At 72.7% G+C, this 115,343-nt stretch carries 106 protein-coding genes and 1 riboswitch (2 of these 107 cut by a window edge); of the genes, 78 read left to right on the top strand and 28 right to left on the bottom strand.

All coding sequences use genetic code 11. From position 1 onward, the window contains the following. The 11 genes from pdxT to ACZDYF_RS06890 all read left to right on the top strand — a co-directional run. Positions 1-420 carry the 3' portion of a pyridoxal 5'-phosphate synthase glutaminase subunit PdxT gene (gene pdxT, locus ACZDYF_RS06940; RefSeq protein ID WP_364073450.1) on the top strand. 243 nt of this gene lie to the left of the window's left edge, so 420 of the gene's 663 nt are visible here — the last part of the coding sequence; the start codon falls outside the window, past its left edge; it ends in the stop codon at positions 418-420. Positions 421-427: 7 nt separating this feature from the next. Continuing rightward, the gene (locus ACZDYF_RS06935) at positions 428-1,186 is read left to right on the top strand and encodes a YebC/PmpR family DNA-binding transcriptional regulator (RefSeq protein ID WP_138824356.1); all 759 of its coding nucleotides are present in this window, start codon (positions 428-430) and stop codon (positions 1,184-1,186) included. Between the two features lie 86 nt (positions 1,187-1,272). Continuing rightward, positions 1,273-1,836 (top strand): crossover junction endodeoxyribonuclease RuvC, encoded by a 564-nt coding sequence (gene ruvC / locus ACZDYF_RS06930; protein ID WP_191790483.1) that lies wholly within the window; start codon positions 1,273-1,275, stop codon positions 1,834-1,836. A gap of 134 nt (positions 1,837-1,970) precedes the next feature. Next, on the top strand, positions 1,971-2,618 hold the full coding sequence (gene ruvA, locus ACZDYF_RS06925) for a Holliday junction branch migration protein RuvA (RefSeq protein ID WP_475054994.1): 648 nt from the start codon (positions 1,971-1,973) through the stop codon (positions 2,616-2,618). Then, complete coding sequence (gene ruvB, locus ACZDYF_RS06920) at positions 2,611-3,744, top strand: Holliday junction branch migration DNA helicase RuvB (protein ID WP_191790482.1); 1,134 nt, start codon at positions 2,611-2,613, stop codon at positions 3,742-3,744. The genes ruvA and ruvB overlap by 8 nt, the downstream gene beginning before the upstream one ends. 116 nt (positions 3,745-3,860) lie before the next feature. Next, positions 3,861-4,292: a preprotein translocase subunit YajC gene (yajC, locus tag ACZDYF_RS06915; protein ID WP_475054992.1), complete on the top strand. Its 432-nt coding sequence runs from the start codon at positions 3,861-3,863 to the stop codon at positions 4,290-4,292. Positions 4,293-4,374: 82 nt separating this feature from the next. Beyond that, on the top strand, positions 4,375-6,180 hold the full coding sequence (secD, locus tag ACZDYF_RS06910; protein ID WP_475054991.1) for a protein translocase subunit SecD: 1,806 nt from the start codon (positions 4,375-4,377) through the stop codon (positions 6,178-6,180). Continuing rightward, positions 6,180-7,298: a protein translocase subunit SecF gene (gene secF, locus ACZDYF_RS06905; protein ID WP_475054990.1), complete on the top strand. Its 1,119-nt coding sequence runs from the start codon at positions 6,180-6,182 to the stop codon at positions 7,296-7,298. Before secD ends, secF begins: the two co-directional genes overlap by 1 nt. Positions 7,299-7,304: 6 nt before the next feature. Beyond that, positions 7,305-7,877 (top strand): adenine phosphoribosyltransferase, encoded by a 573-nt coding sequence (locus ACZDYF_RS06900; RefSeq protein WP_204809023.1) that lies wholly within the window; start codon positions 7,305-7,307, stop codon positions 7,875-7,877. Positions 7,878-7,933: 56 nt separating this feature from the next. After that, positions 7,934-10,249, top strand: a complete 2,316-nt coding sequence (locus tag ACZDYF_RS06895) for a RelA/SpoT family protein (protein WP_239527393.1) — start codon at positions 7,934-7,936, stop codon at positions 10,247-10,249. A gap of 86 nt (positions 10,250-10,335) precedes the next feature. Continuing rightward, on the top strand, positions 10,336-11,442 hold the full coding sequence (locus ACZDYF_RS06890) for an ATP-dependent DNA ligase (RefSeq protein WP_475054987.1): 1,107 nt from the start codon (positions 10,336-10,338) through the stop codon (positions 11,440-11,442). Between the two features lie 127 nt (positions 11,443-11,569). Here ACZDYF_RS06890 and ligD read toward each other — a convergent pair whose 3' ends face one another. The 4 genes from ligD to ACZDYF_RS06870 form a co-directional block, all read right to left on the bottom strand. Further along, positions 11,570-12,661, bottom strand: coding sequence for a non-homologous end-joining DNA ligase (ligD, locus tag ACZDYF_RS06885; RefSeq protein ID WP_191790475.1), 1,092 nt, complete (start codon positions 12,659-12,661; stop codon positions 11,570-11,572). A gap of 4 nt (positions 12,662-12,665) precedes the next feature. After that, on the bottom strand, positions 12,666-13,343 hold the full coding sequence (locus ACZDYF_RS06880; protein WP_475054986.1) for a hypothetical protein: 678 nt from the start codon (positions 13,341-13,343) through the stop codon (positions 12,666-12,668). 106 nt (positions 13,344-13,449) lie between these two features. Beyond that, entirely contained in the window at positions 13,450-15,207 is a 1,758-nt protein-coding gene (locus ACZDYF_RS06875) for a DUF349 domain-containing protein (RefSeq protein WP_475054984.1), read from the bottom strand. Beyond that, positions 15,204-15,911, bottom strand: coding sequence for a peptidylprolyl isomerase (locus ACZDYF_RS06870; RefSeq protein WP_475054982.1), 708 nt, complete (start codon positions 15,909-15,911; stop codon positions 15,204-15,206). The genes ACZDYF_RS06875 and ACZDYF_RS06870 overlap by 4 nt, the downstream gene beginning before the upstream one ends. A 187-nt stretch (positions 15,912-16,098) precedes the next feature. On the opposite strand from ACZDYF_RS06870, the gene ACZDYF_RS06865 reads away from it, so the two are divergent. Continuing rightward, a complete protein-coding gene (locus tag ACZDYF_RS06865) occupies positions 16,099-16,923 on the top strand; it encodes an MBL fold metallo-hydrolase (protein WP_475054980.1) in 825 nt (274 codons plus the stop codon). A gap of 44 nt (positions 16,924-16,967) precedes the next feature. Then, positions 16,968-18,371: a histidine--tRNA ligase gene (hisS, locus tag ACZDYF_RS06860; protein WP_475054979.1), complete on the top strand. Its 1,404-nt coding sequence runs from the start codon at positions 16,968-16,970 to the stop codon at positions 18,369-18,371. Between the two features lie 178 nt (positions 18,372-18,549). On the opposite strand, the gene ACZDYF_RS06855 is transcribed toward hisS, so the two are convergent. Together ACZDYF_RS06855 and ACZDYF_RS06850 are read right to left on the bottom strand one after the other, a co-directional pair. After that, complete coding sequence (locus ACZDYF_RS06855; RefSeq protein ID WP_475054977.1) at positions 18,550-19,047, bottom strand: hypothetical protein; 498 nt, start codon at positions 19,045-19,047, stop codon at positions 18,550-18,552. Further along, entirely contained in the window at positions 19,040-19,792 is a 753-nt protein-coding gene (locus ACZDYF_RS06850) for a TIGR02391 family protein (RefSeq protein WP_475054975.1), read from the bottom strand. Before ACZDYF_RS06850 ends, ACZDYF_RS06855 begins: the two co-directional genes overlap by 8 nt. Before the next feature lie 605 nt (positions 19,793-20,397). Here ACZDYF_RS06850 and ACZDYF_RS06845 point away from each other — a divergent pair. Then, complete coding sequence (locus ACZDYF_RS06845) at positions 20,398-21,540, top strand: Rv2578c family radical SAM protein (RefSeq protein ID WP_475054972.1); 1,143 nt, start codon at positions 20,398-20,400, stop codon at positions 21,538-21,540. A 36-nt stretch (positions 21,541-21,576) separates the two neighbouring features. Beyond that, a complete protein-coding gene (locus ACZDYF_RS06840; protein WP_475054970.1) occupies positions 21,577-22,332 on the top strand; it encodes a hypothetical protein in 756 nt (251 codons plus the stop codon). A gap of 31 nt (positions 22,333-22,363) precedes the next feature. On the opposite strand, the gene ACZDYF_RS06835 is transcribed toward ACZDYF_RS06840, so the two are convergent. Then, a complete protein-coding gene (locus ACZDYF_RS06835; protein ID WP_475054969.1) occupies positions 22,364-22,831 on the bottom strand; it encodes a PPOX class F420-dependent oxidoreductase in 468 nt (155 codons plus the stop codon). 136 nt (positions 22,832-22,967) lie between these two features. On the opposite strand from ACZDYF_RS06835, the gene aspS reads away from it, so the two are divergent. Beyond that, positions 22,968-24,800, top strand: a complete 1,833-nt coding sequence (gene aspS / locus ACZDYF_RS06830; RefSeq protein ID WP_364073234.1) for an aspartate--tRNA ligase — start codon at positions 22,968-22,970, stop codon at positions 24,798-24,800. Further along, positions 24,797-25,642: a GNAT family N-acetyltransferase gene (locus tag ACZDYF_RS06825; protein ID WP_475054967.1), complete on the top strand. Its 846-nt coding sequence runs from the start codon at positions 24,797-24,799 to the stop codon at positions 25,640-25,642. The genes aspS and ACZDYF_RS06825 overlap by 4 nt, the downstream gene beginning before the upstream one ends. 130 nt (positions 25,643-25,772) lie before the next feature. Here ACZDYF_RS06825 and ACZDYF_RS06820 read toward each other — a convergent pair whose 3' ends face one another. Further along, the gene (locus ACZDYF_RS06820) at positions 25,773-28,088 is read right to left on the bottom strand and encodes an MMPL family transporter (RefSeq protein WP_475054966.1); all 2,316 of its coding nucleotides are present in this window, start codon (positions 28,086-28,088) and stop codon (positions 25,773-25,775) included. A 135-nt stretch (positions 28,089-28,223) separates the two neighbouring features. On the opposite strand from ACZDYF_RS06820, the gene ACZDYF_RS06815 reads away from it, so the two are divergent. The 8 genes from ACZDYF_RS06815 to ACZDYF_RS06780 all read left to right on the top strand — a co-directional run bounded on the left by ACZDYF_RS06815 (position 28,224) and on the right by ACZDYF_RS06780 (position 36,955). Then, positions 28,224-29,720, top strand: a complete 1,497-nt coding sequence (locus tag ACZDYF_RS06815; protein WP_475055475.1) for a replication-associated recombination protein A — start codon at positions 28,224-28,226, stop codon at positions 29,718-29,720. Positions 29,721-30,007: 287 nt separating this feature from the next. Further along, the gene (rpsD, locus tag ACZDYF_RS06810) at positions 30,008-30,634 is read left to right on the top strand and encodes a 30S ribosomal protein S4 (protein ID WP_191790464.1); all 627 of its coding nucleotides are present in this window, start codon (positions 30,008-30,010) and stop codon (positions 30,632-30,634) included. Positions 30,635-30,776: 142 nt separating this feature from the next. Further along, positions 30,777-31,157 (top strand): DUF948 domain-containing protein, encoded by a 381-nt coding sequence (locus ACZDYF_RS06805; RefSeq protein WP_191790463.1) that lies wholly within the window; start codon positions 30,777-30,779, stop codon positions 31,155-31,157. Next, positions 31,157-31,495 (top strand): hypothetical protein, encoded by a 339-nt coding sequence (locus ACZDYF_RS06800; protein WP_191790462.1) that lies wholly within the window; start codon positions 31,157-31,159, stop codon positions 31,493-31,495. The genes ACZDYF_RS06805 and ACZDYF_RS06800 overlap by 1 nt, the downstream gene beginning before the upstream one ends. Before the next feature lie 148 nt (positions 31,496-31,643). After that, on the top strand, positions 31,644-34,337 hold the full coding sequence (gene alaS / locus ACZDYF_RS06795; RefSeq protein ID WP_475054961.1) for an alanine--tRNA ligase: 2,694 nt from the start codon (positions 31,644-31,646) through the stop codon (positions 34,335-34,337). A gap of 11 nt (positions 34,338-34,348) precedes the next feature. Continuing rightward, positions 34,349-34,879: a Holliday junction resolvase RuvX gene (gene ruvX / locus ACZDYF_RS06790; protein ID WP_475054959.1), complete on the top strand. Its 531-nt coding sequence runs from the start codon at positions 34,349-34,351 to the stop codon at positions 34,877-34,879. Positions 34,880-34,934: 55 nt separating this feature from the next. Beyond that, entirely contained in the window at positions 34,935-36,077 is a 1,143-nt protein-coding gene (gene mltG, locus ACZDYF_RS06785; RefSeq protein ID WP_204808997.1) for an endolytic transglycosylase MltG, read from the top strand. Beyond that, positions 36,074-36,955 carry a shikimate dehydrogenase gene (locus tag ACZDYF_RS06780; RefSeq protein ID WP_475054958.1) on the top strand — a complete coding sequence of 294 codons (882 nt, stop codon included), beginning with the start codon at positions 36,074-36,076 and terminating at the stop codon, positions 36,953-36,955. Before mltG ends, ACZDYF_RS06780 begins: the two co-directional genes overlap by 4 nt. 28 nt (positions 36,956-36,983) lie before the next feature. On the opposite strand, the gene ACZDYF_RS06775 is transcribed toward ACZDYF_RS06780, so the two are convergent. Further along, entirely contained in the window at positions 36,984-37,703 is a 720-nt protein-coding gene (locus ACZDYF_RS06775; RefSeq protein ID WP_475054956.1) for a prepilin peptidase, read from the bottom strand. A 169-nt stretch (positions 37,704-37,872) separates the two neighbouring features. On the opposite strand from ACZDYF_RS06775, the gene aroC reads away from it, so the two are divergent. The 3 genes from aroC to aroB all read left to right on the top strand — a co-directional run bounded on the left by aroC (position 37,873) and on the right by aroB (position 40,860). Continuing rightward, complete coding sequence (gene aroC / locus ACZDYF_RS06770; protein ID WP_475054954.1) at positions 37,873-39,090, top strand: chorismate synthase; 1,218 nt, start codon at positions 37,873-37,875, stop codon at positions 39,088-39,090. Between the two features lies 1 nt (position 39,091). Next, positions 39,092-39,664 (top strand): shikimate kinase, encoded by a 573-nt coding sequence (locus tag ACZDYF_RS06765; RefSeq protein WP_191790456.1) that lies wholly within the window; start codon positions 39,092-39,094, stop codon positions 39,662-39,664. A gap of 80 nt (positions 39,665-39,744) precedes the next feature. Continuing rightward, the gene (gene aroB / locus ACZDYF_RS06760) at positions 39,745-40,860 is read left to right on the top strand and encodes a 3-dehydroquinate synthase (RefSeq protein WP_475055471.1); all 1,116 of its coding nucleotides are present in this window, start codon (positions 39,745-39,747) and stop codon (positions 40,858-40,860) included. 87 nt (positions 40,861-40,947) lie between these two features. On the opposite strand, the gene ACZDYF_RS06755 is transcribed toward aroB, so the two are convergent. From ACZDYF_RS06755 to ACZDYF_RS06745, 3 genes are read right to left on the bottom strand one after another with little or no spacing between them, the layout of a single operon-like run. Next, positions 40,948-41,772, bottom strand: coding sequence for a glycerophosphodiester phosphodiesterase family protein (locus tag ACZDYF_RS06755; RefSeq protein WP_475054952.1), 825 nt, complete (start codon positions 41,770-41,772; stop codon positions 40,948-40,950). Further along, entirely contained in the window at positions 41,769-42,920 is a 1,152-nt protein-coding gene (locus ACZDYF_RS06750; protein ID WP_475054950.1) for an alpha/beta fold hydrolase, read from the bottom strand. The genes ACZDYF_RS06755 and ACZDYF_RS06750 overlap by 4 nt, the downstream gene beginning before the upstream one ends. Before the next feature lie 17 nt (positions 42,921-42,937). Beyond that, a complete protein-coding gene (locus tag ACZDYF_RS06745; RefSeq protein WP_475054947.1) occupies positions 42,938-44,401 on the bottom strand; it encodes an MFS transporter in 1,464 nt (487 codons plus the stop codon). A gap of 128 nt (positions 44,402-44,529) precedes the next feature. Here ACZDYF_RS06745 and ACZDYF_RS06740 point away from each other — a divergent pair, with 128 nt between their 5' ends. From ACZDYF_RS06740 to ACZDYF_RS06590, 31 genes are all read left to right on the top strand, one after another. Beyond that, the gene (locus ACZDYF_RS06740; protein WP_475054943.1) at positions 44,530-44,895 is read left to right on the top strand and encodes a hypothetical protein; all 366 of its coding nucleotides are present in this window, start codon (positions 44,530-44,532) and stop codon (positions 44,893-44,895) included. A gap of 58 nt (positions 44,896-44,953) precedes the next feature. Beyond that, the gene (locus ACZDYF_RS06735; protein ID WP_475054942.1) at positions 44,954-45,400 is read left to right on the top strand and encodes a type II 3-dehydroquinate dehydratase; all 447 of its coding nucleotides are present in this window, start codon (positions 44,954-44,956) and stop codon (positions 45,398-45,400) included. An 88-nt stretch (positions 45,401-45,488) separates the two neighbouring features. After that, positions 45,489-46,103, top strand: a complete 615-nt coding sequence (locus tag ACZDYF_RS06730; RefSeq protein ID WP_475054941.1) for a hypothetical protein — start codon at positions 45,489-45,491, stop codon at positions 46,101-46,103. Next, the gene (locus ACZDYF_RS06725; protein ID WP_475054940.1) at positions 46,100-46,681 is read left to right on the top strand and encodes a hypothetical protein; all 582 of its coding nucleotides are present in this window, start codon (positions 46,100-46,102) and stop codon (positions 46,679-46,681) included. The genes ACZDYF_RS06730 and ACZDYF_RS06725 overlap by 4 nt, the downstream gene beginning before the upstream one ends. 197 nt (positions 46,682-46,878) lie before the next feature. Next, positions 46,879-47,442: an elongation factor P gene (gene efp, locus ACZDYF_RS06720; RefSeq protein ID WP_364073195.1), complete on the top strand. Its 564-nt coding sequence runs from the start codon at positions 46,879-46,881 to the stop codon at positions 47,440-47,442. A gap of 1 nt (position 47,443) precedes the next feature. Beyond that, on the top strand, positions 47,444-47,860 hold the full coding sequence (gene nusB / locus ACZDYF_RS06715) for a transcription antitermination factor NusB (protein WP_138824391.1): 417 nt from the start codon (positions 47,444-47,446) through the stop codon (positions 47,858-47,860). Positions 47,861-48,171: 311 nt separating this feature from the next. Continuing rightward, entirely contained in the window at positions 48,172-48,825 is a 654-nt protein-coding gene (pyrR, locus tag ACZDYF_RS06710; RefSeq protein WP_475054938.1) for a bifunctional pyr operon transcriptional regulator/uracil phosphoribosyltransferase PyrR, read from the top strand. Further along, a complete protein-coding gene (locus ACZDYF_RS06705; protein ID WP_475054937.1) occupies positions 48,822-49,835 on the top strand; it encodes an aspartate carbamoyltransferase catalytic subunit in 1,014 nt (337 codons plus the stop codon). The genes pyrR and ACZDYF_RS06705 overlap by 4 nt, the downstream gene beginning before the upstream one ends. Beyond that, positions 49,832-51,178 (top strand): dihydroorotase, encoded by a 1,347-nt coding sequence (locus tag ACZDYF_RS06700; protein WP_475054934.1) that lies wholly within the window; start codon positions 49,832-49,834, stop codon positions 51,176-51,178. The genes ACZDYF_RS06705 and ACZDYF_RS06700 overlap by 4 nt, the downstream gene beginning before the upstream one ends. Continuing rightward, positions 51,175-51,738 carry a PH-like domain-containing protein gene (locus ACZDYF_RS06695; protein WP_475054931.1) on the top strand — a complete coding sequence of 188 codons (564 nt, stop codon included), beginning with the start codon at positions 51,175-51,177 and terminating at the stop codon, positions 51,736-51,738. The genes ACZDYF_RS06700 and ACZDYF_RS06695 overlap by 4 nt, the downstream gene beginning before the upstream one ends. Next, positions 51,735-52,988, top strand: coding sequence for a glutamine-hydrolyzing carbamoyl-phosphate synthase small subunit (gene carA / locus ACZDYF_RS06690; RefSeq protein WP_475054929.1), 1,254 nt, complete (start codon positions 51,735-51,737; stop codon positions 52,986-52,988). Before ACZDYF_RS06695 ends, carA begins: the two co-directional genes overlap by 4 nt. A 3-nt stretch (positions 52,989-52,991) precedes the next feature. Beyond that, complete coding sequence (carB, locus tag ACZDYF_RS06685) at positions 52,992-56,339, top strand: carbamoyl-phosphate synthase large subunit (protein ID WP_475054927.1); 3,348 nt, start codon at positions 52,992-52,994, stop codon at positions 56,337-56,339. After that, on the top strand, positions 56,336-57,223 hold the full coding sequence (gene pyrF / locus ACZDYF_RS06680) for an orotidine-5'-phosphate decarboxylase (protein WP_475054923.1): 888 nt from the start codon (positions 56,336-56,338) through the stop codon (positions 57,221-57,223). Before carB ends, pyrF begins: the two co-directional genes overlap by 4 nt. 136 nt (positions 57,224-57,359) lie before the next feature. Continuing rightward, positions 57,360-58,247, top strand: coding sequence for a tyrosine-protein phosphatase (locus ACZDYF_RS06675; RefSeq protein WP_475054921.1), 888 nt, complete (start codon positions 57,360-57,362; stop codon positions 58,245-58,247). Positions 58,248-58,375: 128 nt separating this feature from the next. Continuing rightward, positions 58,376-58,687, top strand: a complete 312-nt coding sequence (mihF, locus tag ACZDYF_RS06670) for an integration host factor, actinobacterial type (RefSeq protein WP_030151369.1) — start codon at positions 58,376-58,378, stop codon at positions 58,685-58,687. A 1-nt stretch (position 58,688) separates the two neighbouring features. Then, the gene (gene gmk / locus ACZDYF_RS06665) at positions 58,689-59,303 is read left to right on the top strand and encodes a guanylate kinase (protein WP_204810541.1); all 615 of its coding nucleotides are present in this window, start codon (positions 58,689-58,691) and stop codon (positions 59,301-59,303) included. Between the two features lie 165 nt (positions 59,304-59,468). Continuing rightward, positions 59,469-59,741: a DNA-directed RNA polymerase subunit omega gene (rpoZ, locus tag ACZDYF_RS06660; RefSeq protein ID WP_030151367.1), complete on the top strand. Its 273-nt coding sequence runs from the start codon at positions 59,469-59,471 to the stop codon at positions 59,739-59,741. Between the two features lie 76 nt (positions 59,742-59,817). Then, positions 59,818-61,053, top strand: a complete 1,236-nt coding sequence (gene coaBC / locus ACZDYF_RS06655; RefSeq protein ID WP_475054916.1) for a bifunctional phosphopantothenoylcysteine decarboxylase/phosphopantothenate--cysteine ligase CoaBC — start codon at positions 59,818-59,820, stop codon at positions 61,051-61,053. Positions 61,054-61,118: 65 nt separating this feature from the next. Continuing rightward, positions 61,119-62,315 (top strand): methionine adenosyltransferase, encoded by a 1,197-nt coding sequence (gene metK / locus ACZDYF_RS06650; protein WP_475054914.1) that lies wholly within the window; start codon positions 61,119-61,121, stop codon positions 62,313-62,315. Positions 62,316-62,367: 52 nt separating this feature from the next. Beyond that, on the top strand, positions 62,368-64,725 hold the full coding sequence (locus tag ACZDYF_RS06645; protein WP_475054912.1) for a primosomal protein N': 2,358 nt from the start codon (positions 62,368-62,370) through the stop codon (positions 64,723-64,725). Further along, positions 64,722-65,369, top strand: a complete 648-nt coding sequence (locus tag ACZDYF_RS06640) for an HAD family hydrolase (RefSeq protein WP_475054911.1) — start codon at positions 64,722-64,724, stop codon at positions 65,367-65,369. Before ACZDYF_RS06645 ends, ACZDYF_RS06640 begins: the two co-directional genes overlap by 4 nt. Before the next feature lie 64 nt (positions 65,370-65,433). After that, on the top strand, positions 65,434-66,387 hold the full coding sequence (gene fmt, locus ACZDYF_RS06635) for a methionyl-tRNA formyltransferase (protein WP_364073166.1): 954 nt from the start codon (positions 65,434-65,436) through the stop codon (positions 66,385-66,387). Further along, positions 66,384-68,042 carry an RsmB/NOP family class I SAM-dependent RNA methyltransferase gene (locus ACZDYF_RS06630; protein ID WP_475054908.1) on the top strand — a complete coding sequence of 553 codons (1,659 nt, stop codon included), beginning with the start codon at positions 66,384-66,386 and terminating at the stop codon, positions 68,040-68,042. The genes fmt and ACZDYF_RS06630 overlap by 4 nt, the downstream gene beginning before the upstream one ends. A 97-nt stretch (positions 68,043-68,139) precedes the next feature. Next, on the top strand, positions 68,140-68,802 hold the full coding sequence (rpe, locus tag ACZDYF_RS06625; protein ID WP_191790436.1) for a ribulose-phosphate 3-epimerase: 663 nt from the start codon (positions 68,140-68,142) through the stop codon (positions 68,800-68,802). Between the two features lie 218 nt (positions 68,803-69,020). After that, positions 69,021-69,146, top strand: a riboswitch (FMN riboswitch). A 115-nt stretch (positions 69,147-69,261) separates the two neighbouring features. Next, on the top strand, positions 69,262-70,566 hold the full coding sequence (gene ribD, locus ACZDYF_RS06620) for a bifunctional diaminohydroxyphosphoribosylaminopyrimidine deaminase/5-amino-6-(5-phosphoribosylamino)uracil reductase RibD (RefSeq protein WP_475054907.1): 1,305 nt from the start codon (positions 69,262-69,264) through the stop codon (positions 70,564-70,566). Continuing rightward, complete coding sequence (locus ACZDYF_RS06615; protein WP_475054905.1) at positions 70,566-71,273, top strand: riboflavin synthase; 708 nt, start codon at positions 70,566-70,568, stop codon at positions 71,271-71,273. The genes ribD and ACZDYF_RS06615 overlap by 1 nt, the downstream gene beginning before the upstream one ends. An 8-nt stretch (positions 71,274-71,281) precedes the next feature. After that, complete coding sequence (gene ribB, locus ACZDYF_RS06610; protein WP_475054904.1) at positions 71,282-72,697, top strand: 3,4-dihydroxy-2-butanone-4-phosphate synthase; 1,416 nt, start codon at positions 71,282-71,284, stop codon at positions 72,695-72,697. After that, on the top strand, positions 72,694-73,161 hold the full coding sequence (ribH, locus tag ACZDYF_RS06605; RefSeq protein ID WP_475054903.1) for a 6,7-dimethyl-8-ribityllumazine synthase: 468 nt from the start codon (positions 72,694-72,696) through the stop codon (positions 73,159-73,161). The genes ribB and ribH overlap by 4 nt, the downstream gene beginning before the upstream one ends. A 129-nt stretch (positions 73,162-73,290) precedes the next feature. Further along, a complete protein-coding gene (locus tag ACZDYF_RS06600) occupies positions 73,291-73,554 on the top strand; it encodes a phosphoribosyl-ATP diphosphatase (RefSeq protein WP_030151355.1) in 264 nt (87 codons plus the stop codon). A 190-nt stretch (positions 73,555-73,744) separates the two neighbouring features. Beyond that, on the top strand, positions 73,745-74,599 hold the full coding sequence (gene hisG / locus ACZDYF_RS06595; RefSeq protein ID WP_191790432.1) for an ATP phosphoribosyltransferase: 855 nt from the start codon (positions 73,745-73,747) through the stop codon (positions 74,597-74,599). A gap of 235 nt (positions 74,600-74,834) precedes the next feature. Continuing rightward, a complete protein-coding gene (locus ACZDYF_RS06590) occupies positions 74,835-75,314 on the top strand; it encodes a PH domain-containing protein (protein ID WP_475054899.1) in 480 nt (159 codons plus the stop codon). Positions 75,315-75,508: 194 nt separating this feature from the next. Here ACZDYF_RS06590 and ACZDYF_RS06585 read toward each other — a convergent pair whose 3' ends face one another. After that, positions 75,509-77,431, bottom strand: a complete 1,923-nt coding sequence (locus ACZDYF_RS06585) for a DEAD/DEAH box helicase (protein WP_475054896.1) — start codon at positions 77,429-77,431, stop codon at positions 75,509-75,511. 453 nt (positions 77,432-77,884) lie between these two features. Between ACZDYF_RS06585 and clsA the strand changes: the two genes are divergently transcribed. The 10 genes from clsA to ACZDYF_RS06535 all read left to right on the top strand — a co-directional run bounded on the left by clsA (position 77,885) and on the right by ACZDYF_RS06535 (position 88,782). After that, on the top strand, positions 77,885-78,484 hold the full coding sequence (clsA, locus tag ACZDYF_RS06580) for a cardiolipin synthase ClsA (protein ID WP_475054894.1): 600 nt from the start codon (positions 77,885-77,887) through the stop codon (positions 78,482-78,484). Next, on the top strand, positions 78,481-79,482 hold the full coding sequence (locus ACZDYF_RS06575) for a DUF881 domain-containing protein (protein ID WP_475054893.1): 1,002 nt from the start codon (positions 78,481-78,483) through the stop codon (positions 79,480-79,482). The genes clsA and ACZDYF_RS06575 overlap by 4 nt, the downstream gene beginning before the upstream one ends. Beyond that, the gene (locus ACZDYF_RS06570; RefSeq protein ID WP_475054891.1) at positions 79,479-79,811 is read left to right on the top strand and encodes a small basic family protein; all 333 of its coding nucleotides are present in this window, start codon (positions 79,479-79,481) and stop codon (positions 79,809-79,811) included. The genes ACZDYF_RS06575 and ACZDYF_RS06570 overlap by 4 nt, the downstream gene beginning before the upstream one ends. Before the next feature lie 8 nt (positions 79,812-79,819). Then, positions 79,820-81,103 (top strand): DUF881 domain-containing protein, encoded by a 1,284-nt coding sequence (locus ACZDYF_RS06565; RefSeq protein WP_475054889.1) that lies wholly within the window; start codon positions 79,820-79,822, stop codon positions 81,101-81,103. Positions 81,104-81,285: 182 nt separating this feature from the next. After that, positions 81,286-81,777, top strand: coding sequence for an FHA domain-containing protein (locus tag ACZDYF_RS06560; protein WP_191790427.1), 492 nt, complete (start codon positions 81,286-81,288; stop codon positions 81,775-81,777). Next, entirely contained in the window at positions 81,774-82,583 is an 810-nt protein-coding gene (gene ftsR / locus ACZDYF_RS06555; RefSeq protein ID WP_307824093.1) for a transcriptional regulator FtsR, read from the top strand. Before ACZDYF_RS06560 ends, ftsR begins: the two co-directional genes overlap by 4 nt. A gap of 106 nt (positions 82,584-82,689) precedes the next feature. Further along, a complete protein-coding gene (locus ACZDYF_RS06550; RefSeq protein WP_372440726.1) occupies positions 82,690-83,208 on the top strand; it encodes a bifunctional nuclease family protein in 519 nt (172 codons plus the stop codon). 257 nt (positions 83,209-83,465) lie between these two features. Continuing rightward, positions 83,466-84,056, top strand: a complete 591-nt coding sequence (locus ACZDYF_RS06545) for a MerR family transcriptional regulator (RefSeq protein WP_475054885.1) — start codon at positions 83,466-83,468, stop codon at positions 84,054-84,056. Between the two features lie 274 nt (positions 84,057-84,330). Next, positions 84,331-87,729: a pyruvate carboxylase gene (locus ACZDYF_RS06540; RefSeq protein ID WP_475055465.1), complete on the top strand. Its 3,399-nt coding sequence runs from the start codon at positions 84,331-84,333 to the stop codon at positions 87,727-87,729. A 213-nt stretch (positions 87,730-87,942) separates the two neighbouring features. Continuing rightward, the gene (locus ACZDYF_RS06535; protein ID WP_475054882.1) at positions 87,943-88,782 is read left to right on the top strand and encodes an MBL fold metallo-hydrolase; all 840 of its coding nucleotides are present in this window, start codon (positions 87,943-87,945) and stop codon (positions 88,780-88,782) included. An 18-nt stretch (positions 88,783-88,800) separates the two neighbouring features. Here the strand turns inward: ACZDYF_RS06535 and ACZDYF_RS06530 are convergent, their stop codons facing one another. The 3 genes from ACZDYF_RS06530 to ACZDYF_RS06520 all read right to left on the bottom strand — a co-directional run bounded on the left by ACZDYF_RS06530 (position 88,801) and on the right by ACZDYF_RS06520 (position 92,766). After that, a complete protein-coding gene (locus ACZDYF_RS06530; RefSeq protein WP_475054881.1) occupies positions 88,801-90,054 on the bottom strand; it encodes a phospholipase D-like domain-containing protein in 1,254 nt (417 codons plus the stop codon). Between the two features lie 81 nt (positions 90,055-90,135). Continuing rightward, positions 90,136-91,275, bottom strand: coding sequence for a tyrosine-type recombinase/integrase (locus tag ACZDYF_RS06525; RefSeq protein WP_475054878.1), 1,140 nt, complete (start codon positions 91,273-91,275; stop codon positions 90,136-90,138). Between the two features lie 1,044 nt (positions 91,276-92,319). After that, positions 92,320-92,766, bottom strand: coding sequence for an iron chaperone (locus ACZDYF_RS06520; RefSeq protein ID WP_475054876.1), 447 nt, complete (start codon positions 92,764-92,766; stop codon positions 92,320-92,322). Between the two features lie 398 nt (positions 92,767-93,164). Here ACZDYF_RS06520 and ACZDYF_RS06515 point away from each other — a divergent pair, with 398 nt between their 5' ends. Next, positions 93,165-94,115 carry a patatin-like phospholipase family protein gene (locus ACZDYF_RS06515; protein ID WP_475054875.1) on the top strand — a complete coding sequence of 317 codons (951 nt, stop codon included), beginning with the start codon at positions 93,165-93,167 and terminating at the stop codon, positions 94,113-94,115. An 83-nt stretch (positions 94,116-94,198) separates the two neighbouring features. Here the strand turns inward: ACZDYF_RS06515 and ACZDYF_RS06510 are convergent, their stop codons facing one another. From ACZDYF_RS06510 to ACZDYF_RS06500, 3 genes are all read right to left on the bottom strand, one after another. Continuing rightward, a complete protein-coding gene (locus tag ACZDYF_RS06510) occupies positions 94,199-94,486 on the bottom strand; it encodes a DUF1905 domain-containing protein (protein ID WP_475054873.1) in 288 nt (95 codons plus the stop codon). Positions 94,487-94,840: 354 nt separating this feature from the next. Continuing rightward, a complete protein-coding gene (locus ACZDYF_RS06505) occupies positions 94,841-95,926 on the bottom strand; it encodes a site-specific integrase (RefSeq protein ID WP_191790421.1) in 1,086 nt (361 codons plus the stop codon). A gap of 103 nt (positions 95,927-96,029) precedes the next feature. Further along, positions 96,030-97,271, bottom strand: coding sequence for a Fic family protein (locus ACZDYF_RS06500; protein WP_475054872.1), 1,242 nt, complete (start codon positions 97,269-97,271; stop codon positions 96,030-96,032). Positions 97,272-97,616: 345 nt separating this feature from the next. Here ACZDYF_RS06500 and ACZDYF_RS06495 point away from each other — a divergent pair, with 345 nt between their 5' ends. Then, entirely contained in the window at positions 97,617-97,961 is a 345-nt protein-coding gene (locus ACZDYF_RS06495; protein ID WP_138824427.1) for an RNA polymerase-binding protein RbpA, read from the top strand. A gap of 214 nt (positions 97,962-98,175) precedes the next feature. Here the strand turns inward: ACZDYF_RS06495 and lnt are convergent, their stop codons facing one another. From lnt to ACZDYF_RS06450, 9 genes are all read right to left on the bottom strand, one after another. Beyond that, positions 98,176-99,783 carry an apolipoprotein N-acyltransferase gene (lnt, locus tag ACZDYF_RS06490; protein ID WP_475054870.1) on the bottom strand — a complete coding sequence of 536 codons (1,608 nt, stop codon included), beginning with the start codon at positions 99,781-99,783 and terminating at the stop codon, positions 98,176-98,178. 362 nt (positions 99,784-100,145) lie between these two features. Then, positions 100,146-101,810, bottom strand: a complete 1,665-nt coding sequence (locus ACZDYF_RS06485) for an amidohydrolase (RefSeq protein WP_475054869.1) — start codon at positions 101,808-101,810, stop codon at positions 100,146-100,148. Positions 101,811-101,884: 74 nt separating this feature from the next. Next, entirely contained in the window at positions 101,885-104,857 is a 2,973-nt protein-coding gene (locus ACZDYF_RS06480) for a DEAD/DEAH box helicase (protein ID WP_475054868.1), read from the bottom strand. 97 nt (positions 104,858-104,954) lie between these two features. After that, the gene (locus ACZDYF_RS06475; protein ID WP_475054866.1) at positions 104,955-106,082 is read right to left on the bottom strand and encodes a diacylglycerol/lipid kinase family protein; all 1,128 of its coding nucleotides are present in this window, start codon (positions 106,080-106,082) and stop codon (positions 104,955-104,957) included. Next, positions 106,075-106,863 (bottom strand): twin-arginine translocase subunit TatC, encoded by a 789-nt coding sequence (gene tatC / locus ACZDYF_RS06470; RefSeq protein ID WP_372440725.1) that lies wholly within the window; start codon positions 106,861-106,863, stop codon positions 106,075-106,077. The genes ACZDYF_RS06475 and tatC overlap by 8 nt, the downstream gene beginning before the upstream one ends. A 3-nt stretch (positions 106,864-106,866) precedes the next feature. After that, positions 106,867-107,064, bottom strand: a complete 198-nt coding sequence (gene tatA / locus ACZDYF_RS06465; protein WP_036571710.1) for a Sec-independent protein translocase subunit TatA — start codon at positions 107,062-107,064, stop codon at positions 106,867-106,869. A gap of 46 nt (positions 107,065-107,110) precedes the next feature. Further along, complete coding sequence (locus ACZDYF_RS06460; RefSeq protein ID WP_191790416.1) at positions 107,111-107,437, bottom strand: hypothetical protein; 327 nt, start codon at positions 107,435-107,437, stop codon at positions 107,111-107,113. Positions 107,438-107,447: 10 nt separating this feature from the next. Continuing rightward, a complete protein-coding gene (locus ACZDYF_RS06455; protein WP_475054865.1) occupies positions 107,448-108,470 on the bottom strand; it encodes a helix-turn-helix transcriptional regulator in 1,023 nt (340 codons plus the stop codon). Continuing rightward, positions 108,463-109,437, bottom strand: coding sequence for a helix-turn-helix transcriptional regulator (locus ACZDYF_RS06450; protein WP_475054864.1), 975 nt, complete (start codon positions 109,435-109,437; stop codon positions 108,463-108,465). The genes ACZDYF_RS06455 and ACZDYF_RS06450 overlap by 8 nt, the downstream gene beginning before the upstream one ends. Positions 109,438-109,556: 119 nt before the next feature. On the opposite strand from ACZDYF_RS06450, the gene ACZDYF_RS06445 reads away from it, so the two are divergent. The 7 genes from ACZDYF_RS06445 to ACZDYF_RS06415 form a co-directional block, all read left to right on the top strand. After that, complete coding sequence (locus tag ACZDYF_RS06445; RefSeq protein ID WP_475054862.1) at positions 109,557-110,729, top strand: DUF3866 family protein; 1,173 nt, start codon at positions 109,557-109,559, stop codon at positions 110,727-110,729. Next, positions 110,726-111,493, top strand: a complete 768-nt coding sequence (locus ACZDYF_RS06440; protein WP_475054861.1) for a DUF4129 domain-containing protein — start codon at positions 110,726-110,728, stop codon at positions 111,491-111,493. Before ACZDYF_RS06445 ends, ACZDYF_RS06440 begins: the two co-directional genes overlap by 4 nt. Beyond that, positions 111,490-111,984 carry a hypothetical protein gene (locus tag ACZDYF_RS06435; protein WP_475054859.1) on the top strand — a complete coding sequence of 165 codons (495 nt, stop codon included), beginning with the start codon at positions 111,490-111,492 and terminating at the stop codon, positions 111,982-111,984. The genes ACZDYF_RS06440 and ACZDYF_RS06435 overlap by 4 nt, the downstream gene beginning before the upstream one ends. A 71-nt stretch (positions 111,985-112,055) precedes the next feature. After that, on the top strand, positions 112,056-113,045 hold the full coding sequence (locus ACZDYF_RS06430; RefSeq protein WP_475054857.1) for an AAA family ATPase: 990 nt from the start codon (positions 112,056-112,058) through the stop codon (positions 113,043-113,045). Continuing rightward, positions 113,042-114,379, top strand: coding sequence for a DUF58 domain-containing protein (locus tag ACZDYF_RS06425; protein WP_475054855.1), 1,338 nt, complete (start codon positions 113,042-113,044; stop codon positions 114,377-114,379). The genes ACZDYF_RS06430 and ACZDYF_RS06425 overlap by 4 nt, the downstream gene beginning before the upstream one ends. Then, on the top strand, positions 114,376-114,933 hold the full coding sequence (locus ACZDYF_RS06420) for a hypothetical protein (RefSeq protein ID WP_475054853.1): 558 nt from the start codon (positions 114,376-114,378) through the stop codon (positions 114,931-114,933). Before ACZDYF_RS06425 ends, ACZDYF_RS06420 begins: the two co-directional genes overlap by 4 nt. A 221-nt stretch (positions 114,934-115,154) precedes the next feature. Next, a protein-coding gene (locus ACZDYF_RS06415) for a VOC family protein (RefSeq protein WP_475054851.1) crosses the window boundary here: on the top strand, positions 115,155-115,343 show its 5' end (the start). Its footprint extends 264 nt past the window's final position; 189 of the gene's 453 nt are visible here — the first part of the coding sequence; it begins with the start codon at positions 115,155-115,157; its stop codon lies off the right edge, out of view.

Raw genomic sequence — 115,343 nt, 5'->3', positions numbered from 1 at the left:
GCGGGCATGATCCTGCTCGCCGACCGCGTCCTGGGCGCCACGCACGACCAGCAGACCCTCGGCGGACTGGACGTCACGGTGCGCCGCAACGCGTTCGGGCGCCAGGTCGACTCGTTCGAGTCGTCCGTCGAGATGTCGGGCGTCCGCGGCGGGCCCGTGCCCGCCGCGTTCATCCGCGCCCCCTGGGTCGAGGAGACCGGCCCCGGGGTCCAGGTCCTGGCACGCACGCGCCACCGGGGCGCCTCGGTGCCCGCCGCGCCGGCCCAGGCCCCGGACGCGGCCCCCTCCGCGGGCGCGGGCGAAGACGCAGGTAGAATCGTCGCAGTACGTCAGGGAACGTTGCTCGCCACCTCCTTCCACCCCGAGATCACGGGCGATGCGCGGGTGCACGAGCTCTTCGTCGCAATCGTGAAGGAGTAACAGGGGTATGTCAGGACACTCCAAGTGGGCTACGACCAAGCACAAGAAGGCCGTGATCGACGCCAAGCGCGGCAAGCTGTTCGCCAAGCTCATCAAGAACATCGAGGTCGCGGCCCGCACGGGCGGCGGGGACCTCGCCGGTAACCCCACGCTCTTCGACGCCGTCCAGAAGGCCAAGAAGTCCTCGGTCCCCAACGACAACATCGACCGCGCCCTCAAGCGCGGCTCGGGCCAGGAAGCCGGCGGCGCCGACTACCAGACGATCATGTACGAGGGCTACGGCACGGGCGGCATCGCCGTCCTCGTCGAGTGCCTCACCGACAACAAGAACCGCGCCGCCGCCGAGGTCCGCATCGCGTTCACGCGCAACGGCGGCCAGCTCGCCGACCCGGGCTCGGTGTCCTACCTGTTCTCCCGCAAGGGCGTCATCGTGGTCCCCAAGGAGGGCACCACCGAGGACGACGTCATGGAGGCCGTCCTCGAGGCGGGCGGCGAGGAGGTCACCGACGAGGGCGACACGTTCGAGATCCTCACCGAGGCCACCGACCTCGTCGCGGTCCGCACCGCGCTGCAGGACGCCGGCATCGAGTACGACTCCGCCGACGTCGTCTTCCACCCCTCCATGGAGGTCGAGGTCGACGCCGAGGGCGCCCGCAAGATCCTGCGCCTCATCGACGCCCTCGAGGACAGCGACGACGTGCAGAACGTCTACGCGAACTTCACCGCGAGCGACGAGGTCATGGCCGAGCTCGAGAACGACGACTGACCCACCCCCTGGTGTGACGAAGGGCTCCCGCGCGACCGCTCGCGTGGGAGCCCTTCGTCGTGGGCGGCCCGTGAGAAGGTGAGCGCGTGCGCGTGCTCGGAGTGGACCCAGGACTGACCCGTTGCGGGATCGGCGTCGTCGACTCGCTGCCCGGACGGCGCGCCCGCATGGTGGCGGTCGGGGTCCTGCAGAGCCCGCCCGACCAGTCGGTCGACCTGCGCCTGCTCACCATCTCCCAGCGCCTCGACGTGTGGATGGACGAGCACGTCCCGGACGTCGTGGCCGTCGAGCGCGTCTTCGCGCAGCACAACGTCAGCACCGTCATGGGCACCGCGCAGGTCGCGGGTCTCGCGATGGTCGCCGCGGCCCGTCGCGGCGTGCCCGTCGCGATGCACACCCCCAGCGAGGTCAAGGCCGCCGTGACCGGCACCGGCCGCGCCGACAAGATCCAGGTCCAGCGCATGGTCGCGCGCATCCTCGAGCTCGGCGAGCTGCCCAAGCCCGCCGACGCCGCCGACGCCCTGGCCCTCGCGATCTGCCACCTGTGGCGCCCGGCGGGCGCCCTGCAGGGCGGGGACCGGCACCAGCTCACGCCCGCGCAGCGCGCCTGGGCCGCGGCCGAGCAGGCCTCGCGCGGCCGACGCGGCTGACACCGGCCCCACGTGCCCGACGGCGAGGCTCGACCGGGAGCACCGCCGCCCGTTGCTAGAGTGGCCCACGGTTCGTACAGGTGTTCGGGACCGGCCGCTCGTGGCCGGGACCCGCGAGGAAGCATGGAGGCACAGTGATCGCTTCGCTGTCGGGCACGGTCGCGGACGTCCGCCTGGACCGCGCCGTCATCGACGTGGGAGGCGCCGGGGGAGCCGTGGGCTACCTCGTCCACGCGACCCCCGCGACCCTGTCCGCGCTGCGCGTGGGCGAGCCCGCGCGCCTGGCCACGAGCATGGTCGTCCGCGAGGAATCCTTCACGCTGTTCGGGTTCGCCGACGACGACGAGCGTGCCGTGTTCGAGGCCGTGCAGACCGTCAGCGGCGTCGGCCCGCGCCTGGCCCTGGCCATGCTCGCGGTGCACACGCCCGACGGGCTGCGCCGCGCCGTCGCGGGGGAGGACATCGCCGCGCTCATGCGCGTGCCCGGCATCGGGCGCAAGGGCGCCCAGCGCATCGCGCTCGAGCTCGGCGACCGGCTCGGGGCCCCCACCGGTACCGGCGCGGACGACCCGGCCGGAACGGGCGGCGCCGGCGGTGCCGTGGTCGACGACCAGCGCGACCAGGTCGTCCAGGCGCTCGTGGGCCTCGGGTGGAACCCCAAGGCCGCCGAGGACGCCCTCGCCACCGTCCTGACCCAGGCCGGGGCCGACGCGGTCGCGCCCGACGAGATCGCCGGCGCGCTGCGCGCCTCGCTGCGGGTCCTGGGCGGCCCCCGTGGCTGACTTCGACCGCGTCGGCTACGAGGAGGGGAACGAGCCGTTCACGTCCGAGCGGATCGTGACCTCGACGGCCGACGACCTCGAGCGAGCGGCCGAGGCCGCCCTGCGTCCCAGGCGCCTCGAGGAGTTCGTCGGGCAGCTCGTCGTGCGCGACCAGCTCTCCCTCGTGCTCCAGGCGGCCCTCGCACGCGGGGCGACGCCCGACCACGTCCTGCTCTCGGGCCCGCCCGGGCTCGGCAAGACGACCCTCGCGATGATCATCGCCGCCGAGCTCGGCACCTCCCTGCGCGTGACGTCCGGCCCCGCTATCCAGCACGCGGGCGACCTCGCCGCGGTCCTGTCCTCGCTCGAGGAGGGCGAGGTGCTGTTCATCGACGAGATCCACCGCCTCGCGCGCCCCGCCGAAGAACTCCTGTACGTCGCGATGGAGGACTTCCGGGTCGACGTCGTCGTCGGCAAGGGGGCCGGGGCCAGCGCCATCCCGCTGTCCCTGCCGCCGTTCACCGTCGTGGGCGCCACCACGCGCGCCGGGCTCCTGCCCGCCCCGCTGCGCGACCGCTTCGGGTTCACCGGACACCTCGACTTCTACTCCGCCGAGGAGCTCGAGCGCGTCATCATCCGCTCGGCCGGGCTGCTCGGCGTCGAGATCAAGCACGCCGCCGCCCACGAGATCTCGGGCCGTTCCCGTGGTACGCCCCGTATCGCCAACCGGCTGCTGCGCCGCGTGCGCGACTGGGCACAGGTGCGCGGCGACGGGACCATGGACCTGCGGGCCGCCCGCGCGGCACTCGAGGTCTACGAGGTCGACGAGCTCGGCCTCGACCGCCTCGACCGGGCCGTCCTGGGCGCCCTGTGCACGCGGTTCGGCGGCGGCCCCGTGGGCCTGAGCACCCTCGCCGTGACCGTGGGGGAGGAGTCCGAGACGGTCGAGACCGTCGCCGAGCCCTTCCTCGTGCGCGAAGGGCTGATCGGCCGCACCCCGCGCGGTCGCGTCGCGACCCCCGCGGCCTGGGCGCACCTCGGGCTGACCCCGCCCGACCCGCTGGCGCCCCGCGGACCGGGCGGCGGACTCGGGCAGCGGACGGGCTCGGCGAGGTCGGGCGGAACCCTGTTCGACACGGGGGCCTAGACTGGAGGAATCTGAGCGGCGGAACTCCACGGCCGGACGGTTCGTTGGTGATCCGTACGCGTGCGCCTAGACTGCCGCGCAGATCCCAGCACAGAACAGGAACCGGTCACCCCGTCATGGACTTCAGCCTCATCCTCATCCTCGCTCTCGCCGCCGGAGCGATGTTCCTCATGACCAACCGGTCACGCAAGGCCCAGAAGGAAGCAGCCGCCTTCCGCACCAACCTTGCCCCCGGCCAGGAGGTCATGACCGGCTCCGGCCTGTTCGGGACCATCGTCGACGTCGACGAGGAGAAGGACATCATCACGATCGAGTCCACCCCCGGCACCCAGACGCGCTGGCTGCGCGCGGCGATCGCCAAGCTCGTCGAGCCGCCCGTCGAGGAAGAGGGCACCGACGAGCTTGCCGAGGGCACCGAGAAGGACGCGGTCTACGGCGACGCGACCGCCTCCTCGGCGGACGACGACGTCCTGGACGTCCCGGACGACCTGTCCGGGCTCACGGACAAGCCGGGGGACAAGCGGGACGACGGCACCGACAGCAAGTGACACCACGTCGCACCCCGATCCCGGGGTGCGACGTCGACCCGCGCCATCTCGCGATGTCGCGCGCACGAGAAGAGACGGATAGTTGGCCACCTCCAACACACGACGCGCCAGGCCCGTACGCACCCTGGTAGCCCTCGCTGTACTGATCCTCGCGTTGTTCGCGTCGATCTTCGCCGGCACCAAGTGGTCGGACGCGAGCCTCACCCCCGGACTCGCCCTCGACCTGGAGGGCGGCACGCAGATCATCCTGACGCCGATCGCCTCCGAGGGGAAAGTCACCGACGAGACGATCACGCAGGCGATCAACGTGATCCGCCAGCGCGTCGACTCCTCGGGCGTGACCGAGGCCGAGATCACCAGCCAGGGCAACAACATCGTCGTCGGGCTGCCCGGCACCCCGAGCGACGAGACGCTCGACCTCGTGCGCAAGTCCGCGCAGATGCGGTTCCGCCCGGTCCTGACCGTCGGCGCCCCCACCCCGGTGGAGACCGAGACCCCGGCCGAGGCTCCCGCTGAGCCTGAGACGCCCGTCGTCCCCGCTAACCCGAGCGACCTCGCCCAGATCACCCCGGCGATCCAGGCCGAGTTCGACGCGCTCGACTGCACCGACCCCAAGAACCTCACCGGTGGTCTGGGCGACCAGCCCGACGCACCCCTGGTCACGTGCGCCGACGACGGCAGCGCCAAGTACATCCTGGGACCGGTCGAGATCGAGGGCACCGAGATCTCCAACGCGAGTTCGGGCATGGGCACCACGGCGCAGGGCGTGAGCACCGGCCAGTGGGTCGTCAACCTCGAGTTCAACAACGAGGGCACCGAGGCCTTCAAGGACACGACGACGCGCCTCTTCTCCCTGCCCTCCCCGCAGAACGCTTTCGCGCTCGTGCTCGACGGGCTCGTCATCTCCGCCCCGACCGCCAACGCCGTCATCACCGACGGCAAGGCCGAGATCTCCGGCAGCTTCACCCGTGAGAGCGCGGCCCTGCTGGCCAACCAGCTCAACTTCGGCTCGCTCCCGCTGACCTTCGAGGTCCAGAGCGAGCAGCAGATCTCCGCGACCCTCGGCAGCGAGCAGCTCGAGAAGGGCCTCATCGCGGGCGCGATCGGCCTCCTGCTCGTCGTCATCTACTCGCTCTTCCAGTACCGGGCCCTGGGTCTGGTCACGGTCGCCTCGCTCGGCATCGCCGCGGTCCTCACCTTCGGGGTGATCCTGCTGCTGTCCTGGACGATCGGGTACCGCCTCTCGCTGCCCGGTGTCGCGGGCATCATCGTCGCGATCGGTATCACCGCGGACTCGTTCATCGTGTACTTCGAACGCATCCGGGACGAGCTGCGCGACGGCCGCACCCTGAACTCGGCCGTCGAGAAGGGGTGGGACCGCGCACGCCGCACCATCCTGGCCTCCGACGCGGTCAACTTCCTCGCCGCGGTCGTGCTGTACTTCCTGGCCGTGGGCGGTGTGCGCGGCTTCGCGTTCACGCTCGGACTGACGACCCTGATCGACCTGATCGTGGTCTTCATGTTCACGCACCCGGTCATGCAGCTCCTCGCGAGGACCAAGTTCTTCGCCAGCGGGCACCCGGCCTCGGGTCTCGACCCGCGCCGCCTCGGAGCGACCACCCGCTACGCCGGACGGGGGCGGGTCGCCCGCCCCGGGACCACCGAGGACAAGGACGCACCTGTCACCGACGCCCCCGTCGACGAACCGTTCGGCAGCCCCACCCGTGAGAAGGTCGGTGCCGGCGCGAGCCTCCAGGGCGCGACCGGGGGCGAGGGCACCCGCCTGACGATCGCCGAGCGCCGCGCCGCGGCCCGGCGGGCGGCCGAGTCCGACGCCCCCACCACCGGCTCCTCGACCGAGGGCGACAAGAACGAGGAGAACCTCTGATGGCGCAGGGATTCGCCCAGTGGGGCAACGACCTCTACACGGGTCGCAAGTCCTACCAGATCGTCGGCCACCGCCGCCGCTTCTACATCATCGCGATCGTGATGGTCGTCCTGTCGTTCGGGGTCCTGCTCACCAAGGGCTTCAACCTCGGCATCGACTTCCGCGGCGGCTCGGAGTTCGTCGTCTCCAACGTGAGCGACACCAGCCAGCAGCCCGCGATCGACGCCGTGGCCGAGGTCGCGCCGGACGAGGTGCCGCGCGTGACGACCGTCGGTGGAAGCGCGATCCGCGTCCAGACCGACCGCCTGACCGCGGACGAGGTCACCGAGGTCCGCGACGCCCTCGCCGGGGCCCACTCCGTGACCGAGAACGACGTCACGACCGCGTTCATCGGCCCCAGCTGGGGCAAGGACGTGTCCCAGAAGGCCATCACGGGCCTCATCGTCTTCCTGGCCCTGGTGGGTCTCGTCATGACGATCTACTTCCGCAACTGGCGCATGGCGGCGGCCGCGCTCATCGCGCTGTTCCACGACCTCATCATCACGGTCGGGATCTACGCGGCGATCGGCTGGGAGGTCACCCCCGCGACCGTGATCGGCTTCCTGACGATCCTCGGGTACTCGATCTACGACACGGTCGTGGTCTTCGACAAGGTCCGGGAGAACACGCACGGCATCCTCGACCAGACCCGCAGCACCTACGCCGAGCGCGCGAACCTCGCGGTCAACCAGACGCTCGTCCGGTCGATCAACACCTCGGTCGTGGCGCTGCTGCCCGTGAGCGCCATCCTGTTCATCGGCGCGTTCCTCCTGGGCGCCGGCACGCTGCGCGACATCTCGCTCGCGCTGTTCGTCGGTATGGCCGTCGGTGCCTACTCCTCGATCTTCCTGGCCACGCCCTTGGAGGTCACGCTGCGCGAGCGCGAGCCCGCCATCAAGGAGCACACCCGGAAGGTCCTGGACAAGCGCGCCGCGAAGGTCGCCGACGCCGCGCAGTCCTCGGACGGCACGGCCAGGGACGCGGCGCTGGCCGCCGCCGGGGTCCAGGGTGCGGCCCAGCTCCAGCCGGGCTCCCACCAGGGCGTCAAGGCGCAGCCGCGACGCAAGCGGGGGCACTGACCCCTCATGAGCACCAGCAGCATCCTTCCCGTCGGGCTGACCGGCCTGGGGGACGAGCGCGCGGCCGAGGTCCTCGGACTGATCCGCGACGTCCCGGACTACCCCCAGCCCGGCGTCACGTTCCGTGACATCACCGGTCTGCTCGCCGACGGCAGGGCGCTCGGCGACGTGGTCGACTCCCTCGCGGCCTTCGCCGCGGGGGGCGTCGACCTCGTCGCCGGTCTGGAGGCCCGCGGCTTCCTGATCGGCGCCCCGCTCGCGACCCGCCTCGGCGTCGGCTTCCTGCCGCTGCGCAAGGCCGGCAAGCTCCCTCCGCCTACCGAGACGGTGACCTACGACCTCGAGTACGGCACCGCCTCGATCGAGCTGCGCACCGGGACGCTGACCCCCGGCGCGCGGGTGCTGGTCGTCGACGACGTCCTCGCCACGGGCGGGACCGCCTCGGCCGGCGCCGAGCTGGTCGAACGCTGCGGCGGGGTCGTGGTGGGCGTCGCGTTCCTGCTCGAGCTCGACGGTCTGGGAGGTCGCGAACGGCTCGCGGGCCGCCAGGTCGACACGCTCCTGCGCGTGGAGTCGTAGGATTGCCACTCCGACGGACGTCGAGATTCTCCGGCGATCAGGGTGAGGAGGCACGCATGAGCGAAGAGACACGGACCGGTCGGTCCACGAGCGACAGCGGGCAGTCCTCGGCAGCACGGGTACGTTCACGGTTGGTGCGGTTCGGGGTCCGGGGGAGCCAGGGCGGCATCCCCGCGCTCGAACCCGTGCTCCAAGCGGTGCGGACCAACCACCCCAAGTCGGACCTCTCGGTCATCGAGCGTGCTTACGCGACCGCGGAGAAGGCCCACCGCGGCCAGCTGCGCAAGAGCGGCGACCCGTACATCACGCACCCCGTCGCGGTCGCGACGATCCTCGCCGACCTCGGCTTCGACGGTGCGACGCTCGCCGCCGCACTGCTCCACGACACGGTCGAGGACACCGAGTACTCGCTCGAACGCCTCACCGAGGAGTACGGCGAAGAGATCGCCATGCTGGTCGACGGCGTCACCAAGCTCGACAAGGTGACGTACGGCGACGCAGCGCAGGCCGAGACCGTGCGCAAGATGGTCGTGGCCATGGCCCGCGACATCCGCGTGCTCGTCATCAAGCTCGCCGACCGCCTGCACAACGCCCGGACCTGGAAGTTCGTCCCGTCGTCCTCCGCCGAGCGCAAGGCCCGCGAGACCCTCGAGATCTACGCGCCGCTCGCGCACCGCCTCGGCATGAACACCATCAAGTGGGAGCTCGAGGACCTGTCGTTCGCGACGCTCTACCCCAAGGTGTACGAGGAGATCGTGCACCTGGTCGCCGAGCGCGCGCCGGCCCGCGAGGAGTACCTCGCCGTGGTCCGCGAGCAGGTGACCGCAGACCTGCGCACCGCGAAGATCAAGGCGACCGTGACCGGGCGCCCCAAGCACTACTACTCGATCTACCAGAAGATGATCGTGCGCGGGCACGACTTCGCGGAGATCTACGACCTGGTCGGCGCACGCGTCCTGGTGGACACCGTGCGGGACTGCTACGCGGCGCTCGGCGCCCTGCACGCGCGATGGAACCCCGTCCCCGGGCGGTTCAAGGACTACATCGCGATGCCGAAGTTCAACATGTACCAGTCGTTGCACACCACGGTCATCGGCCCCGGCGGCAAGCCCGTCGAGATCCAGATCCGCACGCACGACATGCACCGGCGTGCCGAGTACGGGGTCGCGGCCCACTGGAAGTACAAGGAGGTCGCGAAGTCGAGCGGCGCTCCGGACACCGCCTCGACCGACATGCAGTGGCTGCGTCAGCTCGTCGACTGGCAGCGGGAGACGGCGGACCCCTCGGAGTTCCTCGACTCGCTGCGTTTCGAGATCGGCGGCGCCGAGGTCTACGTCTTCACGCCCAAGGGCGACGTCATCGCGCTGCCCGCAGGCTCGACCCCCGTCGACTTCGCGTACGCCGTGCACACCGAGGTCGGCCACCGCACCATGGGTGCGCGCGTCAACGGCCGGCTCGTCCCCCTCGACTCCACGCTCGAGAACGGCGACGTCGTCGACGTCCTGACGTCCAAGTCGGAGACGGCGGGACCCAGCCGGGACTGGCTCGCGTTCGTCTCCAGCCCGCGTGCCCGCAACAAGATCCGCCAGTGGTTCTCCAAGGAGCGCCGCGAGGAGGCCGTCGAGCACGGCAAGACCGCGATCGCCAAGGCCATGCGCAAGCAGAACCTGCCGATCCAGCGACTGCTCAGCCACGAGTCCCTCGTGGGTCTCGCCAACGAGATGCGCTACCCCGACGTCTCGGCGCTGTACGCCGCGATCGGCGAGGGGCAGGTCTCGGCCGCGAGCGTCGTGCAGAAGCTCGTGCACGCCATGGGCGGTGAGGACGGCGCGTCCGAGGACCTCGCCGAGGTCGCCCGCCCCGGGCACACCTCACGTCGCCCCCGCACGGGCGACCCGGGCGTGGTCGTCAAGGGCGTGGACGACATCTGGGTCAAGCTCGCCAAGTGCTGCACCCCGGTGCCGGGCGACGAGATCATCGGCTTCATCACGCGCGGCCAGGGCGTCAGCGTCCACCGCGCGGACTGCGCCAACGTGGTGGGGCTGCGCAACCAGCCCGAGCGCATCGTCGAGGTCGACTGGACGACGGGTGGCAACGCCCTGTTCCTGGTCCAGATCCAGGTCGAGGCGCTCGACCGCTCGCGCCTGCTCTCGGACGTGACCCGGGTCCTGTCGGACCACCACGTCAACATCCTGTCCGCGACGGTCTCGACGTCGAACGACCGGGTCGCGATGTCCCGCTTCGTGTTCGAGATGGCCGAGCCCGGGCACCTGGCCACGGTCCTGTCCGCGGTCCGCAAGATCGACGGCGTGTTCGACGTCTACCGGATCACTGGCTCCAAGGCGGAGGAGCGCCCTCAGCTGCCGGCCTGATCCGGCAGCGCTGCGGTGGGCACGGCCCGACGGCGTCGCGCGCCGTTCGGCGGGTGTCCGCGCGCTGCCGGTGGCAGCATCGGGGGATGGACCTGCCCGTGCTGCCGCCCACGCTGCCCATGCTCGCGAAGTCGGTCTCGGGCGTCCCTGACCCCGCCGCGGTCGAGGGCGGGCTGGTGTTCGAGCCCAAGTGGGACGGGTTCCGGGCGATCGTGTACCGCGACGGCGAGGAGGTGCGCCTCGACAGCCGCAGCGCCAAGCCCATGGAGCGGTACTTCCCCGACGTGGTGGCGGCCGTGCTCGACGCCCTGCCCGAGCGATGCGTGGTCGACGGCGAGATCGTGCTCCCGCAAGGGGGCCGGCTCGACTTCGAGGCGCTCCAGCAGCGCATCCATCCCGCGGCCTCCCGCGTCGCACGGCTGGCGGCGGAGACCCCGGCGAGCCTCGTGGTCTTCGACCTCCTGGCGCTGGGCGACGAGGACGTCACGGCCGAGCCCCTGAGCCGTCGCCAGGAGCTGCTCGCGGGCCTGGGGCTCGTCGGTCCGCGCGTGCACCTGACCCCGCGCACCACGGATCGGGCGGTCGCGCAGGAGTGGTTCGAGGCGTTCGAGGGCGCCGGGCTCGACGGCGTCGTCGCCAAGCCGCTCGCGGCGCCCTACCAGCCGAACAAGCGCGTCATGCTCAAGGTCAAGCACGAGCGCACGGCCGACGTCGTGCTCGCGGGCTACCGCCTGCACAAGAGCTCGACTCCCGAGGAGCCGCTGCTCGGGTCGCTCCTGCTGGGGCTGTACGACGACGCGGGGGGCCTGCAGTTCGTGGGCGTCGCGGCGTCGTTCCCCAGGGCGCGCAGGGCCGAGCTCGTGAACGAGCTGGCTCCGCTCGTGCTCGATCCCGGCAGCCCCGACGCGGCCGAGCACCCGTGGGCCGGGTGGGAGAGCCCCGGCACGGGGCGCATGCCCGGCGCACAGTCACGCTGGAGCGGTTCGAAGGACCTGTCGTTCGTCCCGCTGCGGGTCGAGAGGGTGCTCGAGGTCGCATACGACCACATGGAGGGCAGCAGGTTCCGGCACACCGTCCAGCTCCGGCGCTGGCGCGCGGACCGCGAGCCGTCGTCGTGCACGTACGACCAGCTCGAGGAGCCCGTGAGCTATCGCCTCGACGAGCTGCTGCCGGGGGCGCCGGGCGTGGCGTGAGGGCTGCGTGAGGGCTGCGTGGGGGCTGGTGGCGGTGGGTCAGGCGGTCACGGGGCGCCTACGGCGCTGACCTGTCCCCAGAAGGTCGCTCAGGCCGCCTTGCCGGCGCCGCCCGGCCGGCGAGGGGTCAGGCGTCGGACGGGTGCTCCTCGTGCCGCGAGGCGTCCTTGCTGGGCTGCACGCGCTTGGGCTCGCCGGGCATCTTGGGGTGCTCTGGCGGGTAGGGCAGGTCGCCCAGCCCGTGGTCGCGCTCGTCGCGTGCTGCGAGCTCGAGCGTCTGCTCGAGCGAGAACCGCGGCTCGGGGGCCGTGGCGTCGAGGCGTGCGTGCAGGTCGCCCACCTCCGCGAAGCGCGCGGGCATGGTCAGCACGTCGAAGTCGTCCGGCCCGACGTCGGGCACCTCCTCCCAGCGCAGCGGCGCCGAGACCGTGGCCCGGGCGTTCGAACGGATCGAGTACGCCGAGGCGATCGTGCGGTCGCGCGCCATCTGGTTGTAGTCGACGAAGATCTTGACCCCGCGCTCCTCCTTCCACCACTTGGTGGTGACCTGGTCGGGCAGGCGGCGTTCGAGCTCGCGCCCGATCGCGATCGTCGCGCGGCGCGCCTGCACGAAGCTCCAGCGCGGCTCGACCGGGACGAACACGTGCAGCCCGCGGCCGCCCGACGTCTTGGGGAAGCCCTCCAGACCGAGCTCGCCCAGCAGCTCCCGCAGGTGGGGGGCGACGCGTGCGGCGTCCGAGTAGTCGGTGCCGGGCTGCGGGTCCAGGTCGATGCGGAGCTGGTCGGGAGACTCCACGTCCGCGCCCGTCACGGGCCACGGGTGGAAGGTCAGGGTCCCGAGGTTGGCCGCCCACAGCACCACGGCCAGCTCGGTCGGTCGGACCTCGTCAGCCGTGCGGCCGCTCGGGAACGCGATCCTGGCGGTCTCGACGTAGTCCGGGGCCCCCTGGGGGATGCGCTTCTGGTAGAACGCGTCGCCGCTGTTGTCCGTGCGGGTGCTCAGCCGCGCGCCCTCGAAGACTCCCTTGGGCCAGCGTTCGAGCGTCGTGGGACGCTCACGCAGCGCCGCGAGGATGCCCGGCCCGACGGACTGGAAGTAGGTGACGACGTCGAGCTTGGTCAGCCCGCGGCCGGGGAAGACGACACGGTCGGGGCTCGTGACGCGCACGGTGCGCCCGTCGACGTCGAGCTCGACCGCCGGGGTCGTGGAACGAGGCATCCCCTCACGGTAGACGCGGGGTCGCCCCGGCGCCCGGCGACGACCCGGCGTCCGGGGGCGTGGACGCGCTCAACAGGTCAGTGAGCAGCGCCCGAGCGCGCGGACGGCCCGTGCGCCGGTGACGCAGGTCCAGGACCCGCAGGGCGGCGCGGACGTCCAGCCCGGCCCCCTCCAGCAGGGCGGACAGCACGGGGGCCGCGAGCCGCGGGTCCGTCAGGCACGCGACGTCCACCGCGGTCCGCTCTACGCTCGTCACGAGGACCGTCCCGAGCTCGATCGTCTCGGGGCGCAGCAGGGCGCTCTGACGGGCGACCCGGCCGTGCCGCGGCGGCGGGCGGTGGACGCCCAGCGGGTGCACGACCTCGACCACGCAGTCCCCCGGGAAGCCGCAGTGGACCCACGCGGCGCTCGTGCCGCCCACCACGGTGCGTGGAGGCACGAGGGGGGCCAGGGAGAGCGCGCGGACCGCGGGGGTGAGCTCTGTCGTCGGGCGCACGGCGGTGTCCTCCCGGACCCGGACGAGCGCACCGCAGCGGACCAGGTCCGTCCAGGCGACCCGACCGCCCACGTGCTCGGGACGGACCAGCAGCGGCGCGTCCTCGACACGCACGTCCATGGCGACGTCCGCGGGCGTGCGGACGCGAACCGAGGAAACGGCAGGGAGCGAGAGCAGCGTGGTCACGGCCCCCAGCCTGACGCTCGGGCCGGGCATTCGCGAGGGGCCCGCGCGAGCCTGTGGACAAGGCGTTCGTCCACAGGCCCCCACGGGCCCCTCGTGCGGTGCGGGATCAGCCGCGCGAGTCCTCGGCAGCCTTGACGACCTGCTCGAGCCACGCGCGACGAGCCGTGATCGCCGACTCGATCTCGGCGATCTTGCGCTTGTCACCCTTGGCCGTCGCAGCGGCCAGGTCCTCCTCGAGACCCGCGATCGCGGACTCGAGCTGGGCGGCGGCCCCCTCGGCGCGGGCACGCGTCTCGGGGTTCGAGCGCGACCACTGCGACTGCTCGGCGTCACGGACCGCGGTCTCGACCGCGCGCAGGCGGGCCTCGACGCGCTGGACGTCCGCACGCGGCACCTTGCCCGCGTCCTCCCACTTCTCCTGGATGTCGCGCAGCGCGACCTTGGCCTGAGCCAGGTCCGTGACCGGCACGAGCTTCTCGGCCTGCTCCAGGAGAGCCTCCTTGACCACGAGGTTCTGCGCGTACTCGGCGTCCGTGGCGGCGTTGAGCTCGTCACGGGCCTGGAAGAACGCGTCCTGGGCCGCGCGGAAACGTGCCCACAGGGCGTCGTCGTCGCGACGGTTGGCGCGCCCGGCGGCCTTCCACTCGGTCATAAGGTCGCGGAAGGCGCCCGCCGTCGCACCCCAGTCCGTGCTGTTCTGCAGGGCCTCGGCCCGCTGGACCAGCTTCTCCTTGACCTCCTTGGCCGAGGAGTTGCGCTGCTCGAGCTCGGCGAAGTAGTGCCGACGCTCGCGGTCGAAGGCCGTCCGGGCGTGGCTGAAGCGCTTCCAGAGCGCCTCCTCGCTGGTCCGGTCGATCCTCGGCCCGTTGCGCTGGGCGTCCTTCCACTGGTCGAGCAGCTTGCGCAGCTCCTCGCCCGCCGGGCGCCACTGGATGCGCGACGGATCGGTCGAGGCGATCTTCTCGGCCGCCGCGATGATCTCGGTGCGGGCCGCGAGCGCCGCCTCCTTGGCCGCGTTGCGCTCGGCCTCGAGCTCGGCGCGGCGCGAGGCCGCGACCGTGCGCAGGGACTCGACGTGCGCGCGCAGGCCGTCGAGGTCGCCCACGGCGGACGGCTCGGCGGTCTCCTCGGTGAGCTTGGCGAGGGTCGAGTCGATCTCCTTGACGGACAGGTCCGTGCCGGTCAGGCGCGCCTCGAAGAGCGCGACCTTGGCCTGGAGGTCGAGGTAGCGGCGCACGTACAGCGCGAGCGCCTCCTCGGGGGTGACCCCGGGGAACTGTCCGACGCTTCGCTCGCCCGCGGCCTCGGTCACGTAGACCGTGCCGTCCTCGTCGACGCGGCCGAAGCCCGCGGCCGCCTTGGCGGCCGCGCTGTCGTCCGGGATGACCGCGGCGGCTGCAGCCGGGGCGATGGTCGCCGCAGCGGGGGCGGCGGGAGCCGGGGTCCCCGGCTTGGGGGGACGCGGGACGGGGATCGCGCTCGGCTTGGGCGCGGCCGAGGGCTTGGGCGCGGCGGCCGGCTTCGGGGCCGGTGCGGCCTCGTCCGTGACCTCTGCCGATGCCTCGGCCGAGGCCTCGTCCTGGGGGGCCTCGGGCGCTGCGACCTCGGTCTCGACCGCAGTCTCGGTCGGGGTCGCCTCGCTGGCCGGGGCGTCGGGCGTCTCGGCAGGAGTCTCGTCCGTGACGGGCGCGGCGTCCTCGTCGCTCGCTGCGGCGGGCGCGTCCGTCGCGGCCTGGGGCGCGTCGGTCGCGGGCGCGGCCTCGGTCGGTTCAGCGACCGCCGGCACCTCGACCTGCTCCGTCGCGGGGGCCTCCTCGGATGCCTGCGCCGGAGAGTTCGCGTGGTTCTCGGTGCTCTCGCTCACTGGGTCTCAACTCCTTCGATGGTGACCGGGGTGGCGGGGGAGCCGTTGCCGGTCCCGTCCGCTGTGCCCGCGTCAGCGACTGCTCGGACGACGTCCAAGCCGGATGTGATCTTGCCGAAGACGGTGTACCCGCCCGTGGTGGTCGGCAAGGTGGTGTCCTCGTAGACGAGGAAGAACTGGCTGCCCATGGTGTCGGTACCGGCCTCGGTCCGTGCCATGGCGATGGTGCCGGCCGGGTAGAGGCCGTCCTCGGGGGCGTTCTCGACGGGCCCGAACTCGTAGCCCGGGCCCCCGGTGCCGGTGCCCGTGGGGTCTCCGCACTGCAGGATGAAGATGCCCTCGGTGGTCAGCCGGTGGCAGTCGGTCCCGTCGAAGTACTTCTCGTGGGCGAGCGAGACGAAGTTCGCGACGGCCTGGGGGGCGGTCTGCCCGTCGAGCGTGAAGGCGACGTCTCCGGCGCTGGTCCGCAGCTCGCCCGTCCACTCGCGGTCCTGCGCGGCCGAGGCCGGGGGCAGGGTGAACGTCTTGTCGGGGGCGTTGGCGTTGACGGCGAGCACGGTGACTCCTGCGACGACCGCGACCCCGGCGACCGCGCCGGCGATCGTCCACGCTCGACGCCTGCGGGCGCGAGCCGTGGCCTGGCGCTGGGTCCACTTCTGCTCCCGCAGGCGGGCACGCTCGCGTTCGCGCTTGCTCGTTGACACCCCAACTCCTTCGTCTCACGCCACGGGCAGGTCCGCGTGCCGGCGCGAAGGCGCGTGATTGCACGGGTGGTCCACGGTTTCAGAGGACAGTCTAGGCATCGGGAGCGTTCCGGCGCGGTGACTTTCCGCCATTCAGGTCACGGTCCGGTATCAGGTGTCCTGTTTGTGAGGTCGGTACTGTCCTGGCATGGACGTCTTTCTCGTGGTCGCACCCGTGTTCGGCACCAACTGCACGATCGTCGCGCCCGGGGCGCGCGGCACGCTGCCCGACGGCGTCGCTCGCCCGTGCGTGATCGTCGACGCCGGGGCAGGGGTCGCCCCGGGAGTCGCGGAGCTGGTGCGGGAGCACGGCCTGGCGCCGACCGCGGTCCTCGCGACGCACGGGCACGCCGACCACACGTGGGACGCCGCCGAGCTGTGCGAGTTCTACGGGGTGCCGCTGTGGATCCACGCGGGCGACGCCTACCGGCTCGCAGACCCGCTCGGCACGATCGAGCACGGGGCCCCGGCGGACGGGCCGCTCACGAGCGGGCCGCTGGCCGCGGCGCTCGCGGCAGGTGGCGCCAGGATCGAGGACTACCAGGAACCCCGTGAGGTACGGACGTTCGGCTCGGGCGGTGGGTCCGGTGCCTCGCTGGTGCGCGGTCCCGGCGGCACGTCGGTGGCCGACCCGCGCGTACGGCTCGACCTGGGCGGCGTCCTGGTCGACGCCCTGCACGCGCCGGGCCACACCCAGGGCTCGACGCTCTACCTCCCGGTCGCCGCAGGGGACCAGGACGGCGGCGGCGCGAGCGACGGCCAGGTGGCCGGGATCGTGCTCGCCGGAGACGTCCTGTTCGCCGGCTCGGTGGGGCGGACCGACCTGCCCGGGGGAGACGGCGAGACGATGCAGCGCACCCTGCGCGACGTCGTCGGGCACCTCGACGACTCCCTCGAGGTGGTTCCCGGTCACGGGCCCCTGACGACGATCGGCCGCGAGCGCCGCACCAACCCGTACCTGCGGGGCCTGTGAATCGATTGCTCGTTCGGTCGGTACGTCTGGAAGGATCGGGTCCCATGGCCCGACCTACACCTCTCTCCGGTTTCCCCGAATGGCTCCCTGCTGGACGCGTCGTGGAGCAGCACGTGCTCGACACGCTGCGTCGCACGTTCGAGCTCCATGGTTTCGCGGGGATCGAGACGCGGGCCGTCGAGCCCCTGGACCAGCTGCTGCGCAAGGGCGAGACCTCCAAGGAGGTGTACGTGCTGCGCCGCCTCCAGGAGGAGGCCGACTCGTCCGAGGGGGCCGCGGGGGACCGAGGCGGCAAGGGGGACAAGCAGCTCGGCCTGCACTTCGACCTGACGGTGCCGTTCGCGCGGTACGTGCTGGAGAACGCCGGGCACCTGGCGTTCCCGTTCAAGCGCCACCAGATCCAGAAGGTGTGGCGCGGCGAGCGCCCCCAGGACGGGCGCTTCCGCGAGTTCGTGCAGGCGGACATCGACGTCGTGGGTGCGGGCGAGCTGCCCTACCACTTCGAGGTCGAGCTGCCGCTGGTCATGGCCGAGGCGCTGGGCGAGCTGCGCTCGATCGGCGTCCCCGAGGTCCGCATCCTGGTGAACAACCGCAAGGTCGCCGAGGGCTTCTACCGTGGGCTGGGCCTGGACGACGTCGAGGGCGTGCTGCGCTCGATCGACAAGCTCGACAAGATCGGGCCGGACAAGGTCGCGGCGCTGCTGGTCGCCGAGACGGGCGCGACGCCCGAGCAGGCGGCCGCGTGCCTGGCGCTCGCGGCGATCTCCGGATCGGACGCGACCGTCGCGGAGCGGGTGCGGGCGCTCGCGGCAGAGCACGGCGTGACCTCGGAGCTGCTCGAGGAGGGCCTGCGCGAGCTGTCGGCGCTGATCGACGCGGCGGCCGTGCGGGCGCCGGGCGTCGTGGTCGCGGACCTGAAGATCGCGCGCGGCCTGGACTACTACACGGGCTCGGTCTACGAGACGGTCCTGGTGGGGCACGAGCAGCTCGGGTCGATCTGCTCGGGCGGGCGCTACGACACGCTGGCCTCGGACGGTGCGAACACCTATCCGGGCGTGGGGCTCTCGATCGGCGTCTCGCGCCTGGTCTCGCGGCTGCTGAGCGCGGGCCTGGTCCGTTCGACGCGGTCGGTGCCGAGCGCGGTGGTGGTCGCGGTGACGAGCGAGGAGACGCGGCCCGCGTCGGACGCGGTCGCGGTGGCGCTGCGCTCGCGCGGCATCCCGGTCGAGGTCGCGCCGAGTGCGGCCAAGTTCGGCAAGCAGATCAAGTTCGCGGACCGTCGCGGCATCCCGTTCGTGTGGTTCCCCGCGGGGATCGGTGCGGACGGCGAGGTCGTCGCTCACCAGGTCAAGGACATCCGTTCGGGCGAGCAGGTCGCTGCGGACCCGGCGACGTGGGCCCCGTCCGAGGAGGACCTGTGGCCGCGGGTCGTCCCGGCGGGGGAGTGAGACCGCTGCCCGGGCGCTGACCCGGGCGGACGTGCGTGAGGCCCGGTAGGGGTTCCCTGCCGGGCCTCACGCGTAGGTCGTTCAGGGCCGCGAGGACGCTCGGGTGTGAGGGGCCCAACATGGCCGGTCATCGAACGCGTGTTCCGCAAATCGGTCCGATGCGGCGGGGTGGGCGCGACTACGTGGTGCGTTGTCTGTGGGTGTGCCGCTCAACACTGCCGTCATTACGTCGCGTCCACCGCCGATCTCGTACATCCACGAAATCCACCCACGCAGGCATCGGGGCAGCCTGATGGGTGGATTCGGTCACGTGCTCACCGGGCAGGAGCACGTCCCACCACCCAACTCCAAGGGTCACGTGACGACCCTCAGTTGTTCTCATCGGTTCGGTGGACACCGCCACCTGGTAGACCGGATCCGACGATCCGTTCAGGACGTGGATTGTGACCGCAGACCCGTTGGATCCAGACTCATTCCAGATCGCGACCCTCCGTGCCTCGGTCATCGTTTCGGACTTGGCCCGCTCGGCCTCATGGCGTGCCTGGCGTCGAAGTTCTTCGTCGAGCGCCGTCTGTGCCCTCATCCTTTCCGCGCGCTCTACGAAGAAGAGCACCGCCGGAACGGCGGCAGCCAGAATCGTCCCGACCGCTGTTGCAATCGTCCAACCGTCAGTCATGTTGTTCCGCGAGTTCGCACCCATCGATCCAACGTGCAAGAGTGCTGAGGGTCGCGAGTTGCTCCAGTGCTTCCTGAGCGGGCAGATCCTCCGTGCTGTGCGTCGCTGGGTTCCGGATCGCGAGGAAGCACCCTTGGCCGAACTGAAGCAGTCCCGATCGCATAGCCCGGACCGTGAGGTCCGAGTCGTCGCCGGGCCATCGAAGGCGTGGCTTCCCGGGCTCGGGCTGGTTCGGTGAGAACACCTGCGCCATCAGCGCACTGTCGGACATGTCGCGTCGTCCAGTGAGTTCCTGGACATGTGCGTTCAGAAAGGTTGCAGCGCGCTGCACTGCCGAGCCGTGATGCCCGTCGCCCCACAACTTGGCTGCCGCGTCCCAGATCAGCGGGTGCAATGAGTCGGCAGCCATTGTCGGCGCCGAGGTGCCCGTGATGTGCTGCGCTGTTTCAGCATCGGTGGCGAGCTTGCCAAGAGCGCGCCTGGCGAGGTCAAGGCCGTTCTGGAGCTCAACGAAGTTGTGACTGTTGAGCGGACGCACCAAGGCGTCAACCTTTGTCACCCCCAGAACGGTGCTGATCACTCGCCGTGTCTGGTGCTCTCGAGCGAGCATTGCGTCAGTCCTAGGACCTGAAGCGCAGAACGCGAACTCTCGATGAGACCGGCCGTCAAGCAGCGCGGCGTCGGCGTGCTCGATCCACCAATCGAGAACGCCCTTGGCCCAGACCGGATCAATGCTGAGCGGCATTTCGCGCACTTTCTGCTATAGGTGTTGCGCGGCGGAAAGTCATCTCATCTCACCCAGTTCCGTGGGACGACGTGTCGTGAGTCCATCGACAGGTGCGAGTGTCTCGCGTCGAGACGACGCCGCGCCACTCGCGGTCGACGCGACGAGTTCCGCGCGCCCGGGCCGGTCCGTGGTCGCGATCCGTCTGGTCATGCGTGCCTCCGGGGGAGAGTTCTCCCGAACGCGGTCCACCCGCAGATCGTCGAGCCACTGACGGACCTCGCTTGGTACGACACCGCGATCCTCGCGAGCCCCGATCTGGACCGAGCGCCCGCCCATGATCATGTCGCCGTTCCTCGACGGAGTCTCGCTCGCGGGCGCGACGACCCTGCCCCGTCACGACGCACGCCATGAGCGGCCTCGGCCGGGCGCCCGAGGTCTACGCGACCCTCGCTCCCGACGCGGTCATGGGCGAGGGCTCGCGGTGCGCGGGGAGCGTGTCGCCGACGCCGAGCCGGAGATCGACCGCTGGGTGCTGGCGGCGGGGATCGGCTTAGCAGTCCGCAGCCGCCGTCGGCGTCGACATCGACATCGACACGTGATCGAACATGTGTTCGAATAGCGCCATGAGGTGGGACGGGCAGGCGATCACGGCGGACGACGGCGCGCTGCCCGGGCTCAGCCGCATGGCGGGGCTAGTGCGGACCGTGCGCACGCCGGAGTTCGCCGGGGTCACGTTCCACGAGGTACTCGCCAAGAGCGCGTTGTCCAAGGTGCCGGGGGAGTCCCGCATGCCGTTCACCTGGACGATCAACCCGTACCGCGGATGCTCCCACGCGTGCTCCTACTGCTTCGCCCGCCCCTCGCACCGCTACCTCGACATGAACCCCGGCGAGGACTTCGACAGCCAGATCGTCGTGAAGATGAACGTTGCCGAGGTGCTGCGGGCCGAGCTCGCCAAGCCGTCCTGGACGGGCGACGCGGTCGCGCTCGGCACCAACACGGACCCCTACCAGCGCGCCGAGGGACGCTACCGGCTCATGCCGGGGATCATCGACGCGCTCGAGGCCTCGCGCACGCCGTTCTCGATCCTCACCAAGGGCACGCTCCTGCGCCGCGACCTGCCGCGTCTGACGCAGGCGGTCGAGCACGTCGACGTCGGCATCGGGGTCTCCCTGGCCTTCGTCGACGAGGACCTCCAGCAGGCCGTCGAGCCCGGCACCCCCACGCCGCGCGCCCGCCTCGACCTCATCCGCGCCGCCCGGGCGGCGGGGCTGCCGTGCGGGGTCATGATCGCCCCCGTGCTGCCGTGGCTCACCGACTCGACCGACCACCTCACGCGCCTGCTCGACGCGGTCCACGAGGCGGGCGCGACGGGCGCCACGGTGCTCCCGCTGTTCCTCAAGCCCGGCACCCGCGAGTGGTTCATGGCCTGGCTGCGCCGCGACCACCCCGAGCGGGTCTCGGGCTACGAGCGCGTCTACGCGGGCGGGTCGTACGCGAGCCGCGCGTACCGCGACTGGCTGTGGGACCGCGTGCGGCCGCTGCTCGTCGAGCGCGGCTTCGCGAGCGCCGGTCACCGGGCCCAGGCACGCACGTCCGGGCACGCCCGGACCGCGTGGCACCCCGAGACCCCTGGCGAGAGAGCGCGGCACGACGAGGGGGCCTATCCGGCGGGGAGCCTGGTGGTGCAGGACCGGGACCGCGGTGGACCGTCCGGACGTACGAGCCCGAGCGCGGCGGCGAGCGCCGAGCAGCTGCTCTTCTAGGCCAGGCTCGCGTGAGGAGGACTACGCTCTCGCACCATGACACTCGTTTGGCCGACCTCTCGTGGGCTGCCTGCCCTGGGGGACGTGGCGTCGCACGTCCGGACCCCGTTCGGGGACGTCGTCCTGTCCGCTCGGTGCGCCGGGAGAGACACGGGAAGCGCTCCTGGTTCCGCGTTCGCCCTGCCTGCCGGCGGCCGGCTGCTGCACCGTCGCGGCCCCTCCTGGTCGCTCGAGCAGATCCTCACGCCCCTGCCGACCTTCGACAAGGAGGGAAGGTCTCCGGCCACGACCTGGGGAGTCGCCTGGCGCGTCCAGGCGCTGGGAGCGCTCGTCGAGACGAGCCTGCGCGTCCAGATGGCTGATCGACGCGTCGGGCTCGACGTCGGGATCGTCGACGGACAGCACCTCGCGGCGCTCGCGGCCGACGACGGTCGTACGGAGCTGGTCATCGGCGGGCCGGACAGCGAGGGGCTCTGGGGCCTCGTTCTCCGAGGGCTGTGTCCCGCGCGATGGAGGTCCGACTACCCCGGGCTCGCGAGCGACCTGTCGCTGGTGGACGACGTGCCGCGCAGGCTCGGGTTGCCACGTGCGGCCAAGGACCAGCGGGGAACCGCCGAGCGCCCCGGGCTCGAGTGGAACCTGCCCGCGCTCGAGGACGGCGAGGTCGTGGTCCTCGCGTGCGCCGTCTCCTGGGAGCCGTACGACGCGAAGTCGGAGTGGGCGTGGCTGTCCGTGGACGTCGGACCGGAGTACGTCGTCCGGCACGCGTCGCGCGGGACGTCGAGCGCTTGACCATCTCGCGCCGGGCCATGACGGCCCGCGCTCAGTCCTGCGCGAGCCGTGCCGGGAAACCGCCCGTGGCCACGGGGCCCCAACCCGTGATCGTCACGCGCAGCAGCGACTTGCCCTGCGCGACCATGGCCTGGCGGTACTCGTCCCAGTCGGGGTGCTCCCCGGCGACCGACCGGTAGTACTCGACGAGGGGCTCGACCGAGTCGGGCAGGTCGATGACCTCGGCCGTGCCGTCGACCTGGACCCAGGCGTCGTCGAAGTCCTCGCCCAGGACGCACAGCGACGCGGCGGGGTCGCGCCGCAGGTTCACGGCCTTGGCGCGGTCGGGGTAGGTCGAGACCACGACGCGCCCCTCGGCGTCGACCCCGTACGTGACGGGGCTCATCTGCGGGGCGCCGTTCGCGCGCCGGGTGAGCAGCACGGCCCGCCGGTTGGCGCGCAGGAACGCGACGAGCTCCGCGCGTCCGATCCGGTCCGTGGTCGCGATCCGCCTGGCCATGGGTGCCTCCCGGTGGGTTCTCCTGAACGTGGTCCGCCCACAGACTAGACTCGTCCGAGTGCGTCGTCTGCGCACTCCCCACTCCCATCCCGGGACGCCACTGTGCGCCCCGGCATGTTCCGGAAGGACTCTCTCCGTGCTTCGCACCCACACAGCCGGCTCCCTGCGGGCCGAGCAGATCGGTCAGACCGTCACCCTCACCGGTTGGGTCGATCGTCGCCGCGATCACGGTGGGGTGGCCTTCATCGACCTGCGCGACGCCTCGGGCATCGCCCAGGTCGTCATCCGCGACGAGTCGATCGCGCACCCGCTGCGCGCCGAGTTCGTGCTCCAGGTCACCGGTGTGGTCTCCCGTCGCCCCGAGGGCAACGAGAACAAGAACCTCCCCACGGGTGAGGTCGAGGTCGTGGTGAGCGACGTCGTCGTGCTCAACGAGTCCGCGCCCCTGCCGTTCCAGGTCTCCACGGCCCTCGAGGGCACCGAGGTCATCGGCGAGGAGGCGCGCCTCAAGCACCGCTACCTGGATCTGCGCCGCCCCACCCCGGCCCACGCCCTGCGCCTGCGCGCCAAGGCCAACCAGGCCGCGCGCCGCGTGCTCGACGAGCAGGACTTCGTCGAGATCGAGACTCCGACCCTGACGCGTTCGACGCCCGAGGGTGCCCGCGACTTCCTGGTCCCCGCGCGCCTGGCCCCCGGGTCCTGGTACGCGCTGCCGCAGTCCCCACAGCTCTTCAAGCAGCTGCTCATGGTCTCGGGCATGGAGCGCTACTACCAGATCGCCCGCTGCTACCGCGACGAGGACTTCCGCGCGGACCGCCAGCCCGAGTTCACGCAGCTCGACGTCGAGATGAGCTTCGTCGAGCAGGACGACGTGATCGCGCTCGGCGAGCAGATCCTCGTCGCGCTGTGGGACCTCATCGGGTACAAGATCCCCACGCCCATCCCGCGCATGACGTTCCACGACGCGATGCGCCTGTACGGGTCGGACAAGCCGGACCTGCGCTTCGGCAACCCGCTCGTCGAGCTCACGGACTACTTCAAGGACACCCCGTTCCGCGTCTTCCAGGCCGAGTACGTGGGCGCCGTCGTCATGGCGGGCGGGGCCTCGCAGCCGCGCCGCCAGTTCGACGCCTGGCAGGAGTGGGCCAAGCAGCGTGGGGCCAAGGGCCTGGCGTACGTGACGTTCCAGGAGGACGGGACCCTCGCGGGCCCGGTCGCCAAGAACCTGTCCGACGCCGAGCGCGAGGGCCTGCGCGACGCGACCGGCGCCCAGCCGGGCGACGCGGTGTTCTTCGCGGCGGGCCGGACCAACGAGTCGCGCGCCCTGCTGGGCGCGGCCCGCCAGGAGATCGCCAAGCGCACCGGGCAGATCGACGAGAACGCCTGGGCGTTCGTCTGGATCGTCGACGCCCCGCTGTTCAAGCCCACGGGTGAGGCCGCCGACGAGGGCGACGTCGCCCTCGGCAACTCGGCCTGGACCGCGGTGCACCACGCGTTCACCTCGCCCACGCCCGAGTGGATCGACACGTTCGAGCAGAACCCGGGCGAGGCGCTCGCGTACGCGTACGACATCGTGTGCAACGGCAACGAGATCGGCGGCGGCTCGATCCGTATCCACCGCCGTGACGTCCAGGAGCGTGTGTTCGCGGTCATGGGCATCGGCGAGGAGGAGGCCCAGGAGAAGTTCGGCTTCCTGCTCGACGCCTTCGCGTTCGGCGCCCCGCCGCACGGCGGCATCGCGTTCGGCTGGGACCGCATCGTGGCGCTGCTGACGAAGTCGGAGTCGATCCGCGACGTCATCGCGTTCCCCAAGTCGGGCGGCGGGTTCGACCCGCTCACGCAGGCGCCCGCGCCCATCACGGCGCAGCAGCGCAAGGAGGCGGGCGTCGACGCGAAGCCCAAGGCCGCGCCCGCGCCGGACGCAGCGGCGGAGGCCGCTGACGCTCCTGCCGCCGCCGGGAAGGCGTGAGCGCCCCGGACACCCGCACGCAGGCAAGGACGCTGGGAGGCTCGACCGGTCTGACGGACCGGTGGGCCTCCCACCCCTTTGTCCTGGTGGACCTCCCCGAGTGGGACGTGCGCGGGGTGTGGCAGGACGAGCACGCGTGCGTGCTGAGCGTGGCGGCGCCCGTCCCTCTCGGTGAGGGGCAGGTGCCCGACGGCGGCGCTCACCACGAGCGTGTCGGCCTGTGGGGCATGGGCTCGCCCGAGGCGATCGCGACCCTGCTGGCGCGCGTGGCCCAGGACGGTGAGCTCGGGGAGCACGTCGTGAGCGCGGGCCTGCCGCGCGGGACCCTCACGGTCCTGGGAGACCGGTGCGCGAGCGAGGACCTGCCGACGATCCTGCGCGAGCCCGACAGCGAGAAGTCGGTCTCGACGTGGGACTTCTTCGCGACCCGCGAGGCCCCCGCCCCCCAGCCGGGCGAGGAGCGCGTCGAGGCGCTGACCGGCCCCTCGGCGGCGGCCGAGGTCCGCGCGTGCCTGGACGTGGCGAACCCGCTCGCGGAGATGAGCCCCGAGGACCCGCTGACGCGCTGGTGGGGCTGGCGCGACCCCGACGGGGTGCTGCGCGGCGTCGTCGGCGCCCGGCAGGCGGTCCCCGGAGCCCCGTGGTCGCTCGGCAGCATCGCGACCGACCCGGCGTGGCGTGGGCACGGCATCGCCGCGGCCACCACGGCCGTCGTGACCCGTGCCGGGCTCGACGCGTCCGACTGGGTGACGTTGGGCATGTATGCCGACAACGACGCCGCCCGCCGCGTCTACACGCGCCTGGGCTACGCCGTCGTGCAGGAGTTCGAGAGCCGGCACTGAGCCGCGCCCGCCCCACCTGTCCCGCTGAGTGCGGAGCAGTCGTCGCCGAACGCCCGTCGTTCTCGACAGCTGCTCCGCACCGAGCTGCTCCGCCGCTCGGCACCCGGGCGACCGGGCACGCTCACCCGGGTCAGTGCGTGATCGAGAACTTCGAGTACAGCCACCTCAGATGCTTGGGTGCCCACCAGTTGGCCCGGCCCAGCAGCGTCATGGTCGCGGGCACCAGCAGGATCCGCACGATCGTCGCGTCGATGAACACCGCCACGGCCAGCGCGAAGCCGACCTCCTTGATGACGAGCAGCTCGCCGAACACGAAGCCCGCGAACACCACGATGATGATGGCCGCGGCCGACGTGATGATCCGCCCCGATCGCTGCAGCCCCAGACGCACGGCCTCGTCGTTGGACAGGCCCGCGTCGTGCAGCTCCTTGATCCGGGACAGCAGGAACACCTCGTAGTCCATGGCCAGCCCGAACGCGAACGCGATCACCAGGGCCACGACGTACGTCTCGATGCCGCCCGCCGACGAGAAGTCCAGCAGCCCCTCCAGGTGCCCCTCCTGGAACACCCACACCAGCACGCCAAGGGACGCGGCGAGGGACAGAGCGTTCGTCAGGAGCGCCTTGACCGGGATGAGGACCGAGCCGGTCATGAGGAACAACAGCACGAACGTCGCGACCACCACGATCCCCACGGCCCACCACACCCGGTCCGCGAGCGCCGCCCGGAAGTCGACCTGCCCGGCGGCCTGCCCCGTGACGTAGAACGTGAACCCGGGGTCCTGGGCGCGCAGCTCCTCCACGACGGCCACGGCCTCGGGGCCGCCCGCGTCGGCGGCGTCGAGGTGGACCCCGACGAGCGCGTGGTCGTCGCCGACGGGGACCGCAGGGTCCACCCGCTCGACGCCGTCGAGGCCCGCGATGTCGTCGGCCCAGGCCTGGGCCTCCTCGGGCGTGGAGTCGGTCACGACGCGGACGTCGGCGCTCGCGGACGCGGGGAACTGGGTGGAGAGCTCGTCGACGAACTCGCGCTGGGGCGAGCTCTGGGGCAGCAGCTCGATGCCCGAGTTGCGCATCTGCAGGCCGAGCACCGGCAGCGCGAGCACCACCAGGACGGCGACGGTGGCGAGCATGACCCAGACCGGGTGGCGTTGGACGCGGCCCGTGAGCCGGGAGAAGAAGCCCTCGTCGGACTGGACGTCGGCCGTACGGGCCAGGACGGCGCGCAGCCCGGGGACCTTGCTCAGGACGCCGGGCCGGATGAGCCGGTGGCCCGCGAGCGCGAGCAGGGCGGGCACGAGGGTCATCGCGGTCGCGACGGCGATGAGGATGACGGCCAGCCCGGCGGCGCCGATGGCGCGCAGGATGTCGGGCTCGAAGACCATGAGGCCCGCGATCGAGATCGCGACGGTCAGCGCCGAGAAGGCCACGGTGCGCCCGGCGGTGGCCATGGTGCGCACGACGGCGGTGGTCACGTCGGCGTCGCGGCGCCGCGAGCGCCGGGTCCCGCGGGCCGTCGGGGACCCACCCGCCACGCCGGGCCCGGAATCCGTGCCCGGCGTGGCGTCCCCGGAGGGCGTGGCGCGACCGGGTGACGCGTCGTCGAGGGCGTGCAGCTCCTCACGGAAGCGCGACACGATGAGCAGCCCGTAGTCGATCGAGAGCCCCAGGCCCAGCAGCGTCACGACGTTCACGACCGACGCGTCGATGGTCAACGGGTAGGACAGGCCCAGGAGGACGCCGAGCCCGGCACCGATCGAGGCGATGGCCCCGGCCATGGGCATCGCGGCCGCGAGGAACCCGCCGAAGACCAGGACCATGACGAGCAGCGCGATGGGCAGCGCGATCATCTCGCCCGTCGTGAGGTCCTTCTCGACCTGGGACGTGATGGCCTCGACGATCAGGTCGTTGCTCGACACGAGCCCGGTCGCGTCCGGGGCCACGTCGGCGAGGTCCGCGGGCACGGCCTCGAGGATCCCGACGACGTCGGTCGCCGCCGCGGCCTGGGCGTCCTCGTCGAGGCCCGGCTCGAGCGTCACGGACAGCACGAACCCGTCGCCGTCGGCCGCGACGAGGGACTGTGCGGCCTCGGTCGTGACGCCCCCGGGGATCACGTACGGGTCGACGACCGTCTCGACCCCGGCGACCGCGGCGAGCTCCTGGTGCACGGGGGCCATGGCCTCGGCGACGGCCGGGTCTGCGGGGTCGACGCCGCTCACGAGCAGCGAGACCGTCTCGCCCGTCTCGGTCTGCTCGGTGAGGATCTCGGTGCCGCGCTCGCTCTGCGAGCCGGGGACCGACGGTTCGCCCGTGGTCAGGCGGTCGAACAGGCTCTCGCCGTGGACGCCCACGACGGCCAGGGCGAACCCCAGGGCGGTCAGCACCACCCAGACGGCGACGGTCAGACGGGGACGGTGGGCGACGGCGCGGCCAAGGCTCTCGAACACCCCGTCAGCATCGCACCTCGCGCCGGGCCGTGCCGGGCCGTGCACAGTGTGGGCGGGCAGCTCTCACGGAGTGCGGCGCGGGCCGTGTCGAGGAGTGTCGGTGGTGGTGCGTAGGCTCGGAACATGCTTCCCGGGATGGACCTGTTCGACGCCGCGACCTCAGGCACCCAGGGGACCCCCCGCCCGGGACCGGGCGCGCCGCTGGCCGTGCGCATGCGTCCGGCCGCGCTCGACGAGGTCGCCGGCCAGGAGCACCTGCTCGTCGCCGGTTCGCCGCTGCGTCGCCTCATCGAGGTGGACGGGCCGGGGGCCTCGCGCGCTGCGCCGGGCTCGGTCATCCTGTGGGGCCCGCCGGGCACGGGCAAGACGACCCTCGCGTACCTGATCGCCACGACCTCGGGTCGGCGCTTCGTCGAGCTCTCGGCCGTGACCGCAGGCGTCAAGGACGTGCGTCAGGTCATCGACGACGCGCGTCGGCGCCTCGCGACCGGCGGCGAGGAGACGGTCCTGTTCATCGACGAGGTCCACCGCTTCTCCAAGTCCCAGCAGGACGCTCTGCTGCCCAGCGTGGAGAACCGCTGGGTCACGCTCGTGGCGGCCACGACCGAGAACCCGAGCTTCTCGGTCAACTCCCCGCTGCTCTCGCGTTCGCTCCTGCTCACGCTCAAGCCCCTCACGTCGGGTGACGTGCGCGCCCTGGTGCACCGGGCACTGGTCGACGAGCGCGGGCTCGGCGGGGCCGTCGCCCTCGCGGAGGAGGCCGAGGAGCACCTGGTCCGCCTCGCGGGCGGCGACGCCCGCAAGGCCTTGACGATCCTCGAGGCCGCCGCGGGCGCCGCGCTCTCCGAGTTCCCGGACGCGCCCGTGCGCACCACCGCCCGGCCCGACGACGACGCGCCGGACGCGAGCGACGCCGTCGGGCAGGACGACGCGCCGGGAGAGGACGGCTCACCGGGAGAGGACGAGGCCGCCGGGACGCCCGGCGAGGACCACGGGACCGTGGTCGTCGACCTCGAGACCATGGAGCGGGCGATCGACGTCGCCGCCGTGCGCTACGACCGCGACGGCGACCAGCACTACGACGTCACGAGCGCCTTCATCAAGTCCGTGCGCGGCTCCGACGTGGACGCGTCCCTGCACTACCTCGCGCGCATGATCGCCGCGGGGGAGGACCCGCGGTTCATCGCCCGGCGGATCGTCATCTCGGCCGCGGAGGACGTCGGCATGGCCGATCCCAGCGCGCTGCAGACCGCGGTCGCGGCCGCCCAGGCCGTCGCGCTCATCGGGATGCCCGAGGCCCGGATCATCCTCGCGGAGGCCGTCGTGCACCTCGCGACCGCACCCAAGTCCAACGCGGCCTACCTCGGGATCGACGCGGCGCTCGCGGACGTGCGCGCGGGCAAGGTCGGGACGGTGCCCGCGCACCTGCGCGACGCACACTACGCCGGGGCCAAGGAGCTGGGGCACGGCAAGGGGTACAAGTACGCGCACGACGCCCCGCACGCGGTCGCGCGCCAGCAGTACCTGCCCGACGTCCTGCAGGGCACGCGCTACTACACACCGACCGACCGCGGGTTCGAGCGGTCGGTGACCGAGCGCCTCGACCGGATCCGGCAGATCCTCGGGGACTGACCGGCACCCGGCGGCACCTGGCGGCACCTGGCGGGTCCCGCGCCGTGCAGCGTGGCCAGCGAGGGACCGGGCGTCGCGCCCGGTGCGGTAGACTTCTCAGGTTGTCTCCGCCCGTCAGGGCAGCGGCAACCGCCTGGGACCTCGGCCCCGCAGCCCCGCACGTCATCCTCGACTCGCGTCGACGGGTGGGCATCCTCACGGATCGCGGCGGGCTCATCGGCTGGTCCCGCACCCGGCAATCCGCACGGGTGTGACGTCAAGTACACACGACAGGACAGGAACACACTGTGTCTTCAGTGACTCGTTCGCGCCGCCAGGTTCGCCTGAGCCGCGCGCTGGGCCTCGCGCTCACGCCCAAGGCAGTCAAGCACTTCGAGAAGCGCCCCTACCCGCCCGGTGAGCACGGCCGCGCCCGTCGCCGCACCGAGTCGGACTACGCGGTGCGTCTTCGTGAGAAGCAGCGTCTGCGCGCCCAGTACGCGCTCCGCGAGAAGCAGATGGCTCGCGCCTACGAGGACGCTCGCAAGGACGCCGGTCTGACCGGTGAGGCCATGGTCGAGAACCTCGAGACGCGTCTCGACGCGCTCGTGCTGCGTTCGGGCTTCGCCCGCACCATCCTCCAGGCGCGCCAGGCCGTCGGCCACCGCCACATCCTCGTCGACGGCAAGATCGTCGACCGCCCCTCGTTCAAGGTGAAGCCGGGTCAGACGATCCAGGTCAAGCCGAAGAGCCAGGCCACCACGCCGTTCCAGGTCGCCGCCGCCGGTGCGCACCGCGACGTCCTGCCGGCCGTCCCGGCCTACCTCGACGTCCAGCTCGAGAAGCTGAGCGCCGTCCTGGTGCGTCGCCCCAAGCGCGTCGAGGTCCCCGTGACCTGCGAGGTCCAGCTCGTCGTCGAGTACTACGCTCGCTGATCCTCCTGCGCGGCTGCTGCCGCGCGCCGTGCACGAACGCCTCGCTCACCGCTTCGACGGGGAGCGAGGCGTTCGTGCATCCGGGTAAGGTTTCGCGAGGCGTGCCGTCCGTCGCGTCGCGCCGTCGAAGGAGGAGCAGGAGATGTCCGTAGGAGATGTGGCCGGGCTGATCGCCGCCATCGCATTCGTGCTGCTGGTCGGGGTCCTCGCGGTTCCTCTGGTCAAGCTCGGCCGGGTGCTCGACGAGGCCCGGGTGAGCATCAAGGAGGTCACGGACCACTCGGTGCCGATCCTCGACGAGGCCGCCACGACCGTCGCGACGACCAACAGCCAGCTCGTGAAGGTCGACACGATCACGACGTCGGCCGCGCAGGTCAGCGAGAACGTCTCGGCCCTCACGGGGCTGTACGCGGCGACCTTCGGTGCGCCGCTGGTCAAGGTCGCGGCGTTCACGTACGGCGTGCGCCAGGCGTTCGCGCGGGCCTCGGGCCGTTCGGGCTCCGGACCTCGGACCGGTCGCTGATGCGTCGGGTCTTCTGGGTCGGCGTCGGCGTCGCCATCACCGTGGTCGTCGTCGTCAAGGGACGCCAGGTAGTCGCGCGCTACGCGCCCGCCTCGCTCGTGGACCAGGCCACCGACCAGGTCAACACGATCGGGGAGAAGGCCACGAGCTTCGCCCGGACCTTCCGCGAGGAGTTCCGCACCGCGCGCGACGCGCGTGAGGCCGAGCTGCTCGCGTCCCTGCTCGCCGAGGGCCAGCCGGACCCCGACGACGTGCGCGCGGCCCGTGCTGCGCGCCGCGAGCGGGCGGGGGAACCCGGCGCCGACGACGAGGACCTCCTCGGGTACTCGTTCTACTGATCCACCCACCGGGCCTGCTTCCCCCCGCCGCGCGACCTGCGTCGCGGGACGGGAGGGAAGCACGTCGGGAACATACTTGTTCTAGCCGGTGTCGCCCGCCCCTGCGGCGTGCCCCGGGCCGTTCCATCACCGACTTCCGAAGGACATCATGCGTACCGCCGAGATCCGCAAGCGTTGGCTCGACTACTTCGCCGCCCAGGACCACACCGTCGTGCCCTCGGCGTCGCTCATCTCGCCGGACCCCTCGACCCTGTTCACCATCGCGGGCATGGTGCCGTTCATCCCGTACATGACGGGCGAGCAGACGGCGCCGTGGGCCCGTGCGACGAGCGTGCAGAAGTGCGTGCGCACCCTCGACATCGACGACGTGGGCAAGACCACGCGCCACGGCACGTTCTTCCAGATGAACGGCAACTTCTCGTTCGGGGACTACTTCAAGGAAGGCGCGATCACCTACGCCTGGGACCTCATCACGCGGTCGCAGGACGACGGCGGGTACGGCATCCCCGAGGACAAGATCTGGGTCACCGTCTTCCACGAGGACGACGAGGCGCGCCAGCTCTGGAAGAAGATCGCGGGGCTGCCGGACGAGCGCATCCAAGGCCTCGGTATGGGACCCAACTACTGGTCCACGGGTGCCCGCGGGCCTGCCGGTCCCTGCTCGGAGATCTTCTACGACCGCGGCCCGGCGTACGGCCCCGACGGCGGCCCCGCGGTGGACCTCGCGGGCGACCGGTTCCTGGAGATCTGGAACCTCGTCTTCATGCAGTACGAGCGCGGCGACGGCGGGACCAAGGAGTCCTTCCCCATCCTGGGCGAGCTCACGAAGAAGAACATCGACACCGGCATGGGGCTCGAGCGCGTCGCGTTCGTCCTGCAGGGCGTCGACAACATGTACGAGATCGACGAGGTCTTCCCCGTCATCGCGGCGGCCCAGGAGCTCTCGGGCAAGCGCTACGGTGCGGACACCGACGACGACGTGCGCATGCGCGTGGTCGCCGACCACGTCCGCTCGGCCCTCATGATCATCAGCGACGGCGTGCGCCCCTCGAACGAGGGCCGCGGCTACGTGCTGCGCCGTCTGCTGCGCCGCTCGGTGCGCGCGATGCGCCTGCTGGGCGTCGAGGACCCCGCGCTGCCGCAGCTCTTCCCCGTCTCGCGCGACGCCATGCAGGCCTCCTACCCGGAGGTCGGCACCGACTTCGAGCGCATCTCGCAGATCGCCTACGCCGAGGAGGAGGCGTTCCGCCGCACCCTGACCTCGGGCACCACGATCCTGGACACCGCGGTCGCGGCCGCCAAGACGAACGCGGGCTCGGGCGGCACGCCCGTGCTGCCCGGCGACCAGGCCTTCGCCCTGCACGACACATACGGCTTCCCGATCGACCTGACCCTCGAGATGGCCGCCGAGCAGGGCGTCCAGGTCGACGAGAAGGCGTTCCGCGCCCTCATGCAGGAGCAGCGCACCCGTGCGCGCGCCGACGCGCTCGCCAAGCGCACGGGCGGCGTCGACACCGCGGCCTACGAGGCCCTGCAGAGCGAGCTCGCCCGCCCGGTCGAGTTCCTGGGCTACACGGACGCCACGGCGTCCGTCAACGTCGTGGGCCTCCTGGTCGACGGCGTGCCCTCCCCGGCCGCGACGGCCCCGGCCGACGTCGAGGTCGTCCTCGACCGCACGCCGTTCTACGCCGAGGCCGGCGGCCAGCTCGCCGACCACGGCACGATCGTGCTCGACGGCGGCGCGACCATCGAGGTCGACGACGTGCAGCGCCCGATCAAGGGCTTCTCGGTGCACCGCGGACGCCTCGTCGAGGGCGTCGTGGCGCTGGGCGACCCGGGCACCGCGCAGATCGACACGGCCCGCCGCAAGGCGATCAGCCGCGCCCACACCGCGACGCACATGATCCACAAGTCCATCCAGGAGGCCCTGGGCAAGGACGCGACGCAGGCCGGCTCGGAGAACGCGCCGAGCCGCATCCGCTTCGACTTCCGCGCCTCGAGCGCGGTGCCGGCAGGCGTGCTGTCCGAGGTCGAGGAGCGGGTCAACACCCAGCTCGCCGAGAACCTCGAGGTCACGGACAAGGTCATGCCCATCGCGGAGGCCCGCGCCCTGGGCGCCATGGCGCTGTTCGGCGAGAAGTACGGCGACCAGGTGCGCGTGGTCTCGATCGGTGGCGACTGGTCGCGCGAGCTGTGCGCGGGCACGCACGTCAAGCAGTCCGGGCAGCTCGGCCTGGTCACGCTGCTCGGCGAGTCCTCGATCGGCTCGGGCGTGCGCCGCGTCGACGCGCTCGTCGGCGACGGTGCCTACGGCTTCCAGGCCAAGGAGCACGCCCTGGTCGGGCAGCTCACGGGCCTGCTGAACGTGCGCACCGAGGAGCTGCCGGACCGGGTGGGCTCGCTCGTGGCACGCCTGCGCGACGCCGAGAAGGAGCTCGCGGCGCTGCGCCAGGCACAGCTCCTCGCGTCCGCCGCGAACCTCGCGGCCGCCGCGGAGACCGTCGGGACCGTGCGAGTCGTGGTGCACGACGCGGGGGAGGTGGCCTCGGCCGACGACCTGCGCGCCCTGGCGCTCGACGTGCGCGGCCGTCTCGCGGACTCGGCCCCGAGCGTCGTCGCGATCGCCGGCGTCAGCAAGGAGCGTCCGCAGGTCGTGATCGTGACCAACGCACCCGCTCGTGAGGCGGGACTGCGCGCGGGCGCGCTCGCGAAGAAGGCGTCGGGCGTGCTCGGCGGCGGCGGTGGCGGCAAGGACGACATGGCCCAGGGCGGCGGCACCGACGTGTCCGCCCTCCCGGCGGCTCTCGCGGGCATCCGCGACGACGTCGCCTCGGCACTCTGAGCGCGCACCCGATGACGATCGACGACCACCAGGCGGGCACCCCTCTCCCGAGGGGTGCCCGCCTGGGCGTCGACGTGGGCAGCGTGCGTGTCGGGCTCGCCGCGAGCGACCCTGACGGCCTCATCGCGACCCCCGTCGAGACCCTGCCACGGGACATGAAGACCGCCCCCTCCGGCCCCGACACGCCGTCGGGCACGTTCCCGGCGGACGTCGCGCGGATCGCGTCCGAAGTGGAGGAACGGGGTGCACGTGTGGTGTACATCGGGCTTCCTCGGCACCTTTCCGGCGCGGAAGGTGCCGCCACCGCGTTCGCACGTGCGTACGCTGGACTGGTGGCACGTGCCGTCGCACCGGTCCCGGTGCACCTCGTCGACGAACGCATGACGACCGTGAGCGCCCACCAGGCGCTGCGGGCCTCGGGGCGCGCCGGGCGCAAGCAGCGCTCTGTCGTCGACCAGGCGGCGGCGGTTATCATCCTCCAGACCGCTCTGGACCGCGAGCGGAGCGCGGGGGCGCGCGCCGGAGAGTACGTAGAACGTTGATCGTTGCGTCGTGGCAAGGACCGCCGCGCGCACACCCGTCAGGAGGCAGCCTCCCGTGACCGACCTATTCGACCGCCCGCCGGTGCAGCAACAACCACCGTCGCGGGCGACCCGTTCGGGGAGCCGAGACCGTCGCGCCGCGAAGAAGCGCGCGCAGCGACGGCGACGGCGCACCCTGATCGTGGTGCTCGCGCTGGTCCTCGTGGGCGGGGCCGGGTACTACCTGGCCACCAATGCCTCGAGCCTGCTGGGCTTCGAGAACCCGTTCAGCGCCGCGGACTACGAGGGCCAGGGCGTCGACCCCGTCGACGTGACGATCGAGCCGCAGTCGACCGGTACGGCCATGGGGGAGACGCTCGTCGAGGCGGGGGTCGTGAAGTCGGTCAGCGCCTTCGTCAAGGCCTTCAAGGAGAACCCGGACGCCGGCAAGATCCAGCCGGGCAACTACACGTTGCTCACCGAGATGAAGGCGTCTGCCGCGATCACGCTGCTGCTCTCGAAGGAGAGCAAGAACGAGATGAAGCTGACGGTCCCGGAGGGCCGGACGGTCACCCAGATCCTCGACACCGCGGTGTCCGTCACGGGCAAGCCGCGCGAGGAGTTCGAGGCCGCCATGGCCGACCCCGCCGCGGTGGGTCTTCCGGCGGAAGCGGGCGGCAACTACGAGGGGTGGCTCTTCCCGGCGACCTACCTCCTGCAGCCGGACGACACCGCCGCCACGATCATCTCCAACATGATCCTGCAGACGACGACCAACCTGGACAGCCTCGGGGTCCCGGCCGAGAACCGCGAAGAGGTGATCGTCAAGGCGTCACTGGTCGAGCGCGAGGCAAAGGCCGACGAGGACCGCCCCAAGATGGCGCGGGCGATCCAGAACCGTCTCGAGCGGGACATGACCCTCGACATCGATGCTGCCGTGGCGTACGGCCTCGGCCGGTCGGGGGTGACTCTCAGCACCACGGACCTCGCCGATGCGAGCAACCCCTACAACACCTACAAGCACAAGGGGCTGCCGCCCGGCCCCATCGCCTCCCCGGGGATGAAGTCGATCGAGGCCGTGCTCAACCCGGAGCCGGGCGACTGGATCTTCTGGATCGCGGTCAATCTCGACACGGGTGAGACCAAGTTCTCGTCCACGAACGCCGAGCACGAGCGGTACCGCGCGGAGCTCAGGCAGTGGCAGAAGGAGAACCCGTGACGGTCGGCGCCGCTCGTCGCGCTGCTGTCCTGGGCCACCCCGTCGCCCACTCGCTCTCGCCCGTCCTGCACTCGGCCGCGTACCGCGCGCTGGGGCTGGACGGGTGGGAGTACTCCGCGGTCGACGTGACCGAGGAGGAGCTGGCGTCGTTCGTGGAAGGGCTCGACGAGAGCTGGGCCGGGCTGAGCCTGACCATGCCGCTCAAGCAGGTCGTCCTGCCCCTCCTGGACCACGTCGAGCCGCTCGCGGGCGTCGTGGGTGCCGTGAACACGGTCCTGTTCCAGCCCACGGGCTCGGTGCGCACGCTCGTGGGCGCCAACACCGACGTCCACGGCCTCGTGGCCGCGCTGCGCGAGGGGCTCGGGGACCGCCCGGTCGGCTCGGCCGTGGTGCTGGGGGCGGGCGCGACCGCGGCCTCGACGCTGGCCGCGCTCGCCGAGCTCGGCTGCACGGCCCCGACCGTCCTGGTGCGGTCGCTCGGGCGCACGGGCGGGTTGCAGCGTGCCGCGCACCGCATGGGGGTCGCCCCACGCTTCGCGGTGCTCGACCAAGCGTCGCGGCTCGTGGCGCAGGCGGACGTCGTCGTCTCGACGCTGCCCTCACGGGCCGCGGACCCGGTCGCGGACGCCCTTACCGTGCAGTCCGCCGCCGGGGCGTCAGGCCCCCGCGGCGTCCTGCTCGACGTGGTCTACGACCCGCGCCCGACGGCGCTCTCCCGCGCCTGGGCGGACGCCGGTGCCACCGTGGTGGGCGGCGAGCGCATGCTCCTGCACCAGGCCGCCGAGCAGGTGCGTCTGATGACGGGGCACGTCGCGCCGCTCGCGGCGATGGCCGAGGCCCTCGAGGCTGCCCTCGCACCGAGCACCGCCAGGATCTGAGACCGGGGCCGCGGCTGGCGCTGTGCGCTCAGCCCAGCAGCAGCGCCTCATCGAGCACTGCGGGACCACCGATCAGACCGACGAGCGCGCCCGCGAGCATGAACGGGCCGAACGGGATCGCCGAACGTCGTCCTGCCCGCCTCGTGGCGAGCAGGACGAGGGCCCAGGTACCGCCGAGGAAGAAGGCCGAGCTCGCCCCCACGGCGAGCTCGGCCCACCCGCACCACGCGAGCATCGCGCCGATCAGCCCGGCGAGCTTGACGTCTCCGAAGCCCAGCCCCGACGGCGCGAGGGCCAGCAGGAAGTACGCGCCGTAGAGACCCAGACCGCCGGCCAGGGCGCGGACGAGCGCACCGCCGTCGGGCCCGAGCAGGCCGGCAAGACCCAGCAGCGCCGCCAGGACCGGGTAGGACGGCAGCACCAGGGCGTCCGGGAGGCGGTGCGTGCGGGCGTCGATCACGGCAAGCGCCGACCCGACGAGAGCGAGGTATCCGGCCGCGGGAAGCGCCACCACGGGGTGGCCCGCGGCCCACGCCCCCACGACCGTGGCGGGCACGGCCACCGCCGTCACCGCGAGGACCGCGCGACGGTGCGGGCGAACCTCGTCCACGGCCCGGCGCCAGATCCGGACGGGCCGACGCGCGCTCGCCAGGTCCGGCAGGTCCGGGGCGCCGGCGTCCGGGCTCGTCTCGACGGAACCGTCCTGCCCCGGCGCGTCGACCGGACCCCCGCCCCCTGCGTTCGTCACCCGGCGAACCTAGCGCAGCGGGCCGCGCCGGGGCGGGCGCCGTCCACAGGCCCGTCGACACGCCCGTGCGCCCGGCCGCGACCCCGTGCGTCCGGGCGCCGCCCCGCCGGGCGGTCCGCACTGCGGTCGGGTTCGGGGCCGCGCCGGGTGACGTGGGAGGATTCTGCTCATGCTTCGTTGGTTGACATCGGGTGAGTCGCACGGTCCGGCGCTGGTCGGCATCCTGGAAGGGCTGCCCGCAGGGGTCGAGCTCGTGACGAAGGACGTGCAGGACGCGCTCGCGCGCCGCCGCCTCGGGTACGGGCGCGGTGCGCGCATGAAGTTCGAGCAGGACGAGGTCCGCATCCTCGCGGGCCTGCGCCTGGGGCTGACGCAGGGCGGTCCGCTCGCGATCGAGATCGGCAACACCGAGTGGCCCAAGTGGGTCGACGTCATGAGCGCGGACCCCGTGCCCGCCGAGGCCCTGCAGGTCGACGCCGGGACGGGTGACGTGCGGGAGATCGCCCGCAACCGACCCCTGACACGCCCGCGTCCCGGGCACGCGGACCTCATCGGCATGCGCAAGTACGCGTTCGACGACGCGCGTCCGGTCCTGGAGCGCGCCTCGGCCCGCGAGACCGCGACCCGCGTCGCGCTCGGGGTGGCAGCGGCCAAGTTCCTCGAGCAGGCCGTCGGGATCCGCCTCGTCTCGCACGTCGTGGGCATCGGCACGGTCGACGTCCCCGAGGGCACGGCCCTCCCGCGGCCCGACGACGTCGCGCGGCTCGACGCCGACCCGGTGCGCTGCTTCGACCCCGCGAGCTCCGCGGCGATGGTCGCCGAGATCGACGAGTGCCACAAGGACGGCGACACCCTGGGCGGCGTGGTCGAGGTCCTGGCGTACGGCGTCCCGTCGGGGCTGGGCACCTACGTGCAGTCGGACCGTCGCCTCGACGCTCGCCTCGCGGCCGTGCTCATGGGGATCCAGGCCATCAAGGGCGTCGAGGTCGGCGACGGCTTCCGCACCGCACGCCGTCGCGGCTCCCAGGCGCACGACGAGATCGTGCGCGGCGAGGACGGTCACCTGCACCGTCTGAGCAACCGTGCGGGCGGCGTCGAGGGTGGCATGTCCAACGGCGAGGTGCTGCGCGTGCGCGCGGCCATGAAGCCCATCTCGACCGTCCCCCGCGCGCTCGCGACGGTCGACGTCGCCTCGGGCGAGCCCGCCAAGGCCCAGCACCAGCGCTCGGACGTGTGCGCCGTGCCGCCCGCCGCCGTGGTCGCCGAGGCCATGGTCGCGCTCGTCCTCGCCGAGGCCGTCCTGGAGAAGTTCGGCGGCGACTCGGTCTCCGAGGTCCGCCGCAACGTCGAGGGCTACCTGGCGTCGGTCCCCGAGCTGCTGCGCTGAGATGACCACGAGCAGCAGCCCCCGCGTCGTCCTCATCGGCCCTCCCGGCAGCGGCAAGTCCACGGTCGCGAGCGTCCTGGCCGAGCGTCTGGGCCTCGCGGCGCGCGACACCGACACCGACGTGGAGGTCCTCGCGGGCAAGACCGTCGCGGACGTCTTCCTCGAGGACGGCGAGCCGCACTTCCGCGGCCTCGAGCGCGAGGCCGTGACCCAGGCGCTCGCGGTCCACGAGGGCGTCCTCGCCCTGGGGGGTGGCGCCGTCCTCGACGAGCACTCCCAGGCGGCCCTCGAGGCCTACTCGGCCGCGGGGGGAGTCGTGGTCTTCCTCGACGTCTCCCTGGCCCACGCGGGCCCGCGGGTCGGGTTCAACCAGGCGCGGCCACTACTGCTCGGCAACCCCCGGGCCAGGTGGCAGGCGCTCATGGAGCAGCGCCGACCCGTCTACGAGCGGCTCGCCACGGTGCGGGTCGTGACGGACGCGCGCACCCCCCGCCAGGTGGCCGGGGAGATCGAAGCAGCGCTCGGCGGCACGTCCCAGGACGTCGCGGCCGACCAGACGAGGAGCGAGCAGTGAACGACCAGCAGACGACCGAGACCGACGGGCCGTCCCTCAGCGCTGCGACCCCGCAGGGCACCCCGGCGACCCCGGCCCGCGTGCGGGTCGAGGGCGCCCAGCCCTACGACGTGCTCATCGGGCGCCACCTGCTCGGGGAGCTGCCCTCGATGCTGGGTCCGGACGTCCGCCGCGTCCTCGTGATCCACCCGTCCGCGCTCGCGACGTCCGCGGACACGGTGCGCGAGGACCTGCTCGCGGTCGGCTACGAGGCGTACATCGCCGAGGTCCCGGACGCCGAGGAGGCCAAGACCGCGCAGGTCGCGGCGTTCCTGTGGCAGGTGCTCGGGCAGGCCGACTTCACGCGCAGCGACGCGATCGTCTCGGTCGGCGGTGGCGCCACGACCGACCTCGCGGGCTTCGTCGCCGCGACGTGGCTGCGCGGCATCAAGGTCGTGCACGTCCCGACGACGCTGCTCGCCATGGTCGACGCGGCGGTAGGCGGCAAGACGGGCATCAACACGGCCGAGGGCAAGAACCTCGTGGGCGCGTTCCACCCGCCCGCGGGGGTCCTGTGCGACGTCGCGGCGCTCGAGTCGCTGCCCAAGTTCGACTTCGTCGCCGGGCTCGCGGAGATCGTCAAGACCGGCTTCATCGCCGATCCACGCATCCTCGAGCTCGTCGAGGAGAACGTCGACGAGCTCAAGAGCTGGGGCGGGGCCGAGGTGCCTGCCTCGACGTGGGCCGTGGTCGTCGAGCTCATCGAGCGTTCGGTCGCGGTCAAGGCGCGCGTCGTGGGCGAGGACCTCAAGGAGGCCGGCCTGCGCGAGATCCTCAACTACGGGCACACCCTGGGCCACGCGGTCGAGCTCACCGAGCGCTACGCGTGGCGTCACGGCGCGGCCGTGTCGGTCGGGATGGTCTTCGCGGCCGAGCTCGCGCGCCTCGCGGGGCGCCTCGACGACGAGACCGTGGACCGCCACCGCGCGATCCTCGGCAGCCTCGGACTGCCGCTGACCTACCGTGGCGACCGCTGGGAGCAGCTCCTGTCCGCGATGCGACGCGACAAGAAGTCCCGCGGCGACATGCTGCGCTTCGTCGTGCTCGACGGCCTGGCCAAGCCCGGGCGCCTCGAGGGTCCGGACCCGGCGCTGCTCGCCGCTGCGTACGCCGAGATCTCGATCGACGCCCCGAGGGGTGGCCCGATCGCCCTCTGACGCGCCGCCGTCGGGCATCCTGCGGCACGTGACCCGGCCCGCCTCCTCGGGGAGGCGGGCCGTTCGTCGTCCCGGGTGGAGGGCCGGTCAGCCCCAGCGGTCCCGCGCGGTCAGCACGTCGCGCAGCAGGTCCGCCCGGTCGGTCACGATGCCGTCGACGCCCAGGTCGAGGAGCCGCGCCATCTCGACCGGGTCGTTGATGGTCCACACGTGCACCTGGCGTCCCGCTGCGCGCGCGGCGGCCACCGTCCGGGCGTCCACGACCCGCACACGTCCCTGCCCGACGGGGACCTGCAGGCAGTCCGCGCCCCGCAGCGCCCACGAGGCGACGGCGCCGAACGGGCCCCGAGGGGCGCCCGCCCGGGCGGCGAGCAGGAACGTGGCGACCTCGCTCGTCCCGGTCGAGGTCGCCACGGGCCGGGTGAGGAGTGCGACCGTCCGGCGGCGCCGCGCGGGGGAGAAGGACGTCACGCACACCCGCTCGTGCGCGCGCGTGCGCTCGATCGCCGCCGCGACGGGCCCGACGGCGGAGTCCGCCTTGACGTCGACGTTCACGCGCAGGTCCGGCCAGGTGCCCAGGACGTCCTCCAGGAGCGGCACGGGCTCGACCCCGCCGATCCGTGCCCGCCGCACCGCCTCCCAGGGCAGGTCCGCGACCAGGCCCGCGCCGTCGGTCGTGCGGTCCAGGCTAGCGTCGTGCAGGGCGACCGCGACGCCGTCGGACGTCGCGTGCGCGTCGGTCTCGACGTAGCGGAAGCCCAGGTCCCGGGCCGCAGCGAACGCCGCGAGGGAGTTCTCGAGCCCGTCCCGAGAGAAGCCGCGGTGCGCGAGCGCGACGAACCCCGTGGGGGAGTCGAGGTAGGGATGGTGCCAGGCACCCGGGCGTCCGCCGCGGGCCTCGGTACGGCTCACCGGGAGGCCCCCGCCGCGTGCCCCTCGCCCGGCCCGACCCGATCACCGAGCCAGCCCAGCATCGCGTCCAGGTAGGCGAGCCGGGGGCCGTCCCTCGAGAGCGTGAGGTCGTGTACCCCGCCCTCGATCGCCCGGACCGTCACGTCGGCCCCGACGCGCGGGGCGAGCCGCTCGATCTGGGCGACGTCCAGGACCGTGTCCTGGGAGTCGAGCAGCGGGTTGTCCAGGTCGTCGGGCCCCGAGGACGCCGAGTGCGCGACCAGCACGGGGCACGAGACGTCGAGCCCCCGCGCCAGCCGTGCCTGCCCCTGGCGCACCGCGCGCAACCACCCCGCCCGCACGGGCAGACCCTCGGGGCGCTTGAGCGTCGGGTCGAACTCCCACCGGCCCCCGTTCGCGGCCAGCAGGTGCGCCGCGTACGCCGAGGGCGCTGCGCTCAGCACGGCGAGCGGGGACCACGGCCCGACGGCGTCGAGCACCCGGGTGGCGATCGTCCGGTTCAACCAGCTCGAGTTGAGGTCGAGGAACGGCGAGTCCAGCACCAGAGCGTCGATCAGCCGCTGACGACGGTGCGCGTGCGCCCACAACGGCGCCACGAGCCCACCCGTCGAGTGCGCGTGCACCACGACCGGCAGCCCCGGGTGCAGACCCCGGACGGCAGCGACCGCGACCGACAGGTCCGTCGCGGGCTCCCGCAGGTCCTCGACGAAGTGCGGCACCTGCCCCGGGCGCCACGACCGACCCGCGCCGCGCAGGTCCACCGCGAGGAACGCGAAGCCCGCATCCTCGACCGCCCGCGCCAGATGCTCCTGGAAGAAGTAGTCGTTGTACCCGTGCACGTGCAGGAACACGCCACGCGGACCGCCGTCCGAGAAGCCCGCCTCGCCCGTGCCCATGCCCATGCCGTGCGCACGCCTCACGAGCGTCGCGACGGGCGCAGGAGCGGGCTCGGGGACCGTCACGGCTCCGGGGTCCGCGTCACGGTCCGTGGCGGCGCTCGCGGCCCGGTGGGGCAGGGGAGGGACGAGGGCGAGGAGGCCGTTCCTCGCCGCGGGCAGGGGGCCTCCCGTGGGCAGGGTCGCGGCCTCGAACCCGGCGAGCAGCCGGTCGGGCTCCCACGGCAGCCCTGTTCCTGCCGTGGCCGTCATGACCGGCTCCACCATCCTCAGACCTCCGTGCTCGACCCTGCCGCCCCCGCAGGCACCGCCGCGAGGTCCTTGCCGCCGTCCACGCCGTCCCCGGCGGGGAAGCGCACGAAGAGCATGAGCACGAGACCCACGAGGATCACGGCGACGATCCCCAGGATGCCCCAGTACTGCTGGCCGGACACGGCGACCATGGTCGCGAAGGCCATCGGGGCGAGGAAGCTCGCCGCGCGCCCCGTGGTCGCGTACAGGCCGAACGCCTCGGCCTCGCGGCCCTCGTCGCTGATCCGTCCGAGGAGGCCGCGGCTCGCGGACTGGGCCGGACCGACGAACGCGCACAGCAGCAGACCCCACAGCCAGAAGACGTTCGCGCCGCCGTCGTGCTGGACGAAGACCGCCGTGCCGGAGATCACGAGGCCCACGAGCGAGCCGAGGATCACCCGTCGCGGGCCGATCCTGTCGTCGAGCCAGCCGGCCGCGATCGTGGACAGGCCCGCGACGACGTTCGCCGCGATCGCGAACACGATGACCTCGCTCGCGCTGAAGCCGAACGTGCCCGACGCGATCACGGCGCCGAACGTGAAGACGCCCGCCAGGCCGTCGCGGTAGACGGCGCTCGCGACGAGGTAGCCGAGCGTCGAGCGGCGCGTGCGCCACAGGTGCACCAGGTCGCGGCCGAGCTTGCGGTAGGCGCCGACGACGCCGATGGGGGCCGATCCTCCGCGGCGCGGCGACTCGGGGACCGCGAGGAGCACGGGGATCGCGAACACCGCGAACCACACGGCGGACAGCAGGACGCTGACGCGGATGTCCATGCCGTCGGCGCCCGTGATCCCGAACCAGCCGACCTCGGGGTTGATGAAGCCGACGAACAGCACGAGCAGCAGCACGATCCCGCCGACGTACCCGGCGCCCCAGCCGATGCCGCTGATGCGCCCGATCGTGCGCGGCGTGGAGATGTCGAGCAGCAGTGCGTTGTACGCGACCGAGGCCAGCTCGAAGAAGACGTTGCCCGCCGAGAGCAGCACGACGCCCAGGATCACGGCGTCGGACAGCGACCCGGGGGTCGGTTGCACGAAGAACATCGCGACCATGGCCGCGACGGTCGCCGCGGTGTTGACCCCGAGCCACACCTTGCGCCGGCCCGAGGCGTCCGCGAGCGCCCCGAGCGCGGGCGCGAGCAGGGCGATGAGGGCTCCGGCGATGGTGAGCCCCCACCCGAGCCACGCGGTGTGGTCGGCCATGACGGCCTGGGGGTCGGCCGCGCCTGCCTCGACGAACGCGTCGCTCGTGATCCAGCGCGTGAAGACGAAGGTCGTGACGACGGCGTTGAACGCGGCTGATCCCCAGTCCCACAGCGACCAGGCGAGGACCTGGCGGCGACCGACCGCAGGACGGGGCGCGGGGGAGCCGTGGCCTGCGTCGGGGGCGCTGGGGGCGTCGCCGTCGGATGTGGCGGGGGTCACGTTCGTGTGATCTGGCACGCGCGCATCGTAGACCGTCCGGCGGGCGCGAGGGTGAACGCTCAGGGGACGGGGCCTGCTGTACGGTCGGGGCACCTTGCCCGGCCGCGCTGCGGCGGCCGGTGCCCCGTGCAGAAAGGGTGGCGTTCGTGGGAGATCGAGCGGAGGGCGACGGCCCCGGCGGACGTGCCCTGGCCATGCCGACGCCCGAGGACCCGGGCCGAGCCCCGGTCTGGGAGAACTACGTCGTCGCGCAGGTGGCGCAGGCGTCGCTCGGGCTGGTTCCTCGCAACGCGGTCGCACTGTGCGTCCGGGTCGACGGGTACGACCTCACGCTCCTCGGCGTGCTCAAGCGACGGACCGTGAAGGCTCAGGAAGATCTCGAGGAGATCGTCGACGAGCTCGAGATGCTGCTCGGCCCCCGTCCCCGGGTCGAGCTGTCCGTGGAGGTGCTGGCTCGGCGCGAGATCTGGCGCCATCGCGACGTTCGCTGGACGTTCCTGGCCCGTTCGTGAGCCGGCCGGGCATGGACGGTCACGGCCACGGCCGCGCCCTCCCCGCTAGGCTCTGCGCATGACTCGTGTCCTGATCCTCAACGGTCCCAACCTCGGTCGCCTGGGCGTCCGCGAGCCCGACGTCTACGGGGCGGCCTCCTATGCCGACCTGGTCGCGGCGGGGGGGCGGTGGGGCGCGGAGAACGGCCTCGAGGTGCAGGTGCGTCAGACGGACGACGAGTCGGAGCTGGTCGGGTGGCTGCACGGCGCGGTCGACGACGGCGCGCACGTGGTGCTCAACCCCGCCGCGTTCACGCACTACTCGTACGCCCTGCGCGACGCGGCGGCGCAGGTGACCAAGGCGGGCCTGCTGCTGGTCGAGGTGCACCTGAGCAACCCGGCCGCGCGCGAGGAGTTCCGGCACAACTCGGTCATCGGCGGGGTGGCGACGGGGACGGTCGCCGGGTTCGGGTTTGACTCGTACCGCCTGGCGGTCCTCGCGATCGTGTCGAAGCTCGCGGTCTAGATTCGCCTGGCCCAAGTCTGTGGGCTTGATTCGGGTGAATCAAGCCTTCGCCCTTGTGAGAGGGAGATCAAGCGTCTACCGTGGAGGGATGTTCGTCCTGACCGTGGACCAGAGGGCCAGCACCCGCCGAGGGGACCTCGTGCCGGAGGTGCTGGCCGCGCTCGCACCCTTCGACGCGCGTGACGGGGTCGTCATCGGCTTCGACCGCACCGTCGGCGATGAGGTCCAGGCCGTGCTCGACGACGCCGCGCTCGTCGTGGAGATCGTCCTCGCCCTGGGCAGGTGGGGAGGGTGGAGCACGGGCCTCGGCCTCGGCGACGTGCTGCCCGGTCCGGACGGGCGCCTGCCCGCGGCCTCGCGCGAGGCGTCCGGATCGGCGTTCGTGCACGCCCGGGCCGCGGTCGAGCGGGCCAAGACCCGCGGCACCCACGTCCCGCTCGCGGTCGAGGGGCCGGACCGAGCAGCGGCGGGAGAGGTCGAGGCGCTCCTGCGGCTCCTGCTCGCCGTGGGCGCCCGCCGCACTCCCGCGGGGTGGGAGGTCGTGGACGCGCTGGCGCGCGTGGGTGGCACCCAGAAGGATGTGGCCCGAGACCTCGGGATCAGCGAGCAGGCCGTGAGCCAACGGCTGCGGGCGAGCCTGTGGTCCGAGGAAGCGGCCGTCCGGCCGGTCGCGACGAGGCTCCTCCAGGAGGCAGACGCATGAGCTTCACCACAGGGTTGGCCGTCGCAGGGGTCGTGCTCGCGACGCTCGTGCTGAGCGTGCTGGGCGGCATGCTCGTGACACCGTGGGTCCTGCGGGCTGCCGCCCGTCGGTCCGAGGCCGAGGGGGAGGTCCCGCCCGCCCGCGACCCCGGGCCCGTCCCGCCGCCGCCCGGCCGCGCCGTCCCGGCTGCTGGCCCGAGCGCAGCGGCGAGCGCACCCGTGCCTCCTCCGCCCCCGGCAGGCCCGCCCTCCCCGGCCCCCGTGCCCGCGGCGCCCGACCCGGCGACCGGCGCGGCGCCGTCGGACCCCGGCGGGCCGGTGGGCACCGAAGCCGTCCAGACGCTGCGCGGCGGGACCTGGATCGGGATCCTCGAACGCCTCGCGATCACGGGCTGCCTGCTCGCTGGATACCCGGCCGGGATCGCGGTCGTGGTCGCCATCAAGGGCCTCGGGCGCTACCCCGAGCTGCGCGAGCACCCGGTCGGCGCCGAGCGCTTCCTGATCGGCACGCTCGCCTCGATGATCTGGGCAGGCGGGGTCGGACTGCTCGGCGCAGCGATCCTGGGACTCCTCCGGTAGACTGGACCGGGCCTTCCGCGGCCCCCGCGAACTCGCAGCGCCCACGTGCGCCCAGCGAAGCCCGGGGAGCCCGCCAGGGAAGGCCGGCTACCGCCAGGGCGCGCACCCGAACGTGTGCGCATCAGTGGCTCGCCCGCGGATCGCGCGGTGAGACACCCCGACGGCAGCACCATGACAACGCGACAGGAAGACCGAACGTGGCGACGACCAACGACATCAAGAACGGCACCGTGCTCAAGCTCGACGGCCAGCTGTGGACCATCATCGAGTTCCAGCACGTCAAGCCCGGCAAGGGTGGCGCCTTCGTTCGCACCAAGATGAAGAACGTCCTGTCCGGCAAGACCGTCGACAAGACCTTCAACGCCGGCCTCAAGATCGAGACCGCGAACGTCGACAAGCGCGACATGCAGTACCTGTACAAGGACGGCGACGACTTCGTCTTCATGGACACCTCGACGTACGACCAGATCACGGTCCCGGCCGCGACCGTGGGCGACGCCGCCGACTACATGCTGGAGAGCCAGAGCGCGCTCGTCGCGACCAACGAGGGTGTCCCGCTCTACGTCGAGCTCCCTCCGTCGGTCGTCCTCGAGATCACCTACACCGAGCCGGGCCTGCAGGGCGACCGCTCGACCGGTGGCACCAAGCCCGCGACCCTCGAGACCGGCGCCCAGATCCAGGTCCCGCTCTTCCTCGAGCAGGGCACCAAGGTCAAGGTCGACACCCGCGACGGCTCCTACCTGGGGCGCGTGAACGACTGACGTGGGTGCTCGAACCAAGGCACGCAAGCGCGCCCTCGACGTCCTCTTCGAGGCCGAGCAGCGCCAGCTGGACCCGCAGACCCTCCTCGCCGACCGGGTCGTCGACTCGGGCACCCAGACGCCCCTGCCGCAGTACAGCGTGGACCTCGTCGAGGGCGTCCTGGCGCACCGCGAGCGGATCGACGAGCTCCTCGAGACCTACTCGCACGGGTGGACGCTCGACCGCATGCCCGCGGTCGACCGTGCGCTCCTGCGCATCGGCAGCTGGGAGATCCTCTACAACGACGACGTCCCCGACGCCGTCGCGATCGACGAGGCCGTCGACCTGGCCCGCGAGCTGTCAACGGACGACTCGCCGAGCTTCGTCAACGGCCTGCTGGCCCGCATCGAGGAGATGAAGCCGACCATCCTGGCCTGAGGCCGGGACGTCGTCGGGCGTCTCCCGGACGTGCGGGCACAGCCCGCGCCCAGGTGACACCACGTGCCGTCGTGTGCCGGCCCCGCCCTCGTGGCGGGGTCGGCACACGTGCGTGCGGCCTTCCCGGCGGGCGTGTCGACGCCCCGCAGACGGCTGCTGCCAGGCGCGGTGCGCCGCGCAGCCGCAGTGTGATCAACGACGCCCGCCCAGCCCGTGAGAAGCAACCCGGCCCGGTCCGGGCGAGGGGTAGGGTGAGGGCGTCAGATTTCCTTTAAGGCCCGTCCAGTGAGGCGGGGAAGGAGGTCACCAGAATGAGTTCTGGGCCTGCTGTGCCATCTTCCGAACCGACCGTCACCCCCGAGGACCCCTCGGACGGCGTGACCACCGTTCTCGGCGAAGCCGAGATCGCGCGGGCACTGACCCGCATCGCCCACGAGGTCGTCGAGCGCAACAAGGGCGCGCACGACGTGGTCCTCCTGGGCATCCCGACGCGCGGCGTCCCCCTGGCCGAGCGGCTCGCCGAGCGCCTCGCGACGATCGAGCCCGGCCTGGTGCCTGCGGACGTCGTCGGAGAGCTCGACGTCACGATGTACCGCGACGACCTCCACAAGCACCCCGTGCGGACCATCGGTGCCACGCGCCTGCCCGCGTCCGGGATCGACGGCAAGGTCGTCGTCCTGGTCGACGACGTGCTGTTCTCCGGGCGCACCATCCGGGCCGCGCTCGACGCGATCAGCGACATCGGTCGCCCCCGCGCCGTCCAGCTCGCCGCGCTGGTCGACCGCGGCCACCGCGAGCTGCCGATCCGCCCCGACTACGTGGGCAAGAACCTGCCCACGTCGCTGTCCGAGCGCGTGAGCGTACGCCTCGTCGAGACCGACGGCGCGTCCGACGCAGGCGGGCCGGTGACGGACGCGGTCCTCATCAGCCAGCGGCCCACCACCTCCAGCGAGGGCACCCGATGAAGCACCTGCTGTCCACCGCGGACCTCTCGCGCGCCGACGCGATCCGCATCCTCGACACGGCCGCCCAGATGGCCGCCACGCAGTCGCGGGAGATCAAGAAGCTCCCGACGCTGCGCGGGCGCACGGTCGTGAACCTGTTCTTCGAGGACTCCACGCGCACCCGGATCTCGTTCGAGACCGCGGCCAAGCGACTGTCCGCCGACGTCATCAACTTCTCGGCCAAGGGCTCGAGCGTCTCCAAGGGCGAGTCCCTCAAGGACACGGCCCTCACGCTCCAGGCCATGGGCGCGGACGCGGTCGTGATCCGCCACCAGGCCTCCGGCGCGCCGCACACGCTCGCGCACGCGGGCTGGGTCGAGGCGGCCGTCGTCAACGCGGGTGACGGGATGCACCAGCACCCGACGCAGGCGCTGCTCGACGCTTTCACCATGCGCCGCCACCTCGTGGGCCGCGGTGCCGCAGGGGCGTCGATCGTGGGTGACCCGACCGGGCAGGACCTCACGGGCCTCAGGATCGCGGTCGTGGGCGACGTGCTGCACTCGCGCGTGGCGCGCTCCAACGTCCACCTGCTGCACACGCTGGGCGCGCAGGTCACCCTGGTCGCGCCCCCCACGCTCGTGCCCGTGGGCGTCGAGACCTGGCCGTGCGACGTGTCGTACCACCTCGACGAGGTCCTCGCCGAGACCACCCCCGACGCCGTGATGATGCTCCGCGTCCAGCGCGAGCGCATGAGCGGCTCGGGCGCCGGCGGGGGAGCGTTCTTCCCCAACCCGCTCGAGTACACGCGCAACTACGGGCTCGACGGGCGCCGCCTGGCGCTCCTGCCAGACCACACGATCGTCATGCACCCCGGCCCCATGAACCGTGGCCTGGAGATCTCCGCCGAGGCCGCCGACTCTCCGCGCGCGGTGATCGTCGAGCAGGTCGCCAACGGCGTGGCGGTCCGCATGGCCGTCCTCTACCTGCTCCTCGCGGGCGACGCATCGAAGGAAAGGGCTGGACTCGAATGAGCGAGCAGACCACGAACCCCACCTACGTCCTGCAGGGCGCCGCCCCGCTGGGCGGCGACCCGGTCGACCTCGTCCTCGCGGGCGGCGTCATCACCGAGGTCCGCGCGGCGAACAGCCCCGTCGCGGACGACGAGACGGCCGTCGACGCGACCGGCCTGGTCGCCCTGCCCGGCCTCGTCGACCTGCACACGCACCTGCGCGAGCCGGGCCGCGAGGACGCCGAGACCATCGTCTCGGGCACGCGGGCCGCAGCCGTGGGCGGTTTCACGGCCGTGCACGCCATGGCCAACACGACCCCGGTCGCGGACACCGCGGGCGTCGTCGAGCAGGTGTGGCGCATCGGGCGTGACGCGGGCTGGGTCGACGTCCACCCGGTCGGCGCGGTCAGCGTCGGCCTCGAGGGCCACCAGCTCGCCGAGATCGGCGCCATGGCGGACTCGGCGGCGCGCGTGCGCGTCTTCTCCGACGACGGCAAGTGCGTGTGGGACCCCATCCTCATGCGCCGCGCCCTGGAGTACGTCAAGGCGTTCGACGGCGTCGTGGCCCAGCACGCGCAGGAGCCGCGCCTCACGGAGGGCGCCCAGATGAACGAGGGCGTCGTCTCGGCCGAGCTCGGCCTCGCGGGCTGGCCCGCGGTCGCGGAGGAGGCGATCATCGCGCGTGACGTGCTGCTCGCCGAGCACGTGGGCTCGCGCCTGCACGTGTGCCACCTGTCCACCGCGGGATCGGTCGAGATCGTCCGGTGGGCCAAGGGCCGCGGGATCGACGTCACGGCGGAGGTCACGCCGCACCACCTGGTGCTGACCGACGAGCTCGCCCGGGACTACGACCCGACGTTCAAGGTCAACCCGCCGCTGCGCACCGCCGCGGACGTCGAGGCCGTGCGCCAGGGCCTGGCGGACGGCACGATCGACATCGTCGCGACCGACCACGCGCCGCACACGCGCGAGGACAAGGACTGCGAGTGGGCCGCGGCCGCGTTCGGCATGACGGGCCTGGAGACGGCGCTCAGCGTCGTGCAGCAGACCATGGTCGACTCGGGCCGCATGACCTGGGCGGACGTGGCACGCGTCCTGTCGGCCGCGCCCGCGCGCATCGGCCGCATCGACGAGGGCCCGACGGCGCAGGGTCGCCCGCTCGAGGTCGGCGAGCCCGCCAACGTGGTCCTCGTGGACCCGGCGGCACGCCGCGTCGTCGACGGCCGCTCGCAAGCCACGGCCAGCACCAACACGCCGTTCCACGGCTACGAGCTGCCGGGCCGCGTCGTGGCGACGTTCCTGCGCGGTCGCGCGACCGTCCTGGACGGCGCTCCCGTCGAGCAGGTCGCGGAGGTCCGCTCGTGAACCTCCCCCTGCCCGTCGCGGTCGGCATCTGGGTCGTCATCGGCCTCGTCCTGCTCGCCGTCGTCTTCGTGGGCCTCAAGCGTCTGACGACCCGCACGGCCCAGACCGTCCCGGCCCCGCCCGCGGTCCCGGACGGCGACCTCGGCCAGGTCGTCGCGGGGCCGTTCACCGCGGTCTACGTGTCGAGCACGCTCGCCGGGGACTGGCTCGCCCGCGTCGGCGCGCACCGCCTCGGCTTCCGGTCGAACGCGACCGTGACCGTGCACCGGACAGGCGTGCTGATCGCCCGTCAGGGAGCCCCGGACCTGTTCCTGGCCGCGAGCGCCCTCGAGGGCGTGACGCTGGCCCCGGGCATGGCGGGCAAGTACGTCGGCCAGGACGGCCTGGTCGTGCTGACGTGGACCGTGCCGGCCGCCGGCCAGGCCCCGGCCACCCGCTTGGATACTGGACTCCGGACCCAGCTCGCCCCGGACCGTGCCACCCTCCTGAACGCAGTCCGCGAGCTTCTTCCCGCCGCCGACAGCGCACCGAACGACGACTCGAAGGAGCCGCAGCAGTGAGCATCTCGACCCCCAGCACGGACGCCCTGGACACCGACCGGACCGCGGTCCTGGTCCTCGAGGACGGGACGACCCTGACCGGTCGCGCCTACGGGGCCCGTGGCACGACGTTCGGCGAGATCGTCTTCAACACCGGCATGACCGGCTACCAGGAGACGCTGACCGACCCGTCCTACCACCGGCAGATCGTCGTCATGACGGCCCCCCACATCGGGAACACCGGCGTGAACGACGACGACCCCGAGTCCCGCAAGATCTGGGTCAGCGGCTTCGTGGTGCGCGACCCCGCGCGCCGCCCGTCGAACTGGCGCTCGGCCGGCTCCCTGACCGACGCGCTCGTCGAGCAGGGGATCGTGGGGATCAGCGACGTCGACACGCGCGCGCTGACCCGTCACCTGCGCGACCGCGGCGTGATGCGCGCCGGTGTCTTCTCGGGCGACGCGCTGGTGCGCGACGGCTACCTGCGCCCGACCGAGGAGCTCGTCGAGCTCGTCCGCTCGGCCCCCGCGATGGCCGGGGCGGACCTGGCCCGCGAGGTCAGCACCCCCACGGCCTACGTGGTCGAGCCCTCGGGGGAGTTCGCCGGCAAGGAGCCGCTCAAGACGGTCGTGGCGGTGGACCTCGGTATCAAGTCGATGACCCCCCAGCGCCTGTCGGAGCGCGGTATCCGGGTGCACGTCGTGCCCTCGTGGTCCACGATCGAGGACGTCCTGGCCCTCGACCCGGACGGCGTGTTCTTCTCGAACGGCCCGGGCGACCCGAGCGCCGCGACGCACGAGGTCACGCTGCTGCGCGAGGTCCTCGACCGCCGTCTGCCGTACTTCGGCATCTGCTTCGGCAACCAGATCCTGGGTCGCGCGCTGGGCTTCGGCACGTACAAGCTCGCGTACGGCCACCGCGGCATCAACCAGCCCGTGATGGACCTCGCCACGCGCAAGGTCGAGATCACGTCCCAGAACCACGGCTTCGCGGTCGACGCCCCCATCGGGGAGCAGGCGACCGCACCGCACGACGGCGGCGGCTACGGCCGTGTCGTCGTCTCGCACATCGGGCTCAACGACGACGTGGTGGAGGGCCTCGAGTGCCTCGACATCCCCGCGTTCTCGGTCCAGTACCACCCGGAGGCAGCCGCCGGCCCGCACGACGCCGCCTACCTCTTCGACCGCTTCCTCGACCTCATGACGTCCGGCGCGGCCTCTGCCGCCGGCCTCTCGGCCGCCACGCCGCAGACGTCCGCAAAGGAGAACTGACCAGTGCCTCGCAGAACTGACATCAACAGCGTCCTGGTCATCGGGTCCGGCCCGATCGTCATCGGCCAGGCCTGCGAGTTCGACTACTCGGGCACCCAGGCCATCCGGGCGCTCAAGGAGGAGGGCCTGCGGGTCGTCCTGGTGAACTCGAACCCGGCCACGATCATGACCGACCCGGAGTTCGCGGACGCGACGTACGTCGAGCCGATCACGACCGAGGTCCTGACGACCATCATCGCCAAGGAGCGCCCGGACGCCGTCCTCGCGACCCTGGGCGGGCAGACGGCGCTCAACGCGGCGATCGCGCTCGACGAGGCCGGCGTGCTCGAGAAGTACGGCGTGGAGCTCATCGGGGCGAACATCGCCGCGATCGAGAAGGGCGAGGACCGCCAGCAGTTCAAGGACGTCGTCGAGAAGTGCGGCGGCGAGTCGGCCCGTTCAGAGATCATCCACACGATCGAGGAGGCCGTCGCGGTCGCAGAGTCCTTGGGGTACCCCATGGTCGTGCGTCCGTCCTTCACGATGGGCGGCCTCGGCAGCGGCATCGCGTACGACGAGCAGGACCTGCGCCGCATCGTCGGCCAGGGCCTGCACTACTCGCCCACGACCGAGGTCCTCCTCGAGGAGTCGATCCTCGGGTGGAAGGAGTACGAGCTCGAGCTCATGCGCGACACAGCGGACAACGTCGTCGTGATCTGCTCGATCGAGAACGTCGACCCGGTCGGCGTGCACACGGGCGACTCGATCACGGTGGCTCCCGCGCTGACGCTCACGGACCGTGAGTTCCAGAAGCTGCGCGACATCGGCATCGCGGTCATCCGCGAGGTCGGCGTCGACACGGGCGGCTGCAACATCCAGTACGCGGTGCACCCGGAGACCGGGCGGGTCATCGTCATCGAGATGAACCCTCGTGTGTCGCGCTCGTCGGCGCTGGCGTCGAAGGCCACGGGCTTCCCGATCGCGAAGATCGCCGCGAAGCTCGCCATCGGCTACACGCTCGACGAGATCCCCAACGACATCACGGGCTCGACGCCCGCGTCGTTCGAGCCGACGCTCGACTACGTCGTGGTCAAGGTGCCGCGGTTCGCGTTCGAGAAGTTCCCCGCCGCGGACGACACCCTGACGACGACCATGAAGTCGGTGGGCGAGGCCATGGCGATGGGCCGCAACTTCACCGAGGCGCTCGGCAAGGCGCTGCGCTCGATCGACAAGGGCGGCGCGGTGTTCCACTGGGACGGCGAGCCGGTCTCGGGCGAGGAGCTCGACGCGCTGCTCGTGGAGATCTCCCGCCCCACGGAGGGCCGCCTGGTCGCGACCCAGCAGGCGCTGCGCGCCGGGGCGAGCATCGAGCAGGTCTTCGAGGCCACCAAGATCGACCCGTGGTACCTCGACCAGATCCAGCTCGTCAACGAGGTCGCTGCCGAGGTCGCCCAGGCCGACGCCCTCACGCGCGACGTGCTGGTGCAGGCCAAGCGTCACGGCCTGTCGGACGCGCAGGTCGCGAAGCTGCGCGGCATGGGCGCGGCGGGGGAGTCGACGGTCCGCGAGGTCCGCTACGCGCTCGACGTGCGCCCGGTCTACAAGACGGTCGACACGTGCGCGGCCGAGTTCGAGGCGAAGACCCCGTACCACTACTCGACGTACGACCTCGAGACCGAGGTCTCCCCGCGCGAGCGCCCGGCCGTGCTGATCCTGGGCTCCGGCCCGAACCGCATCGGTCAGGGCATCGAGTTCGACTACTCGTGCGTGCACGCGACGCTCGCCCTCAAGGGCGAGTACGAGACCGTGATGGTCAACTGCAACCCGGAGACGGTCTCGACCGACTACGACACCTCGGACCGCCTGTATTTCGAGCCCCTGACGTTCGAGGACGTGCTCGAGGTGTACCAGGCCGAGCTCGCCGCGGGTCCGGTCGCGGGCGTCATCGTGCAGCTCGGTGGCCAGACGCCGCTCGGCCTCGCGCAGCGCCTGGCGGACGCGGGCCTGCCGATCCTGGGCACCTCGCCCGAGGCGATCGACGCCGCGGAGGACCGTGGGGTCTTCGGGCGCGTGCTGGCCGAGGCGGGCCTGCCCGCGCCGGCGTTCGGCACGGCCACGTCGCTCGCGCAGGCGCGTGAGGTCGCCGAGGGCATCGGCTACCCGGTGCTGGTCCGCCCGTCCTACGTGCTGGGTGGGCGCGGCATGGAGATCGTGTACTCGGCCGAGCAGCTCACGGGCTACGTCGAGCGTGCGCTGCACGCCGCCGCGACGGACGACCGCACGACGACGGGATCGTTGCCCGCGCCGCTGCTCATCGACCGCTTCCTCGACGACGCCATGGAGATCGACGTCGACGCGCTCTACGACGGCACCGAGCTGTACCTGGGCGGCGTCATGGAGCACATCGAGGAGGCGGGCATCCACTCGGGCGACTCGGCGTGCGTGCTGCCCCCGGTGTCGCTGAGCGAGGCCGAGATCGAGCGCATCCGCCGCTCGACCGAGGCCATCGCCAAGGGCGTGGGCGTGCGGGGGCTGCTCAACGTCCAGTACGCGCTCGTCTCGGACGTCCTGTACGTCCTGGAGGCGAACCCGCGTGCCTCGCGCACGGTGCCGTTCGTCTCCAAGGCGACGGGGGTCTCGCTGGCCAAGGCCGCGGCGCGCGTCATGGTCGGCGAGTCCATCGCGGACCTGCGCGCGAGCGGGGTCCTGCCGGCGGAGGGCGACGGGGGCCACCTGGACCTCGACTCGCCGATCGCGGTCAAGGAGGCCGTGCTGCCGTTCAAGCGCTTCCGCACGACCGACGGCGTCGTGGTCGACACGGTGCTCGGCCCGGAGATGCGCTCGACGGGTGAGGTCATGGGCTTCGACCGCGACTTCCCGCGCGCGTTCGCCAAGTCGCAGGCTGCGGCGTTCGGCGGGCTGCCGACCTCGGGCTCGGTCTTCGTGTCGGTCGCCGACCGTGACAAGCGCTCGATCGTCTTCCCGATCAAGCGCCTGACGGAGCTGGGCTTCGAGATCCTCGCGACCCAGGGGACCGCCGGGGTGCTGCGTCGCAACGGCATCCCGGCCACGGTCGTGCGCAAGTTCTCGTCGGGCCGTGGCGCCGACGGCGAGCCGACGATCGTCGACCTCATCACCGAGGGCAAGGTCGACATGGTCATCAACACGCCGTCCGGTCAGGGCGCGCGCGCGGACGGCTACGAGATCCGGGCGGCCACGACCGCGGCGGACAAGCCGATCGTCACGACGACCCAGCAGCTCGCGGCCGCGGTCCAGGGCATCGAGGCGGTCCTCGCGGGTCCGTTCGACGTGTGGAGCCTGCAGGAGCACACGGCCGCCACGGCCGCGCGCAAGGCCGAGGCGAACGCGTGAGCGCTGGGCCGGGCGCGGCGCGCCGCCCCTTCGGGGAGCGGCTCGCCGAGGCCATGGACGCTCACGGGCCGCTGTGCGTGGGCATCGACCCGCACCCCGGTCTGCTCGCGGCCTGGGGCCTGCCCGACGACGCCACGGGGCTCCGGGAGTTCGGCCTGCGGGTCGTGGAGGCCGTGGGCGGGCAGGTCGCTGCGCTCAAGCCGCAGTCTGCCTTGTTCGAGCGCCACGGGTCGCGCGGCGTCGCGGCCCTCGAGGAGGTGCTCGCGGCCGCCGCGGCGGCGGGCCCTTCGGGGACGCTGACGATCGTCGACGCCAAGCGCGGCGACATCGGCTCGACCATGGCCGGGTACGCGGACGCCTACCTGCGCGACGGCTCGCCGCTCGCGGGCGACGCCCTGACGGTCTCCCCGTACCTGGGCTTCGCGTCGCTGACCCCGGCCGTGGAGGCAGCGCTCGAGACGGGGCGCGGGGTGTTCGTGCTGTGCCTGACGTCCAACCCGGAGGGCGCGCAGGTCCAGCACGCCCGCACGGGCGCGGGGGTCGACGTCCGCTCGGTCGCCGCGCGCATCGCCGCGGAGGCCGCTGCGCTCAACGAGGGGATCGCGCCGCTCGGGTCGATCGGCCTGGTCGTGGGCGCGACCATCGGTGACGCGGCCCGCAAGACCGGGGTGGACCTGCCGGCGGTCAACGGCCCGCTCCTGGCGCCCGGGGTCGGTGCGCAGGGCGCGGGCGCGGCCGAGCTCGCCGCGGTGTTCGGTGACGCTCGTCGTCAGGTGCTCGCGTCCTCGTCGCGCGGCGTCCTCGCCGCGGGACCGGACGCCGGGGCGCTGCTCACGGCGGCCCGCGCGGCCTCGCGTGAGGCGGCCGACGCGCTGCGCGGCTGAGCCCCCACGCTCTCGACGCCCGAGGGGCGTCCACCCTCCCGGTGGGCGCCCCTCGGGCGTCGGTGGGGCGTGCACCCGGCGACTCACCGCACGCCGACACCGGGCCGTCGGTGCAGTGGCCTGACAGACTCGTCCCATGACCTCCTCCCTCGCTGCCGGTGACCGGCAGACCCCTGACGCCCTCGACATACCCGGCACCTGGAACGCGCGCGACGTCGGTGGCCGCGCCGTCCCGGCGGGCGCCACCGCCCCGCTTCGCACGGGGGTGCTCGTGCGGACCGCGAGCCTGTCGCGGGTGACCCCCGAGGGCGTCGCCGCGCTCGAGGCGCTGGGCGTGACGCTCGACCTCGACCTGCGTGGCGCGGACGAGGTCGCGCGCGACGGTCAGGACGTCGTCCCGGCGACCACGCGCGTGGTGCCCCGGCCGCTGGACCCGGCGGTCGGCGTCGGGCACGCGCTGGGCGGGGCCGACGCACCGGCCGCCTCCCGTATCCCGGGCCGCGAGGAGGCCGCGACCGAGGAGCGCTCCGCCGACACCGCAGCCATGATCGGGCGCCTGCTCGGGGCCGACGACCCGCAGGCCCTCGCACGGGCCATGATGCACGGCGTCTATGCGACGTTCGTCACGGACCCGACCATCCGGCGGACGGTCGGAGAGGCCCTGGAGGACATCGCGGAGGCCGACGGGGCGGTCGTCGTGCACTGCTCGGCGGGCAAGGACCGGACCGGGTGGATCATCGCGCTCGTCCAGCACGTCTGCGGTGTGAGCGAGGAGGACCGGCTCGCCGAGTACCTCGCGAGCGGTGCCGCGGTCGAGGGGCTCGCCGCCGTGATCCCCCCGATCCCCGGCCTCGACAAGGACGCCCTGACCCCCTTGCTGGGCGTCGAGCCGGAGTACCTCCGCGGCGCGTGGGAGCTCGCCGAGAACGAGTTCGGGAGCATCGACGGCTACCTCGACGCGTGCGGCGCCGGGCCTGCGACCAGGGCGAAGATCGCGAGGAAGTTCGCTGCTCAGGGCGTGTGAACGTTGCCTGGCCTGCCAGGTGTGGCTAGTTTCGAGGGTGTCGAGGTCGCCACCGGGGGCATCAGATCCGGTCGGCGGCCCCGGTGCACGTGTGGGCCCATCCGTCTGAGGACAAGTAGGTGACTTGCGTGGCACTACCATCCCTGACCCCCGAGCAGCGCGCGGCGGCACTCGAGAAGGCGGCCGAGGCGCGTCGAGTGCGGGCCGAGGTCAAGAACCGGTTGAAGCACTCCCAGGGCTCCCTGGCCGAGGTGATCGAGCAGGGCCGCACGGACGACGTGATCGGCAAGCTGCGCGTCGTCGCGCTGCTGGAGTCGCTCCCCGGCGTGGGTAAGGTGAAGGCCCGGGCGATCATGGAGGAGATCGGGATCGCCGAGACACGTCGTGTCCGCGGGCTGGGACCCCACCAGTCCGCGGCGCTCATCGAGAGGTTTGGCTGACATTTCCGCTTCACCCACCGCGCAGGCCGCCTCGGCGCCTGCCGCACCACCGACCCCTGCCCGCCTGACCGTCCTGGCGGGACCCACCGCCGTCGGGAAGGGGACCGTGTCGGCGGACATCCGCGCGCGGTACCCGCAGGTGTGGTTGTCCGTGTCCGCCACGACCCGTGCCGCTCGTCCCGGCGAGGTGGACGGCGTCCACTACCACTTCATCGGCGCCGAGGAGTTCGACCGGCTGGTCGAGGCGGGCGAGATGCTGGAGTGGGCCGTGGTGCACGGGCGCAACAGGTACGGGACCCCTCGCCGGCCGGTCGAGGAGAAGCTCGCGGCGGGGGTCCCCGCCCTGCTCGAGATCGACCTGCAGGGCGCGCGCCAGGTGCGCGAGTCCATGCCCGAGGCCCGGTTCGTGTTCCTCGCCCCGCCCAGCTGGGAGGAGCTCGAGCGCAGGCTCGTCGGCCGCGGCACGGAGGGTCCCGAGGAGCGCGAGCGCCGCCTCGCCACGGCCCGCGTCGAGCTGGCCGCCGAGCCCGAGTTCGACGTCGTGATCGTCAACGACGAGGTGCACCGGGCGACCGACGCGCTCGTCGAGGCGATGGGTCTGACGCCCGTCGCGTGACCCTCGTGGTGCCGACGTCACGGGCGTGGGCACCACCAGGACTTGTGCCTGCCCAGTAGACTGGTCGTCAGGCGTGTGCGTCTCGAGCGCGCGCAACCTCTTTGATCCATCCTGCGGGCGACCGTCTGAGCCGCCGCAGGCCCCCCTGACTCACGGAGTGAGACTGTGTCTGGAACCATCGCCGCCCCCGAGGGCATCACCGACCCGCCGATCGACGACCTGCTGGAGCGCGCCGACTCCAAGTACGCGCTCGTGATCTACGCGGCCAAGCGTGCCCGTCAGATCAACGCGTACTACTCGCAGCTCAACGAGGGCCTGCTGGAGAACGTGGGCCCGCTCGTCGAGACCCGCAACCAGGAGAAGCCGCTGTCGATCGCGATGCGCGAGATCAACGAGGGCCTGCTCACGATCGAGACCGTGGAGGCTCCCGCCTCCTGACCGCGGGGCCGCCTGCGGGCGGCTCGGTGGTCCGGGTGGGCGCGGCGTGCGTGGCACAGAGGGAGGGTTCGTACCCATGAGGATCCTTCTCGGGGTCTCCGGGGGAGTGGCGGCCTACAAGGCCGTGCTCCTGCTGCGGCTCCTGCGTGAGCAGGGGCACCAGGTGCGGGTCGTCCCCACCGCGTCCGCCCTGCGGTTCGTGGGAGCCCCGACGTTCGAGGCGCTGTCGGGCGAGAAGGTCAGCACCGAGGTGTTCGACGACGTCCCCCAGGTCGCGCACGTCGCGCTCGGTCAGGGCGCGGACCTGGTGATCGTCGCGCCCGCCACGGCGGACCTCCTCGCACGGGCGGCCGCGGGCCGCGCGGACGACCTGCTCACCTCGACGCTGCTGACCGTGTCATGCCCGGTCGTCATGGCCCCGGCCATGCACACCGAGATGTGGCAGCACCCCGCGACCGTGGCCAACGTCGCGACCCTGCGTTCGCGCGGGGTGCACGTGATCGAGCCGGCGAGCGGTCGGCTGACGGGCAAGGACACCGGCCCGGGCCGGCTGCCCGAGCCCGAGGACATCGCGCGGACCGCCCTCGAGGTGGCCGGGCGGGGCGCCGCGTCGGCGGTGCCCCAGGACCTCTCCGGCCTGCGCGTGGTCGTCTCGGCCGGCGGCACGCGCGAACCCATCGACCCGGTGCGCTTCATCGGGAACCTGTCGAGCGGACGTCAGGGCATCGCCCTGGCCCGTGCCGCCCAGGACAGGGGCGCCGACGTCACGCTCGTCGGGGCGAACCTGACCGAGCAGCTCGACCAGGTCACGGACGTCGTCCGGGTCGGCTCGACGGCCGAGCTGCGCGAGGCCATGCGTTCGCTGGCTCCGGAGGCCGACGTGGTGGTCATGACGGCCGCCGTCGCGGACTTCCGCCCGGCTCGCACGCCGTCCACCAAGATCAAGAAGATCCCCGGGCAGGGCCCCGCTCCCATCGAGCTGGTCGAGAACCCCGACATCCTGGCGGAGCTCGCGCGCGAGCGGACGCGACCGGGGCAGCTCGTCGTCGGCTTCGCGGCCGAGACGGGCGACGAGGCGGGCGACGTCTGGCACCACGGCCGTGCCAAGGCGCGTCGCAAGGGCGCCGACCTCCTCGTGATCAACCCCGTGGGCCACGGCAAGGGCTTCGGGGTAGACACCAACGAGGTGCTGATCGTCGACGCCCAGGGCGAGACGGTCGCCCAGGCCCAGGGCACCAAGCGCGAGGTCGCGGACGCGGTGTGGGACACGGTCCTCAAGGTCCCCCCGCCGATGACGCCGACCACGGACTGAGATCTCGTTCACGTCTCAGTGGTCGGATGCCCGGTATCACCTAGCGGGACAGTACGCTGGATCCCATGAGTTCTGACGACCTGCGCCTGTTCACGTCCGAGTCCGTGACGGAAGGCCACCCGGACAAGGTCTGCGACCAGATCTCCGACGCGATCCTCGACGCCCTCCTCGAGCAGGACCCCACGTCCCGTGTCGCGGTCGAGACCATGGTCACGACGGGACTGGTCCACGTGGCGGGCGAGGTCACGACGAACGCGTACGTCGAGATCCCGCAGATCATCCGCGACGTCGTCAAGGGGATCGGCTACACGTCCTCCGCGATCGGGTTCGATGGCGACTCGTGCGGCGTCTCGGTCTCGATCGGGCAGCAGTCCCCGGACATCGCCCAGGGCGTCGACAAGAGCCTGGAGCAGCGCGACGACACGTCCGATCTGGACCCGCTCGACGTCCAGGGCGCCGGCGATCAGGGCCTGATGTTCGGCTACGCGAGCGACGAGACGCCCACGCTGCTGCCCCTGCCGATCTTCCTCGCGCACCGCCTCGCCGAGCGCCTCGCGCTCGTCCGCAAGGACGGTTCGCTGCCCGGCCTGCGCCCCGACGGCAAGACGCAGGTAACCATCGGGTACGACGGCGACCGCGCCGTCCGCCTCGACACCGTGGTGCTCTCGACCCAGCACGACGAGGACGTCCTGCAGGACACGCTGTGCGCCCAGGTCGCCGAGCTCGTCGTGGCCCCGGTCGTCGAAGGGCTCGACCTGGACGTCGCGGACTTCCGCCTGCTCGTGAACCCGACCGGCAAGTTCGTCATCGGTGGTCCGCAGGGCGACGCCGGGCTCACGGGCCGCAAGATCATCGTCGACACCTACGGTGGGATGGCCCGCCACGGCGGCGGCGCGTTCTCCGGCAAGGACCCGTCGAAGGTCGACCGCTCGGCCGCCTACGCCACGCGCTGGGTGGCCAAGAACGTCGTCGCAGCCGGGCTCGCGCGCCGCTGCGAGGTCCAGGTCGCCTACGCGATCGGCAAGGCGCACCCCGTGGGCCTGTACGTCGAGACGTTCGGCACCGAGTCCGTCCCGGTCGAGCGCATCCGCGCTGCGATCGACGAGGTCTTCGACCTGCGCCCTGCCGCGATCATCGCCGACCTGGACCTGCTGCGGCCCATCTACTCGCAGACCGCGGCCTACGGGCACTTCGGGCGCGAGCTGCCCGACTTCACGTGGGAGCGCACGGATCGCGTGGCGGCCCTGCAGGCCGCCGTCTGAGCCTCGTCGCGCGGGTTGGCCCGGCGTGGGTGGCGCGTGCTGAGATAGGGCCATGACCAGCCAGGACGCCGCTCCCGAGGACGCGGGGGAACAGCTCGCGCTGATCCCCGCGCCGCAGGCGCCGTCGCGCGCCGGTCGTACCGCCCAGGGCAAGGTCAAGGCCGCCCGTCCGGTGGGCGCGCTCGAGATCGCGAGCGACCTACCGGTCGCGCGGGTCGTCCTCGACCTGGTGCCGCACCACCTGGACCAGACGTTCGACTACCTGGTCCCGGCGTCCATGGCCCAGGGCGCGCAGCCCGGCGTCCGGGTCAAGGCCCGGTTCGGGCCGCAGGAGGCCGACGGCTACGTCCTTGCGCGCGCCGCGTCGAGCGACCACGACGGGCGGCTCGTGCCGCTCAAGCGGCTCGTGTCGGCCGAGCAGGTGCTCACGCCGCAGGTCGCGGCGTTGTGCCGCACGGTCGCCGACCACTACGCGGGCACGCTCTCGGACGTGCTGCGCCTCGCGATCCCGCCGCGTCACGCGCGGGCGGAAGCGGCGCCGTCGGGCAGCGAGCCAGTCGTCCCGGACGCCCCGGCTGACCCGAGCGCCGACGCCCCGGGGGGCGCGAGCGCCCCGGAGCGCGCAGGGCCCGGCGCCCGTGCGGGTGCACGTGACCTCGCGGCGCCCGCGGAGGCAGTGGACGCGCCTGCGGGCCCGGCGCGCCCCTCCGAGTGGGCCCCCTACCGCGGCGGCGCCGCGTTCCTGAACCACCTGGTCGGCGGGTCGGGCCCGCGCGCGGTCTGGACGGCCCTGCCGGGCCGCGTGGCCGACGGCGTGCCCGTCCAGGGCGCCCGGGCCGCGGGCGGGCACGGCAAGGGCGACGAGGACCCGGCGCAGGGCGTCCAGCACTGGGCCCTGGCCCTGGCCGAGGCCGTGCGCGCGACCGTGACGGGCGGGCGTGGCGCGCTCGTGGTGCTGCCCGACGCGCGCGACGTCGACCAGATGTGCCTCGCCCTCGAGCTCGCGGGCTACGCACCGCACACCGCGCGCCGTGCCGGGCAGTTCGTGCGTCTGACCGCCGACGAGGGCCCCTCGCCCCGGTACCGCAGCTTCCTGGCGGCGTTGCGGGGAGAGGTGCGGGTCGTCGTCGGGACGCGTGCCGCGGCGTTCGCGCCCGTCCAGGACCTGGGCCTCGTGGCGTGCTGGAACGACGGCGAGGAGACGCTCGCCGAGCCGCGCTCGCCCTACCCGCACGCCCGGGAGGTCCTCGCGCTGCGCAGCGAGCTCGAGGGCGCGGCGTTCCTGCTGGGGTCGGTCAGCCGCACGGTGCAGGCCCAGGCGCTCCTCGAGTCCGGCTGGGCCCGGGAGGTCGCGGCCCCCCGCGAGGTGCTGCGCGCGCGGGCCCCACGGGTGCGGGCGCTGACGTCGGTCGAGCTCGCGGCCGAGGGCGCCGGGGCCGCCGCCCGCCTGCCGAGCGCCGCGTGGCGGGCCGTGCGGGACGCCCTGGGCGCGGGCCCGGTCCTGGTCCAGGTCCCGCGAGCCGGGTACCTGCCCGTCGTGGCGTGCGCGCGCTGCCGGACGGCCGCGCACTGCGGCACGTGCCACGGGCCGCTCATGCTGCCCGGCCCGGGCGCCCCACCGCAGTGCGCGTGGTGCGGCGCCCTGGCCGGGGCGTGGTCGTGCGACGAGTGCCACTGGACGGGCCTGCGCTCGGTGCGCGTCGGGTCGGGGCGCACGGCCGAGGAGCTGGGCCGGGCGTTCCCGGGCGTCGCGGTGCGTGTCTCGGGGGCGAGCGCCCCGGGCGGGGTGATCTCCGCCGTCGGGCCGCGCCCCGCCGTGATCGTGGCGACCCCGGGCGCGGAACCCGTCGCCGAGGGCGGCTACGCCGCCGCGCTGCTGCTCGACGCGGCGCTGAGCACCGCGCACGTGGGCCTCGCGGTCGCCCAGGACGCGCTGCACCGCTGGCTCACGGCCGCAGGCTTGGTGCGATCGGCCCGCGAGGGGGGCCAGGTGCTGCTCGTGGGCGACGCGGCCCCCGGGCCCACCAACGCCCTGGTGCGCTGGGACCCGGCGGGGTTCGCCGACCGTGAGCTGGCCGAGCGTCGCGAGCTCGACCTGCCGCCCGCCGTGCGGGTCGCCGCGGTCACGGGGGACCGGCAGGCCGTGGACGCCGTCGTGGCTCGCGTGGGACTCGCGGACGCCTCGACGACCCTGGGACCCGTCGAGGTCCCGGACGCCGCGGGCCGGCCCGGGCGGGGCGGGACCGGGCGCGACCCGTCGCTACAGCCTCCTGTGCGCACGATCGTGCGCGTCCCGCTGCGCGACGGCCGCCGGCTCGCCCGCGAGCTCTCGGCCTCCCTGGCGGTCCGCTCCGCGAAGCGCGAGGGTGGGAGCGTACGCGTCCAGCTCGACCCCAAGGAGATGTTGTGAGCACCGCCGAGCGCGAGAACCCGACCCGGGCCCTGATCGACACGGTCCTGTTCGACTTCGGCAACGTCCTGGTGACCTGGGACCCGTACGCCGCCTACGTGGGGCGCATGGACCGCGCCGACGTCGAGGCCTTCTTCGAGGCCGTCGACTTCCCCACGTTCAACGCCCGCCAGGACGCGGGTCGGTCCTGGGCCGACGCGCGGCGCGAGATCGCCGAGCACCACCCCGAGCACGTGAGCCTGCTCGACGTGTACACCGAGAACTTCGCGGCGAGCCTCGTGGGGCCCGTGCCCGGCACGGAGGAGGTGGTGCGCGAGCTGCGTGCCCTCGGCGTGCGGCTGTACGGCCTGACGAACTGGTCCGCGGAGATGTTCCACGAGGCCGAGCCCGCAGCCCCGGCGATCGGGCTCATGCAGGACGTCCTGGTCTCGGGGCGCGTGGGGCTCGTCAAGCCGGACCCGCGCATCTTCGAGGCCGCGACCGAGCGCTTCGCCCTGGATCCTGCGCGCACCCTGTTCGTCGACGACTCCGTGGCGAACGTCACGGCCGCCGCCGGGCTGGGGTTCCGGACCCTGCGCTTCGAGGACGCCGCGGGGTTGCGTGCGGTGCTGCGCGACCTCGGCGTCGGGGTGCGCGCCGCCTGAGCGGGACCGGGCGCAGGCCCGTCCCGGGGCGGGCCGGGAGGGGCGCACCGCCTAGACTCGCCCCATGCGTGTGCTCTTCGCCGGAACCCCGGACGTGGCCGTCCCGGCCCTCGATGCCCTGATCGACTCCCGGCACGAGGTGGTCGCCGTCCTCACCCGCGCCGACGCGCCCTCGGGTCGCGGCCGCCGGCTGACACCCAGCCCTGTGCGGGTGCGTGCGGAGGAGGCCGGGATCCCGGTCATCACGGACCGCCCCCGTGGCGAGGAGTTCGTGGCCCGGCTCGCGGCCCTGGAGGTCGACTGCGCGCCCGTGGTGGCGTACGGCGAGATCCTGCGCCGCGAGGTGCTCGACGTCCCCCGCCTCGGCTGGGTCAACCTGCACTTCTCGGTCCTGCCCGCCTGGCGCGGGGCGGCCCCCGTGCAGCGCGCGATCATCGCGGGCGACGAGGTCACGGGAGCCACGACGTTCCTCATCGAGGAGGGACTGGACTCGGGGCCCGTGCTGGGCACCATGACCGAGACCATCCGTCCTCGCGACACCGCTGGCGACCTCCTGGGCCGGCTCGCGGCCTCGGGCGCCGGGCTGCTCGTGGCGACGCTCGACGCGATCGAGGACGGCGCCGCGTCCCCGGTCGTCCAGCCCGCCGAGGGGATCAGCACGGCCGCGAAGCTGACCCCCGAGGACGCGCACGTGCGCTGGGCGCACCCCGCGCTCGCGATCGACCGCCAGGTGCGCGGCTGCACGCCCGCCCCCGGCGCCTGGACCACGCTGCCCGACGGCGCCCGCCTGGGCCTGGGCCCCGTGACGCCGCGCCCCGACGTGGACGACCTGGCCCCCGGCGAGCTGCGCGCCGCCAAGCGTGAGGTCCTGGTGGGCACCGGCACGCACGCGGTCGCGCTCGGCGAGGTCGCGCCCGTGGGCAAGAAGCACATGGCCGCGACCGACTGGGCACGCGGCGCCCGCCTGGGCGAGCACGTCGTCCTGGGCACTCCTGACGAGACGAAGGACCACGCATGAGCGGCGAGGCACGTACCGGCGGCGCCCCCGGGCCCGAGGGCGGACACGGTAGGCCCGGCGGGAACGGTGGGCCCGGTGGCCGTGACCGCAGTGACCGCAGTGACCGCGATGACCGTCGCGACGCGCGAGGTCGCGAGCGCGGGGCGGCCCGTGTCCGGGGCGCGGGCCAGCGCTCGGAGGCGGCGCCCTCGCAGCGCGCCAAGGGCGCCGACCCGGCACGCAACGTCGCGTTCGACGTCCTGCAGGAGGTCGCGACCTCCGACGCGTACGCCAACCTCGTCCTGCCCCCGCTGCTGCGCTCACGCGGCATCCGTGGTCGCGACGCCGCGTTCGCGACCGAGCTCGCCTACGGCACCCTGCGCCTGCGCGGGCGCTACGACGCGATCATCGCCCAGTGCGTCGACCGCCCCCTCGACCAGGTCGACCCGAACGTGCTCGACCTGCTGCGCCTCGGGGCCCACCAGCTCCTGGGCATGCGCGTGGCCCAGCACGCGGCCGTCTCGGAGACCGTGGGCCTGGCCCGCGCCCGCGCCGGGGCGGGCAGCGCACAGTTCGTCAACGCGGTCCTGCGCAAGATCTCCCGCTCGAGCCTCGAGGAGTGGCTCGAGGCCATCACGCTCGATGCGCCCGACGACGTCACGCGCCTCGCGATCACCCAGTCCCATCCGGTGTGGATCGCCCGGGCCATGCGGGAGGCCCTCGTCGGCACGGGACGCTCGGCCGACGACCTGGCCGAGCTCCTCGAGGCCGACAACGCCGCGCCGCGCGTGACGCTCGTGGCCCGCCCGGGCCTGGTCAGCCGCGAGCGCCTCGCGGGCGAGGTCACCCACGACGTGCGCGGGGACGCCACGACCACCCCCGGGCGCTGGGCGCCCACGGCCCTGGTGCTGTCGGGCTCGGACCCGGCCGCGATCCCCGCGGTCCGGTACGGGGCCGCCGGCGTCCAGGACGAGGGGTCCCAGCTCGTGACGCTCGCGTTCGCGGCAGTACCGACGCTGCCCACGCTCGCCTCGGCCGGTGACGGTGCGTCGGTGGGCGACGGCGCAGCGAACCCCGACGAGCGCTGGCTCGACCTGTGCGCGGGCCCGGGCGGCAAGGCCGCGCTCCTGGCCTCCCTCGCGGGCGAGCAGGGGGCGCGCATCGTCGCGAACGAGGTCGCCCCCCACCGGGCTCGTCTGGTCGAGCAGGCGCTCGCGGCCGTGCCCGCCGACGCGGTCGAGCGGGTGCAGGTGGGCGACGGACGCCAGGTGGGGGTCGAGGAGCCCGGCGCGTACGACCGCGTGCTCGTCGACGCCCCCTGCACGGGCCTGGGCGCGCTGCGCCGCCGCCCCGAGTCGCGCTGGCGCCGCACCCCCGGGGACATCGCGACCCTCACGACCCTGCAGCGCGAGCTCCTCGGCTCAGCCCTGGACGCCGTGCGTCCCGGTGGCGTCGTCGGGTACGTGACGTGCTCCCCGCACCTCGCGGAGACCCAGCTCGTGGTCAAGGACGTCCTGGCCGGGCGCGGCGACGTCGAGGTCCTCGACGCGGCCGCCGCGGTGCGCCAGGTCGCCGGGGACGACATCCCGCTCGCGGACCGCACCGACGTGCAGCTGTGGCCGCACGTGCACGGCACCGACGCGATGCACCTGACGCTGCTGCGCCGTCGGGCCTGAGGCCCCCTGCCCACGGCCTGGTCGGGTGGTCAAGGCCACCCGACCAGGCCGTGGGGCGTCCGCGCACGGCGCGGGGGCGCCCTCTAGGCTGGTGCCCATGTCCGCACTCATCGCCCCCAGCATCCTGTCCGCCGACTTCGCGAACCTCGAGCGCGACCTGGGCGCGATCGCGACCGCCGACTACGCGCACGTCGACGTGATGGACAACCACTTCGTGCCCAACCTGACCCTGGGTCTGCCGATCTTCGAGCGCCTCGCCCAGGTGTCCCCGGTGCCGCTCGACGCGCACCTCATGATCGCCGACCCGGACCGCTGGGCCCCCGGCTACGCCGAGGCCGGCGCCGCGTCCGTCACGTTCCACGCCGAGGCCGCCACCGCCCCCGTGCGCCTGGCGCGCGAGCTGCGCCGCCTGGGCTCGCGCGCAGGCCTCGCGCTGCGCCCCGCGACGTCGGTCGAGCCGTTCCTGGACCTGCTGCCCGAGTTCGACATGCTCCTGGTCATGTCCGTCGAGCCCGGCTTCGGCGGCCAGTCCTTCATCGAGGGCGTGCTGCCCAAGGTCCGCCGTATCCGCGACGCCGTGTCCGACGCCGGGCTCGACGTGTGGGTCCAGGTCGACGGCGGCATCTCGCGCGCCACCATCGAGCGCGCGGCCGAGGCCGGGGCCAACGTGTTCGTCGCCGGCTCGGCCGTGTACGGCGCGGAGAACGTGCCCGAGGAGATCGCGGCCCTGCGGGCGCTCGCGGACCAGCACACGCACTGACCCCGGCCGGCCGCCCGACGGTCCGTTCCCGGCGCCCCGCTCGGGGGCGCCGCGCCCCGGGACCGTTCACATCGTTCCAGCCCGCGGGACGCAGCGGATCGAGTTCCTGCGGGGGAATGCCGGTGTGGCATGCTGGGTGGAGACGGGACGCCGGGCGCAGCGCACCTCAGGGAGCGCGAGCCAGGGTCTCGACGGTCAGCAGCATCAGCAGTACGCACACACGTGCTCCGGGGTCGGTGTAATTCCGAGCCGGCGGTGACAGTCCGCGACCCACGCCTCGGCGTGGTTGACCTGGTGGAACTCCAGGACCGACGGTGAAAGTCCGGATGGGAGGAAGTACGTGGCGGCGCGGGGCAGAGCCCTGTGCCGTGGTGTCGTGACGTCCGTGGACCCTTGAGGTCCCCAGACGTCGTCGACCACCCCTCACCCCGGAGCGTCGTGCTCACCGGGAGGAGGATCATGGGCGCCAGGCCCGCACTGACGATCGACGACGCGATGCTGCGTGCGCTCGAGCTGGCCGCGCGCGGCCCGGCCCACGGCCCCAACCCGCGCGTGGGCGCCGTCCTGCTGGGCCCCGCGCACAGCCCCCCGGGCTCCCTGCCCGACGCCGCCGCCCGCGGCCTCGTGGACGGCTCGCCCCGGGTGGTGCTCGCCGAAGGCTTCCACCGGGGCGCGGGCACCGCGCACGCCGAGGCGGCCGCCCTGGCCGACGCCCGCGAGCGCGGCGTGGACGTGCACGGCGCGACGGCCGTGGTCACGCTCGAACCGTGCAACCACACCGGACGCACGGGGCCGTGCGCGCAGGCGCTGCTGGACGCGGGCGTGGCCGAGGTCGTCTACGCCGTCACGGACCCGAACCCCGTCGCGACCGGGGGCGGCGAGCGCCTCCGCGCGGCCGGCGTCCGGGTGGCCCCCGGGCTGCGCGAGGCCGAGGGAGAGCGACTCCTGGGGCCGTGGCTCGTCGCCGTGCGCCGCGGGAGCCCCTACGTGACCCTCAAGCTCGCCTCGACCCTCGACGGGCGCGTGGCGGCCACCGACGGCACCTCGCAGTGGATCACCGGGCCCGCGGCCCGCCAGCACGCGCACCGGGTCCGTGCGCAGGTCGACGCGATCCTCGTGGGTACCGGGACCGTCGTGGCCGACGACCCGTCGCTCACGGCGCGTACAGGGGAGCCGGAGCCGGGGCTTGCCGACCACCAGCCCCTGCGGGTCGCTGGTGGGGTGGTCGGGCCGGAGCCGGGGCTTGCCGAGCACCAGCCGCTGCGCGTCGTCGTCGGGCTCCGTGACCTTCCTCCGGGCGCGCGGCTCGCGCCGGGCGGGCCCTGGACGAGCGACGGCGGCGGGCCCGTGCTGCACGTGCGCACGCACGACGTCCACGCGGTCCTGGCCGGGCTGGCCGCGCGCGAGGTGCGTCACGTCCTGGTCGAGGGCGGCCCGGGGCTGGCGACGGCGTTCCTCGCGGCGGGGGCGGTCGACGAGGTCCACGCCTACCTCGCACCCGTGCTCCTGGGTGCGGGCCTGGGTGCCGTGGGAGACCTCGGCGTGACCACGCTCGCGGGCGCCCCCCGCTTCTCCACGCACGACGTGCGGCGACTCGGCGAGGACGTCCTGGTCGTGGCCCGGGCCGTGCCCGCTGCGCCGTCCGTGCCCTCCACGCCTCCTGGTACCGCCCCCGGCCTCGGCGTGGCGGGACCACCCGAGCCCGATGCCCGGACCTCCCCCCACGACAGCACCCACCGCACCACCCCCGAACAGGAGAAGTGATGTTCACCGGAATCGTCGAAGAGATCGGCACGGTCCGCGAGATCGCGTTCCCCGGGGGTGAGACCTCCGACGCCGTCCTGACGGTGCACGGCCCCCTCGCCACCTCGGACGCCCGCCTGGGCGACTCGATCGCGGTCGACGGCGTGTGCCTGACCGTCACGGGCGTGGGACAGGACGGCACCTTCACCGCCGACGTCATGCCCGAGTCCCTGCGTCGCACCGCCCTGGGCGGTCTGCGCCCCGGCTCGTCCGTGAACCTGGAGCGGGCCGTGCGCGCCGACACGCGCCTGGGCGGGCACATCGTGCAGGGACACGTCGACGGCGTCGGGTCCCTCGCGCGCCGGACCCCGGGGGAGCGGTGGGACGACCTGGTCGTGTCCGCGCCCCCGGGGCTGACGCGCTACGTCGCGGAGAAGGGCTCGATCACGGTCAGCGGCGTGTCCCTCACGGTGACCCACGTGGACGACACCTCGTTCGGGGTGTCCCTGATCCCCACGACGCTCGAGGCCACGAACCTGGGCTCCCTCGTCCCCGGGGACCGGGTCAACCTCGAGGTCGACGTCCTCGCGAAGTACGTCGAGAGACTCCTCACGACCGGTGCCGCCCTCCTGGCAGGCCGGGACGGTCGGGCGCTCGCGGCCACCGACGATCCCGCGAGCGCTTCCGGCCCGGCGGACGCCCCCAGGACCAGCGCAGCACAGGAATGAGCACCGCCATGAACCCCCAGCCCGACGCCACCCGTCCCGGCGACGCCACCCCCCACCCGTCCGAGCACCCTGGGCACGTCCGGACCGGCACCATCGAGGAGGCCCTCGACGCGATCCGCGCCGGGCGTCCCGTCCTGGTCGCCGACTCCCCGGACCGCGAGAACGAGGCCGACGTGGTCTTCGCGGCCGGGACCGTGACCCCCGAGTGGGTCGCCTGGACCATCCGGCACTCCTCGGGCTACCTGTGCGCGCCCATGCCGGCCGCGCGGGCCGACGCCCTGGACCTGCCGCTCATGGTGCCCCACAGCCAGGACCCGAGGCGCACGGCCTACACGGTCACGGTCGACGCCGCCACGGGCGTCACGACCGGGATCTCCGCCGTCGACCGGGCCAGGACCCTGCACGTCCTGGCCGACCCCGCCTCGGGTGCGGTCGACCTCATCCGGCCCGGGCACGTCCTGCCCCTGCGCGCCGTCCCGGGCGGGGTGCTGCACCGTGCCGGGCACACCGAGGCCGCGGTCGACCTCGTGCGCCTGGCCGGGGCGGGCGAGGTCGGAGGCATCGCCGAGCTCGTCAACGACGACGGCACCATGATGCGGCTCGACGACGCGGCCCGGGCGGCCGCGGACGCCGGGCTGGTGCTCATCACGATCGCCGACCTCATCGCGTGGCGCCGCGAGCACGACCCCGCCGTCCCCGAGCAGGACACGCAGCCCACGCTCGTGCCCCGCGTGCAGGCCACGAGCGTGGCCGACCTGCCCACCGCGCACGGCCACTTCCGCGTCCACGGGTACCGCGACCTGCGTACCGGGGCGGAGCACGTGGCCCTCGTGCCCGTGGCCGTCCCTGCGGGGGGCGGCACCCTCGCCGGCACCGGGCAGGACGGCGCCCCCGTCGCACCGCTCGTGCGCGTGCACTCCGAGTGCCTGACCGGGGACGCGTTCGGGTCGCTGCGCTGCGACTGCGGCCCCCAGCTCCAGGCCTCCATGGAACGCGTCGCCGCACTGGGCGGGGCCGTGGTGTACCTGCGGGGGCACGAAGGACGAGGCATCGGACTGCTCGCCAAGATCGGCGCCTACGAGCTGCAGGACGCCGGGTTCGACACCGTCCAGGCCAACCTCGAGCTCGGGTGGCCCGTGGACCGCCGTGAGTACGGCGCCGCTGCCGCGATCCTGCACGACCTCGGCCTCGACCGCGTCACGCTCCTCACCAACAACCCCGCCAAGGTCACGGGGCTCGCCGCGCACGGCATCGACGTCGCCGACGCCCACCGGCTCGAGGTCGGGCACGGCGAGCACAACCACGGCTACCTCATGACGAAAAAGGTCGCCATGGGCCACCTCCTGGACAGCCTCGAGATCACCCCCGAGCACACCCCCGACACAGCACCCACCACCCACACCACCAAGGAGAACGACCGATGAGCGGCGCAGGAGCACCCCAGATCACCGTCGACGGCACCGGGCTGCGGATCACCGTCGTGGCCGCCAGCTGGCACACCGAGGTCATGGACGGCCTCCTCGCAGGGGCCCGCCGGGCGCTCGCGGCCGCGCACGTCACGCACGTCACCGAGATCCGCGTGCCGGGTTCGTTCGAGCTGCCCGTCGCGGCCGCGCGCGCCGCCGAGCACGGCGCGGACGCCGTCGTCGCGCTGGGCGTCGTGATCCGCGGCGGGACCCCGCACTTCGAGTACGTGTGCTCGGCCGCCACGACGGGCCTGACCGACGTCTCGGTACGCACCGGGGTCCCCGTGGGCTTCGGGGTGCTCACGTGCGACGACGAGCAGCAGGCGCTCGACCGGGCGGGGCTGCCCGGCTCCCGGGAGGACAAGGGCGCGGAGGCCGTCGATGCGGCCATCGCCACGGTCGTGGCGCTGCGCGACCTCTGAGCACCCGCTGACGGCCCGACGGCGTGGCGCCCCCTCGATGCGCACGCACCGAAGGGGCGCCGCGGTCGCCCGGTGACCGGTGGGCGGGACAGGTCCACCCGGCCACCGCCGGGCGACTACCCTGGTCGGGTGAAGACGTTCGAAGGGCTGTTCGCCGAGCTCACCGAGAAGGCCACCACCCGACCCGCCGGTTCCGGCACGGTCGCGGAGCTGGATGCCGGTGTCCATGCGATCGGGAAGAAGATCGTCGAGGAGGCCGCCGAGGTATGGATGGCGGCCGAGTACGAGGGCGACGACAAGACGGCCGAGGAGATCTCCCAGCTGCTGTACCACGTGCAGGTGCTGCTCCTCGCCAAGGGCCTGACCCTGCAGGACGTGTACAAGCATCTGTGAACCCGGCCAGGTCCGGGTCCAGGGGGAGGCGCACGGGGGCTCAGGCACCCGGGTCGCTTCCCTCACGCATGTCCGTCCGCAGTCGTCCACCGTCCGTCCCCGGGCACCGGCCCTCGCCGGTGCGCCGACCGGGTGATCGGTCCCCCTGACCGCCCCGCCCCCCGAACTCCCCAAGAAACGCGAGGACCCCGTGCTCCGCATCGCCGTTCCCAACAAGGGCTCCCTGTCCGAGCCCGCCGTCGACATGCTCCGCGAGGCCGGCTACCGCCAGCGCCGCGACACCCGCGAGCTCGTGCTCGCGGACCCGGACAACGACGTCGAGTTCTTCTTCCTGCGCCCGCGCGACATCGCCGTGTACGTCGGCACCGGCACGGTCGACGCCGGCATCACAGGCCGCGACCTGCTGCTCGACTCGGGCGCAGCGGCCGTCGAGCACATGCAGCTCGGCTTCGCCGGATCCACGTTCCGGTACGCCGCCCCCGTGGGCACCATCACGTCCCTCGACCAGGTCGAGGGACTGCGCGTCGCCACGTCCTACGAGGTCCTGGTGGAGAACCACCTGCGGTCCAACGGCGTCACGGCCTCCGTGGTGCACCTGGACGGCGCGGTCGAGTCCGCGGTCCAGCTCGGCATCGCCGACGTCGTCGCGGACGTCGTGTCCACCGGCACGACCCTGCGCGGGGCCGGCCTGGAGGTCTTCGGCGACCCCATCCTGAAGTCCGAGGCCGTCCTGATCCGCCCGGCCTCCGTGACCGACGACGCGGTCTCCGCAGGCCTCGAGACGCTCACACGCCGACTGCTGGGCGTCCTCACGGCCCGCCAGTACGTCCTGATGGACTACGACGTACCCGCACACCTCGTCGAGGCCGCGGTGGCCCTCACGCCCGGCCTGGAGTCCCCGACCGTCTCGCCGCTGCACGACCGCGACTGGGCAGCCGTGCGCGCCATGGTGCGCCGCGACCAGACCAACAAGCTCATGGACGCCCTCTACGAGGTCGGCGCACGCGCGATCCTGGTGACCTCGATCCACGCCTGCCGCCTCTGACGCCTCCGCGTCTCCCACACAGCCAGGCCACCCCGAGCGGCGGACAGTGCGTCGACGGGGAACGGCCACCACGAGCCTGCGCTGCCCGGGTGCCACGACAGCACCCGGGCAACGTCGTCTCCCGTCGCGACGACGCGGCACGGCGACCGGCACCGAGGAGTCGTGACCACCCCGCAGGCACCCTCCTCCCCGCACGACCGATGAAAAGGGCCGCAGGACGGGGGAGGATGGACACGTGAGCAGCTATGTCGCCCCACCCCCCGACCTTCCCCCCGGAGACCCCTACGCCCCCTTCCGGCCACGCTGGGGCACCGCAGTGGCATACACCGCCGCCGTCGCGATCCTGGCAGGTTGCACCCTCGTCGCCCTGGTCGCGACCGGCCCCGGGACCGACTCCGGATGGAACAAAGCCGCCACGATCGGCGTCGGCGCCTTCTGCGCCCTCGTCCTGTGGCGCCTCGGCCAGGTCCGGGCCACCGTCACCCCCGAGCACCTGACCGTGCACAACATCGTCTTCACCCGCCGCCTGGACTGGCCCCAGGTCGTCTCCGTGCGCTTCGGCCCCGGCGACCCATGGGTACGCCTCGACCTGTCGGACGGCAAGGCGCTCGCGGTCATGGGCATCCAGCGCGCGGACGGTGCACGACGCAGCGAGAACGAGGCGGCGCGTCTGGCGGCGCTCGTCGTGGCCCACGGCGAGGGGCACGAGGACTGACGCGACGTCGTCGGGCCCGGAGGACGCTCGCCTGGCCCCGCCCCGCCCCGCAGCGAGCGCGTGTCTCGGCACGGCGCACGGCGCGGGCCGAGGGCCGGAGCGGCCCTCGGGAACTCGAGAGGGCCCCCGGAACCAGCAGGTTCCAGGGGCCCTCTCGTCGTGCTCAGCGGCCGGGGATCAGGCCACGCGGACGATCAGCGCTCGCCGGCGCGGAAGCGGGGAGCCTTGCGCTCGCCGCTGCGCTCGGGGCGCTCGTCGTAGCGGCCGGCCGGGCCGTGGCCCGAGTGACCGCCCGAGTAGCCGCCCGAGCGGGGCGCGGAGCCACCCGTACGGGGCCCGCGGGCGCCCTGAGGCGCACCCTGGTCCACCTGGATGCGCAGCGACTTGCCCGCGACACGGGCCCGCGAGATGCGGTCGATCGTGGCGGAGTCGAGCGGGGTCGCGATGTCGACGAGCGAGAAGCTCGGGAAGATGTCGATCTTGCCGAGGTCCTTGCCGTTGAGCCCGCCCTCGTTGGTCAGGGCGCCCACGATGCCGGACGGCTGAGCGCCGTGCGTGTGCCCGACGGCCAGGCGGTAGCGGGTGCCCACCGCGTCGCGACGGATGCCACGCTCGCCGCCACGGCCACCCTCACGGGGGCCACGCGAGTCGCGCTCGCCGTAGGGGCGGGACTCGCGCTCACGGCGAGCGTTCTTCGCCTCGGCGCGCTGCGCCTCGAAGAGCTCCTGCTCCTCGCGGGCCTTGGGGCCGTCGTCACCCACCGACAGGGCGACCAGGACCGCTGCCAGGTCGATCGGGTCGACGTCCGACTCGGCGACGTACGCCGCGACCAGGTCGCGGTACATCGACAGCCGGCCAGCGGCCTGACGCTCGGCGACCTGACCGAGGATGCGACGTGCCTTGTGCGCGGAGACGTCCGCGGGGGAGGGCACGTCGACCTCTTCGAGGCTCGCACGGATGGTCTTCTCGATGAACTTCAGACGGTTGCGCTCGCCCGGGGTCACGAAGCTCAGCGCCTCACCCGTACGACCGGCACGACCCGTACGACCGATGCGGTGCACGTACGCCTCGGGCTCGCCCGGCAGGTCGAAGTTCACGACCAGGCCGATGCGGTCCACGTCCAGGCCACGGGCGGCGACATCCGTCGCGACCAGGACGTCCAGGGCGCCAGAGCGCAGACGCTCGACGATCTTCTCGCGGTCCTTCTGTGCCACGTCGCCGGAGATCGTGGCTGCCGAGATACCGCGCTCGACGAGGGCCGAGCCGACCTCCTCGGCCGCACCACGGGTCCGGGTGAACACGATCGCCGCGTCCGCGTCCGACGTCGCGAGCACGCGCACCAGGGCACCCGTCTTGTGACGGAACGGCACGACCGAGTAGGTCTGGCGCACCGAGGTAACCGTCGAGGACTGACGGGTGACCGCGATCTCGACCGGGTCGTTCAGGTGCTGGGCGGCCACGCGGCGGATCGGAGCGGGCATCGTCGCGGAGAACAGCGCGACCTGACGCTCCTTGGGGGCCTGGCCGAAGATCTTCTCGACGTCCTCGGCGAAGCCCATGCGGAGCATCTCGTCGGCCTCGTCCAGGACCAGGTAGCGGATGTCGTCGAGCACGAGGCTGCGACGCTCCAGGTGGTCCATCACGCGGCCGGGGGTCCCGACGACGATCTGTGCACCGCGCTGCAGGGCGCGCTGCTGCGGCTGGTAGGGGGAGCCGCCGTAGACCGCGACGACCTCGACACCCGGAACGTGCTTGGCGAAGGTCTCGATGGCCTCGGCCACCTGCATCGCGAGCTCACGCGTCGGGGCCAGGACCAGGCCCTGGACGCGACCCAGGTTCGGGTCGATCGCGGCGAGCATCGGCAGACCGAACGCGGCGGTCTTGCCCGTGCCGGTCTGGGCGACGCCCGTGATGTCACGCCCGGAGAGCAGGGCGGGGATTGCACGCTCCTGGATGGCGGAGGGGATCGTGAAGCCAAGGTCCGTCACGGCCTTGAGGATGTTCGTCGGCAGGCCCAGGTCCGCGAAGGTGGGGCCGGACTGCTCGGCAGGAGCCGGCACCTGGGCGGTCTCGACCTGGTCGAGGGCGTGCATGGGCGCAGAGGTGTCAAGAGACATAGAGATGTGTTCAACCGTTTCGCTGAGGGTGGGAGTTACGCGTGGTTGCCAAGTCGGCTCTCCACTGGCCGCACTCCCGAACACACACCGGTGACTCGCCCGCGCAAAAACAGCGGCGGGCCACACTCACACGAACACGCGGGAACAGCGACGAACTCCAGATTGTGCTGCCAGTCTACGCGACGCCCGCCCCGGAGGAGGAACGAGGGCCCGGTGACGTCGAGCACAGGGCTCCGCGCGCGAGTGCCGGACACGACGCAGCCACGCCTCTGCGAGGTTCCCGAGGCCGCTGTCGCGCACACCACCTCCGGCCATATCCATATGAACCGGAAGAACCGGTCACAACGCCCCGCCGGACACCAGAAATGCCAGCACCCGGCCCCCGCCCGGCCCTAGGATGACCAACCGTAGGATGGACACAGCACAGGACGCACGGAGCAACGGACGGTGGGCGTGGCAGCAGATCAAGAGGTCAGCTCACGCATCCTCACGATCCCCAACACCATCAGCCTCCTCCGGCTCGCCCTCGTCCCCGTGTTCGCGGTCCTCATCGTCCGCGGCAACGACGAGTGGGCGCTGGCGGTCCTCGCGATCTCCGGCGCCTCGGACTGGCTCGACGGCGTGCTCGCCCGACGCCTCGACCAGGTCACCAAGCTCGGACAGATGCTCGATCCCGCAGCCGACCGGCTCTTCATCTTGGTCACCCTCGTCGGTCTCGCCTGGAGAGACGTCGTGCCCCTGTGGGTGCTGGTCGTCATCCTGGCGCGCGACGTGACGCTCCTGTGCCTCCTGCCCGTCCTCACGCGGCACGGCTACGGCCCCCTGCCCGTGAGCTTCGTGGGCAAGGCGGCCACCTTCGCCCTCCTCTACGCCTTCCCGCTGCTGCTGCTCGCAGAAGCGCCCGGCGCCCTCGGGGCGACCGCCTCGATCATCGGCTGGGCCTTCACCGGCTGGGGCGTCGGGCTCTACTGGCTCGCGGGCATCCAGTACATCCGGCAGACCCGCCACCTCGTCACACCCCGCACCGACCCCCAGGAGACGGCCGCAGGATGACCCACGCCCCGCGCAACGACGCGTCCTCCTCCCGACACGGGAAGCCTGCGCTCGACGCGTCCATGACGCTCCTCACCGAGGTCATGGACCGGCCTCTCGACGCCGGCTACGCCGAGGCTGCCGCGCGCCGCGCCGCGGGGGACGAACCGCCGCGCAAGACCCGCACCTGGGTGCTCGTCGCAGCGCTCGCCGTCCTGCTGGGATTCGTGACGGCCGCGGCGACGATCGACCTGCGCGCCCCGCAGGGCGCCGCGATCGAGGCACGACGGGTGCTCGAGAAGGAGATCCTGAACCGGCGCGAGGAGGTGGACGCGCTCTCCGCCCAGGCCACTGCCCTGAGCGAGGAGATCGAGACCCTGCAGACCGACGCGCTCGCCGACGTCGACCCGGCGTTGCTGGAGACCCTCCAGATCGACGGCGTCGCCAACGGCTCGATCGCGGTCACCGGGCCGGGGCTCGTGATCACGCTCAACGACGCCGCGGAGGGCGTGGGCGCCGACGACCAGTCGCTCAACAAGAAGGTGCAGGACGGTGACCTCCAGCGCGTGGTCAACGCCCTGTGGGCCTCTGGCGCCGAGGCCATCGCGATCAACGGGCAGCGACTCACGCCGCTCAGCGCCGTCCGCAGCGCGGGCGAGGCGATCCTGGTGGACCTCCAGCCCCTGATCGCCCCGTACCGGGTCGAGGCGATCGGCGACCCGGCGACGCTCGAGACCGAGTTCGTCCGGTCGTCCGCCCCGGGGTACCTCAGCACCATCAGCTCCACGTGGGGGATCCAGTACAGCCGGATCGCCCAGAGCAAGCTCTCGTTGCCGGGAAACGGAATCCAACGACTCTTCTACGCGCACGCCGTAGACTCCACGGCAGCCACAGGTGACGAGCCTGGGGCGCCGACCGGGCAGGACGGCGAGTCGACGGGGGAGACGAAGAGCCCCGCGTCGTCGACCGGTCCCACCGGAGCCGACAGTTCACACGCAGGGCAGGAGAGCACGGAATGATCGCAGTCGTCGGACTGGTCCTCGGAGTCGTGGCGGGGCTCGTGCTCCAACCAACCGTCCCCGTGGCCCTTCAGCCCTACCTGCCCATCGCGGTCGTCGCGGCGCTCGACGCGCTCTTCGGTGGCTTGCGCGCCATGCTCGACGGGCTCTTCAACGACAGGGTCTTCCTCGTCTCGTTCCTCTCGAACGTGGTCGTCGCGGCACTCATCGTCTTCCTCGGCGACCAGCTCGGTGTGGGAACCCAGCTCTCGACGGGCGTCGTCGTGGTCCTCGGCATCCGCATCTTCTCCAACGCCGCTGCCATCCGTCGGCACCTGTTCAAGGCGTAGGTGACGCGATGACGACGAGCTCCGCCCCCGAGGACAACGACTCCGTGAACCCCGACGACCCCTCGACCCCCGCGACCTCCGCGGCTCCGCAGGACGCGGCCGCCCCGAGGACTGCCGTGCCTGGGGGACCGGTCGTGCGTCCCGAGGGGGACGCCGCGGTGCCGGCCGACCCGACGGCCGACGAGGACGAGAGCGCCGCGGTGGTGCCGTCCGAGCCCGACGCAGCGGAGACCGCGGTCGAGCACGTCGTGGACGAGGTGCCCATCGCACCGCCGGCCGGTCCGGCGACCGCCCCTCCCGTCGCGGAGCGGGACGACGTCGTTCCCGTGACCGACGACCCGGTGACCGTGCAGGGCGAGCAGGTGGCGGAGGGGACGGAGCCCCTGGACGAGGCTCCGGCGGTACGGAGCGCGCCCGGCGGGCACGCAGTCCTCGGCGAGGCAGCTCCCGTCTCCCGGGCCGAACCCCTCGCGTCCAGCCCGCCCGCGAGCCCGGATCGCCCGCACGGGCGGCACGAGGCGCAAGACGTCGCTCCAGCCTCCTCGGCGTCGAAGGGCACCGAGTCGCCCGCCGGGTGGTCGAAGCTCGGTCGGGCCATGCGACCGCAGGTCACCCGCTCCCAGCTCCTCGCCGGCCTGCTGTGCGCACTGCTCGGGTTCGCACTGGCTGTCCAGGTGAGCCAGACGCAGGAGCAGCAGCTCTCGTCCCTGCGTCAGAGCGACCTGGTCCGACTCCTGGACGACGTGACGCAGCGCGCGAACGCGCTCGAGACGCGCGTCGAGGGGCTCCAGGACACCCGCGACGAGCTGAGCTCCGGGTCCGGGCAGCAGCGGGCCGCCCTCGAGCTCGCCCAGAGACAGTCCGAGACGCAGGGAATCCTCTCGGGGCGCCTCCCCGCGGAGGGGCCGGGGATCACGTTGACGATCACCGAGACCGACGAGCGGATCCCTGCGCACAAGCTCTTCAACATTCTCGAGGAGCTGCGCAACGCGGGAGTCGAGGTCGTGGAGGTCAACGGTATCCGCCTGGTCACGAGCAGCTACTTCGAGGAGACGAGCCGGGGGATGGTGGTCGACGGCCAGAAGATCGCCTCGCCCTACCAGTGGAAGGCCATCGGCGACCCGTCGACGCTCGAGACCGCCCTCGAGATTCCTGGCGGTGCGATGTCCTCGGTGCGCAACGAGGGCGCCAGCCCGAAGATCACCCAGGAGGACCTCGTCACCATCTCGTCCACCCGCGAGCCGGAGACCCCGGAGTTCGCGACGCCCGTGCCTGCCGAGGGCGGGAACTGACCCTCTGGGCCGCGTGACGTGGGCGGATACTTTTCTCGGACCCGCCTGGCGGGGTAGGTTGGACGGGTTGGACGGGTATTGACCGCATCCCTGCTGCTCGCAGGATGGAGCGCGGGAGCATGTAGTACCTTTCCGCCCAAGGCACTTTGCGCTGAATGCGTCACAACTCCCGAGGAGGCGAGATGACCACTCCAGGTGAATCTGCGGAGCCACGCCGGGGAGGTAGCGACACGACGGTCACGTTCGGCCGGATCGAGCTGCCGCTCGAGGAAGGGACGCAGCCCGGTGGCCTCTCCGCCGAGGAGCAGGCCGCGATCTCCGCGCTGCCCCGGCACTCTGCGCTGCTCGTCATGCAGCGCGGCCCCTCGGTCGGGTCACGTTTCCTCCTCGACGCCGAGCGGACGGTCGCCGGGCGGAGCGAGCACGCGGACATCTTCCTCGACGACGTCACGGTCTCGCGCAAGCACGCGGAGTTCGTCCGCGACGACGACAAGTTCGTGGTGCGCGACATCGGGTCGCTCAACGGTACCTACGTCAACCGCAACCGGGTCGACGCGGTGGCTCTCGTTACCGGCGACGAGGTGCAGATCGGCAAGTACCGACTCACCTTCTTCACCAGCCCTGTCCTCGGCCAGCCCGTGGGGTCGGCGGAAGGCGCGGCAGAGCACCCGTGAACCGGCCGGCACGCTCCCCCTGGGGACACGAGAACCGGTTCGACGGCAGCAGCGCGCTGACCCCCCGACCGGCCGACGAGGGCGACGTCGAGCAGCCTGGCGAGCCATGGCCGCAGGGCATCTCGCGGCGCGCCTCGATGCGCATCTCGGACGTCCTGCGCGCCTTGCGCACGGAGTTCCCCGGCGTGAGCCACTCGAAGCTCCGGTTCCTCGAGGAGCAGGGGCTCATCGACCCCGAGAGGACGCCGTCGGGCTACCGGCAGTACAGCCCCGCTGACGTCGAGAGGTTGCGCTACGTCCTGCTCGAGCAGCGCGACAGGTATCTCCCCCTCAAGGTCATCAAGGAGAACCTCGCCGCGCTCGACGCCGGCGAGGTCGTGGAGAACCCTGCCCTGCGCCTGGCGGCGAGCGACGGCGAGACGGAGACGACGGCGGCTCGCCAGAGGTACACCGTCGGTTCGCTGGCGACCACGGTGGGGGTGGACGTCTCCCTGGTCGAGGGGCTGATCTCTGCAGGCGTCCTGCGCCAGGCTCCCGGTGGGCAGCTCGACGCATGGTCCCTCGAGGTCGTCCAGCTCGCGGCGGCGCTCGGAGAGTACGGGATCGAACCGCGTCACCTCCGGCTGCTCCGGACGTCGGCGGACCGCCACGTCGGACTGGTCGAGCAGGTCGTGGCACCGTGGCGCAGCCAGCAGTCCTCGTCGGCGCGTGCGCACGCCGGGGCCCTCGCGGGCGAGGTCGGCGAGCTCTTCGCCAAGCTCCACACGGTCTGGCTGCGCCAGGGCGTGGGAGACCTCACGAACTGAGCCGCACCGGTGCGGCGCTGGTCCGACGGGCGCTCCTGGAGCGAGGTTCAGGTCCGCAGGTGCTCCTCCCACTGACGGACGGCGCGTGCCGTCGTACGGTGGACGGGTGAGCAACGAGGTGCCGATGGTCCCGGTGGAGGTACTCGGCGTGCGCCAGCAGCAGGGCGCCGGGCAGGAGATCGTCGTGCTGCTCCTGGATCCCGCGGCGGAGCTGGTGGTGCCGATCATCATCGGCCCGCGCGAGGCGAGTGCGATCGCGATGGCACAGGCGCACCTGACCGCCCCGCGGCCCATGACCCACGACCTGCTCCGTGACGTCCTCGAGGCGGTGCAGGTCGGTCTGCTGCGGGTCGAGATCGTGGCGCTGGACGACGGCATCTTCTTCGCGGAGATGGTCCTCAGCACGGGGGTCCGGGTGGACGCGAGGGCGTCGGACGCGATCGCGGTCGCCGTGCGCACCGAGAGCCCGGTCATGTGCTCCGCGGAGATCGTCGCGCTCGCCGGGGTCGAGATCGTCGACCCGGAGCAGCAGCGAGAGGTCGCCGAGTTCCGCGACTTCCTCGAGCACGTTTCACCCGAGGACTTCGGACCTTCCGAACGAGGTGAGGAGCCGGGGGACCGATAGCTGCCGAACGTTCACCCAGAGGTGCTGGCGACAATTCGGCAAAACGGACGAACCTTCGATCATTCAGGGAGACAAGAGGGGTATTTCGGGTAAAGTCGGACAGGCGATCTCCGCCGCAGCGCGTCCGGTCCTCACCGTCTGGCGCGTGGCCGCGGTGACAGGGGACCTGCGCGACACGCTCGGTTCTCAAGGCCTCGGTCGTTGACGCTCCCCGACCCCGGGCCTAGCGTGGAGTCCACATCATCCTTGGAGGCACAGTGAACAGCAGCGGCAGAGCTGGAGCGGAGCCAGGGGCTCCTGTTTCCCACGCGGCCCAGGGCCTGCTGTTCGGCGAGGACATCACCGAGCACGACACGACCACCGGATATCGCGGTCCCACGGCGTGCCGCGTCGCCGGTATCACCTATCGGCAGCTGGACTACTGGGCCCGTACCGGCCTGGTCGAGCCGACGGTCCGGTCGGCCTCCGGCTCGGGGACGCACCGGCTCTACGGCTTCCGGGACATCCTCGTCCTCAAGATCGTCAAGCGACTCCTCGACACCGGGGTGTCGCTGCAGCAGATCCGCACCGCGGTCGAGCACCTGCGCGAACGCGGCGTGAACGACCTCGCACAGATCACGCTCATGAGCGACGGTGCGAGCGTGTACGAGTGCACGTCTGCGGACGAGGTCGTCGACCTGGTCCAGGGTGGCCAGGGAGTCTTCGGCATCGCGGTGGGGCGCGTCTGGCGTGAGGTCGAGGGAACGCTGAGCGACATGCCGGCCGAGTCCCTGGGGGACGACGAGACGCCGGGCGTACCCACCGAGGACGAGCTCGAGCTCCGCCGTCGGGCACGCAGCGCAGGCTGAAGCCCTCCGACGCACCTCACGCCGCCGAGGCGTGAGCCAGGACCCCGCCCCGGCGGTGTCTTCCTCTGTCCGGGCCGAGGCCGACCGGCTCGTGGCGAGGAGCACTTTCTTGCCCTCGCGTCCGGTTCCGGTGCCGTCCCGCGGCGGCGGCCGTGCGAAGATCACCTCTGGACGTCCCCGGCTCGCGCCGGTGCGACGCCCGTGACGAGCGGGTGCGCGGACCTCTTCTCGCGGTGGTCCGGAGCCCGACCCACGATGACGGATGGGGTACTTGGTGTTCTCGAAGGTTCTGGTCGCCAACCGCGCGGAGATCGCGGTTCGGGCGTTTCGCGCGGCGTACGAGCTCGGCTCCCGGACGGTGGCCGTCTTCCCCTACGAGGATCGGAACTCCGAGCACCGCCTGAAGGCCGACGAGGCGTACAGGATCGGCGAAGAGGGCCACCCGGTCCGCGCCTACCTCGACATCGAGGAGATCGTGCGCGTCGCCAAGGACGCGGGCGCCGACGCGATCTACCCCGGTTACGGGTTCCTCTCGGAGAACCCCGACCTGGCACGCGCCTGCAAGGACGCGGGCATCGCGTTCGTGGGACCGCCCGCCGAGGTCCTCGAGCTTGCGGGCAACAAGGTGCGCGCGCTCAAGGCCGCCAAGGAGGCGGGCATCCCCGTCCTGGCGTCGAGCGAGCCCTCGGCGGACATCGACGAGCTCATCGCGGCCGCGGACGAGATCGGGTTCCCCATCTTCGCCAAGGCCGTCGCGGGCGGCGGCGGGCGCGGCATGCGCCGCGTCGACCGCCGCGAGGACCTGCCCGAGGCGCTGGCCGCCGCGATGCGTGAGGCGGACGGCGCGTTCGGCGACCCGACCATGTTCCTCGAGCAGGCCGTGCTGCGCCCGCGTCACATCGAGGTGCAGATCCTCGCCGACGGCCAGGGCAACGTCGTCCACCTGTACGAGCGCGACTGCTCGGTCCAGCGGCGCCACCAGAAGGTGATCGAGATCGCCCCGGCGCCGAACCTGGACCCGGCGATCCGTGACGCCCTGTGCGCCGACGCCGTGAAGTTCGCGCGGTCGATCGGGTACCAGAACGCCGGCACGGTCGAGTTCCTCCTCGACACCGTGGGGGAGCGGGCCGGCCAGCACGTGTTCATCGAGATGAACCCGCGCATCCAGGTCGAGCACACGGTCACCGAGGAGGTCACCGACATCGACCTCGTGTCGTCGCAGATGCGCATCGCGGCGGGGGAGTCCCTGGAGGACCTGGGCATCCGTCAGGAGGACGTCCACGTCAACGGCGCGGCCCTCCAGTCCCGCATCACGACCGAGGACCCCTCCAACGGGTTCCGTCCCGACACGGGCCGCATCGTGGCCTACCGTTCGCCCGGCGGCGCCGGTGTCCGCCTCGACGGGGCGACCGCTACCGCCGGGTCGGAGATCTCCGGCCACTTCGACTCGATGCTCGTCAAGCTGACGTGCCGTGGTCGTGACTACCCGACGGCGGTGCGACGTGCCCGGCGCGCCCTGGCAGAGTTCCGCATCCGTGGCATCCGCACGAACATCCCCTTCCTGCAGGCGGTCCTCTCGGACGCCGAGTTCATCGCGGGAAACCTGTCGACGTCGTTCATCGACGAACGCCCCGAGCTGCTTGCCGCACGCGAGAGCGCAGACCGCGGCACCCGGCTCCTGAGCTACCTGGGCGACGTGACCGTCAACCGGCCGAACGGGACGGGCACGGGCGCGATCGACCCGGTGGCGAAGCTCCCCGCCCTCGACCTGTCCGTGGCCCCGGTGCCCGGGAGCAGGCAGCAGCTGCTCGAGCTGGGACCTGAGGGGTTCGCCCGTGCGCTGCGTGCGGAGACCGCGGTCAAGGTCACCGACACCACGTTCCGCGACGCCCACCAGTCCCTGCTGGCCACCCGGGTCCGCACGCACGACCTGCTCGCCGTCGCCCCCTACGTCGCTCGACTGACCCCGCAGCTGCTGTCGGTCGAGGCCTGGGGCGGCGCGACGTACGACGTCGCGCTCCGCTTCCTCGGTGAGGACCCGTGGGCTCGCCTCGCGGCGCTGCGTGCGGCCATGCCGAACGTGGCGCTCCAGATGCTGCTGCGCGGCCGCAACACGGTGGGGTACACGCCGTACCCCACCGAGGTCACCGAGGCGTTCGTCCGCGAGGCAGCGGCGACGGGCGTCGACATCTTCCGGATCTTCGACGCGCTCAACGACGTCGAGCAGATGCGCCCGGCGATCGACGCCGTGCGGGCGACCGGCACCGCAGTCGCCGAGGTCGCGCTGTGCTACACGGGCAACCTGCTCGACCCGGCCGAGAGCCTCTACACGCTCGACTACTACCTCGAGCTCGCGGAGCGCATCGTCGACGCCGGCGCCCACGTGCTCGCCATCAAGGACATGGCGGGCCTCCTGCGTCCCGCTGCCGCGGCACGCCTGGTCTCGGCGCTGCGCGAGCGGTTCGACCTGCCCGTCCACCTGCACACGCACGACACGTCGGGCGGACAGATGGCCACGCTCATGGCTGCCGTCGCCGCGGGTGTCGACGCGGTCGACGTCGCGAGCGCCGCGATGGCGGGCACCACGAGCCAGCCCTCGATGTCCGCGCTCGTCGCAGGCCTCGAGCACACCGACCGCGACACGGGTCTGTCCCTGCGCGCGGTGTGCGACCTGGAACCGTACTGGGAGGCCGTGCGTCGCCTGTACGCGCCGTTCGAGTCCGGGCTCTCGAGCCCCACGGGCCGCGTCTACGAGCACGAGATCCCGGGCGGTCAGCTCTCCAACCTCCGCCAGCAGGCCATCGCGCTCGGCCTGGGGGACCGGTTCGAGCAGATCGAGGCCACCTACGCCGCCGCCGACCGCATCCTCGGTCGCCTCGTGAAGGTGACGCCGTCCTCGAAGGTCGTGGGCGACCTGGCGCTGCAGCTCGTGGCCCGTGGAGCGGACCCGGCGGACTTCGCCGAGAACCCCCAGGACTACGACATCCCCGACTCGGTCATCGCGTTCCTGGGTGGAGAGCTCGGGGACCCGCCCGGTGGTTGGCCCGAGCCCTTCCGTAGCAAGGCTCTCGCAGGTCGCGTCGTGCGCACGCCCGTGACGCCCCTCAGCGAGGAGGACCAGGCGGACCTCGACGGCGACTCGGCCGCGCGCCGCAACCGCCTCAACCACCTGCTGTTCGCCGGTCCCACCAAGGACTACGAGACGACGCGCGCGGCGTTCGGCGACGTGTCCGTCCTGGGCACGCAGGCCTACCTGTACGGGCTCACGCCCGGCGAGGAGGTCGAGGTCTCGCTCGAGCGCGGCGTCAAGCTCCTCGTGGGCCTCGAGGCCGTCGGCGTCCCCGACGAGCGCGGCATGCGCACCGTCATGTTCACCCTCAACGGCCAGCTGCGTCCGCTCCAGGTGCGTGACCGTTCGATCGAGGTCGACGCGTCGCTCGCCGAGAAGGCCGACCCTGCCGCGCCGGGTCAGATCGCGGCGCCGTTCGCCGGTGCGGTGACACCCGTCGTGCACGAGGGCGACGTCGTCGAGGCGGGGCAGACGGTCGCGACGGTCGAGGCCATGAAGATGGAGGCCGCGATCACGACCCCCGTGGGCGGGACCGTGCAGCGCGTGGCGATCGGCGCGGTCCAGCAGCTCGAGGGCGGGGACCTGGTGCTCGTCGTCGTGTGACGACGAGCCCGGGCGACGGCCTGGAGCACAGGGGCCAGCGGGCCGGGGGAAGCAGTGCGCTTCCCCCGGCCCGCTCGCGTCGGCGGGGGTGGGCCCCGTCATCGCGGTGTCGAGGGGGGAGCGCCTGCCTCCTGCTCGCCCCCTGACCCGGCGCGACGGCCCGCCGCGCGGCACACTGGAACCAGCCCCCAGCCACTCCACCGAAGGCGACAGATGCGCATCACGTTCCACGGACACTCCTGCGTCGCGCTCGAGCACGCGGCGACCATGCTGACCTTCGATCCCGGGACGTTCGCGGACACTGCCGCGGCGCTGGCCAACCCTGGGACGCTGCTCGTGACGCACGCGCACCCCGACCACCTCGACGTCGACGCCGTCCGGGCCGCGCTGGCGGCCCATCCCGAGCTGCGCGTCGTCGGACCGGAGGCCGCGTTCGACCGGTTGGGCGAAACGCCCGACGGCGACCGGTTACAGGTGGTCGAACCGGGAGACGTCCTGACGATCGGGTCGTTCTCGGTGCTGGTCGGAGGAGGGCAGCACGCGCTCATCCACCCGGACGTGCCACGGGTCGCCAACGTCACCTACCTGGTGTCGGCCGGCGGCGTACGTGCCTACCACCCGGGCGACTCGTTCAGCCCGCCCCTGACGGACGACCGTCTCGACGTCCTGCTCGCGCCGGTGTCCGCGCCGTGGATGAAGATCGCCGAGGGCATCGACTTCGTCCGGTCGCTCGACCCGTGGGTCATGATCCCCATCCACGACGCGATCCTGTCGGCCCCGGGCCTCGGCCTGGTCCACCGGTTGTTCGGCGAGGGGCGCACGGGCGGTACCTACGACTACCGCCCGCTCGAGGTGGGCGGGCATCTCGACGTCACCCCGAGAGGCGAGGAGCAGACCATGACCGACGAGACTGTGCCGTACCGCGACCCGGAGGCGGTCGCCGACGCGATCCTGCGCGAGCACCCCGAGTTCGACGAGGTGCCCACCATCGAGGTCGACGAGACCGTCCCGCCTCGCCCCGAGGAGGAGGTCGCGGACGCCACGCGGGAGTAGGTGCTGCTGGCGGCGGGCCTACAGCAGCGGGCGCAGCGGCGTGAGCGCGACCTCGCCGAGCTTGGCGGCGAGCGACCTCCCGGACCACTCGTCGAGCGTGAGCTCGCGGCAGTTGCTGAGGTCGACGTCGTAGACCTTCTCCATCTGCGCCGCGATGCCGGCGTCGACGATCTCGAGGTTGACCTCGTAGTTCCCGGTGAGGCTGAGACGGTCGATGTTGGCCGTGCCGATCGTCGTCCAGCGGCCGTCGATCGTCGCCGTCTTCGCGTGGACCATGGCGTCCTTGTAGAGCCAGATGGTCACGCCGCCGCGCAGCAGGGTCGTGTACAGGCCCTTGGAGAGCCAGTCCGCCACGACGTGGTTCGAGCGCTCGGGGACCAGGACACGGACGTCGACGCCGCGCTGCGCCGCCATGAGCAGGGCGTCGAGGATCTCACGGTCGGGGATGAAGTACGCCTGCGTGATGTAGATGTGGTCCGACGCGCGGTCGATCGCGTCCAGGTAGATGCCGCGGATCGGGAAGACCAGGTGGGCGGGGGCGTTGCGGGCCGCGCGGAGCTCGGGCAGCCACAGCCGTGACCCCGGGTCCTCGAGGCGCGGCTGGCCCGGCTTGCGGTTCGAGTTCCAGAAGTCGACGAACGCGTTGCGCAGCTCCCAGGTGGACGGCCCCGCGAGCCGGATGTGGGTGTCACGCCACTGCGTCGCGTACATGGCGCCGATGTTGTACCCGCCGACGAACCCGATCTCGTCGTCGACGACCAGGATCTTGCGGTGGTCACGGCCGGACTTGCGGACGTTGAGCACCAGGACGCCCGGGCGGAAGACCGGGTAGCGGATCACGTGGATCGGGGCCGGGAACGTCAGGAACTCGCGGGGGACGACGAGGTTCGCGAAGCCGTCGTAGATCACGAAGACCTCGACGCCGCGCTCGGTCGCCTCGACGAGCGCGTCCTTGAACTCCTTGCCGAGCTCGTCGCCCTTCCAGATGTACGTCTCGAGCATGATGCGACGCTTGGCCCCGCGGATGGCGGCGAGCATCTCGCGGTAGAGGTCGTCGCCGTAGGTGAAGATCGTCGTCGACGTCTCGCCGACGCTTCCCTCGGCGGGGGCGGAGCGGGGGAACTTGCTGGGGTCAGTGACACGTCGCTTGCGGATGGCGTCGGCGATCACCAGCCCGGTCGCGACGGTCACGGGGACCGCGACCGCGAGCACTGCTGCGCGGGCCATGACCGTTCGAGCGAGCTGGACGGGAGAGGTCTTCGAGGGGCGCACCTGCTCACCGTAGCCTCAGGTCGCCGTGAGCACCCGGAGAAATGGGGTGACTTTGGCCGTTGCGGTCACTGCGTCTCCGCGTCACGGCTCGGCGGCGACGTTTTCTCCTCCTATGTCCGTTTCGGGGAGTCCTTCGCTGCCCATCTCCGCAGGCAGTCCGGTCGACAGGGGGTGCGACCTGATCGCGGCCGCGAGCTCACCCTCGATCCGGTCGAGATAGACGCCCGTCGTGGCGATCGACGCGTGCCCCAGGAGCTCGGCGATGACCTTCACGTCCCAGCCCTGAGCCACGAGGAGTGTGGCGGTCGTGTGCCGCAGGGCATGAGGGGTGGCGGCCCGACGGTACTCCTCGGGCATGCGAGCGACGCACCGGTTGAGGAGCGCACGGATCGCCTGGGCGTCGATACGCCGGCCCCGCCAGGTGAGCAGGAGGGCGCGGGCGGCGTCGGCGTCACCCGGCCTGCGCGCCAGGAGAGAGGGGCGGAGCGTCGCGAGGTACTCGTCGAGCGCCCGCGCGAGGGGCTCGGACAGGCTGACGGTCCGCACCGTGCCGCCCTTGCCCTTGATCCGCCACCGGGTCTGGTCGGGTTCGCGGACGAAGTCGTCGACGTCCGCACGGGCGACCTCCGAGACCCGGGGGCCGAGGATGAGCAGGAGCGCGATGATGAGGCGGTCCCGCAGTGCGAGGTCGTGGTCAGGACGAGGACGTGCGGCGCCGCTCGTCTCGACCGGGACGTCCGTCGGTCGCGGCTTGGTGCTCGCGGTCACGAGGAGCGCCTGTGCGGCCGTGGCGGACAGCGCGGTGCGGGCGACGCGCAGGCCGCCACGGAGCCGGGCCGGGGGAGCGGCCCACTGCATCGGGTCGGCCTGGACCCACCCGTCGCGGGCCGCGTGCGTGAAGAACCGGGAGATCGACTGCCGGAACCTGTTGACGGTCGCCGCCGAACGACCCGGGCCGTCGGGCTTGGTACGCGGGTCCGTGTATCGCCCGTCCGGGGTGATCTGGTAGCGGAGGAGGAAGTCGTCGATGTCGGCGCCCGTGATGTCGTCGAGGACGGTCTCTGCGCCCGCGAGGGAGGAGAACTCCCGCAGGTCGCGCTCGTAGTTGCGCTGGGTGGTGGGGGAGAGGACGCCACGGAGCGTCTCCGCCGAGACGGAGGAGAGGTACGTGGCGACCGCCTCGGCGACGGTGATGCGGCGAAGGCGGGGAGGGGCGACCACCGAACAGCTCCTGGGGGACGGGACGAGACCGGACATCCGGAGCATAGGGGGCGCCACTGACAGACGCGGGAGGGATCGAGTTCACGGCGTCTCACCACGGTGTTGTGCTAAACACAATGGTTTGTCGTGTATGTCCCAATTGGAGGAGCATACCGCAGCGCAGCATCAGCGCGGAAGAGGTCGCCCCACGCGCCCTCAGGTGCCCGACGGCGCCACGACGACTCCCTGATCATTGCTCCCCGGTGGCGGCGAACCTCTGGGCACCGGGCCCGGAGGGGGACCGGTCGCGAAGCGGGGCCAACCACCAGCGATACACCCACCACGGTGCCGCGACGACGGCGACGACCGCCGTGAGGACGAGTGTCAGCGCCGTAACAGCGAGCACGGTTGCCAGGAGCGTCGCCATGAGGATGCAGCGTGCCGCACGGCCGACGACCGAGGCGCCAGAGCCGCTCACAGGAGTTCTGGGCGAACCGAAGGTTCCTGCAGGACCTCCGGGACGCGTGGCCACGAACGGCCCTGAGCTCATTCTCGACTCCAGGTCTCGGTGGGCGCTCCAGGTCGACGCCCTTGCGATGGAGGGAGTACGCGCCCGCCTCGCGTGATGCAGCGTCGGCTAGGCCCGAGACGTTCCTGGGGTGACGTGAGGCCTGCGAGCCTGCGAGAGATCAGCCGCTCCTGACAGGGCGTCTGTGGCCGAGAGGGGTGTGGCCAGATCGTCGTAATGACATAATGTACATTATCGGCGTAGCGTCGAACGGGCCGAGAGGGGCTCGGAGCGCACCTGCGCTGTGTGCTGGTCACCCACGAGATGCAGCTCCGTCGCCGGCCGTTCCACGCTGCGACACGGTGACCAGGAGGATGTCCAGGCCTGGCGGCCACCATGCCAGGCGGTTCGGCGTGCGTAGGGCGCCCGGGCGGCCCCGCCCACCACTCCCCCGGACTTGCGGCCTGTTGACAGCATCGTTGCAGGTCAGAGGGTATTTCTGGCCCTCCGACCGGCAACGACGCTCTCGGCGTGGTGCTCGTTCCTGCTCGTTCCGCTCAGCCCGCCGCCCTCTTGACGAGGTCCGCGATCGTCGTCTCGTTCTCCGCTGTCAGCTCGGTGAGCGCGAATGCGACAGGCCACAGGGTGCCGTCGTCGAGCTGTGCCACGTCGTTGAATCCGAAGGTCGGGTAGCGCGCGCCGAACTTCTCCGCAGGCTGGAAGAAGCAGAGGATCTTGCCGTCCTTGGCCCAGCCGGGCATCCCGTACCAGGTCTTCGGCGCGAGCGAGGGCGCGTGCTCGGCGACGAGCTCGTGGATCCGCGAGGCCATGGAGCGGTCCGGTTCCGAGAGCTCCGCGATCTTCTCGAGCTGGGCCTTCTCCGCCTCGGCCCGGTTCGCGGACGCCTTGAGCTCCTTGGCGCGCTCCTTCATCGCCGCGCGCTCCTCGGCCGAGAAGCCTTCGTAGGCCTTGCCGGTCTTGGTCGACTTCGTGGTGCCGGTCATCGCGATTCCCCTTCGTGGAGTGTCTGCCGTCAGGTTCGACGCTACTGAGGGACGCGGGCGCGCGCTTCTCCAGATCTGCTCGATCCCGGCCGGGGTGACGCAGCGACCGATTCTCCGTACCGGGCAATTCCCGTCCTCGGATCTCTCCGCGCGATTCGATGAACGCAGAAGAATGTCACCGAGGAATCCATGGAGCGCCGTACGGAATGCCGGGTGGCGAAATCCCTTGCTCGCGTGCGGGCGTGTCGTGCTAGCGTCGCAGTGATCGTGAACCGTCGAGGAGGTGAGACCCGTGAACGCAGCATCCGTACCGGGCGCTCCCCCGCAGCCCACGATCGCGCGACTGCGATAGTCGCCACCGGGAGCGCTCGCCAGACTCTTCGCGAAAGGCGACTCCCATGAACACCTCACCCTCTTCTTCCTCGCACTCCCCCGCGACGTCCGCCCCCGGCCTGCCGGGGCGCGTTGTCGGCGAACGAGCCCTGGTCCTCGGTGGTGGCGGTTCGACCGGCAACGCCTGGCTGATCGGCGTCGTCGCCGGTCTGTTCGAAGCCGGCGTGGACGTGACTGCCCCCGACCTGACCGTCGGGACGTCGGCCGGCTCGACCGCCGCTGCCCAGCTGTCGGGCGCGACCCCGGCCGACCTGCTGGCCGCCGTCCTTGCCGCCGCCCCTGCGGAGCGACGCGCTCCGGGAGGAGCCGACCGGGTCAGGGCCTCGAACAGGCCGGTCGTCGACCACCTCGAGCGGATGCGCGCCCTCATCGCCTCGGCTCATGACCCGGCTGACCTGCGGAAACGAGTCGGTGCCGCAGCGCTCGCGCGGGAGGCGACGTCGGACGGTTCCTGGCAGGACCGGTGGCGGACCACGGTCGCGTCACGACTGCCCGGTCAGGACTGGCCGCTGCGACGGGTCCTGCTCACGGCCGTCGACGCCGAGACCGGCGACCCTGTCGTCTTCGACCGCGACAGCGGGATCGACCTGGTGGACGCCGTCGCGGCGAGCTGTTCGAGCAGCCTCCCCTACGAGATCGCCGGTCGCCGGTACATCGACGGCGGCTACCGGCGCAACGAGAACGCCGACCTCGCCGAGGGGTACGGGCGGGTGCTCGTGCTGTCGCCCTTCGGTGGTCGGTCACTCACCCCGCCGACCTGGGGCCTGCAGCTGGCGGCGCAGGCCGACGAGCTCCGCGCCGGTGGCAGCGAGGTCGTGACGATCGTCCCGGACGAAGGCTCCGAGCACCTGTTCGGTGCCGACGCGATGGATCTCTCGCTCCGCCCGACGGCCGCTCGAACCGGGTACGAGCAGGGCCTTAACCTGGGCGATCGACTGACCGCGTTCTGGGGCTGAAGCCTCGGCGCCAATTCATCTCTTCGGGCGCGTGGTTCTTTTCGCGCCACGCGCCCGGAATGCGCAAGCGCGTCAACCGGAGGTCAGGTCAGCCGTTCGGACAGGTGGACGGTCACCGCGTCCCCGATGTCCTTGCCGAGCTTCTTGCGGAGCTTTGCGCTGATCGAGAGCATGTGGCCACCCGACCCGGTCGGCATGAGTCCGGCGGTCAGGTCGTGGCCGTCCACGGTCGCGACCACACGGACGGACTTCCCCGTGCCGAGCAGCTCGACCGAGTCGGGCACCTCGACGCACGACCACACGTCGTCGCGCACCGTCACCCCGATCGGCGCGGAGAACGTGACGTCCATCGGACCTGGACTCGTGCTCACCACGTGACCTCCTCGTCGTCGACAGCACCGTGCGTGCCGCCCTGCGTCGTCCGACTCTACCGAGTGCCGTCCGGCGCCGGACCGTCTCCGCCGGTCAAAGTCTCTTGATGTCGACAGACTTCTCCAGGAAGCCCTGAGAGCGGCCAAGCCAGTTTCGCTCCCGTCACATCTCGGGCATCCGACCGCACGTGGTGAGTCGGTCGGGGATGTCCGTTTCGCGCCCGGGACGTCGCCGCCCCGTGAGTTCTAGACCCACGGGGCACCGCCTACGCCTCCCCTGCGAACCCTTGCGATACCAACAGTTCCTGGCGCCCACCCGCTCCCCCGAGAGACCCCGTGGGCACACGCCGGGCACTAGCCGCGCGAGACAGCGCGGAGTCGAGCCGTCTCCAGGGCGACCGCGACGCCGTCGAGATCCTTCTCGAAGAGGTCTGCGTAGACGTCGAGCGTCATGCTCGCGGAGGCGTGTCCCAGCATGCGCTGGACGGCCTTGACGTTCGCCCCCGCGGACACCGCGAGGCTCGCGGCGCTGTGGCGGAGGTCGTGCGGGGTGAGGTGGTCGTCGATGCCCGCGTCACGGGCCGCGCGGGAGAACCAGCCCGTCCCCGACTTGGAGCGCTTGAGGTAGGTACCGCGGTCGCCGTGGAAGACGACGTCGTCGCGCGCCTTGCCCTCGCACGCCGCGGCGAGGTGCAACGAGAGGAAGGCGGGGAACGGGACGGAGCGCCGCTCGTGGGTCTTGGGTGTCCCGACGACGATCTCGGAACCGACCTCGACCGCGTTCTGGTTGATGCGCAACCGTTGGCGGAGCATGTCGAGGTCGCGGACGCGAAGCCCCGCGGCCTCGCCCCAACGCAGCCCGCAGTAGGCGAGGACCAGGACGAGGGTCTCGTGCCGACCGGCTGCGGCGGCGAGCGCGGCGACCTGCTGGTGGTCGAGGTAGGTGTGCTCGCGCCGTACCTTGCGGGGAAGGTTGACGCCACGAGCCGGGTTGGTGAGGATGCGGCGGTCGTCGACCGCGTCGTCGAGCAGCGAGGCCAGGGCGCCGTGCGCGCGGGCGACCGTCGTGGCGCTGTACGTGGCGCTCAGGTCGGAGACCCAGGCCTGCACCGCGGTGCGCCGGATCTCCGCGACGGGCACGCTCCCCCACCGCGGCGTGACGTGCAGCCGCCACGAGCTCTCGATCGCCCGGGCCGTCGAGGGCTTGAGATGGGTCTGCCGCCCGAGCCACGCTCCCCCGAGCTCCAGCACGGTCGAGCGGGCCGCGGTCGGGTCGATGAACTCGCCGCGCAGGATGGACACCTCGAGCGAGGACGCGAAGGCCTCGGCGCTGCGCTTGGTCTTGAAGCCGCGCTTCTTGGTCTGCTTGCGCTCGGGGGTGCGGTAGCGAACCATGTACCGTCGTCCGGCGGTCGTCTCGTACGCCTCAACGGTCGCCATGGCGATCCGTCCACTGTGCGCGGTCTGCCTGGTTCCTCACAGCACGAACGGTACCGCGATCCGTCGCATCGGCGACCATTCGGACACCTCGCCCGCGCGGGGCTCAGGATCCCGCGACGCGTCGCCGACCCGCGCGAGCTGTGAACGCGTCGAGGGCGGCCAGCACCTCGGTCGCCTGCCAGGTCCGGCCGCGGCGTCGGCGCGGGTCGGTCGCGGTCAAGGCGCCCGCGCCGACGAGCCGGTCGATGGCCCCCTGCGCTGCGGGCAGGCTCACGCCGAGCGCGTCGGCAAGGAAGGAGACCGTGACGACAGGCTGTCCGAGGACGACGTCGATCGCCCGCCATGCCGCTGCGCCCCGACGGGCGTCGAGCCGTGCGGTCCATTCCTGGCGAACGAGCGACAGGTCGGCGGCCAGGGCCCTGCCGTTCCCGACGGCGACGAGCGCTGCCTCGTTGACCTGGTGGACGATGGGGACGACGTCCCCGCGACGGAAGGCCGTCAGGGCGTCGACGTAGGCGTCGGTGTCGACGAGGAGCCCGGCGGAGACCGGCACGGTGACCCGGCGCGTGAGCCCGGCGTGACGGAGCATCGCGTGGACGAGTGCTCGGCCAGACCTTCCGTTGCCGTCCGTGAACGGGTGGATGGTCTCGAACTGGGCGTGGGTGATCGCCGCGTGCGCGAGGACCGGGAGGTCGGTGCGGCGCGCGAAGGCGACCAGGTCCTCGATCGCGGCAGGGATCCGTTCGTGGTGGATCGCGACGAACTCGGCGAGGTGAGGACCGGCGGACGTCCCGCCGACCCAGACCTGCTCCCGTCTCCATCGACCGGCCGTGAGGTCGCGCTCGCCCATGAGCGCACGGTGGACGGCCAGGATCGCGTCGCCGTCCAGCTGGTCCGCCAGGTCGATCGCCGCCTGCATGGCGTGCACGTTGCCGGCGACGGTCGTCGCGTTGCGGGAGGCGTCCTCACCGATCTCCGCCAGTGCGAGCTGTCGTGCCCCGACCGTCAGGTTCTCGATCTGGGAGGAGGCGGCCGACTCGCTACGGAGCAGGACGCCACGCAGCGGCGCGAGCTCGCCGGCGCCGAGGACCGTGTCCATCTCGACGTCGAAGCGGGCGACCTCGGTGGCAGCATCCTCGCACTCTGCGACGAGGGACGCAGGCAGCGGAACCTCGCGGCCCGCGATCTCCGGGGTGAGCGCCGACCGGTACGGCCCTGCGTGCAGCTCTCGTTGACGTCGAGAGACGGGAGAGTCGGCGTACAGTCGCCACGGGTGCTCCTCGAACGCGATCGAGGGCCAGGTGCTGCCCGCCGGGGGAAGCGACGACTCGTTGGTTCCTTGCATGGGCAACCTCCTTGTCCAAGGATCATGCCATAACCTTGGACAAGGGCGCAGGGGGTGCACGGTTGCGTCTCGGGGTCGGGCACCTCGCGGGCCTTGCCCCGGGCAACATCACACCGTCGATCGTGCGTGTGGAGTTGCGCCGCCCTGCGAAAACCGGAAACCTGGTCGGTGGTCTCGCGGGTGTGCGCGTCCTCCCCGATGCGCGTGGTCTGCTGGGCAGCCTCGACGGGTGGGTTCGGCGTGCCACGTGCGTTCACCGGACCTTCACGCCCCTTCGGAACATGCGCATCCGGTGGGACGTTGACCCCCATAGACAACCCCTGCCGCTACCCCTTGGAGGACGACATGCCAGACCGGTCCCTACGTGGAATGAGCATCGGTGCGAAGAGCATGGAGTCCGACGCGGGCGTCGACTTCGCCCCTCGTTTCCAGGCGCACTACGACTGCCCTAACGGCCACACCATCATCCTGCCGTTCTCGACCGAGGCCGAGGTGCCTGCGGTGTGGGAGTGTCGCTGCGGTGAGGAGGCCCTCCTGCGTGACGCGGAGCGCCCCGAGCCCAAGGCCGGCAAGCCCGCCCGTACGCACTGGGACATGCTGCTGGAGCGGCGCACGATCAAGGAGCTCGAGGAGCTGCTCGACGAGCGGCTCGGGCTGCTGCGTGCCGGCAAGCTGCGTCGCAGCGCCTGACCTTCTGATCAGAAGGGCCCGGAACTCCTCGGAGTTCCGGGCCCTTCGTCGTCCCCGGGCCCACGGTCGGGCCCTCCCCCGCTCACCCGCCTGCGCACCGTAGGTGTCCGGTCTGCCCGACGGCGCCGCGCACCCGCCGGGTCCGCCGCACCCGGGCGATCCTCGCCGTCGGGCAGGACGGGAGCTCCTGGGAGTCCGCGCCGCGGTCGGACGACTAGCGGCGCGCAGGCTTGGACGCCGGGCGCTTGGTCGCGGGCCTGCGCGCGGGGACCTTGGCGCTCGCGGCCGGGCGGGTGACGTGGGAGACGACGCCGGCGACGACTAGCAGGACCGTGAGGCCGCCCGCGACCCACCCGGGCCAGTACCCGAGCCGTACGGCCGGGGTCAGGGAGTCTCGCAGGGGCAGCGTCGCGATCATCTGGTCGGCCGTGAAGAGATCGGTGCTCTGCAGGAGCGCGCCGTTGGGGGCGATGATGCCGCTCACGCCGACGGTCGAGATCTGCACGGTCGCGCGCCCGGTCTCGATGGCCCGCAGGCGGGACATCGCGAGCTGCTGGGTGGACTCGGCGCTGTACCCGAAGGACGCGTTGTTGGTGGGAACGACGAGCAGCTCGGCACCCGCGTTCACGGCGTCGCGGACGAGCTCCTCGTACGCGACCTCGAAGCAGATGACGGTGGCGAGGGGGACGGTGCGCCCGAGGCGCTCGGAGGGCAGGTCGACGACGGCGACCTCGTCACCGGCGATCATGTCCGTGGTCACGCGGTCGACCTGGTCGGAGAAGATCCGCACGAAGCTGCGCATCGGGATGTACTCGCCGAACGGTGCGGGGTGCTGCTTGGCGTACCGGTCGATGACGCCCTGCCCGGGCGCCCACAGCAGCGACACGTTGTACCGCCCACCGGTCTCGGGGAACTCCTGCGCCCCGACCAGGACGGGCGCACCGACGGCCGTCGCGGCCGCGTCGATGTCGGCGGCGACGTCGGGGGTGGTCTGCGGGTCGAGGTCGGAGCCGTTCTCGGGCCACAGGACGACGTCGAGCTCGCCGGGGTCGACCTCGTCGAGCAGCGCGACCGTGCCGTCGACGTGGTTCTGCAGGACCTCGCCACGGTTGGCGAACGACCCGAGGCCCGGTTCCCCGACGTTGCCCTGGACCGCGCCGATCTTCAGCGTCCCGGTCTCCGCTCGGGTGTCGAGCGGGACGACGAGGCCCACGCCGAGGAGCACGGCTGCCGTGCCGAGCGCGCACAGGGCGGGCATGCTGCGCACCCGGCGGGCCTCGAGCAGGAACACGGCGAGCAGGACGCCGATCGCGGCGGTCAGCAGCGAGACGAGCAGTCCTCCGCCGAGCCAGGCGGTGCGCCCCAGCAGAGAGTCGACCTGGGAGAACGCGAGCCGGCCCCAGGGGAACCCGCCGAAGGGGAACTCGGAGCGCCACTGCTCGACCGCGACCCACAGCACCGAGAACGTCACGACCTGCCAGGCCAGGTTGCGGCGGACGAAGCCGAGCCGCCGCACCCATGTCCACATCGCACCGAACAGCGCCAGGAAGACGGCTTCGAGGACGCTCAGCGCGAGCCAGGGGACGGTGTCGGTCGCGATCTGCGCCCACTGGATGTGCGGCAGGAAGAACGCGAGGCCCCACACGAGGCCCACGAGGGCGTTCCACCAGGCGCGGTCGCGGCGCAGGGCGAGGAAGAGGGCCGCCACCCCGACGAACGCCATGGGCCACCACCCGCGGTCGGGGAAGGCGGTGTTCGTCAGGAAGCCGCCACCGGCGGCGAGAAGGATCAGCAGCCAGCGGCTCGGCTCACGGGTCGACACCAGTGCAGGGTACGCCACGTACCTGCAGGTCGGCCGGGAGATGTGGGCCGACCCGCGCGTCCTTCGGACCACGTCGCACCGCCACCGGTGAGGCCGTGTTGTCTACTGAACGCGCGGGTCGAGCCGATGCACGTCAGGGCTCGCAGGATGGACGGTGAGATGGTGGCTCGAACCCCTGCGGCACTGGCGGCCGGAACACGTCATCGAACTTACCGCCCCTCACGGTGGTGTCAATCCGAGGCCGGTCCACGGCGCGCAGTGCCACCGGTCGTGGCCGGGAGGCGCGCTCGGGTGGCACCGGCCTCATCCGCGCGAGGGTGCGGCGGGCGCCCCGCACGTGTCCCGGCCCGGCCGGGCCGGTCTCAGTCGAACGTGTCGAACAGCACGACGCCGTCACGCACCGTCTGCAGGCACGTGGGGTCGGGGGCGTCGTCGGTGAGGTCGGGCAGCAGGGGCGTGCCCGAGCGGGCGTCGGTGCTCCAGGAGGACACGGAGGTCCCCGCCCCCTGCACCGCGAGGTGCTCGGCACGCCACACCGCGATGTGGGCGGGCGCGCCGACGCGCAGCTGGCCCGCGCCCGTGTGGTCGAGGCCCGCGATGCGCCAGCCCCCGCGCGTGTGCGCCCGGAACGCGGCCCGCGCGGAGATGCGCTGGTCGGGGTCGGCGTGCGACATCGCGGCCCGGACCGCGGACCAGGGGTCCAACGCGGTCACGGGCGAGTCGGAGCCGAACGCGAGCGGGACGCCCGCCCCGGCCAGGTCGGCGAACGGCGAGAGCCCGGCCACGCGCGTGGGACCCAGGCGCGACGCGTACATGCCGTCAGGGCCGCCCCACGCGGCGTCGAAGACGGGCTGGATGGACAGCGAGACCCCGAACAGCAGGAGGGTCGACAGGGCGTTGGTGTCGACAAACAGCGCGTGCTCGACACGGTGCGCGGCGCGGCGGTGCGCGGCGGCCCCGTCAGCCTCCGCGGCGGCGCGCAGGCCCACGACGAACTCGTCCATGGCGCGGTCGCCGATGACGTGGAACCCGCCCTGGGTGCCCGTCGCCGCGACGGCGGACAGGTGGGCCGCGATCTGCTCGGCGGTCAGGTACTGGTTGCCGCGCCCGTCGGGCCCCGCCTCCCCGGGGGCGCCCGTGAGGTCGGAGTACGGGTGGCGCAGGGCCGCGGTGCGCGAGCCGAGGGACCCGTCGACGTTGAGGTCCCCCGCGATGCCCGCCAGGCCGGGCAGGTCGGCGAGCAGGGCGCGCGCGTCGTCGGGCGTGGCGCACAGCTCGCCCCGGTACGCGACCAGGTGCGGCAGGGCTCCCTCGGGGTCCGCCGTGAGGGCCATGAGCTCGCGCAGCCCGTCCCGGGTGTCGATCGAGGGCGCGCTGTTCTCGTGCACCGACACGATGCCGCGGCGCGCGGCAGCGTCCAGGGCCGTCCGGTAGATCGCGGTGCGACGTTCGGGGCTCATGGCGCGGGCCGCGTCCCGGGCCGCGTGGTGCGCGCCCAGGGTGACCCAGCCGCTGTCCGTCCAGCCCTGGCGCCCCTCGAGGCCGGCGCGCGCCGCGAGCGACGTCGAGACGACCGCCGAGTGCACGTCCACGCGCGCCGCGTACACGAGCGCTCCCCCGCACGCCGCGTCGATCTGCTCGCGCGTCGGGGCACGGTGCTCGGGCCACTCCTGCTCGTCCCACCCGAACGCGAGGAGCACGTCGTCCGCCTCGGCGGCCGGGCGCGCCTCGACCGCGGCGTGCAGCGCGTCGAGCGCCGCGGGCAGGGACGTGACGCCGGCGCTCGCGGAAAGGTCGACGCCTGCGAGGGCGAGCCCGGTCTCGAGGACGTGGACGTGGGAGTCGACGAACCCGGGGGCGACGAGCGCTCCGTCGAGGTCGACGACGCGGTCGGCGCGGGCGGCGAGCCCGGCGGCGGTGTCGTTCGCGCCGATCCAGGTGATCACCCCGCCGTCGACGAGCATCGCCTCGGCAAAGGGGTCGGTCGAGGAGTGAATGACACCGTTGCGGTACAGGGTGGAGGCCACGAAACCACACGATATGCCACGCCGCGCCCGGCGCGCCCCTTCGTGGGGCGTGCCGGGCGCTCGTGACGCGAAGGTCACACGCTCGAGTAGGCCACGACCCCGCGCCGGACGGCGTCGATGGCGCGCACCGCGGTCTTGCGCATCGCCGGGGTGGGGGCGGCGGTCGCGAGCTGGTCGAGCACGTCGATGATCTGCTTGCACCAGCGCACGAAGTCCCCCGCGGCGAGCTCGGAGCCGCGCAGGACGGCGTCGAGGCTGCGTCCGGTTGCCCACCGGTGCACGGCCGCGACGATCCCGAGGTCGAGCGTGCCGGTCGCGTCGATGTGGTGGGCCTCCTCGAGGTCGTCGACCTCGGACCACACGACGACCGTCGCGTCGAGCGCGCGGGCGAGCTTCCCCTGGGGGCCGCCGGGCACGTACGGCTCGCCGGGTTCGTCGCGGCGGGCCGAGAAGACGAGGGTCGAGACGACGGCGGCGAGCCCGGCGGGGTCGAGGTCGTCCCACACGCCGCGGCGCAGGCACTCGGCGAGCAGCAGGTCGTTCTCGGCGTAGAGCCTGCGCAACCACTGCCCGGCGTCCGTGATCCGTACCTCGGGGGCGGGCGTGCGACCGCTCGCGGGGTGGGGATCGACCTCCAGGTACCCGAGGCCGGTGAGGATGTCGCAGATCCGGTCGAAGACGCGGGCGATCGAGCCGGTGCGCCCTTCGACCCGTCGCACGAGGGCGTCGTGCTCCTTCTTCAGCTTGGCCCACCTCTCGGCCCAGCGGGCGTGGTCCTCGCGCTCGGGGCAGTCGTGGCACGGGTGGGCTCGCAGTGCCGCACGCAGTCGGCTGAGCTCCTTGTCGTCGGCGGCGGCCGACCGCACGGTGGGAGACTTGCCCCGCGACGGTGCACCGGGGGTGTCGACGAACGCGCCGAGCGCGTTGCGCAGCGAGGAGGCCAGGTCGCGGCGGGCCGCGGGCACGCGCGGGTTGAAGGTCTTGGGGATGCGGACCTTGCCGACGGTGCGGATCCCGGAGGGGGCGTCGGCGACCGTGAGCTTCTTGACGTGCTTGTCCTCGGTGAGGACGGTGGGGCAGGGGCCGTCGAAGCCGCCGTCCTTGCCGGGGTCGAGCACGACGACGTACCCGGCGCGGCGCCCCGTGGGCAGCTCGACGACGTCACCGACGCGCAGGTTCTCGAAGTCCGCGACGATCTGGGCGCGCCGGGCCCGCTGCGCCGACTTCGACAGGTCGGCCTCGCGGGTCGCGATCGCCCGCCGGAGCCGGGCGTACTCGCCGAAGTCGCCCCGGTCGCACGTCATGGCCTGCGCGTACCCCTCGAGCGCCTCGGCGTGCGCCTGCGCCTGCTTGGCGAGGCCCACGACGCCCCGGTCGGCCTGGAACTGCGCGAACGACGTCTCCAGGACGTCGCGGGCGCGCTCGCGGCCCACCTGGGCCACGAGGTTGACGGCCATGTTGTACGTGGGGCGGAACGAGGACTTGAGCGGGTACAGGCGCTTGGACGCGAGTCCCGCGAGGGCTACGGGGTCGAGCCCCGGGTGGTCGACGACGACGGCGTGCCCCTCGACGTCGATGCCGCGGCGCCCGGCGCGGCCCGTGAGCTGGGTGTACTCCCCCGGTGTCATGTCGACGTGCGACGTCCCGTCCCACTTGACGAGCTTCTCCAGGACGACCGAGCGGGCCGGCATGTTGATCCCGAGGGCGAGGGTCTCGGTCGCGAACACGACCTTGACCAGGCCGCGGCTGAACAGGTCCTCGACGATCTCCTTGAAGATGGGCAGCATGCCCGCGTGGTGGGCGGCGACGCCGCGCGCGAGGGACTCGCTCCACGTCCAGTAGCCGAGCACGTCGAGGTCCTCGGCGGGCAGGGTCGCGCTGCGAGCCTCGACGGTCGCGCGGATCTCCGCCTCCTGCGCGGGAGTGGTCAGGCGCAGGCCGGCAGCCAGGCACTGCGTCACGGCGGCCTCGCACCCGGCGCGGGAGAAGATGAAGAAGATCGCGGGCAGCAGGCCGTCGGCGTCCAGGGCGTCGACCACGGCGAAGCGGGGCGGGGTACGGCGCCCACCCCCGTCGCCCGACCCGCCACCCCGGTGTCCGCCTGGCCCGCCGCGGCCCCCGCGTCCCCGGTAGCCGCGGTCCCCGCTGCGCCCGCCCCGCCCGGGGTAGCCGCCGTCGCGGGCGCCGCTGCGGAACGCCGCGAGCAGGTCCGGGTTGATGGGCGGGTTGACGCCGGGGTCGGTCGGGTCGACGTGCCCCGCGTACAGGTCGATCAGGTCCGCGCCCGTGCCGGGACGCACGACCTCGCCCGGGGTGCGGGGGCCGCGGTGGCGTGAGCCGACGAGGACGTGCTGCCACAGCGGGACGGGTCGGCGCTCGCTGACGATGACGGCGGTGTCGCCACGGACCATCTCGAGCCAGTCGCCGAACTCCTCGGCGTTGGACACGGTCGCGGACAGGGACACGAGCTGGACGTCGTCGTCGAGGTGGATGATGACCTCCTCCCAGACGGGTCCGCGGAAGCGGTCGGCGAGGTAGTGGACCTCGTCCATGACGACGAACGCGAGGCCGTCGAGGGCGCGCGAGCCCGCGTAGAGCATGTTGCGCAGGACCTCGGTGGTCATGACGACGATCGGGGCGTCGCCGTTGATGGACGTGTCGCCCGTGAGCAGGCCGACCTGGTCGACGCCGTGGCGGCGCGCGAGGTCGGCGTACTTCTGGTTGGACAGCGCCTTGATGGGGGTCGTGTAGAAGGCCTTGCGTCCGCCGGCGAGCGCGAGGTGGACGGCGAACTCCCCCACGACGGTCTTCCCGGCGCCGGTGGGGGCGGCGACGAGGACGCCGCGCCCTTCTTCGAGGGCCTGGCAGGCTCGGACCTGAAAGTCGTCGAACGGGAAGCCGACGACCTCGCGGAACGCGGCGAGCTGGGTGCGGGAGGCGGCCTGGAGGGCGCGCGAGGCCGCGTACCGCTCCGCGGGGCTCGCCGTGCCGGCTGTGTCGCTGTCGTCGGGTCCTGCGTTGCCGGCGGTACGGGGTGCTGCGGTCATGCCACCACCCTACGGTCCGCGGGTGTCGGTCCGTGGGGCTTTTCGCACGTGGTCGGCCTCGGGGTGCGGGGCCACGGTCCCCGGGACTCGTCGCACGTCAGGCGGGCGGGGCCTCGGGGACGCGACCGTCGAGGACGTGCAGGGCCCCGTGAGCCACGGTGACGCGCACGGGCAGGCGCGAGATGCGCTCCCCGTCGGCGAAGGCAGGGGGTGGCGGGCGGCCCGCGTCGGTGGCCTCGAGGAGCACGGAGGTGGCGTGTCGGACGTCGACGGCCGCGTGGTGCACGTGCTTGCCCTGGTACATGCCGGGGAAGACGCGGGCGGCTCCGAGCCGGGTCAGGGGACCGGCGGTGACGAGGTCGAGGAGACCGTCGTCGATCCGCGCGTCGGGGGCGATCTGGACGCCGCCGCCGAAGCGGTGCCCGTTGGCGACAGCGACCACGGTCCCGGGCGAGGCCCACACGAACGGAGACGCGACGTCGTCGGGCCCGCTGCCGGGGAGCGCGCCGGACCGGTCCTCCGGTGCGAGGTCCGCGGTGATGCGGTACCCGTACGGGCGGAACCGGGCGAGCTCGCTCGCGACGGCGCGCACGTACTTGGCGCTGCCGCGCGGCCACGTCAGGGCGTTGGCGTGGGCGTTGACGGCGGCGTCGAGGCCCGCGGACAGGACGCCGCAGAACCAGCGGGCCCTGCCCGGCCGGGGAGCGAGATCGGCGTCGAGGGGTTCGGCCCGTGCGGCGTCCACGACCCGCACCCCGCCGGTGCCTGCGCCGCGGGCGGACAGCGCGTCGAGGATCAGCGCGACGGCGGCGGGGACGTCGTGCACGGGCAGGTCGAGGGCCGACGCGAAGTCGTTGCCCGTCCCCGCGGCGACGATGCCCAGGGGTATCCCGGTCCCGGCGACCGCGTTGACGCCGAGGTGGACCATGCCGTCCCCGCCGACGACGACGAGGGCGTCGATCGGGTCCGTGCTGCCCGGTCCGTGCCCGCTCGCCTGCCCGCTCGCCTGTTCCCCCGTCGTCCGGCTCGGGCGTCCGGCGACGGCGTCGCGGGCGTTCTCGAGCGCGAGGGGCGCGTTGGGGGCGCTGAGGTCGAGGACGTCGTGACCGGCGTCGCGCAGGAGGGCGAGGGTGCGCGCGCCGTCGCCCCGACCCCGCCCACGGTCGGCCGTCGGGTTGACGACGACGGCGAGGCGGGCGGGGCGGGGCTGGGGCCGGTCAGGCACCGGAGAGCGCGGCGGCGGCGCGCTTGTCGGTGCTGCGGTCCCGCAGGATCGCGATCCCCACGGCCCCGAAGTACAGGACGCAGATGGGCAGCGCGACGAAGATCATCGTGAGCGCGTCGGGCGTGGGCGTCATGACGGCCGCGAAGACGAACGCGATGAGGACGGCCCAGCGCCACCCGGCGAGCAGGGCCGTGGACCGGACCAGGCCCGCGAAGTTCAGGGCCACCAGGACGACGGGCAGGACGAACGCGAGCCCGAACGCCAGGACGAGGCGCATCACGAAGCTCAGGTAGCCCTGAGCGTCCGTGAGGTTCGTCGCGCCCTCGGGGACGAACGCCGCGAGGATGTCGACCGCGTGCGGCAGGACCCACCAGGCCAGGGTCACGCCGCCGAGGAACAGGGGCACCGATGCCCCGAGGAAGCCCACGGCGTAGCGACGTTCCTTGCGGGTCAGGCCCGGGGTGATGAACGCCCACAGCTGGTACAGCCACCACGGGCACGTCACGAGCACCCCGAGGAACAGGGAGACCTTGATCTTCATGTCGAGCGCGGTCGCCATGCCCGAGTAGTTCAGGTTGATGACCTTGTTCTGCGCGGCCGCCGCCGCCTCGAGGGGCGCCTGGAGCGCGGCCAGCAGCGGTTCGTAGAGGAACCAGCCGCCGATCGCGCCCACGACGAGCCCGCACGAGACCAGGAAGAGCCGCTTGCGGATCTCGAGCAGGTGCTCGCGCAGCGGCATGCGCCCCTCGGCGGACCTGGCCGTCTTCGTCGAACCGGCCACGGATCAGGCCTTGGGGGCGTCGTCATCCTTGACGGCAGGCTCCGCGGGCTTGTCGTCGTCGCGCAGGTCCTTGACCTCGCTCTTGAAGATCTTGAGGGACTGCCCCACGCTGCGGGCCAGGTCAGGAAGTCGCTTCGCCCCGAACAGGAGCAGGACGACGACGACAAGAACGATGATGTGCCAGGGCTTCAGCATGCCCATGAGATGGCTCCCTTGGAGTCGGACGCAAGTCTTGTTGTCGCAGATCCTACGCGTTGAATCGACGCCACCGGTCCCACGTCACCTTGTTGCGGGTCCTGCGTCCCGCCCGACGCTCGGCCCGCTGCGCGCGCAGCTCCTCGACCCGCTCGTGCAGGAGGACCGGGTCGTCGAACAGGGTGGGCGCCGTGCTGGGCGCCGACGCCGCCAGCGCCGCGGTCGTCTCGTCCGTGCGCTGCGCGAACCGGTCCATCACGAGCGCCGACTCCGACATCTGCGCGAACAGCGCCCTGGCCTTGCGCCACAGGTCGCGCCCCAGGAAGAAGGCGCCGACGAGCGTGCCGACGACCAGGACCGACCAGATGGTGAACCACATAGGGCCCAGCCTAGTTCGCCGGGCCGTCGGCGGACCCGGTCGTCCCCACCGGGTCGCCCGGCTCGTACGGGCCACCGCCCTCGGCCCCGTACGCGGCCAGGGCGGCGCTCGCGGCCTGGGCGACGTCGTCGGCGACCTCCTGGGGGGCGACGGCCAGGACGTGGCGGGCGTGCTCGAGGAGGAGGCGGCGCAACCACACGGGGTTGGTGACGCGCAGGGAGGCCTCGAACGCGCCGTCGGGCAGGTTGCGGACCTTCTCGACGGGGACCTGCTCCGCGACCCAGCGGGCGGGGCTCGCGAACGTGATCGTCGCCAGCGGCGCGTCGCCCGTGGGCGTGAAGTCGACCTCGGTCGGCAGGTCGTGCTCGCCCGTGGGCACGTCGAGCTCGGTCGCGGCCAGGAGCCGGTCGAGGCGGAACGTGCGCTGCCCCTGGGCGCGGTGGCACCACGCGAGGAGGTACGAGTACGCGTCCTGGGTGTGCAGCGCGACGGGGTCGATCTCGCGCTCGGACACGACGTCGGAGCTCGTCACGTACCGCACGCGCAGGCGGTGCCGGTTCGCCAGCGCCGAGGACACCGCGGCGACGACCTCGGGGGCCCCGTCAGGGGACAGGCGCACGTCGAGGGCCGCGGCGGCCTCGCCCGTCGCGCCGGTGAGCTTGGCCAGGACCGACGCGACGACGTCGGCGCGCGCCCGGTCCGAACGCACCGCCGGGGTCTCCCCCATGGCGCGCAGGGCCGCGATGAGCGCGACCGCCTCGCGGGTGCCCAGGCGCAGGGGACGCGTCATGCCGCGCGCCTCCGTGAGCCGCACGACGCCCCGCTCGAGGGAGTCCGCGTCGAAGTCGATCAGGTCGTCGGGCCAGTACCCGGGGGTGCCGGACACCCACAGGGCGTCGACGTCCTCCACGATCTGGCGCGTCGTCACGCCGAACCGGGTCGCGAGCTCCTCGACCGGGACCCCGCCCGCCCCGTCCAGGTAGCTGACGATGCCCAGCAGGCGCACCAACCGGTCGTCCGCGCGCTCAGCCACGCTGCTCCTCCGTGCTCGTCGTACCGTTCGGGTGGTCCTGCGTGGTGGTGGTCGGCGCCTGTCCCAGGCGGGCCGCGGCCGCCAACCGGCGCACCACGGCGTCCCGCAGCCCCGCAGGGCTCAGGACCACGACCGCGTCCCCGTACCCCGCGATCTCGTCCGCGAACGCGTGCTGGTTCGTGAACGACACGTGCACGACGTCGCGTCCGTCCGCACGCGGCCCCGTGCCCGGCCCGTCGCCGTCGCTGCGTCCGCGCGCCCGCAACGCCTCGGCCCGCTCGGGACCGATCGCGAGGGCAGCGACCTGCTCCTGCCCCGCCCGCGCCCCCAGGAGCGCGTCCACGTCCACCCCGTCCGGGATGGCGAACGCCCCCGGACGCCCCAGGAGACGCACCCTGCCCTCGATGCGGCTCAACCGGTAGGCCCGCGGCGCCTGGCGCTCGCGGTCGAACCCGAGGAGGTACCACCCGCCGCGGCGGGCCGCGATGCGCCACGGCTCGACAGTGCGGTCCCGCACCTCGCCCGTGGAGGCCGCCCGGTAGGTGAACGACACCGGACGCAGCGCCTCGATCGCGTCGAGAAGGGGGCCGTACGCGTCGCCCACGGCCCGCACCCTCGGGGCGAGCCCGGCGACCGCGTCGTTCGCGACCTCGCCCGCGCCCGCCGCGCGCAGCTTCGTCAGGGCACGCGAGATGTCCGTGCGCAACGTCTTGTCCTGCCAGAACTGCGCCGCCAGGGACAGCACCCCGAACTCCGCCGGGGTCAGGTCGACCGCAGGCAGCGCGTACGCGTCCTGGTCGATCCGGTACCCGACGTCGTCGCTGTGCCCCCCGGCGTCGACCGTCACGATCGGTATCCCCAGGTCGCGCAACGAGTCCTTGTCGCGCTCGAACATCCGCTCGAACGCCTCGGGAGAGGGCGCGTCGGCATACCCCGCGACACTCGTACGGATCTGCTGCTTCGTCATCGACACGCTCGTGTTCACGAGGGCGATCACGAGGTTCAAGAGCCTCGTGGCAGGGTTGACTGGTTGACTCGTCTGATCAGGCATCGGCACCCACGCTAACGAACGCTATCCTCACCCGTGTGATGACGTGGCGTAGTGCAAGGGTGATCTCCCGCGGCCGGGCCTGGCAAGGCGCGCAGGAAGTGACCGTCGAGCTCGACGAACCCCTGCCCGCGACCGCCGCCCCAGGAACCGAGGAACGCCCCCGCACCGTCCGCGCCCTCGCCTACCCGCAGCTCGTCGGAGAGCCCCAGGTCGGCGACCAGGTCCTCCTCAACGTCTCCGCCCTCGCCCGCGGCCTCGGCACCGGCGGGTACGCCCTCGTCGTCGCCCTGCCCGGAGCCCTGCCCCCCGACCCTGCCCCCGGGCCCGGGCACCTCGTCAAGGCCCGCTACACCCCCCTGCAGGCCCTCGTGCTGGGCGTCGACGAGCAGGAGTCCCCCCACCACGACACCCTGCGCGACGCCGACGACCTCCACGGCATGCCCGTCGTCGTCGCCGACCTCCACTCCGCCCTGCCCGCGATCGTCGCCGGCGCACGCCTCGCCGCCGCCCAGGACGGACGCCCCGCGCCCCGCATCGCCTACGTCATGACCGACGGCGGCGCCCTGCCCGCCGCGTTCTCCCGCACCGTCTCCGGACTGCGCGACGCCGACTGGCTCCACACCTGCCTCACCGTCGGCCAGGCCTACGGCGGCGACCACGAAGCGGTCACCGTCCACACCGGGCTCCTCGCCGCCCGCCACGTCACCGGCGCCGACCTCGCCGTCGTCGCCCAAGGACCCGGGAACCTCGGCACCGGCACCCGCTGGGGCTTCTCCGGCGTCGCCGCCGGCGAAGCCCTCAACGCCGCCGCAACCCTCGGCGGCCGCCCCGTCGCCTCCCTGCGCGTCTCCGGCGCCGACCCCCGCGACCGCCACCTCGGCATCTCCCACCACTCCCTGACCGCCTACGGCCGGGTGGCGCTCGCGGCCAGCGACGTCGTGGTCCCCCGCCCCAGCGCCGACGTCGAAGCCCTCCCCGGGTGGGGAGCCGCGCTCACCGCACGCATCACCGAGCAGGCCGCACTCCTCGCCGCACCCCACGGGCGCCACCGCCTCGTCCACGCCGACGCCGACGCCGCCCTCCTCGGAGCGCTGCGCGCCACGCCCGTCGGGCTGTCCACCATGGGCCGCGGGCTCGACGACGACCCCGCCGCCTTCCTGGCCGCCGCCACCGCCGGCCTGTACGCCGAGAGGAACCGACCAGCATGAGCAACCGGACGCGACTGGGGGGTGTCGTCGTCCTGATCGCCCTCGTCCTCGTCGGCGCAGCCGCCGGGAACCGCTGGAGCTTCCGGCTCGAACCCGTCACCACCCGACCGACCTCCGAGGTCCCCCCTCCCCCCGTGCAACGCACGGAAGACACCGCGCTCTTCCTCGAAGGTCTCGACGAACGAGCCGCCGGGCTCAGCATCGGCGAGTACATGACGTACCTCGCGGTACTCGTCGCCCTCGTCCTGGTCGTCGTCACGATCGTGCACCTGCGCCGCCGCACCCGGGAGCCCGCCATCCAGGCGCCCGCCCCCCACGACCACGTCGCGACCGGAGCCAGCATCGCCCTCCCCGCCCTCACGGTCCAGCTCCCCGCACTGCGCCGAGGCGTCCAGCACGCCCGGCACCTCCTCGACACCGCCGCGACCCCACGAGACGCCGTCACCGCCGCCTGGATAGCGCTCGAGGACGCCGCCGCCGACACCGGGCACCGCCGACACCCCGCGCAGACCCCCACCGAGTTCACCACGACCGTCCTCGACGCCACCCCCGCCGACCCCGACGCCGTCACCACCCTGCTGAAGCTCTACCAGCGGGCGCGCTTCACCACCCACCCCCTCACCCCCCAGGACGTCGACGCCGCGCGCAGCTGCCTCGAACGCCTCGCCATCGCCTTCACGCCGCCCGTCAGCGACGACAGCGGCGACGGAAGGGGCGATGCCGACGCACCCCAGCACCAGGCCACCCGGGGAGAGACCCGATGAAGCACCGGCTCACCACCGACAAGAAGATCCTCACCCTCGCGACACTCCTCGTCGCCACCGGCGCAGCCCTCGCCCTCCTCGGCCTCGACCTCCCCCACACGCTCGCCCTCACCGTCGCCCTCCTCGTCGCCCTCGTCCTCTCCCGACGCATCGACACAGGACACGACCCCCAGCACCGAGCCCTGCCCGACACCAACCGCGACGGCGCTCGCCGAGACCTCTCCGACCTCACCTGGGCCATGCACGGGAGCCACGGACGCGTCAGCGAACGCGCCCACCGACGCGTGCGGGCGCTCGCGGCCACGGCCCTCGCCGACGAGGGCATCGACCTCCACAGCACGGACCCCGAGCAGGTGCGGGCGGCGGCCGACCGGCTCGGCACGCAGGTCCACCGGCAGATGACCGACGACCCACGGCCGCCCACCATGAAGGTCCTGCGGTCCTGGGTGGCCGCGATCGAGAACCTCCCGCACTCCCGCACCGACACCTGATCAGCACGCCCGTCGGCGCCGATGCCGACAGCCACAGCACCCGTAGACACCCGCACCGAGAGGCAAACCCGATGACGGACTCCCCTGCCCCCGCGCTCAGCGTCCCCGAGGTGGCCGCGCACGGCCGCCGCATCCTCGACGAGGTCGGCACCGCCGTCGTCGGCATGCGGGACTCGCTCGAGCTCGCGCTCGCCACGATCCTCGCGGGCGGGCACGTCCTGTTCGAGGACGTGCCCGGACTCGGCAAGACGCTCGCGGCCCGGAGCCTCGCGACGGCCCTGGGGCTCGACTTCGCGCGGCTCCAGTGCACCCCGGACCTCCTGCCCGCGGACATCACCGGGTCCTCGGTGTACGACCCGGCAACGACCGACTTCGTGTTCCGGCCCGGCCCGGTGTTCACGGGCATCTTCCTGGCGGACGAGATCAACCGCACGGCACCCAAGACACAGTCCGCCCTCCTCGAGGCCATGGCCGAGCGGCAGGTGTCGATCGAGGGGAACACCTACCCGCTCCAACGGCCGTTCCACGTCCTCGCGACGTCCAACCCCGTCGAGTACGAGGGCACCTATCCGCTGCCCGAGGCCCAGCTCGACCGGTTCATGGTCAGGCTCGGGGTCGGCTACCCGGGTCGCGACGAGGAGCGGGAGGTCCTGCGCCGTCGTCTCGACCGGCGCCAGGAGCAGGCCGAGGTGCGCCAGGTCGTCGATGCTCGGACCGTCCTCGCGATGCAGGCTGGAGTCGAGGCGACCGACGTCGACCCCGACGTCCTCACGTACTGCGTCGACCTCGTCGCGGCCACGCGCGCCGACTCCCAGCTCGAGGTGGGGGCGTCTCCCCGCGGGTCGCAGAACCTGGTGCTGCTCGCCCGCGCCGTGGCCGCCCTCGACGGCCGGGACTACGTGCTGCCCGAGGACGTCAAGCGGGTCGCCGTCCCGGTGCTCGCGCACCGCCTCACCCTGACCCCGACGGCCTGGGCCTCGAACGCTCAGCCGCAGGCCGTCGTCCGCGCCATACTCGACCGCGTCCCCGGCCCTGCTGCGGTCGCCACCGCGCCGCGATGACCTCGCTCGCCACGACGACGCGCCTAACGAGCTGGCAGCAGACCACGAGCCTCGCCGCAGGCGTCGTGCTCGGTCTCGCGCTTCTCGTCACCGGTCTCCTCGCGGGTCGCGCGGACATCGCGGTCCTGGGCGCGCCGGCCCTGCTCAGCGCGGTGTGGGGCTGGGGCGCCAGGCCCAGGGGCGAGGCCGTGGTCGCCACGTTCGAGCCGGCCGACACGACCGACCTGCGTCCGGGCGAGCTCCGGTCGCGGCTCCGCCTCGACGTGCCCGACGCCGCCACACCGGTCCGTCTGCGCGTCACCAGCCCGGGGAACGACGACGCGGACGTCACGGTGCTGGTCGAGGGGACCCGCACGCTCGACCTCACGACGCACTCGGCGAGGACAGGACCGCACCGCCTCTTCCGGGTGGACCACGTCGCGTCCGGACCCGAGGGGGTCGTCGAGTCGGTCCCGGACGCGGCTCAGTCGCCGGGCACGCTCGTGCTGCCGACCGCGCAGCCCCTCGGCCGTCTCCCGCTGCCGCGCCAGCTCGCCGGGCTCACCGGCCCGCACACGACCCGTCGCCTCGGCGACGGCACCGAGCTCCGCGACGTCCACCCCTTCGCCCCGGGAGACCGGTTGCGGCGCATCGACTGGCGCGCGACCGCACGCCGGTCCCCCGGTCTCGAGACGCTCTACGTCCGACGCACCCAGGCCACGGCCGAGGCGACGATCGTCCTCGTCCTGGACTCGCGGGACGAGGTGGGCCCGGACGTCACGACGTGGCGAGGGCGTGGTCCGTTGCCGATGGACCGGGCGACCTCCTTGGACATCGCCCGCCACGCCGCGGCATCGGTCGCCCAGACGGCGCTGGACGGCGGGGATCGGGTCGGGTTCGAGGACCTCGGGTGGATCCGTCGCCCTCTTCCACCGGCCGCGGGCAAGCGCCAGCTCCAGCGGATCGTGCACGCTCTGGCCCTGGCCCACCCGATCGGCGAGCCGCGTCGTCGCATGCGCCCGCCACAGATCCCGGCGGCAGCCTTGGTCTACATGTTCTCGACCTTCCTCGACGACGAGAGCGCCATGATCGCCCAGACCTGGCGGGCGACCGGGCACCCCGTGGTCGCGGTCGACATCCTGCCCACCGTGGACGTCCCGCAGGACGAGCCGAGCGTCGTCCTCGCGTGGCGCATCACGCGCCTCGAGCGCGAACAGCGTCTCGAAGCCATCCGACGAGAAGGTGTCGTGGTGGTCCCCTGGACCTCCTCGGTGAACGGCAAGGGCGGGGCCCGGGCTGCGCTCGAGCTCGCGGCCCGTCGGCAGCGCCACAGCCAGCGAGGGACGACACGATGAGCGCCCACCCCACCGCGCCTCCCGAGAAGCCTGCGGGACCGCCTGCGACCGAGGTGAGCACCGGTCCGACCGTGTCGGGCGACGCCCTACGTGCCGTCATGGTCGGGGCGACCTTCGTGTTCGGCGTCCTGAGCGTGCACCAGCTAGTCCCGTCGCTGCTCGGGAGCGCGGTCGTCGCGCTGGCCCTGTCGGCCGTGGTCGCGGCGCGCCCGCACACCCCGGTGCCGCACGCGGTGCTGCTCGTCGGCGCCCTCGCGATGCTCGGGGCCGACACGTCGTTCGACCCGGTCGTCTTCCTGCTCCTCCCGCTCGCCCACCTCGTGCTGCGTTCCTCCTGGTGGGCTGCGCGCGTGCCGCGGAAGGGCCGTGTCGAACGCTCCGTCCTTCTGCCGGAGCTACGGCGCGCGGTCGTGATCCAGCTCGCCTGCCAGGGGCTGGCGCTCCTGGGCTTCGCGGCCTCGACTCTGGACCGGAACGGGTTCTTCGTCGTCGTCGCCGCTGTCGCGCTGATCGGCCTCGTCGTCCTCGCCGTCCCGCGGACCTGGTGGCGCTGAGACGACCTCACGACAGGGCGCGCGACCCCTGCTCCCCCGTCGGGGCAGGGGGTCGCGCTGTCCGGTGAGCCCGCACGTGCGCCCCTGCTTGTCCGGGCTGTTTGGTGAGTCGATCGCTCGGGTGAGGTGCGTGGTTGATACGCTTGGCACACTATTTTATCCAGGAGAGGTGTGCGGCAGATCGACGCGCACCATCCGACCGACTGACCTACCGTGACCTGATGGTCGACACCCCCACCCGCCCCGTCCTGCAGCTCCGTCTGGTCGTCGAGGCCGAGGACTACGAGCAGGCGCTCGCCTTCTACCGCGACTCCCTGGGTCTCCCCCAGCTCGAGGCGTACACCGGCGAGGGCGACGCCCGCGTCGCGATCCTCGACGCCGGGCGCGCCACCCTGGAGATCGCCAACCCC

It is taken from the genome of Oerskovia sp. PE-21s, assembly GCF_056158145.1.
This window is presented reverse-complemented; position numbering and strand designations above follow the sequence as displayed.

Excerpts from the sequence above, each read along its gene's own strand:
- ACZDYF_RS06935 (WP_138824356.1), top strand. The coding sequence starts at position 428 with ATGTCAGGACACTCCAAGTGGGCTACGACCAAGCACAAGAAGGCCGTG.
- yajC (WP_475054992.1), top strand. The coding sequence starts at position 3,861 with ATGGACTTCAGCCTCATCCTCATCCTCGCTCTCGCCGCCGGAGCGATG.
- secF (WP_475054990.1), top strand. The coding sequence starts at position 6,180 with ATGGCGCAGGGATTCGCCCAGTGGGGCAACGACCTCTACACGGGTCGC.
- ACZDYF_RS06900 (WP_204809023.1), top strand. The coding sequence starts at position 7,305 with ATGAGCACCAGCAGCATCCTTCCCGTCGGGCTGACCGGCCTGGGGGAC.
- ACZDYF_RS06895 (WP_239527393.1), top strand. The coding sequence starts at position 7,934 with ATGAGCGAAGAGACACGGACCGGTCGGTCCACGAGCGACAGCGGGCAG.
- ACZDYF_RS06890 (WP_475054987.1), top strand. The coding sequence starts at position 10,336 with ATGGACCTGCCCGTGCTGCCGCCCACGCTGCCCATGCTCGCGAAGTCG.
- ligD (WP_191790475.1), bottom strand. The coding sequence starts at position 12,661 with ATGCCTCGTTCCACGACCCCGGCGGTCGAGCTCGACGTCGACGGGCGC.
- ACZDYF_RS06865 (WP_475054980.1), top strand. The coding sequence starts at position 16,099 with ATGGACGTCTTTCTCGTGGTCGCACCCGTGTTCGGCACCAACTGCACG.
- hisS (WP_475054979.1), top strand. The coding sequence starts at position 16,968 with ATGGCCCGACCTACACCTCTCTCCGGTTTCCCCGAATGGCTCCCTGCT.
- ACZDYF_RS06855 (WP_475054977.1), bottom strand. The coding sequence starts at position 19,047 with ATGACTGACGGTTGGACGATTGCAACAGCGGTCGGGACGATTCTGGCT.
- ACZDYF_RS06850 (WP_475054975.1), bottom strand. The coding sequence starts at position 19,792 with ATGCCGCTCAGCATTGATCCGGTCTGGGCCAAGGGCGTTCTCGATTGG.
- ACZDYF_RS06845 (WP_475054972.1), top strand. The coding sequence starts at position 20,398 with ATGAGGTGGGACGGGCAGGCGATCACGGCGGACGACGGCGCGCTGCCC.
- ACZDYF_RS06840 (WP_475054970.1), top strand. The coding sequence starts at position 21,577 with ATGACACTCGTTTGGCCGACCTCTCGTGGGCTGCCTGCCCTGGGGGAC.
- ACZDYF_RS06835 (WP_475054969.1), bottom strand. The coding sequence starts at position 22,831 with ATGGCCAGGCGGATCGCGACCACGGACCGGATCGGACGCGCGGAGCTC.
- ACZDYF_RS06815 (WP_475055475.1), top strand. The coding sequence starts at position 28,224 with ATGGACCTGTTCGACGCCGCGACCTCAGGCACCCAGGGGACCCCCCGC.
- ACZDYF_RS06805 (WP_191790463.1), top strand. The coding sequence starts at position 30,777 with ATGTCCGTAGGAGATGTGGCCGGGCTGATCGCCGCCATCGCATTCGTG.
- ACZDYF_RS06800 (WP_191790462.1), top strand. The coding sequence starts at position 31,157 with ATGCGTCGGGTCTTCTGGGTCGGCGTCGGCGTCGCCATCACCGTGGTC.
- alaS (WP_475054961.1), top strand. The coding sequence starts at position 31,644 with ATGCGTACCGCCGAGATCCGCAAGCGTTGGCTCGACTACTTCGCCGCC.
- ruvX (WP_475054959.1), top strand. The coding sequence starts at position 34,349 with ATGACGATCGACGACCACCAGGCGGGCACCCCTCTCCCGAGGGGTGCC.
- aroC (WP_475054954.1), top strand. The coding sequence starts at position 37,873 with ATGCTTCGTTGGTTGACATCGGGTGAGTCGCACGGTCCGGCGCTGGTC.
- ACZDYF_RS06765 (WP_191790456.1), top strand. The coding sequence starts at position 39,092 with ATGACCACGAGCAGCAGCCCCCGCGTCGTCCTCATCGGCCCTCCCGGC.
- ACZDYF_RS06750 (WP_475054950.1), bottom strand. The coding sequence starts at position 42,920 with ATGACGGCCACGGCAGGAACAGGGCTGCCGTGGGAGCCCGACCGGCTG.
- ACZDYF_RS06735 (WP_475054942.1), top strand. The coding sequence starts at position 44,954 with ATGACTCGTGTCCTGATCCTCAACGGTCCCAACCTCGGTCGCCTGGGC.
- ACZDYF_RS06730 (WP_475054941.1), top strand. The coding sequence starts at position 45,489 with ATGTTCGTCCTGACCGTGGACCAGAGGGCCAGCACCCGCCGAGGGGAC.
- ACZDYF_RS06725 (WP_475054940.1), top strand. The coding sequence starts at position 46,100 with ATGAGCTTCACCACAGGGTTGGCCGTCGCAGGGGTCGTGCTCGCGACG.
- pyrR (WP_475054938.1), top strand. The coding sequence starts at position 48,172 with ATGAGTTCTGGGCCTGCTGTGCCATCTTCCGAACCGACCGTCACCCCC.
- ACZDYF_RS06705 (WP_475054937.1), top strand. The coding sequence starts at position 48,822 with ATGAAGCACCTGCTGTCCACCGCGGACCTCTCGCGCGCCGACGCGATC.
- ACZDYF_RS06700 (WP_475054934.1), top strand. The coding sequence starts at position 49,832 with ATGAGCGAGCAGACCACGAACCCCACCTACGTCCTGCAGGGCGCCGCC.
- ACZDYF_RS06675 (WP_475054921.1), top strand. The coding sequence starts at position 57,360 with ATGACCTCCTCCCTCGCTGCCGGTGACCGGCAGACCCCTGACGCCCTC.
- coaBC (WP_475054916.1), top strand. The coding sequence starts at position 59,818 with ATGAGGATCCTTCTCGGGGTCTCCGGGGGAGTGGCGGCCTACAAGGCC.
- metK (WP_475054914.1), top strand. The coding sequence starts at position 61,119 with ATGAGTTCTGACGACCTGCGCCTGTTCACGTCCGAGTCCGTGACGGAA.
- ACZDYF_RS06645 (WP_475054912.1), top strand. The coding sequence starts at position 62,368 with ATGACCAGCCAGGACGCCGCTCCCGAGGACGCGGGGGAACAGCTCGCG.
- fmt (WP_364073166.1), top strand. The coding sequence starts at position 65,434 with ATGCGTGTGCTCTTCGCCGGAACCCCGGACGTGGCCGTCCCGGCCCTC.
- ACZDYF_RS06630 (WP_475054908.1), top strand. The coding sequence starts at position 66,384 with ATGAGCGGCGAGGCACGTACCGGCGGCGCCCCCGGGCCCGAGGGCGGA.
- rpe (WP_191790436.1), top strand. The coding sequence starts at position 68,140 with ATGTCCGCACTCATCGCCCCCAGCATCCTGTCCGCCGACTTCGCGAAC.
- ribD (WP_475054907.1), top strand. The coding sequence starts at position 69,262 with ATGGGCGCCAGGCCCGCACTGACGATCGACGACGCGATGCTGCGTGCG.
- ACZDYF_RS06615 (WP_475054905.1), top strand. The coding sequence starts at position 70,566 with ATGTTCACCGGAATCGTCGAAGAGATCGGCACGGTCCGCGAGATCGCG.
- ribB (WP_475054904.1), top strand. The coding sequence starts at position 71,282 with ATGAACCCCCAGCCCGACGCCACCCGTCCCGGCGACGCCACCCCCCAC.
- ribH (WP_475054903.1), top strand. The coding sequence starts at position 72,694 with ATGAGCGGCGCAGGAGCACCCCAGATCACCGTCGACGGCACCGGGCTG.
- ACZDYF_RS06585 (WP_475054896.1), bottom strand. The coding sequence starts at position 77,431 with ATGTCTCTTGACACCTCTGCGCCCATGCACGCCCTCGACCAGGTCGAG.
- ACZDYF_RS06575 (WP_475054893.1), top strand. The coding sequence starts at position 78,481 with ATGACCCACGCCCCGCGCAACGACGCGTCCTCCTCCCGACACGGGAAG.
- ACZDYF_RS06570 (WP_475054891.1), top strand. The coding sequence starts at position 79,479 with ATGATCGCAGTCGTCGGACTGGTCCTCGGAGTCGTGGCGGGGCTCGTG.
- ACZDYF_RS06565 (WP_475054889.1), top strand. The coding sequence starts at position 79,820 with ATGACGACGAGCTCCGCCCCCGAGGACAACGACTCCGTGAACCCCGAC.
- ACZDYF_RS06560 (WP_191790427.1), top strand. The coding sequence starts at position 81,286 with ATGACCACTCCAGGTGAATCTGCGGAGCCACGCCGGGGAGGTAGCGAC.
- ACZDYF_RS06535 (WP_475054882.1), top strand. The coding sequence starts at position 87,943 with ATGCGCATCACGTTCCACGGACACTCCTGCGTCGCGCTCGAGCACGCG.
- ACZDYF_RS06520 (WP_475054876.1), bottom strand. The coding sequence starts at position 92,766 with ATGACCGGCACCACGAAGTCGACCAAGACCGGCAAGGCCTACGAAGGC.
- ACZDYF_RS06515 (WP_475054875.1), top strand. The coding sequence starts at position 93,165 with ATGAACACCTCACCCTCTTCTTCCTCGCACTCCCCCGCGACGTCCGCC.
- ACZDYF_RS06505 (WP_191790421.1), bottom strand. The coding sequence starts at position 95,926 with ATGGCGACCGTTGAGGCGTACGAGACGACCGCCGGACGACGGTACATG.
- ACZDYF_RS06500 (WP_475054872.1), bottom strand. The coding sequence starts at position 97,271 with ATGCAAGGAACCAACGAGTCGTCGCTTCCCCCGGCGGGCAGCACCTGG.
- ACZDYF_RS06495 (WP_138824427.1), top strand. The coding sequence starts at position 97,617 with ATGCCAGACCGGTCCCTACGTGGAATGAGCATCGGTGCGAAGAGCATG.
- ACZDYF_RS06480 (WP_475054868.1), bottom strand. The coding sequence starts at position 104,857 with ATGACCGCAGCACCCCGTACCGCCGGCAACGCAGGACCCGACGACAGC.
- tatA (WP_036571710.1), bottom strand. The coding sequence starts at position 107,064 with ATGGGCATGCTGAAGCCCTGGCACATCATCGTTCTTGTCGTCGTCGTC.
- ACZDYF_RS06460 (WP_191790416.1), bottom strand. The coding sequence starts at position 107,437 with ATGTGGTTCACCATCTGGTCGGTCCTGGTCGTCGGCACGCTCGTCGGC.
- ACZDYF_RS06450 (WP_475054864.1), bottom strand. The coding sequence starts at position 109,437 with ATGACGAAGCAGCAGATCCGTACGAGTGTCGCGGGGTATGCCGACGCG.
- ACZDYF_RS06440 (WP_475054861.1), top strand. The coding sequence starts at position 110,726 with ATGAGCAACCGGACGCGACTGGGGGGTGTCGTCGTCCTGATCGCCCTC.
- ACZDYF_RS06435 (WP_475054859.1), top strand. The coding sequence starts at position 111,490 with ATGAAGCACCGGCTCACCACCGACAAGAAGATCCTCACCCTCGCGACA.
- ACZDYF_RS06430 (WP_475054857.1), top strand. The coding sequence starts at position 112,056 with ATGACGGACTCCCCTGCCCCCGCGCTCAGCGTCCCCGAGGTGGCCGCG.
- ACZDYF_RS06425 (WP_475054855.1), top strand. The coding sequence starts at position 113,042 with ATGACCTCGCTCGCCACGACGACGCGCCTAACGAGCTGGCAGCAGACC.
- ACZDYF_RS06420 (WP_475054853.1), top strand. The coding sequence starts at position 114,376 with ATGAGCGCCCACCCCACCGCGCCTCCCGAGAAGCCTGCGGGACCGCCT.